The organism is Pseudomonas sp. KSR10, assembly GCF_022355455.1.
Taxonomy (GTDB): domain Bacteria; phylum Pseudomonadota; class Gammaproteobacteria; order Pseudomonadales; family Pseudomonadaceae; genus Stutzerimonas; species Stutzerimonas stutzeri_E.
The window spans coordinates 170,492-285,834 of sequence record NZ_JAKOEN010000004.1 but is presented as its reverse complement, the minus strand read 5'-3'; the positions used below and the strand labels follow the sequence as shown (position 1 = coordinate 285,834).

Annotated in this window: 98 protein-coding genes and 1 pseudogene (1 of these 99 cut by a window edge); 40 read left to right on the top strand and 59 right to left on the bottom strand. The window is 61.7% G+C overall.

Annotated features, from left to right (window positions below):
• The 4 genes from pgsA to arsB all read right to left on the bottom strand — a co-directional run.
• On the bottom strand, nucleotides 1-70 hold the 5' end (the start) of the coding sequence (pgsA, locus tag MCB86_RS02090; RefSeq protein ID WP_045162033.1) for a CDP-diacylglycerol--glycerol-3-phosphate 3-phosphatidyltransferase. The gene continues 488 nt to the left of window position 1, outside the view; 70 of the gene's 558 nt are visible here — the first part of the coding sequence; its start codon is at nucleotides 68-70; its stop codon lies off the left edge, out of view.
• 34 nt (nucleotides 71-104) lie between these two features.
• The gene (gene uvrC, locus MCB86_RS02085) at nucleotides 105-1,928 is read right to left on the bottom strand and encodes an excinuclease ABC subunit UvrC (RefSeq protein ID WP_239609441.1); all 1,824 of its coding nucleotides are present in this window, start codon (nucleotides 1,926-1,928) and stop codon (nucleotides 105-107) included.
• Nucleotides 1,925-2,569, bottom strand: coding sequence for a UvrY/SirA/GacA family response regulator transcription factor (gene uvrY / locus MCB86_RS02080; RefSeq protein WP_045162031.1), 645 nt, complete (start codon nucleotides 2,567-2,569; stop codon nucleotides 1,925-1,927). Before uvrY ends, uvrC begins: the two co-directional genes overlap by 4 nt.
• A 352-nt stretch (nucleotides 2,570-2,921) precedes the next feature.
• The gene (gene arsB, locus MCB86_RS02075) at nucleotides 2,922-3,998 is read right to left on the bottom strand and encodes an ACR3 family arsenite efflux transporter (protein ID WP_045162030.1); all 1,077 of its coding nucleotides are present in this window, start codon (nucleotides 3,996-3,998) and stop codon (nucleotides 2,922-2,924) included.
• A 195-nt stretch (nucleotides 3,999-4,193) separates the two neighbouring features.
• Between arsB and MCB86_RS02070 the strand changes: the two genes are divergently transcribed.
• From MCB86_RS02070 to arsJ, 5 genes are all read left to right on the top strand, one after another.
• Complete coding sequence (locus MCB86_RS02070; RefSeq protein WP_045162028.1) at nucleotides 4,194-4,550, top strand: metalloregulator ArsR/SmtB family transcription factor; 357 nt, start codon at nucleotides 4,194-4,196, stop codon at nucleotides 4,548-4,550.
• 32 nt (nucleotides 4,551-4,582) lie between these two features.
• Nucleotides 4,583-5,296 (top strand): arsenical resistance protein ArsH, encoded by a 714-nt coding sequence (gene arsH, locus MCB86_RS02065; RefSeq protein ID WP_239609485.1) that lies wholly within the window; start codon nucleotides 4,583-4,585, stop codon nucleotides 5,294-5,296.
• 26 nt (nucleotides 5,297-5,322) lie between these two features.
• Nucleotides 5,323-5,649, top strand: coding sequence for a YnfA family protein (locus MCB86_RS02060; RefSeq protein ID WP_239609438.1), 327 nt, complete (start codon nucleotides 5,323-5,325; stop codon nucleotides 5,647-5,649).
• Nucleotides 5,650-5,672: 23 nt separating this feature from the next.
• Nucleotides 5,673-6,680, top strand: a complete 1,008-nt coding sequence (locus MCB86_RS02055; RefSeq protein ID WP_239609436.1) for an ArsJ-associated glyceraldehyde-3-phosphate dehydrogenase — start codon at nucleotides 5,673-5,675, stop codon at nucleotides 6,678-6,680.
• 91 nt (nucleotides 6,681-6,771) lie between these two features.
• The gene (gene arsJ / locus MCB86_RS02050) at nucleotides 6,772-8,004 is read left to right on the top strand and encodes an organoarsenical effux MFS transporter ArsJ (protein WP_239609433.1); all 1,233 of its coding nucleotides are present in this window, start codon (nucleotides 6,772-6,774) and stop codon (nucleotides 8,002-8,004) included.
• Here the strand turns inward: arsJ and MCB86_RS02045 are convergent, their stop codons facing one another.
• The 14 genes from MCB86_RS02045 to MCB86_RS01980 all read right to left on the bottom strand — a co-directional run bounded on the left by MCB86_RS02045 (nucleotide 8,005) and on the right by MCB86_RS01980 (nucleotide 26,958).
• Complete coding sequence (locus MCB86_RS02045) at nucleotides 8,005-11,193, bottom strand: efflux RND transporter permease subunit (protein WP_239609430.1); 3,189 nt, start codon at nucleotides 11,191-11,193, stop codon at nucleotides 8,005-8,007.
• Nucleotides 11,190-12,686 (bottom strand): efflux RND transporter periplasmic adaptor subunit, encoded by a 1,497-nt coding sequence (locus MCB86_RS02040; protein ID WP_239609428.1) that lies wholly within the window; start codon nucleotides 12,684-12,686, stop codon nucleotides 11,190-11,192. The genes MCB86_RS02045 and MCB86_RS02040 overlap by 4 nt, the downstream gene beginning before the upstream one ends.
• Complete coding sequence (locus MCB86_RS02035) at nucleotides 12,683-13,876, bottom strand: TolC family protein (protein ID WP_239609484.1); 1,194 nt, start codon at nucleotides 13,874-13,876, stop codon at nucleotides 12,683-12,685. The genes MCB86_RS02040 and MCB86_RS02035 overlap by 4 nt, the downstream gene beginning before the upstream one ends.
• A gap of 149 nt (nucleotides 13,877-14,025) precedes the next feature.
• Nucleotides 14,026-14,397, bottom strand: coding sequence for a hypothetical protein (locus tag MCB86_RS02030; protein ID WP_239609425.1), 372 nt, complete (start codon nucleotides 14,395-14,397; stop codon nucleotides 14,026-14,028).
• A complete protein-coding gene (locus tag MCB86_RS02025) occupies nucleotides 14,394-16,139 on the bottom strand; it encodes a NahK/ErcS family hybrid sensor histidine kinase/response regulator (RefSeq protein WP_045162021.1) in 1,746 nt (581 codons plus the stop codon). The genes MCB86_RS02030 and MCB86_RS02025 overlap by 4 nt, the downstream gene beginning before the upstream one ends.
• On the bottom strand, nucleotides 16,123-17,286 hold the full coding sequence (gene ercA, locus MCB86_RS02020) for an alcohol dehydrogenase-like regulatory protein ErcA (RefSeq protein ID WP_045162020.1): 1,164 nt from the start codon (nucleotides 17,284-17,286) through the stop codon (nucleotides 16,123-16,125). Before ercA ends, MCB86_RS02025 begins: the two co-directional genes overlap by 17 nt.
• Before the next feature lie 137 nt (nucleotides 17,287-17,423).
• Nucleotides 17,424-19,340 (bottom strand): prolyl oligopeptidase family serine peptidase, encoded by a 1,917-nt coding sequence (locus tag MCB86_RS02015; protein ID WP_239609423.1) that lies wholly within the window; start codon nucleotides 19,338-19,340, stop codon nucleotides 17,424-17,426.
• Nucleotides 19,341-19,380: 40 nt separating this feature from the next.
• Entirely contained in the window at nucleotides 19,381-20,535 is a 1,155-nt protein-coding gene (gene pqqE / locus MCB86_RS02010; RefSeq protein WP_045162018.1) for a pyrroloquinoline quinone biosynthesis protein PqqE, read from the bottom strand.
• Nucleotides 20,507-20,785: a pyrroloquinoline quinone biosynthesis peptide chaperone PqqD gene (gene pqqD, locus MCB86_RS02005; RefSeq protein ID WP_045162017.1), complete on the bottom strand. Its 279-nt coding sequence runs from the start codon at nucleotides 20,783-20,785 to the stop codon at nucleotides 20,507-20,509. Before pqqD ends, pqqE begins: the two co-directional genes overlap by 29 nt.
• A gap of 99 nt (nucleotides 20,786-20,884) precedes the next feature.
• Nucleotides 20,885-21,637 (bottom strand): pyrroloquinoline-quinone synthase PqqC, encoded by a 753-nt coding sequence (gene pqqC / locus MCB86_RS02000; RefSeq protein ID WP_045162016.1) that lies wholly within the window; start codon nucleotides 21,635-21,637, stop codon nucleotides 20,885-20,887.
• A gap of 87 nt (nucleotides 21,638-21,724) precedes the next feature.
• Complete coding sequence (gene pqqB, locus MCB86_RS01995) at nucleotides 21,725-22,636, bottom strand: pyrroloquinoline quinone biosynthesis protein PqqB (protein ID WP_239609421.1); 912 nt, start codon at nucleotides 22,634-22,636, stop codon at nucleotides 21,725-21,727.
• 48 nt (nucleotides 22,637-22,684) lie between these two features.
• The gene (gene pqqA, locus MCB86_RS01990) at nucleotides 22,685-22,756 is read right to left on the bottom strand and encodes a pyrroloquinoline quinone precursor peptide PqqA (RefSeq protein ID WP_003253598.1); all 72 of its coding nucleotides are present in this window, start codon (nucleotides 22,754-22,756) and stop codon (nucleotides 22,685-22,687) included.
• 488 nt (nucleotides 22,757-23,244) lie between these two features.
• Nucleotides 23,245-24,765: an aldehyde dehydrogenase family protein gene (locus MCB86_RS01985; RefSeq protein ID WP_239609419.1), complete on the bottom strand. Its 1,521-nt coding sequence runs from the start codon at nucleotides 24,763-24,765 to the stop codon at nucleotides 23,245-23,247.
• 414 nt (nucleotides 24,766-25,179) lie between these two features.
• On the bottom strand, nucleotides 25,180-26,958 hold the full coding sequence (locus tag MCB86_RS01980; RefSeq protein ID WP_045162010.1) for a PQQ-dependent methanol/ethanol family dehydrogenase: 1,779 nt from the start codon (nucleotides 26,956-26,958) through the stop codon (nucleotides 25,180-25,182).
• A 316-nt stretch (nucleotides 26,959-27,274) separates the two neighbouring features.
• On the opposite strand from MCB86_RS01980, the gene MCB86_RS01975 reads away from it, so the two are divergent.
• Together MCB86_RS01975 and MCB86_RS01970 are read left to right on the top strand one after the other, a co-directional pair.
• Nucleotides 27,275-28,477, top strand: a complete 1,203-nt coding sequence (locus MCB86_RS01975; RefSeq protein WP_239609483.1) for an ABC transporter substrate-binding protein — start codon at nucleotides 27,275-27,277, stop codon at nucleotides 28,475-28,477.
• Nucleotides 28,478-28,699: 222 nt separating this feature from the next.
• On the top strand, nucleotides 28,700-29,896 hold the full coding sequence (locus tag MCB86_RS01970) for an MFS transporter (RefSeq protein WP_239609417.1): 1,197 nt from the start codon (nucleotides 28,700-28,702) through the stop codon (nucleotides 29,894-29,896).
• Between the two features lie 54 nt (nucleotides 29,897-29,950).
• Here MCB86_RS01970 and MCB86_RS01965 read toward each other — a convergent pair whose 3' ends face one another.
• The 8 genes from MCB86_RS01965 to pedF all read right to left on the bottom strand — a co-directional run bounded on the left by MCB86_RS01965 (nucleotide 29,951) and on the right by pedF (nucleotide 39,282).
• On the bottom strand, nucleotides 29,951-30,643 hold the full coding sequence (locus tag MCB86_RS01965; RefSeq protein ID WP_239609415.1) for a response regulator: 693 nt from the start codon (nucleotides 30,641-30,643) through the stop codon (nucleotides 29,951-29,953).
• Nucleotides 30,640-33,291: a sensor histidine kinase KdpD gene (locus MCB86_RS01960; protein ID WP_239609413.1), complete on the bottom strand. Its 2,652-nt coding sequence runs from the start codon at nucleotides 33,289-33,291 to the stop codon at nucleotides 30,640-30,642. Before MCB86_RS01960 ends, MCB86_RS01965 begins: the two co-directional genes overlap by 4 nt.
• A 5-nt stretch (nucleotides 33,292-33,296) precedes the next feature.
• A complete protein-coding gene (kdpC, locus tag MCB86_RS01955) occupies nucleotides 33,297-33,863 on the bottom strand; it encodes a potassium-transporting ATPase subunit KdpC (protein WP_239609411.1) in 567 nt (188 codons plus the stop codon).
• Nucleotides 33,864-33,904: 41 nt separating this feature from the next.
• Nucleotides 33,905-35,956, bottom strand: coding sequence for a potassium-transporting ATPase subunit KdpB (kdpB, locus tag MCB86_RS01950; RefSeq protein WP_239609409.1), 2,052 nt, complete (start codon nucleotides 35,954-35,956; stop codon nucleotides 33,905-33,907).
• A gap of 11 nt (nucleotides 35,957-35,967) precedes the next feature.
• Nucleotides 35,968-37,668, bottom strand: a complete 1,701-nt coding sequence (kdpA, locus tag MCB86_RS01945; RefSeq protein ID WP_239609407.1) for a potassium-transporting ATPase subunit KdpA — start codon at nucleotides 37,666-37,668, stop codon at nucleotides 35,968-35,970.
• 7 nt (nucleotides 37,669-37,675) lie between these two features.
• A complete protein-coding gene (locus tag MCB86_RS01940; protein WP_239609405.1) occupies nucleotides 37,676-37,765 on the bottom strand; it encodes a potassium-transporting ATPase subunit F in 90 nt (29 codons plus the stop codon).
• A gap of 186 nt (nucleotides 37,766-37,951) precedes the next feature.
• The gene (locus tag MCB86_RS01935; RefSeq protein WP_155397620.1) at nucleotides 37,952-38,839 is read right to left on the bottom strand and encodes a transporter substrate-binding domain-containing protein; all 888 of its coding nucleotides are present in this window, start codon (nucleotides 38,837-38,839) and stop codon (nucleotides 37,952-37,954) included.
• 5 nt (nucleotides 38,840-38,844) lie between these two features.
• The gene (gene pedF / locus MCB86_RS01930; RefSeq protein WP_045162000.1) at nucleotides 38,845-39,282 is read right to left on the bottom strand and encodes a cytochrome c-550 PedF; all 438 of its coding nucleotides are present in this window, start codon (nucleotides 39,280-39,282) and stop codon (nucleotides 38,845-38,847) included.
• 340 nt (nucleotides 39,283-39,622) lie between these two features.
• On the opposite strand from pedF, the gene exaA reads away from it, so the two are divergent.
• The 7 genes from exaA (at nucleotide 39,623) to MCB86_RS01895 (ending at nucleotide 46,322) form a co-directional block, all read left to right on the top strand.
• Nucleotides 39,623-41,482, top strand: coding sequence for a quinoprotein ethanol dehydrogenase (gene exaA / locus MCB86_RS01925; RefSeq protein WP_045161999.1), 1,860 nt, complete (start codon nucleotides 39,623-39,625; stop codon nucleotides 41,480-41,482).
• 123 nt (nucleotides 41,483-41,605) lie between these two features.
• A complete protein-coding gene (locus tag MCB86_RS01920; protein WP_045161998.1) occupies nucleotides 41,606-42,256 on the top strand; it encodes a pentapeptide repeat-containing protein in 651 nt (216 codons plus the stop codon).
• A 41-nt stretch (nucleotides 42,257-42,297) separates the two neighbouring features.
• On the top strand, nucleotides 42,298-42,993 hold the full coding sequence (locus MCB86_RS01915) for a 3'-5' exonuclease (RefSeq protein ID WP_239609403.1): 696 nt from the start codon (nucleotides 42,298-42,300) through the stop codon (nucleotides 42,991-42,993).
• Nucleotides 42,994-43,073: 80 nt separating this feature from the next.
• Nucleotides 43,074-43,622 carry a YetF domain-containing protein gene (locus MCB86_RS01910; protein ID WP_045161995.1) on the top strand — a complete coding sequence of 183 codons (549 nt, stop codon included), beginning with the start codon at nucleotides 43,074-43,076 and terminating at the stop codon, nucleotides 43,620-43,622.
• Between the two features lie 27 nt (nucleotides 43,623-43,649).
• A complete protein-coding gene (locus MCB86_RS01905) occupies nucleotides 43,650-44,045 on the top strand; it encodes a VOC family protein (RefSeq protein ID WP_045161994.1) in 396 nt (131 codons plus the stop codon).
• A gap of 68 nt (nucleotides 44,046-44,113) precedes the next feature.
• On the top strand, nucleotides 44,114-44,509 hold the full coding sequence (locus MCB86_RS01900) for a GFA family protein (RefSeq protein WP_045161993.1): 396 nt from the start codon (nucleotides 44,114-44,116) through the stop codon (nucleotides 44,507-44,509).
• Nucleotides 44,510-44,657: 148 nt separating this feature from the next.
• Nucleotides 44,658-46,322: a histidine kinase N-terminal 7TM domain-containing protein gene (locus tag MCB86_RS01895; protein WP_239609401.1), complete on the top strand. Its 1,665-nt coding sequence runs from the start codon at nucleotides 44,658-44,660 to the stop codon at nucleotides 46,320-46,322.
• On the opposite strand, the gene MCB86_RS01890 is transcribed toward MCB86_RS01895, so the two are convergent.
• The 4 genes from MCB86_RS01890 to MCB86_RS01875 all read right to left on the bottom strand — a co-directional run bounded on the left by MCB86_RS01890 (nucleotide 46,316) and on the right by MCB86_RS01875 (nucleotide 49,131).
• Nucleotides 46,316-46,633 carry an EthD family reductase gene (locus MCB86_RS01890; protein ID WP_045161992.1) on the bottom strand — a complete coding sequence of 106 codons (318 nt, stop codon included), beginning with the start codon at nucleotides 46,631-46,633 and terminating at the stop codon, nucleotides 46,316-46,318. The genes MCB86_RS01895 and MCB86_RS01890 overlap by 7 nt on opposite strands.
• 102 nt (nucleotides 46,634-46,735) lie before the next feature.
• The gene (locus MCB86_RS01885) at nucleotides 46,736-47,389 is read right to left on the bottom strand and encodes a response regulator transcription factor (RefSeq protein ID WP_045161991.1); all 654 of its coding nucleotides are present in this window, start codon (nucleotides 47,387-47,389) and stop codon (nucleotides 46,736-46,738) included.
• Nucleotides 47,389-48,654: a histidine kinase gene (locus tag MCB86_RS01880; protein WP_239609398.1), complete on the bottom strand. Its 1,266-nt coding sequence runs from the start codon at nucleotides 48,652-48,654 to the stop codon at nucleotides 47,389-47,391. Before MCB86_RS01880 ends, MCB86_RS01885 begins: the two co-directional genes overlap by 1 nt.
• Before the next feature lie 39 nt (nucleotides 48,655-48,693).
• On the bottom strand, nucleotides 48,694-49,131 hold the full coding sequence (locus MCB86_RS01875; RefSeq protein ID WP_045161988.1) for a copper-binding protein: 438 nt from the start codon (nucleotides 49,129-49,131) through the stop codon (nucleotides 48,694-48,696).
• 154 nt (nucleotides 49,132-49,285) lie between these two features.
• Between MCB86_RS01875 and MCB86_RS01870 the strand changes: the two genes are divergently transcribed.
• From MCB86_RS01870 to MCB86_RS01845, 6 genes are all read left to right on the top strand, one after another.
• Nucleotides 49,286-50,479 (top strand): ABC transporter substrate-binding protein, encoded by a 1,194-nt coding sequence (locus MCB86_RS01870; RefSeq protein WP_239609396.1) that lies wholly within the window; start codon nucleotides 49,286-49,288, stop codon nucleotides 50,477-50,479.
• A gap of 24 nt (nucleotides 50,480-50,503) precedes the next feature.
• Nucleotides 50,504-50,968, top strand: coding sequence for an SEL1-like repeat protein (locus MCB86_RS01865; RefSeq protein ID WP_045162075.1), 465 nt, complete (start codon nucleotides 50,504-50,506; stop codon nucleotides 50,966-50,968).
• Between the two features lie 31 nt (nucleotides 50,969-50,999).
• Nucleotides 51,000-51,971 (top strand): YVTN family beta-propeller repeat protein, encoded by a 972-nt coding sequence (locus tag MCB86_RS01860; RefSeq protein ID WP_045161986.1) that lies wholly within the window; start codon nucleotides 51,000-51,002, stop codon nucleotides 51,969-51,971.
• Nucleotides 51,968-52,696 carry an ABC transporter ATP-binding protein gene (locus tag MCB86_RS01855; protein WP_045161985.1) on the top strand — a complete coding sequence of 243 codons (729 nt, stop codon included), beginning with the start codon at nucleotides 51,968-51,970 and terminating at the stop codon, nucleotides 52,694-52,696. Before MCB86_RS01860 ends, MCB86_RS01855 begins: the two co-directional genes overlap by 4 nt.
• Nucleotides 52,697-52,751: 55 nt before the next feature.
• Nucleotides 52,752-53,543 (top strand): ABC transporter permease, encoded by a 792-nt coding sequence (locus tag MCB86_RS01850; protein ID WP_045161984.1) that lies wholly within the window; start codon nucleotides 52,752-52,754, stop codon nucleotides 53,541-53,543.
• Nucleotides 53,544-53,938: 395 nt separating this feature from the next.
• Nucleotides 53,939-54,604 (top strand): response regulator transcription factor, encoded by a 666-nt coding sequence (locus tag MCB86_RS01845; RefSeq protein ID WP_045161983.1) that lies wholly within the window; start codon nucleotides 53,939-53,941, stop codon nucleotides 54,602-54,604.
• 30 nt (nucleotides 54,605-54,634) lie between these two features.
• Here the strand turns inward: MCB86_RS01845 and nahK are convergent, their stop codons facing one another.
• The 5 genes from nahK to MCB86_RS01820 form a co-directional block, all read right to left on the bottom strand.
• On the bottom strand, nucleotides 54,635-57,295 hold the full coding sequence (gene nahK, locus MCB86_RS01840; protein ID WP_239609393.1) for a hybrid sensor histidine kinase/response regulator NahK/ErcS': 2,661 nt from the start codon (nucleotides 57,293-57,295) through the stop codon (nucleotides 54,635-54,637).
• The gene (gene nosP / locus MCB86_RS01835) at nucleotides 57,213-58,352 is read right to left on the bottom strand and encodes a nitric oxide-sensing protein NosP (RefSeq protein WP_239609481.1); all 1,140 of its coding nucleotides are present in this window, start codon (nucleotides 58,350-58,352) and stop codon (nucleotides 57,213-57,215) included. The genes nahK and nosP overlap by 83 nt, the downstream gene beginning before the upstream one ends.
• A 359-nt stretch (nucleotides 58,353-58,711) precedes the next feature.
• Nucleotides 58,712-59,902, bottom strand: coding sequence for a porin (locus MCB86_RS01830; RefSeq protein WP_239609391.1), 1,191 nt, complete (start codon nucleotides 59,900-59,902; stop codon nucleotides 58,712-58,714).
• Between the two features lie 309 nt (nucleotides 59,903-60,211).
• Nucleotides 60,212-62,746: a pyrroloquinoline quinone biosynthesis protein PqqF gene (pqqF, locus tag MCB86_RS01825; protein WP_239609388.1), complete on the bottom strand. Its 2,535-nt coding sequence runs from the start codon at nucleotides 62,744-62,746 to the stop codon at nucleotides 60,212-60,214.
• Nucleotides 62,747-62,871: 125 nt separating this feature from the next.
• Complete coding sequence (locus tag MCB86_RS01820) at nucleotides 62,872-63,825, bottom strand: MerR family transcriptional regulator (RefSeq protein WP_239609385.1); 954 nt, start codon at nucleotides 63,823-63,825, stop codon at nucleotides 62,872-62,874.
• Between the two features lie 181 nt (nucleotides 63,826-64,006).
• On the opposite strand from MCB86_RS01820, the gene MCB86_RS01815 reads away from it, so the two are divergent.
• Nucleotides 64,007-64,453, top strand: a complete 447-nt coding sequence (locus tag MCB86_RS01815; protein WP_239609383.1) for a PAS domain-containing protein — start codon at nucleotides 64,007-64,009, stop codon at nucleotides 64,451-64,453.
• A 195-nt stretch (nucleotides 64,454-64,648) separates the two neighbouring features.
• Nucleotides 64,649-67,249: an EAL domain-containing protein gene (locus MCB86_RS01810; protein WP_155397623.1), complete on the top strand. Its 2,601-nt coding sequence runs from the start codon at nucleotides 64,649-64,651 to the stop codon at nucleotides 67,247-67,249.
• A 68-nt stretch (nucleotides 67,250-67,317) separates the two neighbouring features.
• On the opposite strand, the gene hemH is transcribed toward MCB86_RS01810, so the two are convergent.
• Both hemH and MCB86_RS01800 read right to left on the bottom strand, forming a co-directional pair.
• Nucleotides 67,318-68,343: a ferrochelatase gene (gene hemH, locus MCB86_RS01805; RefSeq protein WP_045161976.1), complete on the bottom strand. Its 1,026-nt coding sequence runs from the start codon at nucleotides 68,341-68,343 to the stop codon at nucleotides 67,318-67,320.
• A 60-nt stretch (nucleotides 68,344-68,403) separates the two neighbouring features.
• A complete protein-coding gene (locus tag MCB86_RS01800; RefSeq protein WP_045161975.1) occupies nucleotides 68,404-69,315 on the bottom strand; it encodes a TIGR01777 family oxidoreductase in 912 nt (303 codons plus the stop codon).
• Nucleotides 69,316-69,639: 324 nt separating this feature from the next.
• Between MCB86_RS01800 and MCB86_RS01795 the strand changes: the two genes are divergently transcribed.
• The 3 genes from MCB86_RS01795 (at nucleotide 69,640) to MCB86_RS01785 (ending at nucleotide 72,946) form a co-directional block, all read left to right on the top strand.
• Entirely contained in the window at nucleotides 69,640-70,602 is a 963-nt protein-coding gene (locus tag MCB86_RS01795; protein ID WP_045161974.1) for a 2-thiouracil desulfurase family protein, read from the top strand.
• A gap of 23 nt (nucleotides 70,603-70,625) precedes the next feature.
• Complete coding sequence (gene phrB / locus MCB86_RS01790) at nucleotides 70,626-72,053, top strand: deoxyribodipyrimidine photo-lyase (protein ID WP_239609380.1); 1,428 nt, start codon at nucleotides 70,626-70,628, stop codon at nucleotides 72,051-72,053.
• A 131-nt stretch (nucleotides 72,054-72,184) separates the two neighbouring features.
• Entirely contained in the window at nucleotides 72,185-72,946 is a 762-nt protein-coding gene (locus tag MCB86_RS01785) for an NAD-dependent deacylase (protein WP_239609378.1), read from the top strand.
• A gap of 6 nt (nucleotides 72,947-72,952) precedes the next feature.
• On the opposite strand, the pseudogene MCB86_RS01780 reads toward MCB86_RS01785, so the two are convergent.
• From MCB86_RS01780 to MCB86_RS01770, 3 genes and pseudogenes are all read right to left on the bottom strand, one after another.
• Nucleotides 72,953-73,114 (bottom strand): annotated as a pseudogene (locus tag MCB86_RS01780) (amino acid ABC transporter ATP-binding protein); the annotation flags it as partial.
• Nucleotides 73,111-73,422: a multidrug efflux SMR transporter gene (locus tag MCB86_RS01775; protein WP_239609376.1), complete on the bottom strand. Its 312-nt coding sequence runs from the start codon at nucleotides 73,420-73,422 to the stop codon at nucleotides 73,111-73,113. The pseudogene MCB86_RS01780 and the gene MCB86_RS01775, both read right to left, overlap by 4 nt.
• A complete protein-coding gene (locus MCB86_RS01770) occupies nucleotides 73,422-74,057 on the bottom strand; it encodes an NAD(P)H-dependent oxidoreductase (RefSeq protein ID WP_239609373.1) in 636 nt (211 codons plus the stop codon). The genes MCB86_RS01775 and MCB86_RS01770 overlap by 1 nt, the downstream gene beginning before the upstream one ends.
• 117 nt (nucleotides 74,058-74,174) lie before the next feature.
• Here MCB86_RS01770 and MCB86_RS01765 point away from each other — a divergent pair, with 117 nt between their 5' ends.
• Nucleotides 74,175-75,059 (top strand): LysR substrate-binding domain-containing protein, encoded by an 885-nt coding sequence (locus tag MCB86_RS01765; protein WP_045162073.1) that lies wholly within the window; start codon nucleotides 74,175-74,177, stop codon nucleotides 75,057-75,059.
• A gap of 6 nt (nucleotides 75,060-75,065) precedes the next feature.
• On the opposite strand, the gene MCB86_RS01760 is transcribed toward MCB86_RS01765, so the two are convergent.
• Nucleotides 75,066-75,686 carry a glutathione S-transferase gene (locus MCB86_RS01760; RefSeq protein ID WP_239609372.1) on the bottom strand — a complete coding sequence of 207 codons (621 nt, stop codon included), beginning with the start codon at nucleotides 75,684-75,686 and terminating at the stop codon, nucleotides 75,066-75,068.
• 104 nt (nucleotides 75,687-75,790) lie between these two features.
• The gene (locus tag MCB86_RS01755) at nucleotides 75,791-77,767 is read right to left on the bottom strand and encodes an ATP-dependent helicase (protein ID WP_239609371.1); all 1,977 of its coding nucleotides are present in this window, start codon (nucleotides 77,765-77,767) and stop codon (nucleotides 75,791-75,793) included.
• 188 nt (nucleotides 77,768-77,955) lie between these two features.
• On the opposite strand from MCB86_RS01755, the gene MCB86_RS01750 reads away from it, so the two are divergent.
• Nucleotides 77,956-78,993: a UV damage endonuclease UvsE gene (locus tag MCB86_RS01750; RefSeq protein ID WP_239609370.1), complete on the top strand. Its 1,038-nt coding sequence runs from the start codon at nucleotides 77,956-77,958 to the stop codon at nucleotides 78,991-78,993.
• 148 nt (nucleotides 78,994-79,141) lie between these two features.
• On the opposite strand, the gene MCB86_RS01745 is transcribed toward MCB86_RS01750, so the two are convergent.
• Together MCB86_RS01745 and MCB86_RS01740 are read right to left on the bottom strand one after the other, a co-directional pair.
• Complete coding sequence (locus tag MCB86_RS01745) at nucleotides 79,142-79,360, bottom strand: hypothetical protein (protein WP_239609369.1); 219 nt, start codon at nucleotides 79,358-79,360, stop codon at nucleotides 79,142-79,144.
• A 230-nt stretch (nucleotides 79,361-79,590) separates the two neighbouring features.
• The gene (locus MCB86_RS01740; protein ID WP_239609368.1) at nucleotides 79,591-80,724 is read right to left on the bottom strand and encodes an aminotransferase class V-fold PLP-dependent enzyme; all 1,134 of its coding nucleotides are present in this window, start codon (nucleotides 80,722-80,724) and stop codon (nucleotides 79,591-79,593) included.
• Nucleotides 80,725-81,347: 623 nt separating this feature from the next.
• Between MCB86_RS01740 and MCB86_RS01735 the strand changes: the two genes are divergently transcribed.
• Nucleotides 81,348-83,051 (top strand): glycoside hydrolase family 5 protein, encoded by a 1,704-nt coding sequence (locus MCB86_RS01735; protein WP_239609367.1) that lies wholly within the window; start codon nucleotides 81,348-81,350, stop codon nucleotides 83,049-83,051.
• Between the two features lie 212 nt (nucleotides 83,052-83,263).
• The gene (locus MCB86_RS01730) at nucleotides 83,264-84,352 is read left to right on the top strand and encodes an endonuclease/exonuclease/phosphatase family protein (protein ID WP_239609361.1); all 1,089 of its coding nucleotides are present in this window, start codon (nucleotides 83,264-83,266) and stop codon (nucleotides 84,350-84,352) included.
• Nucleotides 84,353-84,389: 37 nt separating this feature from the next.
• Here MCB86_RS01730 and MCB86_RS01725 read toward each other — a convergent pair whose 3' ends face one another.
• A complete protein-coding gene (locus MCB86_RS01725; RefSeq protein ID WP_045161961.1) occupies nucleotides 84,390-84,848 on the bottom strand; it encodes a hypothetical protein in 459 nt (152 codons plus the stop codon).
• A gap of 301 nt (nucleotides 84,849-85,149) precedes the next feature.
• Here MCB86_RS01725 and putA point away from each other — a divergent pair, with 301 nt between their 5' ends.
• The gene (gene putA / locus MCB86_RS01720) at nucleotides 85,150-89,097 is read left to right on the top strand and encodes a trifunctional transcriptional regulator/proline dehydrogenase/L-glutamate gamma-semialdehyde dehydrogenase (protein WP_239609358.1); all 3,948 of its coding nucleotides are present in this window, start codon (nucleotides 85,150-85,152) and stop codon (nucleotides 89,095-89,097) included.
• Nucleotides 89,098-89,325: 228 nt separating this feature from the next.
• On the opposite strand, the gene MCB86_RS01715 is transcribed toward putA, so the two are convergent.
• Nucleotides 89,326-89,802, bottom strand: a complete 477-nt coding sequence (locus tag MCB86_RS01715; protein ID WP_045161960.1) for a GreA/GreB family elongation factor — start codon at nucleotides 89,800-89,802, stop codon at nucleotides 89,326-89,328.
• Nucleotides 89,803-90,002: 200 nt separating this feature from the next.
• On the opposite strand from MCB86_RS01715, the gene MCB86_RS01710 reads away from it, so the two are divergent.
• Both MCB86_RS01710 and MCB86_RS01705 read left to right on the top strand, forming a co-directional pair.
• Nucleotides 90,003-90,431 carry a DUF2141 domain-containing protein gene (locus MCB86_RS01710; RefSeq protein ID WP_045161959.1) on the top strand — a complete coding sequence of 143 codons (429 nt, stop codon included), beginning with the start codon at nucleotides 90,003-90,005 and terminating at the stop codon, nucleotides 90,429-90,431.
• Nucleotides 90,432-90,608: 177 nt separating this feature from the next.
• Entirely contained in the window at nucleotides 90,609-91,052 is a 444-nt protein-coding gene (locus MCB86_RS01705; RefSeq protein WP_239609356.1) for an HU family DNA-binding protein, read from the top strand.
• A 278-nt stretch (nucleotides 91,053-91,330) separates the two neighbouring features.
• Here MCB86_RS01705 and MCB86_RS01700 read toward each other — a convergent pair whose 3' ends face one another.
• A complete protein-coding gene (locus MCB86_RS01700; RefSeq protein ID WP_045161958.1) occupies nucleotides 91,331-92,095 on the bottom strand; it encodes an SDR family NAD(P)-dependent oxidoreductase in 765 nt (254 codons plus the stop codon).
• Nucleotides 92,096-92,628: 533 nt separating this feature from the next.
• Here MCB86_RS01700 and MCB86_RS01695 point away from each other — a divergent pair.
• Nucleotides 92,629-93,726 (top strand): hypothetical protein, encoded by a 1,098-nt coding sequence (locus MCB86_RS01695; RefSeq protein ID WP_239609354.1) that lies wholly within the window; start codon nucleotides 92,629-92,631, stop codon nucleotides 93,724-93,726.
• Nucleotides 93,727-93,812: 86 nt separating this feature from the next.
• Here the strand turns inward: MCB86_RS01695 and MCB86_RS01690 are convergent, their stop codons facing one another.
• Together MCB86_RS01690 and MCB86_RS01685 are read right to left on the bottom strand one after the other, a co-directional pair.
• Entirely contained in the window at nucleotides 93,813-94,208 is a 396-nt protein-coding gene (locus tag MCB86_RS01690) for a response regulator (RefSeq protein ID WP_239609350.1), read from the bottom strand.
• Nucleotides 94,205-95,977, bottom strand: coding sequence for a PAS domain-containing protein (locus tag MCB86_RS01685; RefSeq protein ID WP_239609348.1), 1,773 nt, complete (start codon nucleotides 95,975-95,977; stop codon nucleotides 94,205-94,207). The genes MCB86_RS01690 and MCB86_RS01685 overlap by 4 nt, the downstream gene beginning before the upstream one ends.
• A 226-nt stretch (nucleotides 95,978-96,203) precedes the next feature.
• Between MCB86_RS01685 and MCB86_RS01680 the strand changes: the two genes are divergently transcribed.
• The 6 genes from MCB86_RS01680 to MCB86_RS01655 all read left to right on the top strand — a co-directional run bounded on the left by MCB86_RS01680 (nucleotide 96,204) and on the right by MCB86_RS01655 (nucleotide 103,923).
• Entirely contained in the window at nucleotides 96,204-97,715 is a 1,512-nt protein-coding gene (locus MCB86_RS01680; RefSeq protein ID WP_239609345.1) for a CoA-acylating methylmalonate-semialdehyde dehydrogenase, read from the top strand.
• A 68-nt stretch (nucleotides 97,716-97,783) separates the two neighbouring features.
• Nucleotides 97,784-98,674: a 3-hydroxyisobutyrate dehydrogenase gene (gene mmsB, locus MCB86_RS01675; protein WP_239609343.1), complete on the top strand. Its 891-nt coding sequence runs from the start codon at nucleotides 97,784-97,786 to the stop codon at nucleotides 98,672-98,674.
• A gap of 2 nt (nucleotides 98,675-98,676) precedes the next feature.
• Entirely contained in the window at nucleotides 98,677-99,732 is a 1,056-nt protein-coding gene (locus tag MCB86_RS01670; RefSeq protein ID WP_239609341.1) for an enoyl-CoA hydratase/isomerase family protein, read from the top strand.
• Nucleotides 99,733-99,745: 13 nt separating this feature from the next.
• Entirely contained in the window at nucleotides 99,746-100,897 is a 1,152-nt protein-coding gene (locus tag MCB86_RS01665; RefSeq protein WP_045161951.1) for an acyl-CoA dehydrogenase family protein, read from the top strand.
• A 227-nt stretch (nucleotides 100,898-101,124) separates the two neighbouring features.
• On the top strand, nucleotides 101,125-102,747 hold the full coding sequence (locus MCB86_RS01660; RefSeq protein WP_239609478.1) for a long-chain fatty acid--CoA ligase: 1,623 nt from the start codon (nucleotides 101,125-101,127) through the stop codon (nucleotides 102,745-102,747).
• 96 nt (nucleotides 102,748-102,843) lie between these two features.
• Complete coding sequence (locus MCB86_RS01655) at nucleotides 102,844-103,923, top strand: CaiB/BaiF CoA-transferase family protein (protein WP_239609339.1); 1,080 nt, start codon at nucleotides 102,844-102,846, stop codon at nucleotides 103,921-103,923.
• 181 nt (nucleotides 103,924-104,104) lie between these two features.
• On the opposite strand, the gene MCB86_RS01650 is transcribed toward MCB86_RS01655, so the two are convergent.
• The 5 genes from MCB86_RS01650 to MCB86_RS01630 all read right to left on the bottom strand — a co-directional run bounded on the left by MCB86_RS01650 (nucleotide 104,105) and on the right by MCB86_RS01630 (nucleotide 109,289).
• A complete protein-coding gene (locus tag MCB86_RS01650; RefSeq protein WP_045161949.1) occupies nucleotides 104,105-105,238 on the bottom strand; it encodes an acyl-CoA dehydrogenase in 1,134 nt (377 codons plus the stop codon).
• Between the two features lie 9 nt (nucleotides 105,239-105,247).
• Nucleotides 105,248-106,435 (bottom strand): acetyl-CoA C-acyltransferase, encoded by a 1,188-nt coding sequence (locus MCB86_RS01645; protein ID WP_239609337.1) that lies wholly within the window; start codon nucleotides 106,433-106,435, stop codon nucleotides 105,248-105,250.
• 12 nt (nucleotides 106,436-106,447) lie between these two features.
• Nucleotides 106,448-107,215: an SDR family NAD(P)-dependent oxidoreductase gene (locus MCB86_RS01640; protein ID WP_239609335.1), complete on the bottom strand. Its 768-nt coding sequence runs from the start codon at nucleotides 107,213-107,215 to the stop codon at nucleotides 106,448-106,450.
• Nucleotides 107,216-107,382: 167 nt separating this feature from the next.
• The gene (locus MCB86_RS01635; protein WP_239609333.1) at nucleotides 107,383-108,402 is read right to left on the bottom strand and encodes an AraC family transcriptional regulator; all 1,020 of its coding nucleotides are present in this window, start codon (nucleotides 108,400-108,402) and stop codon (nucleotides 107,383-107,385) included.
• Nucleotides 108,399-109,289: a LysR family transcriptional regulator gene (locus MCB86_RS01630; protein ID WP_239609331.1), complete on the bottom strand. Its 891-nt coding sequence runs from the start codon at nucleotides 109,287-109,289 to the stop codon at nucleotides 108,399-108,401. The genes MCB86_RS01635 and MCB86_RS01630 overlap by 4 nt, the downstream gene beginning before the upstream one ends.
• A 174-nt stretch (nucleotides 109,290-109,463) precedes the next feature.
• Between MCB86_RS01630 and MCB86_RS01625 the strand changes: the two genes are divergently transcribed.
• Entirely contained in the window at nucleotides 109,464-110,240 is a 777-nt protein-coding gene (locus MCB86_RS01625) for an enoyl-CoA hydratase (protein WP_239609329.1), read from the top strand.
• A 314-nt stretch (nucleotides 110,241-110,554) separates the two neighbouring features.
• Here the strand turns inward: MCB86_RS01625 and MCB86_RS01620 are convergent, their stop codons facing one another.
• The 5 genes from MCB86_RS01620 to MCB86_RS01600 form a co-directional block, all read right to left on the bottom strand.
• Nucleotides 110,555-111,565 (bottom strand): branched-chain amino acid ABC transporter permease, encoded by a 1,011-nt coding sequence (locus MCB86_RS01620; RefSeq protein ID WP_045161940.1) that lies wholly within the window; start codon nucleotides 111,563-111,565, stop codon nucleotides 110,555-110,557.
• Nucleotides 111,566-111,567: 2 nt separating this feature from the next.
• Nucleotides 111,568-112,455 (bottom strand): branched-chain amino acid ABC transporter permease, encoded by an 888-nt coding sequence (locus MCB86_RS01615; RefSeq protein WP_239609327.1) that lies wholly within the window; start codon nucleotides 112,453-112,455, stop codon nucleotides 111,568-111,570.
• Between the two features lie 80 nt (nucleotides 112,456-112,535).
• The gene (locus MCB86_RS01610) at nucleotides 112,536-113,753 is read right to left on the bottom strand and encodes an ABC transporter substrate-binding protein (RefSeq protein ID WP_239609325.1); all 1,218 of its coding nucleotides are present in this window, start codon (nucleotides 113,751-113,753) and stop codon (nucleotides 112,536-112,538) included.
• Nucleotides 113,754-113,847: 94 nt separating this feature from the next.
• Nucleotides 113,848-114,564 carry an ABC transporter ATP-binding protein gene (locus MCB86_RS01605; RefSeq protein ID WP_239609323.1) on the bottom strand — a complete coding sequence of 239 codons (717 nt, stop codon included), beginning with the start codon at nucleotides 114,562-114,564 and terminating at the stop codon, nucleotides 113,848-113,850.
• The gene (locus MCB86_RS01600; protein WP_239609321.1) at nucleotides 114,561-115,334 is read right to left on the bottom strand and encodes an ABC transporter ATP-binding protein; all 774 of its coding nucleotides are present in this window, start codon (nucleotides 115,332-115,334) and stop codon (nucleotides 114,561-114,563) included. The genes MCB86_RS01605 and MCB86_RS01600 overlap by 4 nt, the downstream gene beginning before the upstream one ends.
• Nucleotides 115,335-115,343 lie beyond the last annotated feature (9 nt).

The following is a 115,343-nucleotide window of genomic DNA, read 5'->3' as shown; positions in this document are numbered from 1 at the left end:
GATAGAACAACAGGACGATAATCGGTATCAGCAGTACACGTAGCACGGTGAGAATATTTGGAATGTTCATCGATACCACTGATCCGCAGATTTAGGGGGCGATTCTACTCACTGTGCAGAGCGGCATAAATCGATTCGGCGAGCTTTTTGCTGATCCCGGGCGCCTTGGCGATTTCATCGAGACTGGCGCGGCAGAGTTCTTGAAGACCACCAAAGTGCTTGAGCAGTTCGCGACGACGTTTCGGTCCGATGCCCGGCACACCCTCCAACGTAGAGGTCGTTCGCGTCTTTGCGCGGCGTGCGCGATGGCCAGTGATGGCGAAACGGTGAGCCTCGTCGCGTACTTGCTGGATCAGATGCAACGCCGGGGAATCGCCAGGCAGCGTGAATTCATGCGCGGCGTCATTGAGATAGAGCGTCTCCAGACCGGGTTTACGCGTCACGCCCTTGGCCACGCCCAGCAGGATCAGCTCCGGCACGGCAAGCTCCTGCAGGACCTCACGGGCCATGTTCAACTGTCCCTTGCCGCCATCCACCAGCAATATATCGGGGAGCTTGCCCTCCCCCTCGGCGGCTTTCTTGAATCGCCGTGAGAGCGCCTGATGCATCGCTGCATAGTCATCGCCGGCAGTGACACCTTCGATGTTGTAGCGACGGTAATCAGATTTCAGCGGCCCTTCCGGACCGAATACCACACAGGACGCGACCGTAGCCTCACCGCTGGAATGGCTGATATCGAAACATTCCAGGCGGGTGGGCAGTTCGTCCAGCTCCAACGCCTCGGCCAGGGCCTGGAAACGGGCGGCCAAATGTTGACGGTTCGCCAACCGCGCCCCGAGCGCCTGCTCGGCGTTGGTCAGGGCCAACTGCTGCCAGCGTGCTCGGGTTCCACGAACGCGGTGGGTGATCGTCAACTCGACGTCACGCAGCTCTGCAACCGCGCTGATCAAGGTATCGAAGTCTTCGTGAACCGTATTGACGATCAGCTCCGCGGGGAGATCGCGCTCCATGGAGCTGAGGTAGTACTGCTCCAGGAATGCCTGGAGCACGTCGCTGACGCTCTCTTCGATGGCGACCTGCGGGAAGAAATTCTTACTGCCGAGAACCCGCCCGCCACGCACGCTAATCAAATGCACACAGGCACCGCCAGGGCTCACCACGGCGGCGACTATATCGACGTTACCGCTGCCGCCTTCCATGCTCTGTTGATCTTGCACGCGACGCAGAATGCCGATCTGGTCGCGAATCTGCGCGGCGCGCTCGAAATCGAGCGCCGCCGCTGCCTTCTCCATGTTCTTCGACAGCTCCTCGGCCAGGGCATTGCTGCGCCCTTCCAGGAACATCACCGAATGTCGGACATCTTCTGCATATTCCTCGGCGTCGACCAGCTTCACGCAAGGTGCCTTGCAACGCTTGATCTGATACTGCAGACAAGGTCGGGTGCGGTTGCGGTAGTAGCTGTCTTCGCATTGGCGCACGAAGAAGGCCTTTTGCAGCAGACCCAGGCTTTCGCGAATTGCGCCGGCGCTGGGGTACGGGCCGAAATAACGTCCCGCCTCCTTCTTTGCACCGCGATGAATACTGAGCCGAGGAAATTCGCCGCTCGAAAGAAACACGTAGGGATACGACTTATCGTCGCGCAGCAGGATGTTGTAAGGCGGGCGCCACTGTTTGATCAACGTCTGTTCGAGCAGCAGCGCTTCGGTTTCATTCGCCGTGATAGTGGTTTCGACCTGCGCGATGCGGGCCACCAGCGCGGCGGTTTTAGGCGCCTGCCCGGTCTTGCGGAAATAACTTGCCAGACGCTTTTTGAGATTTTTCGCCTTGCCCACGTAGAGCAGCTTGGCATCGGCATCGAACATCCGGTAGACGCCGGGACGTCCGCTGCAGGAAGCCAGAAAAGCGGAGGAATCGAAGCCGCTCATCAATTGATGGTGTCGACCATGCCGTGACGGACGGCGAGCAGCGCCAACTCGACGTCGCTGGTCACCGAAAGCTTTTCATAGATGCGGTAACGGTAAGTGTTGACCGTTTTCGGCGACAGGCAAAGCTTGTCTGAAATGGTCTGGACCTTCTGGCAGTTAGCGATCATCAGGGCAATCTGGATCTCCCGCTCGGAGAGAAGATCGAAGGGTGAGCCGTTGACCTTCGGCTGAAACGATTTAAGTGCCAGTTGCTGGGCGATCTGTGGACTGATGTAGCGCTGCCCGGCAAAGACCATGCGAATCGCCTGGATCATCTCGTCGAGCGCCGCGCCTTTCGTCAGGTAACCGGCGGCGCCCGCCTGTAACAGTCGCGTAGGGAAGGGATCTTCTTCGCAGATAGTGACAGCGATGACTTTGATGTCCGGGTGGCTGCGCAGGAGCTTACGGGTGGCCTCGAGGCCGCCAATGCCCGGCATTTTGACATCCATCAGCACGACGTCCGGCTTGAGCTCCCGCGACTTCTTGAGCGCAATCTCGCCGGATTCCGCCTGTCCGACCACCTGTAGGCCATCGATATCGGCAAGCATCCGGGAAATGCCTGTGCGCACTAGATCGTGGTCATCGACCACAAGCACCCTAATCAAGCAGACACCTCTTTCTGTGCAAATTCAAAGCTGGCTGACTGCTCGCTTCGCAAGCGGCGGACTTTAACAAAAAACACATCGGCTTACCCAGACCATACATCGCGTTATGGCCATATGGCATCACCTCTCCGCCCACAGCCTGCTCCTTTATGGGAGCATCAGAGGCCAGATGCAAGCCTGACTCATTGATCAACATAGCCTGAAACCGGCGGTGCCGCTTTTTGTCTGCCCGCCTCGTCAGCCCTGGGGTTACTGCCCGAGCTGAATCGCTCGTGGGTCGTCTGACTGACAATCGGCTGCTCAGGAATTTAGGCCAGCGTATGGGTTGATCGCACCTGCGATCGAACAGGAGTCATGGCTGGCGCAGAGCTCGGCTGTACCACGCGCGACTTTGATTGACCGTACGGACCAGCCAGAGCATGACCGGCACTTCGATCAGTACGCCTACCACCGTGGCGAGCGCCGCCCCTGAGTCGAATCCGTACAGCACAATGGCGACCGCTACCGCCAGCTCGAAGAAATTAGACGCGCCAATCATCGCAGAGGGGCCGGCGACGTCATGGCGGACCTGCCATTTACGATTCAGCCAATAGCCGAGGCCCGCGATGAATAACGTCTGCAAAAAGATTGGCACCGCCAGCATGGCGATGATCAATGGTTGTTCGACGATCGCCTCGCCCTGGAACGAAAACAACAGAACCAGTGTGACCAACAGTGCCGCGATCGAAAACGGCGCGCTGCCAGTCAGCGCTGCCTGGAATGCCGCTGCCCCTCGCCGGATCAGCCGGGCGCGAATGAACTGGGCGATGGCCAGTGGGATCACGATATACAACAACACAGAGAACAACAGCGTATCCCAGGGCACCGGAATGGATGACACACCCAATAGCAAGGCCACGATCGGAGCAAAGGCGAACACCATCACCAGATCATTGAGTGCCACTTGGGTGAGGGTGAAATTCGCGTTGCCGTTGCAGAGGTTGCTCCAGACAAAGACCATCGCCGTGCAGGGCGCAGCGCCCAGAAGGATCAGCCCGGCCATGTAGCTGTCCAGCTCGGCTGCAGGTAGCCAGGGAGCGAACACATGTTTGATGAATAGCCAGCCGAGCAACGCCATAGTGAAGGGCTTAACGGCCCAGTTGACAAACAGCGTGACGCCCATGCTCACGCGCTGGGCATACACCTCGCGCAGCGAAGAGAAATCGATCTTCATCAGCATCGGAACGATCATCACCCAAATCAGCAGGCCGACCGGAATGTTTACATGGGCGATTTCCAACCCGCCCACAGCACGCGCAGCGGTCGGCGCATAGAGCCCGAGCAGCGTTCCGGCGACGATGCAACAAAACACCCAGACCGTCAGAAAACGCTCGAAGAAACCGAGCGACGGCGCCCCAGATCTTTTGTCGACTTCACATTGACTGGACATTCGGAATCCTGGTTTCGGGGTAACAACTGACATACGCTGTTTGATATGTTTATAGTCGCAAAGCGTAGCGCTTTCGGCCCCTTAAGCATAGCCGTCTTAGGTCCTATGCTGATTTGAAGACAACGAAACCTTTACCTAATATGCCGAAACAAATATATTCGCCAGACCATATCTTCTCGATGGCACCGACTCTCGATGATCGAGCACTTGACCCCTACCACCGTTTTCAAATGTCTGGCCGACGAAACCCGTGCGCGGATGACGTTGCTCATCGCCCGCGAAGGTGAACTGTGCGTCTGCGAACTGACCTGTGCCCTGGATGAGATCCAGCCCAAAGTCTCCCGCCACCTGGCGCAGCTCCGCAATTGCGGATTGCTGGCCGACCGGCGCCAGGGCCAGTGGGTGTACTACCGCCTCCATCCGCACCTGCCTGACTGGGTTCATCAAATGCTTCAGACCATCCTCAACGCCAACAAGCACTGGCTGGCGTCCAGCAGCCAGCGTCTGGATGCCATGCGCAACCGACCTGAACGCACCTCCGTATGTGGCTGAGCGAACAAGGAGCCCACATGAACGATACCGATCTGCAGCCGCATTTACCCAACATCGAAGACGAGTCGTTCGCCCTTCCCGACCTGGAAAGGCTCGGTTATTCAGGTGACCTGCCCCATCCGCCGCGGATTCTTCTGCTGTACGGTTCGAACCGCGAGCGCTCGTTCAGCCGTCTGATGGTCGACGAAGCCTCGCGTTTGCTGCGGCGGCTTGGCGCCGAGACCCGTATTTTCGATCCGTCAGGGTTGCCATTGCCCGACGACGCGCCAGACACGCATCCGAAGGTCAAGGAGCTGCGCGATCTAATGACTTGGTCGGAAGGTCAGGTCTGGTGCTCTCCGGAGCGGCACGGTTCGATGAGCGCTGTATTCAAGGCGCAGATCGACTGGGTTCCTCTCGCCCTTGGCGCTGTTCGGCCCACGCAAGGCAAAACCCTCGCGGTGATGCAGGTCTGCGGCGGCTCACAGTCGTTCAACGTGGTCAATCAGCTGCGCGTGTTGGGCCGCTGGATGCGTATGTTCACCATCCCCAATCAGTCGTCGGTGCCCAAGGCATTTCTCGAGTTCGACGACGCTGGCCGCATGAAGCCGTCCGCCTTCTATGACCGACTGGTTGACGTCATGGAGGAGCTGATGAAATTCACCCTTCTATTACGCGGCCGTCAGGACTATCTGGTCGATCGCTATTCCGAACGCAAGGAGTCGGCTGAAGCTTTATCCCGACGCGTCAACCAGCGTTCCATCTGAACCACGCGCCACTTAGCGAGACCTGAATGCTCAATACCGTTGCGCTGTTCGCCGTCACCGCCGTTGCGGAAATCATCGGCTGCTACCTGCCCTATCTCTGGCTCAAGCAAGGCAAGAGCATCTGGCTGCTGGTACCCGCCGCCCTGTCGCTGGCCCTGTTTGCCTGGTTGTTGTCGCTGCATCCGACCGCCGCGGGGCGGGTGTATGCCGCCTACGGTGGCGTCTACGTTGGCGTGGCGATGCTCTGGCTGTGGCTGGTGGACGGCGTGCGACCGACCTACTGGGACCTGCTCGGCTGCGCCGTGGCCTTGCTCGGCATGGCAATCATCATGTTTGCCCCACGAACGACCTGAATCATATTGCTGGAGTGGCTTTCATGACGATCAAAGTAGGCATCAACGGCTTCGGCCGTATCGGACGTCTGGCCCTGTGCGCCGCCTGGGCCTGGCCAGAGCTGGAATTCATCCGCATCAACGACCCGGCCGGCGATGCCGCCACTCATGCCCATCTGCTGAACTTCGATTCGGTGCATGGCCGCTGGCAGCACGAGGCGCGCAGCGCTGACGACTGCCTGGTGATCGAGCGCAAGCGGATCCGAGTGACCGCGAACAAGGCGATCGCAGACAGCGACTGGTCCGATTGCGATCTGGTGATCGAAGCCAGCGGCAAGATGAAGACCGTCGAAATTCTGCAAGACTATTTACGGCAGGGCGTGAAACGCGTCGTGGTCAGCGCGCCGGTCAAAGAAGCCGGTGCTCTCAATATCGTCATGGGCGTCAACGACGAGTTGTTCGATCCTGCGCAACACCGTATCGTCACCGCCGCGTCTTGCACCACCAATTGTCTGGCACCGGTAGTCAAGGTGATCCACGAGCATCTGGGCATCCGTCACGGTTCGATCACTACCATTCACGACCTGACCAATACCCAGAGCATCCTAGATCAACCACACAAGGATCTGCGACGGGCGCGCGCGTCGGGCATGAGCCTGATCCCCACTACCACCGGTTCGGCGACAGCCATCGCAGAGATCTTTCCCGAACTACGCGGCAAGCTCAACGGCCACGCAGTGCGTGTTCCGCTGGCGAACGCCTCGCTAACCGATTGTGTATTCGAGGTGGAACGCCCGACTAGCATCGATGAGGTCAACCAGTTGCTGCAGGCGGCCGCGAGCGAAGGCCCCCTCCGGGGCATCCTGGGTTACGAAGAGCGCCCACTGGTTTCCATCGACTACCGTACCGATCCGCGATCCTCGATCATCGACGCGCTGTCGACCATGGTCGTCAATGGAACTCAGGTGAAGCTCTACGCCTGGTACGACAATGAGTGGGGCTACGCCAACCGTACCGTTGAACTAGCGCGCAAAGTCGGCCTGACCGGCTAACGAACCGACAACGATCGGGCTCGGCCTGATCGCGGCATTCGCTCAGCTCCGCCACGAATCGCACCGCTAGTGCAACGCATCAGGACTTCTTATGCACGCCCTCACCCGCCTTGCACCGGATGTTCGCCAGTACTTGCTGGTCACCGGCAACTATTGGGCCTTCACCCTGACCGACGGTGCGCTGCGCATGCTGGTCGTGCTGCATTTCCATACGCTCGGCTATACGCCGCTGCAGATTGCCGCGCTGTTCCTGTTCTACGAGATATTCGGGGTCGTCACCAATCTGATCGGCGGATACCTGGGCGCGCGACTCGGACTCAACCGCACCATGAACGTTGGCTTGGCGCTGCAGGTAGTGGCACTGCTGATGCTCACCGTACCCGCAGCGTCGCTGACGATTGCCTGGGTGATGGGTGCGCAGGCGCTCTCCGGCATCGCCAAGGATCTGAACAAGATGAGTGCCAAAAGCTCGATCAAGCTGTTGGTACCTGAGGATCGACAAGGCACGCTGTATAGGTGGGTGGCGGTGCTCACCGGCTCGAAGAACGCGCTCAAGGGCGTGGGCTTTTTCCTCGGAGGAGCCTTGCTCGCAGGCATCGGCTTTCGGGGATCACTGCTGGGCATGGCCATCGCATTGGCGGTGATCTGGAGCGCCAGCCTGTTCCTGCTGAAAAAAGACCTGGGCAAGGCCAAGGCAAAGCCGAAGTTTCGCGAGCTGCTGTCCAAGAGTCGCGCCATCAACGTTCTGTCAGCCGCACGGCTGTTTCTGTTCGGTGCGCGTGACGTCTGGTTCGTGGTTGCACTGCCGGTCTATCTATCGTCTGTGTTTGGCTGGGACTTCTGGCAGGTTGGCGGCTTTCTCGCGCTCTGGGTGATTGGCTACGGCATCATTCAGAGCTTCGCCCCCGCCATCACGGACAAGCAGCGCGACCAGGTTCCGGACGGCCGCGCGGCGTTCATCTGGGCGTTGCTGCTGGCCGGTCTACCGGCGGCCATTGCTCTGGGAATGGGCAGCGGCATGTCGACCGAGACGGTGCTGCTCGGCGGCCTCCTGCTATTTGGTGCGCTGTTCGCCGTGAACTCGTCGCTGCACAGCTACCTCATCGTTTCCTATGCCAAGGCCGACGGCGTGTCGCTGGATGTTGGTTTCTACTACATGTCCAACGCCCTCGGCCGGTTGCTGGGGACGCTGCTGTCCGGCTGGATCTACCAGCGCTACGGCCTGGAGGCTTGCCTGTGGGTCTCGAGCAGCTTCGTGCTGCTGGCAGCCCTGATTTCGACGGGCCTGCCTCGGCATGGTCAGGCAGGCCCATCGGCCGGCTGATCAGCGCTCGGCTGGACTCACAAAATCCGGCTCGTGTCGTTCAGGTCGACCCGCGCACCGCTGTCGGACCTCGTCCGGGCGGCGCATCAGCCGGAACGCTGCCGGTATCACGAACAACGACAGCAGCGGCGCGCTGAGCATGCCACCCACCATTGGCGCGGCGATGCGGCTCATCACCTCGCTGCCGGTCCCCGCGCCCCAGAAGATCGGCAGCAGGCCGGCAACGATCACCGCCACCGTCATTGCCTTGGGCCGTACCCGTTGCACGGCACCTTCACGAATAGCCGCATATAAGCCGGCGGCGTCGTCCTTTCCGACACGCTGCTGCTCGATCCAGGCGTTCTTCAAATAAAGCAGCATGATCACGCCGAACTCCGCAGCCACTCCCGCCAATGCGATGAAACCGACGCCGGTGGCCACCGACAGGTTGAAGCCCATCAGATAGAGGAACCACACCCCGCCGGTGAGGGCGAACGGTAGCGTCAGCATGATCAACAGCGCTTCGTCGAAGCGACCGAAGGTCAGATAAAGCAGCACGAAGATGATCAACAGGGTCGCCGGAACCACCAGCTTGAGGCGTGCGTTGGCGCGTTCGAGAAACTCGAACTGGCCCGAGTAGCTGAGGCTCATGCCCGGCTGCAACTTCACCGTGGCATCGACCGCTTCGCGCAAGTCGGCCACCACCGAGGCGATGTCACGACCTCGCACATCGATGTACACCCAGCCGGTGAGCCGCGCATTCTCACTGCGCAGCATCGGTGGTCCGTCGCTGACCTGGACCCGCGCCACACTGCCCAGCGTGATCTGACTGCCTTGCGGCGTAAGAATGGGCAGCTGCTCCAGGGCGTCCGGCGAGTCGCGCCATTCCCGCGCATAGCGCACGCTGATCGGATAACGCGCCAACCCCTCCACTGTCTCGCCGATGACGGCGCCGCCGATGGCGCTGGAAACGATCGACTGCACGTCGGCGATATTCAGGCCGTAGCGCGCGGCATCCTGACGATCGATGTCGATGTCGATATAGCGCCCACCGACCAGCCGTTCGGCCAACGCCGAGCTGACGCCTGGCACAGCCTTGGCGACCGCTTCGACCTGCTGACTGATGCGGTCGATTTCCTCCAGATTGGCACCGGCGATCTTGACCCCGATGGGGCTCTTGATTCCCGTGGCGAGCATGTCGATGCGGTTACGGATCGGCGGAATCCAGATATTCGTCAGGCCGGGCACCTGGACCGCGCGGTCCAGCTCATCCACCAGCTTTTGTGGCGTCATCCCGTCACGCCATTGGTCTCGAGGCTTGAACTGAATAGTCGTCTCGAACATCTCCAGCGGCGCCGGATCGGTAGCGGACTCGGCGCGTCCGGCCTTGCCGAACACTCGGGAGACTTCCGGCACGGTACGGATCATCCGGTCGGTCTGCTGCAGCAGCTGAGCGGCCTTTTGTGCCGACAGGCCGGGCAGTGCCGATGGCATGTACAGCAAATCGCCCTCATCCATCGGCGGCAAAAACTCCCCGCCCAGGCGCGTCATCGGCCACAGCGTGGTGGCGAGCACCAGCAGCGCGACGGCAATGGTTGTCTTCGGACGCTCCAGTACCGCCTCCAGCGCCGGGCGGTAGATGCGAATCAGGCCCCGGTTGAGCGGATTACGCGACTCGTCAGGCAGGCGCCCGCGAATCCAATAGCCCATCAGCACGGGCACCAGAGTCACCGAAAGCCCGGCCGCCGCCGCCATCGCATAGGTCTTGGTGAACGCCAGAGGCCCGAACAGCCGACCTTCCTGGGCCTCGAGCGTGAACACCGGGATGAATGACAGGGTGATGATGAGCAGGCAGAAGAACAGTGCCGGGCCCACTTCCTGCGCTGCGGCGATCATCACGCGCCAGTGCTCCTCGCCTTCCAGGGTTCGGCCCGGATTGGCGTGGCGCCAGGCTTCAACCCTCTTGTGCGCGTTCTCGATCATCACTACGGCGGCATCGACCATGGCACCGACGGCAATGGCGATGCCGCCGAGCGACATGATGTTGGCGTTGATGCCCTGATAGCGCATCACCGCGAAGGCGATTAGCACGCCGATCGGCAACGAGACGATGGCCACCAGTGATGAGCGCAGATGCCAGAGGAACATCCCGCACACCAGCGCGACGACCACGAATTCCTCCAGCAATTTGAACCCGAGGTTCTCCACCGCGCGGTCGATCAGCTGGCTGCGGTCGTAACTGGTGACGATCTCCACGCCCGCCGGCAGACTCTTCTTCAATGTATCGAGCTTGGCGTGCACCGCGGCCAGGGTTTCCCGCGCGTTCTTGCCGCTGCGCAGGATGACCACACCGCCGACGGTTTCGCCCTCGCCGTCGAGCTCGGCGATACCACGGCGCATCTCTGGGCCGAGCTGGATGTGCGCAACGTCACCGAGCATCACCGGCACACCGGCCTCGCTGAGCCGCAGCGGGATGTTGCGAAAATCATCGAGCGTCTTCAGGTAGCCCGAGGCACGCACCATGTATTCGGTTTCAGCCAGTTCCAGCACGGCACCGCCGGCTTCCTGATTGGCGTTGCCGATGGCTTCGATCACCTGCGCCTGGGTCACCGCAACGCTGGCCATCTTCAGCGGATCGAGCACCACCTGATACTGCTTGACCATGCCGCCGATAGTGGCGACTTCAGCGACGTTGGGCAGCGTGATCAGCTCATACTTGAGAAACCAGTCCTGCAGGCTGCGCAGTTGCGCCAGGTCATGCGTACCGCTGCGATCGACCAGTGCGTACTGGTAGATCCAGCCGACGCCGGTGGCATCCGGGCCGAGCGAAGGCTTGGCGTTGGCCGGCAACCGGCTCTGGACCTGACTGAGGTACTCCAGCACCCGTGAGCGCGCCCAGTACAGATCGGTGTCGTCCTCGAACAGTACGTAGACGTAGCTATCGCCAAAGAACGAATACCCGCGCACCGTCTTCGCCCCCGGTACCGAGAGCATGGTGGTGGTCAGCGGATAGGTCACCTGATTCTCGACGATCTGCGGCGCCTGGCCCGGATACGGCGTGCGGATGATCACCTGCACATCGGACAAATCCGGTAGCGCATCGATGGGCGTGGTGCGAAGCGCCCAGATGCCCACAGCTGTCATTAGCAGCGTTGCCAGCAGAACGAGGAAACGATTGACTACCGACCAGCGAATCAGCGCGGCGATCATTGCTGTTGCTCCTGCTTCTGCAGACGCTCGATCACCAGACCGCTGGAGGTTTCGCGCACGGCGAAGTCCACCCGATCCTCTACTGCCACGTCGTGCAATAGATGAGGGTTGGCCACCGCGAAACGCATGGTCATACCCGGCATGCCGAGGGTATGGAATGGACCATGCGAGATCTTCGCCGACTGTTCGTCGAGCTCGACGATGCGCCCTTCCGAGGCGTGCAACGCGGGGGCCGCGCTGGAAGCGTCGAGAGCGGGCTTAGGCACTTCGAGTGTCGCGGCGGTGAGCCCTCGCAGACTGGCCTCGGAGTCGATCAGAAATTGCCCGGACGCCACGACCTGTTGACCTTCCTCGAGCCCCTGGAGAATCGCCGTCCGGCTGCCACTGTCCGCCCCCAAACGAACCTCGACGGGCCGGTAGCGGCCGCCCGGCTCGGCCACCATAACCAGGGCCCGCTTGCCGGTACGGATCACCGCCTCGCTGGGAATCAGCAGCACCGGTTCGGTGCCGGCATCGGCCAGGGTCACGCTTGCCGTCAGGCCGGGGCGAAGAATCCCGTCAGGGTTGGGCAGTTCGATGCGGACACGTAACGTGCGGCTGGCGGCGGTGGCTTCAGGTAACACAGCGGTCACGCTGCCCTCGATCGCTTCGCCGTCCAACGCCGACAGCCGGGCGCTGGCGTTCTGGCCGACACGTATCGCCCGGCCCTGTGCTTCTGGGACGGCGACTTCGAGCCAGACGCTCTGCAATCCGTTGATCGACGCCAGCGTAGCACCGGCCGATATACTCATCCCTTCACGTACGGCTAGGTCCTGCAACACGCCACCGATGGGCGTGTGAATAGTCAGTTGGGTACGGACCTTGCTGCTGCGCTCCAGCTGGCGGATGACATCTTCGGGCATACCCGCCAGACGCAAGCGTTGACGAGCACCTTCGAGCAGGGCCGGCTCGCCGACACGCCGCAGGGCAAGAAACTCCTCCTGCGCGGCCGCCCACTCGGGAATCAGCAGATCGACCAGCGGCGCACCTTTTTCCAGAACGTCACCCGGCGCGAGGCGATATACCCGCTCGACGAATCCCGCCGCACGCGCTTGCACGAGTGCCACGTCGCGCGCGTTATAGCCCAGTACACCAACCGCCTCGACCCGGCTGGCGAGTTCGCCCCAGGTGACTGTCGCCAGCCGCACGCCGAGGTTCTGCGTCACGCTCGGATCGATGCTGATGCTAGCTGCATCGCCGCTCTCATCGGCGTAGCGAGGCACCAGTTGCATGTCCATGAATGGCGATTTACCCGGCTTGTCGAATTTATGCTGCGGCACCATCGGGTCGTACCAATAGAGGACTTTTCGAGTGGACGGAGCCGCCCCGGTTTGCGCCGACGCATGCGGCATGACCGAGTGGGATTGTTCCTGTGCCAACCAGTAACCGCCGGCAGAGCCGACCAGTGCAGCCAAGCCGATCGCTATGATGGTTTTCGCTGACATCCGGCTCATTGGGCGTCTCCATAGGCGAAATTCAGGCGGGCGGCCGCAACGGCTTGCAGGCCCTGCAGATCGATCTGTTTCAGGCGGGTTTCGATCAGTTCGCGACGGGCGGCGAGCACGGCATCCAGCTCGCCAGTCCCGGCGCGATATCCGGCCAGGGTCAACTCCGCCCGCTCGCGGGCCAGTGGCAGAAACACCTCGCTGGTGCGCACCAGGGCGCGTCGAACTCGTTCGAGTTCGGCCAGATCACCGGCCAACTGCTCGGCGAAGGCTCTCCGACTGGCCTCGCGCTCGGCTTCGAGCTGGTTGAGTTGCGCGTGTGTTGCCGCTATGCGCGGGCTTTGCCGTGAGCGCTGGAAAATCGGCAGGTCGAAACTGAACACCAGATTGACCATGTCGCCATATTCCCGGCCACGCTTGAGGTAGTCGACTTCCCAGCTCCAGTCCGGCTTCCTGTCGGCCGTGGCTTCGCCGATGCGCGCTTGTGCCTCGCGCAACATCGGCTCATACGCAGCAAGTTGCGGATGGCGGTACAACCGCTCCATGAGCGCTTGCTCGTTCACGGCCAAGCTGGGCAGGTCGCCGCTCAGCGGATTCTGGCCCGCATCGCCGATCCAACGTGCCAGCGCCGCGCGCGACTGGCTGCGCAAGCGCACCAGTTCGTCCTCACGCTCGGCCAGCAAAGCCGCCTCCTGGCGGGGTATCACGCTGTCGGCGATCTGCCCGCGGCGTCCGGCAATCCTTGCCTGCACGGTTTCGGCCAGCAGGCGGTTCTCATCGAACAGCGCCTTGAACAGTTCGAGCTTGAGCTCGATCGTATGAGTGGCGATCCAGGCCTGTGCAGTGGCCTGGCGCACTTTGAGCTTCTCGACCTGACGCTCCGCTTCGGCACGGCCAACACTGGCTTGCGCGAGTTCGACACGGGCATTGCGCTTGTCGCGGTTGGGGACGTCCTGCATCAAGCCGACCATCCGCATGGTCATGCCCTCCTCGCCGAGACGCCAGGCCGCGCCCCCTTCGATAGGCAGGTTCTGCACGCCAAGCAGCAACTTCGGATCGGGCAGCTCACCCGCCGGCGTAGCATTCTGCCTGGCTGCGATCAGTTTCGAGGCTTCAGCCTCGAGCGAGGGTGACTGCTGCTCGGCGAGCTGCAGCGCCTGTTCCAATGTCAGTGCGCCAGCCAGCGTTGGCAACAGCATCGCGCCGCAGCACACCACCACGCCAAGCAGACGGGGGTGCAAGTATCGGGATTTCATCTTGAAGATTCCTATGAAGCTGGTGTGCCGCAAGGCACACGTACTGAGCCCATCACCTCGACAGTGAAGGGCTGCTCAGGTCAGCGGAGGAATCAGACGCGGGGTGGACGCCAGTGGTTGTCGTCGAAAGGGGTGGGAATGGCGTCCGGGAAATAGACGGCCATTTTCAGTGGTGCGCTCGCGGGCATTGGACGGGCCATATCCAGCAACAGCATGCTGCCGGACTTGCACTGCTGGCCGCTCGGACACGGCGCTCCGTCATCGTCGTGCGTATGCCCGGAGTCGTCGGCGGCGTTCATGGCCGGGCTGTCCGCATGCGCCAGATGGTCTGCGGGCGCTGCCATGGCGCTCATCGAGCCGCCCATCTGGCAGGGTTCGGAACCCAGCTCGAAAGCGGCCATCCCGTTGACGGGAAGCACCAGACTGATCAAGAGAACGAACCACAACCGTAGATGGCGTTTCATGGCGCGAGTGTATCGGTTCCGCTTGGGCTGGGAAACTGATCCAGATTAGTTTTGGCCGTTTCCTCTCGCACAGGCTTATCGTTGAGCAGGTGACTCAACACCGAGCGCATTTTCCCGGCCTTGACCGGTTTGTTAAGCACGGGCACGCCCAACCCCTGGAGCTGGCGGCGGCATTCATCGCTGCGATCGGCGGTGACCATGACCACGGGTATCGCGTGACCGTAATGCGCACGTAGCGCCGTCACCACGTCCCACCCCGTCACACCATGATCGAGATGGTAATCGGCAAGTATCACCTCCGGAGGCGAGCCGCTCAGCACGGTCAGCGCCGCCGCTTCGTCAGTGGCGGTCAGGACTTCGCAGCCCCACTGCCCCAGCAATGCCGCCATGCTGTGCAGAATGCTCAGCTCGTTATCCAGGACTAACAGGCGCCGACCCGGCAATGGGTCGCCGAGCACTGGCCCCATCATCGGCGCTTCAGCAGGTGGCGCCGTGGGATTGTCGGCCAAGGGTACATCGATGCTGAAGACCGAACCCCGTCTCGGTCGCGAGCGCACCTGCACCCGGTAATCGAGCATCGTCGCGATGCGATCGACAATGGCCAGGCCGAGCCCGACCCCGGCGCGCTCGGCAGCACGCTGCACGCCAAGTTGGTTGAATTCAAGGAAGATCGCCTGCAACTGATCCGCTTCGATACCCCGGCCCGTATCCCAAACCTCGATGCGCAGAAACTCGCCACGTTTGCGCGCGCCCAGCAACACCCGCCCGGCGTCCGTATAGCGGCAGGCGTTGCTGAGAAAATTGCGCAGAATTCGCGTCAGCAACCTGAAATCGCTGCGCAGCGCGTAGGCCGGGACGAAGTGCTCGAAGCCGAGCCCTTTCGCTTCGGCTACGGACTGGAATTCGGAGACCAGCGGCAACAGCACTTCGTCTAGGCGGTAGATATCGATGTCTGGCTTGATGGCCTGTTGGTCCAGCTTGGAGATGTCCAACAAGTCGGCCAACAGGTCCTCGGCGCCTTCCAGCGCCTGATGCGCGCGCTCGACGAGGTTCTGCTCGGCATCCGGCAAGCCGCGCTCGCGCAGGGTCGAAATCAGCAAGCGTGCGGCGTTCAACGGCTGCAGCAGGTCATGGCTGGCGGCAGCCAGGTACTTGTCCTTGCTGTGGTTGGCCGCCTCTGCCGCATCGCGTGCCTTGCGCAGCTCCAGGGTACGTTCTGCAACACGCTGCTCGAGCTGCTCATTGAGTTGCAGCAGACGCAGCTGAGCCAGTTTGCGCTCGGTGATATCGGCGACGAAGCCCTCGACCAGCCCTTCCTCATCGGGTTTGAGCAGCAAGTTCATCATGACGTCGATGGTGCTGCCGTCCTTGCGCCGCAACCGAGTCTCATAGCCGAAGAGACCACGCTGGGTACTCAAAACCTGACGGATCTGCTTCAGCTCCTCTTCACCGCCCATGAACAGGTGGTGGGATAGATCGGTCAGCGCCCAGAGCGTCTCGGCGGGGCTGGCATAACCGAGCATTCGAGCCAGCGCCGGATTGGCGGCTCGGATACCTTCCTGCAGACTCGCCTGGAAAATGCCGTGCACGGCATGCTCGAACAGCCATTTGTAGCGATTTCTCTCGGCTTCCAGTTCCTCCAGGCGTGCCACCAGCTCTGGGTAATGACTCTTGCGCGCCGAGTGCGTACCAAGGCCGAGCAGTCCGGCCAGCGCGTCGGACCGGTCAGAGTGCTTCGGCATACACCACTTCGACGTCGCGCTGGGTCGAGGAGCGCGGGTTGGTGAGGATGCAGGGGTCCTGCATGGCGTGCTGGGACAGGAAAGGAATATCCGAGAGACTCACGCCGTGAAGCCCCAGGGTTTCATTGAATCCGATGGCCTGCTTGAGCTGAATGACATGGTTGACCAGACGGTCGCGAATTTCGCGATGCTGCAGGCCACGGGTATCGATACCGAAGGTCTCGGCAACCACTTTGAACCGATCAGGCGCGGCGCTGTAATTGAACGCCACCACATGCTCGACCAATACCGCGTTGCACAACCCGTGGGGCAGATCGAGGAAGCCGCCGAGGCTGTGTGACATGGCGTGCACCGCGCCCAGAATGGCATTGGAGAATGCCAGCCCCGCCTGCATGCTGCCGAGCATGATTTTCTCGCGCAGCTGGATGTCCGCTGGATTGGCGATCATCTGCACCAGATGGCCGTTGATCAGTCGCATGGCTTCGAGTGCATGCGGATCGGTCAGCGGACCATGGCCGGTGGAGACGAAGGCTTCGATGGCATGGACCAGCGCGTCGATGCCGGTACAGGCGGAGAGAAACGGGTCCATGCTCAGAGTGGTTTCCGGATCAATCAGCGATACATCGGGTACGGCGCCCTTGCTGACGATGGAAAACTTCATCCGCTCTTCTTGGTTGGAGATGATCACGAACTGCGAAACGTCCGCCGACGTGCCCGCGGTGGTCGGGATCAGGATCAGCGGCGGGCTCGGCACCCGCAGCGTATCGACGCCTTCGAACTCGAGGATGCTGCGTCCATGAGCGACAGCAATGCCGATACCCTTGGCACAGTCCATCGGGCTACCGCCGCCCACCGCGACGATGACGTTGCAACCCTCGTCGCGATAGACCTCGGCACCGATCATCACCTCCTCGGAGCGAGGATTGGCGGACACCTGGGTAAACAGGCAGTACTCGATGTCCTGATTCGTCAGGCTGGCCTGAATATCTGCTACCCAGCCCGCAGCCACGACGCCAGGGTCCGACACGAGCAACACCTTGCGGGCACCGAAGTTCTTTGCGTAATTGCCCACGCTGTGGCGACACCCGGCACCAAAGACGATTTCGGGTGAAACGAATTTGCGTTGCAGGCTGATATTGGGGCTCATACTACGGCCTCGGTTATTGTTATACGTCCGGCAAGCGTACTGCTTTCTGCCATCAAAGCAATCCGCAAAAAGTCGCTAGGCTGGGAAGCGAACCGTTCTCACAACTGCATCCCGATGCGCTGTACAGCGTCGTACGCTCAGCCAAGCACACCCTGATAGAAGCGACATTCGCGCGCCAACGCATCCGCCAGGCTATCCGCCTGTCGGAAACCGTGACGTTCTTGCGGGTAGAAGCAGTACTCGACCCGAATGTTGCGCTGGCGAAGCGCTGACACCATCAATTCGGTCTGTGCCGGAAGCACCACGGCGTCCAGCCCACCCTGAAAGAAGATCACCGGAACCCTGATCCGCCCCGCGTGGTGCAACGGGGTGCGCTGACGGTAACGCTCGGCATGGCCCTGGGGATCACCGATCAGCCAGTCCAGATAATCCGCCTCGAACTTGTGGGTGGCCCGCCGCAGCGCAAGTGGATCGCTGACGCCATAAAGGCTGGCGCCGCCGCTGAAGCCAGCGTCGGAGGTGAGCGCACAAAGCGCGGTATAGCCGCCGGCGCTCGAACCGCGGACGAAGGTGCGGGCCGGGTCGACCTGCCCGCTCACCGCCAGTGCGGTGACGACCGCGCTGGCATCTTCCACGTCGACCACGCCCCATTGCTCGTGCAGGCGTTGCCGGTAGGCTCGACCGAAACCGCTGCTGCCTCGGTAGTTGACATCGGCCACGGCAAAGCCGCGCTGGGTCCAGTACTGGATCCGCGGATCGAATACCGGGTAGCAGGCCGAAGTCGGCCCGCCGTGCAGGAAGACCACTAGCGGTGGTTTCTCCCCCTCCAAACTCCGACAGTCGGCATTGCAGGGGGGATAGAAAAAGGCATGCGCGGTTTCGTCGGTTCCAGTGGCGAAACTGAACGGCTGGGGCCGCGACAGCTGCTCGGCCGGTAGCGGCTGCTCGCCACCTGCGATGATCTCGGGCCGGCCGGTCCGGCGTTCTATCGCCAGCACCGTTGGCACTCGATCGACGGCAGCGGCGATGCAGTAATAGTGCTGTTCATCGGCAGCCAGTTGCCGACAGCGGGTGAAGGCCGTCGCAAGCTGGCGTTCGCGGCCCTCGTCGTTGCGTTCCAGCAGCAGGCCGTAACCATCGACCATGCGAGTCAACAGCAGACCACCCTCGCTCAGCGGCAGGTAGCTGGTCGTGCCCAGTTGCCAGGGCGCCGGCGCATGATCAAAGGGCGCCTGCGTCTCTCCAGCTTCGGGCGCGGCCCCATCGTTCGCAACAGCGAACTCCGGCACCAATCGGCCACCCTCCTCTCTCCAGGGCTGCCACCAGCCGGCCCTGTCGCTCAGGCAGTAGAGCGTCCCGTCCGCGGCGAAGCGTGGCTGTTGCAGCGACTCGCCGCCTTCAGCCCCGGCCAGGCGAATCGGCGTTTGCCAGGTACCGTCCGCATCGCGCTCGGCCATCCACAGACTGGTAGCGGTCCAGGGTTGTTCGGGGCGCTGCCATTGGATCCAGGCCATACGCCGGGCTTCGGCATCGAGCGCTGGCGACGAGTAGAAATCCGCCCCCTCGGCGAGGACACTGCGCCCACCGGATTGCACCGAGAAGCTGACCAGCCGGTGCTCCACCCGCTCACCGATATGCGCTTCTTCAACCGCCACGATGGCTGTCTGGCGGGAATCGAACTGAAGGTCGCCGTAGCGGCAATCGGCCTGCTGAGTCAGCACACTGGGTTCGGCAGCCTGGCCGGCAATGGACTGAAGATGGATCTGCTGATCGCCCTCATTCACGAAAGCCACCCCCCGATCCGTCAGACAGAAGGCCCCACCGCCGTATTCGTAGACCCGACTGCGCAGCGATAGGCCAGCCGGCGTGATACAGACGGCCCGGCCCGCGCGCCAGTGCCATAGGGTGCAGCGAGCATCCGCCGGCTGGTATTCGATCCAGAACACGCCACCATGGCCGGCGCGAATCTCGGCAAAATCACGGCTCGCCGATGCGGCTTTCTCGGCGCTCCAGTCGCTGGGCCAGAAGCCGTAGGGGATTGCGGTCTTGGTCATCTCGATTTCGCTCAACAGGCATCGTTCGGATCGAACGACCTTACACCTTGAGGATCAACTTCGATGCCTTCTCGTTGCGGAACGTCAGTTCATCCAGACCGAGAGGTGCCTGCTCGGCTTCGGTCCGCGCGGCGAGGATAGTGCTGTGGTGTGGCGACTTGCTGCAGACCGGGTCGGCATTGACGGCATCGCCGGTGAGCATGAACGCCTGACAGCGGCAGCCGCCGAAGTCCTTTTCCTTTTCGTCGCAGGACTGGCACGGCTCGGGCATCCAGTCGAAGCCGCGGAACTTGTTGAAGCCGAACGAGTGCTTCCAGATCTGCTCGATGCTTTGCTCGCGCACGTTGGGAAAGCTGATCGGCAATTGCCGAGCGCTGTGACAGGGCAGCGCCGTACCGTCGGGGGTGATGTCGAGGAACAGGTTGCCCCAGCCGTTCATGCAGCCCTTGGGGCGCTCTTCGTAATAGTCAGGCGTGACGAAGATCAGCTTGCAAGGGTGGTTCTCGGCAGCGAGTTTGTCGCGCCACTCATTGGTGATGCGCTCGGCACGCACCAACTGCTCCTTGCTCGGCAGCAGCCCGGCACGGTTGAGTTCGGCCCAGCCGTAGAACTGGCAAGTGGCCAATTCAACAAAGTCGGCTTCCAGTTCCAGACACAGCTGGATGATGCGCTCGATATTGTCGATGTTGTGCCGATGGGTGACGAAGTTCAGCACCATCGGATAGCCATGGGCTTTCACCGCACGCGCCATGGCGAGCTTCTGCGCGAAGGCCTTTTTCGAGCCGGCGAGCAGGTTATTAACCTCCTCATCGGCGGCTTGGAAACTGATCTGGATATGGTCGAGCCCGGCGGCGGCGAATGAAGCGATCTTCTCTTCGGTCAAGCCGATGCCCGAGGTAATCAGGTTGGTGTAATAGCCGAGGTCACGCGCCGCTTTGATCAGATCGGCCAGGTCCTGACGGACCAGTGGCTCACCGCCGGAAAAACCCAGCTGCGCCGCGCCCATCTCGCGCGCCTGGCGGAACACTTCGATCCACTCGGCGGTGCTCAGCTCATCCTGGTTGCGGGCGAAATCCAGCGGGTTCGAGCAGTACGGGCATTGCAGCGGGCACCGGTAAGTGAGCTCGGCGAGCAACCACAACGGTGGGCCTGGCTCGAAGCCGGGTTTAGCGAAGCTCGATCCAGAACCGTTCAACGGCCACCTCCAGAAACGCGACGATATCTTCCTCAATCCCCTCTGCGTCTGGGTAGCGAGCCTGCAGATCGGCCACGATGGTGCCCAGGTTACGGGCGCCGTCCACTTCGGCCAGGACAGCAGAAGCGCTCTCGTTGAGTTTGATCATGCCTTCCGGGTAGAGCAGCACGTGGCAGTTCTGCGCAGGTTCCCATTGGAAGCGAAAGCCGCGGCGAAAGGCTGGGATCTGGGTCAGTTGGATATCGCTCATGGTCCTCTCTCTCGCCAATGTTGCATCATCGATGGCCGGTGAGTTGGTAGGCTGAAGCCCATCCCACGCCGGACCTCACTCCTACCCTGCGCATGGCCGTTACAAGGTGATCCCGCGATGCCACACACGCTCGCTGGTCACCGTGTGGTACGGCGGGCGGTCCAGTTCATAGGCCATGCTCATGGCATCCAGCATGCTCCAGAGTACGTCGAGTTTGAACTGAAGAATGTTCAGCATGCGTTCCTGGCTTTCTCGAGTCTTGTAGTGATCAAGAGTAATGCGCAAGCCGTGCTCGACGTCGCGGCGCGCCTCCTTCAGACGCTTGCGGAAGTAGTCGTAGCCGGACGCATCAATCCAGCTGTAGTGCTGAGGCCAGGCATCCAGACGTGACTGATGGATCGTCGGCGCGAACAGCTCGGTGAGGGAGCTGCTGGCCGCCTCCTGCCAGACGGCGCGCCGGGCGAAATTGACATAGGCATCGACGGCAAAACGTACACCGGGCAGCACCAGTTCCTGGGACAGCACCTGCTCACGATCCAACCCCACCGCTTCGGCCAGTCGCAGCCACGCCTCGATACCGCCCTCTTCGCCCGGCGTACCATCGTGATCGATGATGCGTTGGATCCACTCGCGGCGAGTCTCGCGATCCGGGCAGTTGGCCATGATCGCGGCGTCCTTCACCGGTATACACACCTGATAGTAGAAGCGGTTCGCAACCCAGCCCTGGACTTGCTCGCGGGTCGACCGGCCTTCGTACATGGCGCGGTGGAACGGGTGATGGATATGGTAGTAGTCGCCCTTGGCGCGCAGCGCCTGCTCGAACTCGGAACGGGTCATGGCTGGCAGGGTCATGGAGCTTCCTTACGCATGTTGTACGGGTTGTTCGCCCCGGGCAGAGCCCGGCGTGCATCAGCGACGGGGTGCCGAGCGCCGCTCGTGTTACAGCTCGATGCTCATCCCATCGAACGAGACTTCGATTCCATGCGCGTCCAACTCCGCTCGCTCGGGGGAGTTTTCATCGAGGATCGGATTGGTGTTGTTGATGTGGATGAGGATCTTGCGCGCAGCAGGCATGCCATCGAGCACCTCGATCATGCCGCCGGGGCCGCTCTGCTGAAGATGACCCATTTCGGTGCCGAGCTTGGTGCCGACTTCACGCATGAGCATTTCGTCATCGCGCCAAAGGGTGCCGTCGACCAGCAGGCAATCGGCGCCACGCATGATCTCCAGCAACTCGGCGCTGACCTTGCCCAGACCCGGGGCGTAGAACAGCGTACCGCCGGTTTTTTCATCGTCGATCAGCAGGCCGATGTTGTCGCCCGGATGTGGATCGTTGCGGTGCGGCGAGTAGGGAGGCGCCGAGCTGCGTAGCGGGATCGGCGTGATTCGAAGATTCGGGCAGGCCGGTATACGGAAGCTGCGTTCCAGCGCAATGGGGTTCCAGCGCAGGCCACCGTTCCAGTGTTCGAGCATCTTGAACAGGGGAAAACCGGTGCTGAGGTCCTGATGGACCATCTCGGTACACCAGACTTCGTGCGGACAGCCTTCGCGCAGTGTCAGCAGTCCGGTGGTGTGATCGATCTGGCTGTCCAGCAGGACGATGGCGCCAATTGCGGTGTCGCGCGGTGCACGGGCTGGCTGCAGTTTCGGAAAGGATTCCAGCTGGACACGGATATCCGGTGATGCGTTGCAAAGTATCCAGTGTTCGCCGTCGTCGCTGATGGCGATGGACGATTGGGTACGGGCCTGCGCGCGTCTGGTACCGGCGCGCAATCCTGCGCAATTGGCACAGTTGCAGTTCCATTGAGGAAAGCCGCCGCCAGCAGCCGAACCGAGAATCTGGATGAACATGGGCAGCTCCCTGAAAACGAAACCCCGACCTGAGCCGGGGCGGATAACTCAGCGATTAGCGAAGTACATGGTGACTTCGAAACCGATACGTAGGTCAGTGAAAGCGGGTTTGGTCCACATGGCTCGATCCTCTTCTTATTGGCTGACGGATTATCCCGACGGCCCCATTAAGCACCCATGTCAGCAGAAAGCAGAATGGTACTTTGGAAGGAGACAACACGCTGCCTTGGTAGTGCCTGGCACTTGGACCTAACACCTTCTTTAATTCGTCGGAAAGGCTATCGTAGAGCCCTTGGCGACCGCTCGCGCCGCTCAGGGCAGCGTCGAGGTCAGCGCACCACTGACGAGGCAGGTCCCAGACGGATCTGCCGCAGGCATCGACACAACAGCTCCGGTACGCGCCCCATGCACCGCCACGAGCGGTCGCGAAACGCCGGATTGCGGCTTATCGCGGAGCCAAAAAAAAACGCGGCCAGAAGGCCGCGCTGCGTTGACGAACCACTGAGGCCGCACCCAGTCAGCCTGTGATCCCCGCACTCAGGTGCGAGCAAATGATGCCGGCGCGCTGGAGCGAACGCGCCGGGTCCTCCGAGGTCGATCCCCGCGGCTTAGAAGAAGCCCAGCGGGTTGATGTCGTAGCTGATGAGCAGGTTCTTGGTCTGCTGATAGTGATCGAGCATCATTTTGTGGGTTTCGCGGCCGACACCCGACTTCTTGTAGCCGCCGAACGCAGCATGCGCAGGATACAGGTGGTAGCAGTTGGTCCAGACGCGGCCAGCCTTGATGCCACGGCCCATGCGGTAGGCACGGTTGATGTCGCGAGTCCAGACGCCGGCGCCCAGGCCGAACTCGGTATCGTTGGCGATCGCCAGTGCTTCGGCCTCGTCTTTGAAGGTCGCCACGCCGACCACGGGCCCGAAGATCTCCTCCTGGAATACGCGCATCTTGTTGTTGCCCTTGATCAGGGTCGGCTGCACGTAGTACCCGGAAGCCAGACCACCTTCGAGCTTCTCGGCGGCACCGCCGGTGAGGATCTGCGCGCCTTCCTGCTGTGCGATCTCCATGTATGAAAGAATCTTGTCGAACTGCTGCTCGGACGCCTGGGCGCCGACCATGGTGTCGGTGTCCAGCGGATTGCCACGCTTGATCGCCTTGATCTTCTTCATCACCACTTCCATGAAGGGCTCGAAGATCGACTCCTGAATCAGGGCACGCGACGGGCAGGTGCAAACTTCGCCCTGGTTGAAGAAGGCCAGTACCAGACCCTCAGCGGCTTTCTCGATGAACGCGGGTTCAGCATTCATGATGTCTTCGAAAAAGATGTTCGGGCTCTTGCCGCCCAGCTCCACGGTGCTCGGAATGATGTTCTCAGCGGCGCAGCGCATGATGTGCGAGCCCACCGGGGTAGAACCGGTGAAAGCGATCTTGGCAATGCGGGTGCTGGTCGCCAGCGCCTGCCCTGCTTCCCGGCCAAAGCCCTGGACGATGTTCAACACACCCGGCGGCAACAGGTCACCAATCAGCTCGGCGAAGACCATGATTGACAGCGGCGTCTGCTCGGCAGGCTTGAGCACGATGCAGTTACCAGCGGCCAAGGCCGGCGCCAGCTTCCAGGCGGCCATCAGCAGCGGGAAGTTCCAAGGAATGATCTGACCGACCACACCCAGCGGCTCATGGAAGTGATAGGCCGCGGTGTGCTCGTTGATCTCGGCGGCGCTGCCTTCCTGGGCGCGGATGCAGCCAGCGAAGTAACGGAAGTGATCGGCAGCCAGCGGCACGTCGGCATTCAGGGTTTCACGCACGGCCTTGCCATTGTCCCAGGTCTCGGCGATGGCCAGCTGTTCCAGGTTGGCTTCGATGCGATCGGCGATCTTCAGCAGAATCAGCGCGCGGTCCTGTACCGATGTCTTGCCCCAGGCATCGGCAGCGGCATGTGCGGCATCCAGGGCCTTCTCCACATCCTCCGCGCCGGAGCGCGGGAACTCGGCGATCACTTCACCGTTGACTGGCGAGGTGTTGACGAAATACTCACCCTTGACCGGCGGCACGAATTCGCCGCCGATGAAGTTGCCGTAACGCGGTTTGAAGGAAATGACGGCGCCTGCGGTACCGGGTTGGGCGTAGATCATGATGGGCCTCTCTTTCTCTGCTTGTCAGAGCCTGCGCCGGAAGGTGCACAGGGCATGGACCGATCTTAGGCAGCGCGCTCAGGCCTACGGTATGCACCCATGGCAGCGGAGAACTCCTCATTTGGTAGTAGATGCCAACGGCGCTGGCCAGCGCCCTGAGGGTGATTCAGGCGTCGTCCAGAGCCATTTTTCACTCATGAAACAGTGGAGTGTGGCTCCCCGCGGGCAGTCGGGATTGAGCCTAAGCAAGGGCGGACAGGCCGTATGTCTCTCGTGTTCGGCTAACCTCTTCGCCTGAGGCAATCGAAGCCGTATGGAACGTCAGGCCACTGGATTGCGCGGCGCTGTAGTTAACCGATCCGTAAAAACAAAAGGCCGGCTGTTAGCAGCCGGCCTTTCGTTTGGAGCCGAAGATCAACGCTTGGCTACGACCTGGTCCTTCGGCAATTTGAACGTCCAGACCATGCCGCCCTGGTTGAAGTCCTTGATGCGCTTGGCGACTTCACCGCCCCACAGCGGGACAGCACCACCCCAACCGGAAAGCACGGAGACGTACTGCTCGCCATCCATTTCCCAGGTGATCGGCGAACCGATCACGCCAGAGCCGGTGTTGAACTCGTAGAGTTTCTTGCCGGTCTTGGCATCGAATGCCATCAGGTAGCCTTCCGGATTGCCGGTGAACACCAGGTTACCCTTGGTTGCCAGCACCCCCCCCCAGAGCGGCGCGTAGTTCTTGTAGCGCCAGACTTCCTTGCCGGTCTTCGGGTCGATGGCGCGCAGCACACCGATGTATTCCTCGTTCAGCGGATGGATGGTGAACCCAGCGCCCAGATAGGCTGCGCCCTTCTTGTAGGCGACGCCTTCGTTCCAGATGTCCATGCCCCACTCGTTGGATGGTACGTAGAACAGCCCGGTGTCCTGGCTGTAAGCCATCGGCATCCAGTTCTTGCCGCCAAGGAATGACGGCGCGACGAACACCGACTTGCCCTTGTCCGCATCGCCTGGCGCGCCCGGACGGTTGGCATCGTCGTAAACCGGGCGACCGTCCTTATCCAGGCCCTTGGCCCAGGTGATCTTGTCGACGAACGGGAAACCACGGATGAACTTGCCGTTGGTGCGGTCGAGCACGTAGAAGAAGCCGTTACGGTCGGCGGTGCCGGCAGCCTTGATGGTCTTGCCGCCGTCCTGATAGTCGAACGAAACCAGCTCGTTCACGCCGTCGAAGTCCCAGCCGTCATGCGGCGTGGACTGAAAGTGCCACTTGATCGAGCCGTCGTTCGGGTCGAGCGCCAGACGCGAAGACGAGAAGAGATTGTCGCCCGGGCGCAGGTGCGAGTTCCACGGTGACGGGTTGCCGGTGCCGAACAGCAGCGAATCGGTATCCGGATCGTAGTAGCCGCCCAGCCAGGGCGCGGCGCCGCCGGTTTTCCACAGGTCGCCCGGCCAGGTCTTGCCGGCTTCACCGCCGGAGATGCCATTCTCGACCTTCTTGCCGTCCTTCATCACGTAGCCCATGTGCCCTTCCACGGTCGGACGGGTCCACACCAGCTCACCATTCTTGGCGTCGAACGCCTGGATCATGCCGACAACACCGAATTCGCCGCCCGCCAGGCCGGTGATGACCTTGCCCTTGACGATCATGGGCGCGGCGGAAATCGAGTAGCCCGCCTTGTAATCAGCGACGGTTTTTTTCCAGACGACCTTGCCAGTGTCCTTGTTCAACGCCACCAACTTGGCATCCAGAGTGCCGAAGATCACCAGGTCGCCATACAGCGCGACACCGCGGTTGATCACGTCACAGCAAGGCATGATGCCGTCGGGCAGGCGCGCATCGTATTGCCAGAGTTCCTTGCCGGTACGGGCATCCACGGCAAAAACACGTGAATAGGAGCCGGTCAGATACATCACACCGTCTTTGACCAGCGGCTGCGCTTCCTGCCCACGCTGCTTCTCACCGCCGAGGGAAAAGCCCCAGACCGGGCGAAGTTGGCTGACGTTTTCGGTGTTCAGTTTGTCCAGTTGACTGTAGCGCTGCCCCTGCGGGCCCAGGCCGTTGGTTACGATCTGATCGGTGGACTTGGCGTCATTGAGAATATCCTGATCAGTGACTGCCCAAGCCGACACGCTGGACATCGCCATGGCGGCGCATAGCGCGGTCAGGGCGAAGGGCTTGCGAAGACCGGTGTGCTTCATTGCGGCTACCTCTACGGGTTCATTGTTATCGTCGCCGGGAAGTTTTCCCGGTCTGCTGCCGATTCTTCGTTGCAGGCCCTTTGCCAACAATTGCACGCAGTACCCATTTTCCTCCTCCCTTGGTAGCAATACCGCCACGTAGGCCGCGCCAACTCGGCGTTGGAAGGCCCTGGCCGGGCGGGACCCGACACCGAAGTCGCAACCCAGGGGCCCGAAAAGACAATTCCTCGCGACGATCACAGTCCGTAAAAAAGTGGTTCCTCAGCTCACAAGGACATGAGCCATGTGTCGTTCCCTGTTCCTTATCTTTGTCCTGATGCTGGCCGCTGAAAGCCAGGCGGCGCCAGCGATTCGTATCGGCTTGAACTACCCGAGTACCGGCAACTACAAAAGCGAAGGTCTCGAGTTGCGTCGCGGCGCCCTGCTCGCTGTCGACGACATCAATCGCGAGGGTGGCGTGCTCGGCAGGCCGCTGGAGCTGCTCAGCCACAATTCGGCGGCACGCGATGAAAAGGCCAGTGCCAACATCGATCGCTTCGCCGCTCAGGGTGTTTCCATGGCCTTCGGAGGTGCCACCAGCGAGGAAGCCATCGCCGCAGGGCAACGGGCGCGCGAGCTGGGCCTGTTGTTCTTTCCGACGCTGGCCTACGCCAACGCCATCACCGGCCGCGATGGGCAACGCTACCTGTTCCGCGAAACCAACAGCGCCTGGATGAGCGCGCGCGTGCTAGGCGAGTACCTCAGCTGGCACCTGCCCAACCGCCGTTATCACTACATCTGCCTCGATGACAGCTGGGGCCACAGCATGGAGCAGGCGCTACGCGAAGCCACCCGCAGCCGCGATCGTGCGCGCCACGGCTTCAGCCGCATCAGCGTCAGGGGCGCGCGGCATGACGAATATCTCGCGGCCTTGAACAAGGCGGCCGCCAGCAACGCCGACGTGCTGGTCGTCGTGCTGCTCGGGCAGGACCTGGTGCAGATGATGCGTCTCGCGCACGACATGCGCCTCGATCGGCGAATGCAGATCATCGTGCCCAACCTGACTAGCAGCATCGTCGAGCAAGCCGGCCCGCAGGTCATGGAGCATGTCATCGGTACCACCGCCTGGACCTGGCAGGTGCCTGCGTTGGTCAAGAGCGCTGATGGCCAGGCCTTCGTTGACGCCTACATTGCCCAGCATCAACGCTACCCGGACAGCACCACCGCCTCGGCCTACAGCGTCGTTCGAGAGTGGGCCGCGGCCGTTCAGCGAGCCGGGAGCCTGGACAGCGAAAAGATCATCTCCGCGCTGGAGGAACACCATTACAGCCTGCTCAAGGATGACCAGTACTGGCGCGGCTTCGACCATCAGAACGTCCAGAGCATCTATGCCGTGCGGGTTCGCTCGCGCAGCGACATCATGCAGGACTGGTTCAAGCAGGACTATTTCAGCATCATCCACCGCATGGGCGGCGAGGAAGCGGCGCCCAGCCGTGACGATTGGCTGGAGGAGCGCGGCGACGACCCAATCCTGCGATAATCGTCGGCCTGTCGTGCCGGATACCCCTCAGGCTCCGCCTCTTTTCAACGTCAGCAGGCCCAGCGGGCGCTGACGCTTTTCGTTTTCGCCAGGTGATCGCTGCCGCCCCGAACCGCGGTCGGGGCGGTGCCTGAGCGCAGCACCGCGCAGCGCTGTGGGTGCCATGACGAGGCGCGGGGGAGCGGTATCGGCAGGTCCCGATCATTTGCCGCAGGATGAGCAATGAAGCAACGATGGCCAGCGTTTCCCTGGGTCTGTTTCGCCATGTGTGTCGGCGTCATGGGCACCGCGCTCATTTCACCGCTGTACCCGCTCTATCAGCAGGCCTGGCAGCTGCGCACCAGCGACGTCTCGCTGATTTACGTGATCTACATGCTCGGTGCACTCGCCGGGCTGCTGTTCATGGGGCGGCTGTCCGACACGCTGGGGTTTCGCCGCGTGATGCTGGCGGGCCTGCTGCTCGGCTGGGGTGGCACCTTGCTGACGATGCTGGCGTGGAATCTGCCGAGTCTGAATATCGGTCGCTTCGCGGTAGGCCTGTCCTCGAGTTTGATCGTCACCAGCGCCTCGGTGGGCCTGGTGCAGATCTCCCGTGACGGCGCCTCGCAGCGTATTTCCACCCTCACCAGCTTCCTGCTCGCCTTCGGTTTCGGGCTCGGGCCCTTGACCGGCGGCGTTATCGGCCAGTGGATGCCGCACCCGCTGACGGTCACATACCTGCCTTCGCTAGCGCTCGGGGTGCTGGCCGTCTATGCCTTGATGCGCGTGCAGTTGAAGCACCACGAGGCTAACGCGGACGCAGTGCTCGATTGGCGAGCCTTCATCCCGCGCTTGGCCTGGGCGAAGCGCTGCGATTCGCTGGCCTTCCTGCTGACCTGTGCCTGCCCGTTCTTCGCGTTCGGCGTGTTCGGGCTTTATGCATCCATGGCCCCATTGTTTCTGGAAAAGATGATTCCCTGGCACGGTCCGGTGGTGAGCGGGACGTCCATCGGGGTCATTCTGCTGGCTTCGGCCATTACGCAGCTGGCATGCGCACGGATTAGCCTGCGTTGGTGCGGCCTGCTCGGTCTGCTAGCAGTGGCACTCAGCAACGCCATGCTCGTACTCAACTTCAAGCTCGGCTCGCCAACCGTATTCATCATCGGTGTCTGCGCAACGGCAACCGGGCATGGCCTGTGCCTGCTAGCGGGCATTAGCATGGTCAACCGCATCGCCAGCTCGGCCGAGCGCTCCGGACTGATCTCGACCTATTTGGTGTGCGGCTACGTCGGCAGCATTGTGCCCCTGCTCGGCGCGGGCTGGATTGCTGATCATTACGGCCTGCCGGTGGCGGTGACAGCGCTGGGATTGGGTGTGATGGTGATCGCCACGCCGCTGGCGGTGTGGTTTTTCGTCCATCCACGAGTGCGCGATGCCTGACGGTGCAGACCGCTGAATTCCCCGGCGCATCGGCCAACGCCGCCGAGGCGGCGGTCAGACCTCGGCCGTCAGCCGATAACCGACACCGGCCTCCGTGACGATGAATCGCGGCGCCGCGGGATCATCCCCAAGCTTGCGCCGCAGGTGCCCAACCACCACGCGCAAATAATGGGTATCGCCGCTGTGACTCGGCCCCCAGATATCCTTCAACAGCTGCTGTTGCGTGACCACACGGCCGAGATATCGGCCCAGCTCCGCCAGCACGGCGTACTCCTTGCGGGTCAGGCTGACCTCCTGGCCGTCGAGGCTCACCCGCCTGAAGGCAAAGTCGATGCACAAGGGGCCGGACACCACCTGGCTCAGCACCGATTCCTGGCCCGACGCCTGGCGCAACAGTGCGCGGACGCGGGCGAGAAATTCCTGAATGCCGAAGGGTTTGGTGACGTAATCGTTGGCGCCACCATCGAGCGCGGTGACCTTTTCCGCTTCGCTGGCACGTACCGACAACACCAGCACCGGCACTTGGCTCCATTCACGCAGCTCGCGCAATACCTTCTGGCCATCCATGTCTGGCAGGCCCAGATCGAGCACCACCAGGTCGGGCTTCTGAAGCGCCGCACACGCTAGGCCTTCGGCACCGGTCGCGCTTTCCAGCACGCGATAGCCCTGAGAACCGAGGCTGATGCGCAGGAATTTTCTGATCTGCGGCTCGTCGTCAATGACCAACAGACTGGCTTGCTGGCTCAAGAGCGGTCCTTTTCGAATTCCGGTTGAGGTTGCAACGGCAGCTCCAGAACGACACTGGCGCCGTGACCGTCGAGGCCATCGCCGACCGAGACGCGGCCTCCATGGGCGCCGATCATGCCCTGGCAGATAGCCAGGCCAAGGCCGGTTCCCGGACCGCCCCGGTCGCCGCGCGCGGCGGTGTAGAACATGTCGAAGATTCGCACGCGCTCGGCCTCGGGCACGCCCGGCCCTTCGTCGCTGACGATGAAACGCAGGTGATCGGCATCCACCTCAACCTCCACCCGCAAGCGTCCCTGTGGCGGCGAAAAGCGCGCGGCGTTCTCCAGCACGTTGACCAGCGCCTGCTCGATCAGCGCTGGATGGACATAGAGCAACGGCAGCGAATCGGGGATCGACACCTCCAGCTTCAGCTCAGCGAGCACACGCTGAAGACGCTTCAGTGCGCTGGCGACGATATCACCCGGTGTGGTCCAGTCGCGGATCAGTTTCAGGCCGCCGTGCCCCAGGCGGGTCATATCGAGCAGATTCTGGATATAGCGATCCAGCCGCTCGGCCTCGTCCCGGGTCGCGTCCAGCAGTTCCTGCCGATCGGCTTCGCTCATGCTTCCACCCAGCGTCGCCAGACTGTCGATGGAGCCGCGCATGGCGGTCAGCGGCGTGCGCAGATCGTGGGAGACGGAGGCCAGCAAGGCGCTGCGCAACTCCTCGGTTTGTCCATGCAAACGAGCGGCTTCCAGCTCTTCGGCCAGCATCGCGCGTTGCAATGCCTGCGCCAGCGGATGGGCGAGCGCGGCGATCAGCCGACGCGTTTGCGGTCGCCCCGCATGGGTCTGCCGGATGCCAAGCAGGCCGAGGGTGCGCGTCTCGCCATTCAGCGGCAGCCACCACCAGTGGCCGCTCGGCAACGTATCGGTGCCCTGCCCGGCGGGCTGGCCACGCCGCCAGGCCCAGTCGGCCGCCGCCTGCTCCTGCTCGGCGAGCACCTGCATGTCGCCGTTGAACAACCATTGCGCATCCTTGCCGCGCGTGACGACCACCGCCTGCACCCCGCGCAGCTGCTGCAACTGACGCACCGCAGCGACACCGACCGCCTGCACATCGGTGGCGGCACTGAGCTGGCGCGAGAGATTGAGCAAGGCTGCGGTTTCCGTCTGGGTCTGGCGCAACGCCTGATACTGCCGGCGCTGACGGCTGGCTAGGTTACCGGTCAGCACCGCCATCAGCAGGAAGAATAGCAGCGTGAGCACGTCTTCCTGCCGCGCCACGATAAAGGTGAAGGTGGGCGGGATGAACAGAAAGTCGTACAGCAGAAAGGAGGCGCCAGCACAGGCCAACGCCGGGCCAAGGCTGCTGCGCACGGCGACCACCAGTACGGCGGAGAGAAACACCAGGGACACATTCGGCAACTCGAGGTAGCGCGACAGCAGCAATGCCACAGCGGTGGCGACGCCCGTCGCCATGGCAGCGAGCAGGTAGTTGCGCCAGTCGAAGGGTACCTTGGTCGCTGCGGTGCTCATCGCATGGACCGGTTGCTGGGAAAGGACGCTGACTTCCAGCCCTTGTCCTGCCCTGATGAGCTGTTCGGCAAGGGTGCGCCTAGACCACAGGCTCCATGCCTTGCGCATACCCTGGCTGCTGCCGACCAGCATCACCGTGGCCAGCCGCTCGGTCGCATGCTCGAGCAGTGTTCGCGCGATGTGCTCGCCCCGCAACTCGACTACCTCGCCACCGAGACGTTCGGCAAGTTGCTGGGCGGACTGAAGAAAGCCCAACTGCATCTCGCCGCGACTGGTGCCATTGCTGACGTGGACTACCGACCAGGGCAGATGCCGCCGCTCCGCCACGCGGGCGGCGTGGCGCACCAGGCCTTCGGCGGATGCGTCGCCGTCGATCCCCACCAGCAAGCGGCCGCGCACGACCGGCGCCGTTTCGCCCAGGCTTCGCGAGCGCCGCAGCAGATCTGCATCCACGCGTGCCGCCGCGGTCTGCATGGCCAGCTCGCGCAGCGCGGTCAGGTTGGTCTGGGTGAAAAAGGCATCGATTGCCGCCCGCGCCTGCTCCGGCACGTAGACCTTGCCTTCGCGTAAGCGCTCAAGCAATTCACGCGGAGGCAAGTCGATCAGCAGGATTTCGTCGGCGTTGTGCAGGACCCAGTCCGGAACCGTTTCACGCACCTGCACGCCGGTGATCGTACGGACTTGATCGTTGAGGCTTTCCAGATGCTGCACGTTGACCGTGGTGTAAACGTCGATGCCCGCCTCGAGCAACTCCAGCACGTCCTGCCAGCGCTTGCTGTGACGGCTGCCAGGGACGTTGCTGTGGGCGAGCTCATCGACCAGAACCAGACCCGGACGTATCTGTAACAACCCTTCCAGGTCCATCTCTTCCAGCGTCACGCCGCGATAGTCGCTGCGGGTCAGCGGTTGTTCCGGCACCCCCACCCGCAGCGCTTCGGTGTCAGCTCGGCCGTGCGACTCGACCACGCCGGCCAGCACCTGTCTGCCGAGGCGCAATTGTCTCTGCGCCGCCTGCAGCATGGCGTAGGTCTTGCCCACGCCGGGCGCCGCGCCGAGAAACACCTTGAGTCGGCCTTGCCCCTGGTGGGGCTGGTCATCCAGCAAGGCATCGGCGTGCGGGGCATCGCTCATTCGGCTCACTCGTCTCGTTCGGGCCAGCGATTTTCCGCCATCGCGAGGTTCAGAGCCAGCACGTTGACCACTGCCGGCCCTACCAACGGCGCTTCGAGGTTGGCCTGGATCAGCTGCTCCAGCTGTGCTGATGCCAGTCTACGGGCCGCAGCGACACGTGGCAGCTGGTAACGCGCCGCGGCCAAGGTCAAGTTCGGATCCAGACCGCTACCGGAGGTGGTGACCAGCTCCATTGGCACCGGCTGGTCGGGGGTGGCGTTCCAGCGGCTGGCGTTTGCGCGCACTTGTTCGAGCAGTTGCGGGTTACTCGGGGCCAGGTTGCTTGCGCCGCTGGCTACCGTCGCGTAGTCGGCGGCCGATGGCCGTGGCTGGAACCATTGCGGCCCATCGAATGGCTGCGCCAGTAGCGTGCTGCCTCGAACCTGGCCGGATGCGTCACGCACCAGGCTGCCGTTAGCCTGGTCGGCAAAGACCAGCTGCGCTACTGCAGTAACCGTCAAGGGATACAGGATCCCGGTAATCAGACTCATCAGTAGCAGCGCGGCGATCGCCGGACGAATGTGCTTGAGCATGTGTTATCTCCTGAGGTCGCGCCGATCCCGACGCAGCAAAGTCAGACCAGGCCGACCGAGGTGAGAAAAAGATCGATCAGCTTGATGCCCAGGAACGGGGCCACGAGGCCTCCGACGCCGTAGACCAGCAGGTTGCGGCGCAGCAGGCTGGCCGAATCCGCAGCCTTGACGTTCACCCCACGCAGGGCGAGCGGAATCAGCCCGACGATGATCAGCCCGTTAAAGACGATGGCCGACAGGATCGCGCTGGCCGAGCTGTGGAGGTGCATCACGTTCAGCGCCGAAAGCTGCGGATAAACGCCGATAAACAGCGCCGGAAGGATCGCAAAGTACTTCGCCACGTCGTTGGCGATGGAAAAGGTGGTCAGCGCGCCGCGGGTCACCAGCAACTGTTTACCAACCTGTACCACATCCAGCAGCTTGGTCGGGTCAGAATCCAGGTCCACCAGGTTCGCGGCCTCGCGTGCTGCCTGGGTACCATCGTTCATCGCCATGCCGACATCGGCCTGGGCCAGTGCCGGTGCGTCATTGGCGCCATCGCCGCACATGGCGACCATCTTACCTTCGGCCTGTTCCTGACGAATCCGCTGCAGCTTCTTTTCCGGCGTCGCTTCGGCGATCACGTCGTCGACCCCCGCCTCGGCCGCAATGGCGGCGGCTGTCAGCGGATTGTCGCCGGTGACCATCACGGTGCGTATGCCCAACTGGCGGAGCTCTGCGAACCGCTCGCGGATACCCGGCTTGACCACATCCTTGAGATGAATCGCGCCGAGTAAACGATCATCGGCACACACCAGCAACGGCGTGCCGCCGCTCTGGGCAATGGATTGGATTTCCCTCACCAACACCGGCGGCACCTGCTCGCGGTCGATGCCCAGATGGGCCAGCACCGCATCCACCGCGCCCTTGCGGTAGCGTCGTCCTTCGTGATCGGCGCCGGAGAGCCGGGTTTCAGCAGTGAACGGGATCGGGCTGATCTCCTCGCCTTTGGGTTCTTCCGCCGGCGACAGGGTCCGCAAGTACTCGACGATGGATTTGCCTTCGGCCGTGTCGTCAGCCAGGGATGACAATAGCGCCGCCCAGGACAGTTCGGTGGCGGTAACCCCCGGCGCCTTGACCATGGCGGTACAACGGCGGTTGCCAAAGGTGATAGTCCCGGTCTTGTCCAACAGCAGGACCTGCACGTCGCCGGCAGCCTCGACGGCACGCCCCGACTTGGCAATGACGTTGAGCCGCACCAGGCGATCCATGCCGGCGATACCGATGGCCGAGAGCAAGCCGCCGATGGTGGTCGGAATCAGCGTGACCAGCAGCGCCACCAGATAGACCAGTGGCAGGTCGCCACCGGCAAACCGGGCGAACGGCTGCAGCGTGGCAACCACCAGCAGGAAGATCAGCGTCAACCCGATCAGCAGCACGTCCAGGGCCACCTCGTTGGGCGTCTTCTGGCGCTTTGCCCCTTCGACCAGAGCAATCATCCGATCCAGCGTGGACTCACCCGGATTGTTGGTTATCCTCACCAGTAACCAGTCCGAAACCACCCGCGTATTGCCGGTCACGGCCGAGCGATCACCGCCGGATTCGCGGATCACCGGCGCCGACTCGCCGGTGATAGCCGCTTCGTTCACCGCGGCGATGCCCTCGATGACTTCACCGTCGCCCGGGATCAGCTCACCGGCCTCGACACGTACCACGTCACCGCGGCGCAAGTGGCTGGCCGGCACGCTCTGGTAGTCTCCCGACTCGGTCCGCAACCGGGCGGCGAGACCATCGGAACCGGCCTTGAGGCTGTCGGCACGGGCCTTGCCCCGGCCTTCGGCCAGTGCTTCGGCAAAATTGGCGAACAGCACGGTGAACCACAGCCAGAGCGCGTTCTGTACCGCGACACTGGTGCTCACCGCGCTGTCCGGCACCAGACACAGCGCCGTGGTCAGGATAGCGGTGAGCTCGACCACCAGCATCACCGGCGAACGTGCCAGACTGCGCGGGTTGAGCTTGACGAATGCCTGGCGCAACGCCGGTGTGCACAGCGCGGCGAACGACGTGGAGGTTGGCTGCTGGGCACTGTCGAGTGCCGTTTGATGGGTAGTCATCGTGACGATCCTCAGAGGCCTTGCAGAAGGGAGAAGTGTTCGGCGATCGGTCCCAGCGCCAGCGCGGGCAGGAAGGTCAACCCGCCGACCACCAGGATCACCAAAGTCAGCAGCACCACGAACAGCGGCCCGTGGGTGGGAAAGCTGTTGGCATCCACCGGCGCGCGGTTCTTCGCCGCTAGGCTGCCGGCAATTGCCAGCACCGGCAGGATGTAGCCGAAGCGGCCAAGCAGCATGGCGAACGCGATCATCAGGTCGTGATAGGTCGTGTCGGCGCCGAACCCGGCGAAGGCCGAGCCGTTGTTGCCGGTGCCGGAGGTGTAGGCATAGAGGATCTGACTGAGGCCATGTGGCCCCGGGTTGCCGATCGACGCTGCCGGGCCGGACAGGCTGACCCCCAGGGCGACCAGGACCAGCACGCCGACCGGCATCACCAGCAGTGTCGCCACCAGCAGCCGGACTTCCCGCACTTCGAGCTTCTTGCCCAGATATTCAGGCGTGCGGCCGATCATCAGGCCCGCCAGGAAAACTGTGATCAGGACGAACAGCAGCATGCCGTAGAGTCCCGCGCCGACGCCGCCAAAGATGATCTCGCCGAGCATCATGTTGACCAGCGGCACCATGCCGCCCAGCGGGCTGAAGCTGTCGTGCATGGCATTGACCGAGCCGTTCGAGGCCGCACTGGTGGCGGTAGCCCAGAGCGCGGACGCGGCGATACCCAGGCGGCTCTCCTTGCCCTCCAGCGAGCCACCCTGCTCGATTGCCAGGCCTGCCAGCGCCGGGTTGGGCTGATGCTCGGCCACCAGCGTGATGCCGAGCCCGAGGACGAACACCAGCAGCATGCAGCCGAGGATCGCACGGCTCTGGCGCAGATCACGCACGTAATGCCCGAACATGAACACCAGGGCCGCGGGAATCAGGATGATCGAAACCACCTCGAACAGGTTGCTCCAGGCCGTCGGGTTCTCGAAGGGATGCGCCGAGTTCACGCCGAAGAAGCCGCCGCCATTGGTGCCCATCTGCTTGATCGCGATCTGGCTCGCGGCCGGCCCCAGGGGTATGGTCTGGTCGGCGCCCTGCAGGGTCGTCACGTGGACGTAGCTAGCAAAGCTCTGTGGAACGCCCTGCCAGACCAACAACAGCGCCAGCATTAGGCTCAGCGGAAGCAAGCCGTACAGCACGGCGCGGGTCAGGTCGACCCAGAAATTGCCAACTTCCTTCGAGGAACGGCGCGTGAGCGACCGGCAGAACACCACCAGCACCGCCAGGCCGACCGCCGGGCTGATGAAATTCTGCGCGCCGAGGCCGAGCATCTGGCTGAAGTAGCTCAGCTGAGCCTCGCCGCTATAGGCCTGCCAGTTGGTGTTGGTGACGAAGCTGACCGCCGTGTTCAAGGCCAGCGGCCAGTCCATGCCGGCCACACCTTGCGGATTGAGCGGCAGGTTGCCCTGCCCCATCAGGATCGCGAACAGCGCCATCAGGCTCGCGGCGGTCAACGCCAGCAAGGCCAGGCTGTAGTGTTTCCAGTCCTGTTCTCGCTCGGGATCGATGCCGGCGGCGCGATAGCAGAGCCGCTCGACCGGCTCGAGCACCGGCGTCAGCCAGGTGCGCTCACCCTCCATGGCTCGGAACAGATAGCTCCCCAGCCAGGGCGCAGGTACCAACACAAGAGTAAAAAAGGCCGCGATCAGCCAGTAGTCGTTGGCGTGCATGAGCCCCCTAGCTGCGGTCGGCGCGAAGCAGCGCCGACGACAGGTAGAGGAACAGCACGATGGCCAAGCTCAGCGAGAGGCCGTCAAGGAAGGACATGGGAAAACTCCGTTTTACGCGTCTATGCGGTACGGAGATTGTCTGAGCGGGGGATGTAAAGATTCGATTGCAGAGGCACGCAAGTGGCGTAAAGAAATTGTATTTTTCGCCGGCTTGGCGGAGGTGGTTCGGTTGAACGAATCAGCATTCGACGCGGCCCTCAACACCGCGTCGAGCCCAGTTCGGTTACTCGGCCTTATATAGCTCGGGCAGCTCGTAACGCAGACCGTAGCGGTTGAACACTTGTTCGACGCTGCCATCCTCGATCAGCCCTTCCAGTTCACCTTCCAGCGCATAGGCCAGCTGACGGTTGGACTCGTGCACCGCCATGCCGAGATCCCAGGCCTGACGGCCCATGTTCGGGTAGGCGTTGTCGGCCGCTTTCAGATGTTGGTCGCCAGCCTGCTTGAGCATCCAGTCGATTTCGCCGCGCATGGCCATGGTCGCGTCCACCTCACCGGCCTGCATCGCCGAGAATGCGGCTTGCGCCGTCGGGTAATGATGGAGCATCTTGGCGATGCTGCCGTTGAAAACCGAGGATAGGTAGAACGAGGGCACGCTCTCGATTTCGACGCCAACCGGGTGGAAACGCAGCACACCGACGCTCGACAGTTCGTCCAGCCGTCGATCGTCGTACGCTGACTGCCAACGCTCGCGCTGATAGGGACCGAACATCACCACCTGTTCGTTGACCAGCTCGCCCACGTCATTGCGCTTGACGGCGTATTCACGGTCATAGGGCACACGAATCATCACGTCGGCCAGAATGTCCGGCCGCAGGTAGTGGCCTTTCCAGATGAAGTTGCGCAGGTCGTCATCCAAGGTTTCGCCGGGTGTGACCCAGAGCACCTCGACCTTCAGCCCGAGTGCCTTGGCCAGGGTATTAGCGAGATCCACATCGACCCCGCTCGGCTTGCCATTGTCCATGAAGCTGTAGGGCGGGAAGTTCTCGTACATCGCCACCTTGAGCACGCCCGAGGCGATGATGTCGTCGTAGGCGCGCACCTTCGTCACCCCGGCCTGCGCCAGCGCGCACCACAGCGACAGGCACAGGACAGCTAGCAACTGGCGCATGGCGATCACCGCTTGGCAGCTTCGCTTTCAATGTAGGTCCGGATCGCCCAGAGCGCTTCCTGGCTGAGGTAGTCGGCCATGCGCGGCATATAGACGGCGCCGTCACGAACCGCACCGTTGATCACGCGCTCCTTGAACCATTCATCTCCGTCGTAGCTGGCCTCCAGATCACGCAAGTCGGGTGCGATACCCCCTGAAATCGCCTCGAGACCATGACACCGAGCGCAGTTCTGGTTGTAGGCGGATGCACCGATCTCGACGGCCTTGTCGTGATCTTCGCTGGGCGCGCGGTAAGGATTCTCGTCGACCCACTCTTCGCCCAGGGTGGTCAATCCCTTGGTTTCGACTTTCTGTGGTGTTACGTCGCCGTGGGCCAGAGCCATGCCTGTAAAGCCCAGCAGACCAGCAGCGAAGAGAGCGCGCAGTGCGATTTTATTGTTCATGACTACCACCGTTAATTTCGAATACCTGAGCAAGGCAACCCCAGTCGGAGCGCATGGTGGTCATCTTGGAGTTTGAGCCTCAACGGCAGAATGGTGCTTTGGTTGCCTGCGCCTACTCCCTTGGTAGTAGGGCCTCTTGACGCCTTCGCGCAACACCGATGTAGCGGCTCGAAAACACAGGCTGATTGGGAAATTTTCCCTGAATCAGCGGGAGCTTTTCCGTATCAGCCGCCGAGGCCGCCTTCCAATAATCGATTCGCCTGGCCGGTCGCTCACCGCACACAACCGCATCGTGAGCGCAGCGCCCGGCCTCGTTCGAATCGACCAAGGGAAACCAACCATGACAACAAGAGCAACCCTGGGCAGCAGACGCCCTCTCGCCATTGCCGTGCTGGCTGCCAGCCTCACATCCACGGGTATGTCATATGCCAAGAACGTGACGTGGGAAGACATCGCCAACGACCACCTTTCGACCGGCAACGTACTGCAGTACGGCATGGGCACCAATGCCCAGCGCTGGAGCCCGCTGGCCCAGGTGAACGACGAAAACGTCTTCAAGCTGACACCCGCTTGGTCGTTTTCCTTCGGTGACGAGAAGCAGCGGGGCCAAGAATCCCAGGCCATCGTGCATGACGGTGTCATCTACGTGACCGGCTCCTACTCGCGGGTCTTTGCGCTCGACGCACGCACCGGCAAGCGCCTCTGGAGCTACGCGCATCGGCTGCCGGCCGATATCCGCCCGTGCTGCGACGTGGTCAATCGCGGAGCGGCCATCTTCGGCGACAAGATCTACTTCGGCACACTCGATGCGCAGGTGGTCGCGTTGAACAAGGACACCGGCAAGGTCGTCTGGAAGAAGAAGTTCGGCGATCACGGGGCGGGCTACACCATGACCGGCGCGCCGACGCTGATCAAGGACCAGAAAAGCGGCAAGGTCCTGCTGATTCATGGCAGCTCCGGTGATGAGTTCGGCGTCGTCGGCAAACTGTTCGCGCGCGACCCGGACACCGGCGAGGAAGTCTGGATGCGCCCCTTCGTCGAAGGCCACGTGGGCCGTCTCAACGGCAAAGACAGCACCCCGACCGGGGACATCAAGGCACCCTCCTGGCCCGATGACCCCAACTCGCCCACCGGCAAGAAAGAAGCCTGGAGCCAGGGTGGCGGCGCGCCTTGGCAGAGCGCGAGCTTCGATGCCGAAACCAACACCATCATCGTCGGTGCGGGCAACCCGGCACCCTGGAACGGATGGGCGCGCACTGCCGATGGCGGCGAACCGAAGGACTATGACAGCCTTTATACCTCCGGGCAGGTCGGTGTCGATGCCAGCACCGGTGAAGTGAAGTGGTTCTACCAGCACACGCCGAACGATGCCTGGGACTTCTCCGGCAACAATGAACTCGTCTTGTTCGACTACAAGAACAAGGAGGGAAAAACCATCAAGGCGACCGCTCACGCCGACCGCAATGGCTTTTTCTACGTAGTCAATCGCCAGGACGGTAAGCTGCAGAATGCCTTCCCCTTCGTGGACAACATCACCTGGGCCAGCCACATCGACCTCAAGACCGGCCGGCCGGTGGAGAACGAAGGTCAGCGCCCACCAAAGCCGGAACCCGGCGAGGCGCACGGCAAATCGGTAGAGGTTTCACCGCCCTTCCTTGGTGGCAAGAACTGGAATCCCATGGCCTACAGCCAGGACACCGGCCTGTTCTACGTTCCCGCCAATCACTGGAAAGAGGACTACTGGACCGAGGAAGTCAGCTACAAGAAGGGCAACGCCTATCTCGGCCAGGGTTTCCGGATCAAGCGCATGTACGACGATCACGTCGGCATTCTGCGGGCCATGGACCCCGCCACCGGCAAGGTCGCCTGGGAGCACAAAGAACCACTGCCGCTCTGGGCCGGCGTCCTCGCCACCAAGGGCAACCTGGTGTTCACCGGCACGGGTGACGGCTACCTGAAGGCCTTCAACGCGAAGACCGGGGAGGAGCTCTGGAAATTCCAGACCGGCAGCGGAATCATCGCGCCGCCGATCACTTGGGAGCAGGACGGCGAGCAGTTCATCGGCGTGACAGTCGGCTACGGCGGTGCGGTGCCGTTATGGGGCGGTGACATGGCTGTGCTGACCAAGCCGGTCGCCCAGGGTGGCTCGTTCTGGGTCTTCCGTATGCCTAAGTGGGAAAACCAGACCGCTCGGCGCTGACCCAGCCATCCGCTATAGCGATGACGGTGCGTCAGCAGGGTTGGCGCTCTCACGGCGCCCCGCCATCGCCCTGGCCATCGCGATAGATGGCTGCGCGTTTCCCTCGATGATTTCGGAGCCACCATGGACCTGTCCCGCTTTTTACTACTCACCGCGCTGCTCGCCAGCGCACCGCTGCAGGCTGACGACGAGCAGCCGCCGCTCATCAACGGTTGTGTCATCCAGCCAGAGAGCAAATGTCCCCGTGTCGATCTGCGCGGTGCCGATCTGAGCAATCAGGACATGCGCAAGATGGATCTGGCGGGGGCCGATCTCACCGGTGCCAACTTGCGCCATGCCAACCTCGATCTGGCCAACCTGGAAAAAGCCAACCTGACCGGTGCCACCCTCACCCGCGCCAGCCTGCAACAAGCCAACCTGCGCCTGTCGATCCTGACCGATGCCCAGTTGGTCGCCGTTCAGGGCTGGGGGCTGTTCGCCCAGGCCGCGCGCTTCGACGGCGCTAACCTGACCGCGGCGAACCTGGAATTTGCGCGCTTGAGCGGAGCGAAAATGCATGGCGCGAACCTTACCGCAGCCAACCTGGAGATGGCCTGGCTGAGCAAAGCCGATCTCGATCACGCTGATCTGACCGATGCCAACCTGCAGGAGGGCAAGCTTAACGACGCCAATCTCGCGAATGCGACCCTGACCGGAGCACGTCGCCACTACGCCACTTTCCAAGGCACCCATATGGCGGGCTGTCTCGATTGTCCGACCAACTGGGAGAAGTGATTGGATCGCGGTAATGATGACCGCTGCTTGAGCTTTAATGAATGCAACGCACGCCGCTTTCGCTGTGCGGATTAGCAGCTTTTTTAAGTGGAGTTCCCGTCATCATCCGCATCCCCCAAATCACCCAGTTCGACAGCCTGCCCCGCTTCGAGGGCCTTGCCTTGGATCGTATCGTCACCCCGGCAACACCCGAGGCGTTTCGCCAGGCAGTCGAGGAGATCCTCTGCCATTCGAAAATCGGTTTCGATACGGAGTCAAAGCCCACGTTCAAGGTAGGTGAGATTTCCAGCGGGCCGCACCTCATTCAGTTCGCTACACCGCAAAAAGCTTATCTGTTCCAAGTGGGCACGCCAGGTGCGGTCGAAGCCGCCAGGCAGGTCTTGGAAGCGGAGCAGGTGTTGAAGATCGGCTTCGGCCTCGCGTCCGACCGCAGTCGTTTGCGCACCCGGCTTGGGATCGAACTGCGGCACAGCCTGGATCTCGGCTCGACATTGCGCTATCAGGGCAAGAAAGGCCAGGTCGGGCTTCGCGGCGCCGTAGCGGCAGTGCTGGGCGTCGGCATCAGCAAGTCACGAAGCGTATCTACCTCCAACTGGGCGAACAACAATTTGTCCTGCGCGCAGCAGCGCTACGCCGCCAACGATGCTTATGCGGCGCTGATGGTGTTTCTCGCGCTGGAGATGCAATCGAACACATCGTGCTTGGTTCCCGTGACTCGGCCGCTGGAGACCAGTTGAGCAAGCACTCTGCCTGAAGTGGGCGTGCAACCCGCTGCTGCTCCTGACGTCTACTTGTGACAGTCCTAACGGAGGTAGATGTGGAAGGTATGTTTTTCAGCGGTTGGTCGACCCTGTTTCGAACCCTGGTAATCGGGGTATTGGCCTATATCAACCTGATCGTCCTGCTACGTATTTCCGGCAGGCGCACGCTATCGAAGATGAACGCCTTCGACCTGGTGGTCACGGTGGCGCTGGGCTCCACCTTCGCCACCATTCTGCTGAACCGCAACGTATCTCTGGCGCAAGGCACGTTGGCTCTGGCCTTGCTGATCGGTCTCCAGTACCTGGTGACCTGGTCGAGCGTCCGTGCCGGCTGGGTCCGCAAACTGGTGACCGGCGAGCCGGCGTTGCTGTTTTACCAGGGGCAGATGCTGAGTGGTGCGATGCGCGCCGCACGCGTGACGGAGGATGAGATCCGCTCGGCCATCCGTTCCAGCGGTTTCGCCGCAATAGGTGAGGTTGAAGCTGTGGTGTTGGAAACCGACGGCAGCTTCAGCGTGATGATGGCTGGCTCCGGCGACAATCGTTCCAGCCTGTCCGACGTCATGGCGCCCGGCCCGCGCGAGGTCGAGATCGGACCGGCCTAGATCCAAGTGCAAGCACGAGGAGGAAATATGCAGGTTCTGGTAAACATCGACGTCGCCGACCTGGATCGCGCCGTCAGTTTCTATCATGACGCGCTCGGCCTACAGCACGCGCGCACGCTGTTCGAGGGAACGGTGGCCGAGATGCTCGGTACCTGCTGCCGGCTTTACCTGATCGAACATGCCGAAGGCGAGGCCGCTACCGCCAGCCAGCAGGCCATACGCGACTATGGACGGCACTGGACGCCAGTCCATCTGGATTTTGTCGTGGACGGCATCGCCACGGCATGTGAGCAAGCGGTCGCCGCGGGAGCGCACCAGGAAACGCCCATCCGTGACTTCCCTTGGGGCAAGCTGGTGACGCTGAGCGACCCCTTCGGCAATGGTTTGTGCCTGATCCAGTTTCCCGGCGAGCCGTATGAATGACAGCGTGGCTCACCGACCATATCCCCAGCTACACTCGCCCGCTCCATCATCGTTCAAGGACAACGACCATGACCCAGCGGGGCAGCTGTTTGTGCAAGCGCGTGACATACGAAATCAACGGACCGCTGACCGACGTCCTTAACTGCCATTGCAGCATGTGCCGCAAGTTGCATGCCGCGGCGTTCCGCACCCGCGCGCGCGTGGCCAGCCGTGACTGGAAGACGCTGAGTGGCGCCGAGTCGATCAAGTTCTACGAGTCGTCGCCGGGTGAGCACAAGGCCTTCTGTTCGGAGTGCGGCTCGAGCCTGTTCACTCGTTTCGATGAGTATCCCGAAGTGCTTGGCTTTCCACTGGGAACGCTGGATACCGACCCGGGTGTGAAACCCACCCGGAACGTATACGTCGCGAACAAGGCACCCTGGTTCGATATCACCGACGACCTGCCCTGCCACGACCAGATGTAGCCACTGCGGCGCCTGCACCCATGGCGGCGAACGACAAGAAAGCGAAACGCCACCATTTCGCTACTACTCGCTGCAGCGCATCAGGTATCGTCCTCGCTTGAATTTCGCGAACCCTATGCCGGGTATCGATTTGCCAGAGGACGGCCCGATGTTCGCCTGCTTGAATTCAGGTTGGAGTGTTTCAGCCCCCGTACTGATGACCGTGCTGGTAGGCTTGGGCGTCACGCTGTTGGCGCGCTGGGTCGTGCATCAGCGTAGATTCGCCGGTAGCGCAGCCTTTGCCTGGCTGCACATGGCGATCCTCTGGTGGCTAGGCGCTGCAGCGCTCGAGATGAGCGCCCAGCAGCCGGACTGCAAAATGTTCTGGGCGAGCATGGCCTGGCCCGCGATTCTCGGTGTGCCCACCTTCTGGGCATTGTTTCTCTGGCAGTACGCCAACAACATCCATACCCGCCTCCGACCCATGTCGATTGTCGCCTGGTCGGTGATGCCGGTGGTGTTCTGGTTGATGTCGCTGAGCAACCCCTGGCACGGGCAGTTCTATGGCGTCGACAGTGCACCTATCTCTTCCGACCCCGGTGCGCCGATCGTCTACCGGCACGGCCCGCTGTTCTATCTGGCCGCCGCCTATGGTTATCCGTTCATGCTCTTCTGCATCGCTATCACGCTGCGCGCGGCCGCGCAGAGCAAGGGCTTGCACCGATGGCACTATGTGGTTTTCCTGGTTCTGACGACTACGCCCTGGTTAGCCAATATCGGCTACGTCGCCTTCGGCTGGGCGCTGTTCGGCTTCGACCCGACGCCGTTCAGCTTTGCGATCGCCCTCATCGGCTTCGGCTGGCTGATCAGCGGCTTGCGGCTGTTCGATCTGCTGCCGGTGGCACGCCACCTGCTGCTCGACGCCTTGATCGACCCGGTATTGGTGATCGATCCGCAGCGCCGGGTGATCGAGGTGAATCCTGCCGGACTCAGGCTGGTTAACCTGGAGCGCGATTGGCAAGGTAGCGCGCTGGTCGATTGGCCGCTGATCGGCGCAGAGCTGGACGGCATGCTACACCAGGCAGAGGCTGGCCACGCGCCGCAGCTGCTGAGCATCGCTGCTCGCCAGTACTTCGAGGTACGTGTGCGTGAGATTTCCCGGGTTTCGAGTGAAGGAACAGTCGTGCTCGGGCAGATGCTCTACCTGCGCGATGTCACCGAATTCCAACGCAGCCAGTCGCAACTGGCCGAGGCCCTGGCGCTTAGCGAACAGCAGCTGGAAACCATCTCCGGCCTGCACGAGACGCTACGCAACCAGGCGCTGCGCGACCCGCTAACCGGATTGTTCAACAGGCGCCATCTGCAGGATTTCTTCGCCCAGGAGCTTGCGCGTGCTCAGCGTGACGCTACCCCGATCGCCTTGGCGATGGTCGACCTCGATCACTTCAAGCGTTTGAACGACACCCACGGTCATGCCGCCGGTGACGATACGCTCAAGGGCGTTGCTAGCTTTCTGCTTGGTGCTTTGCGCGCGACCGACGCGGTCTTTCGCGTCGGTGGGGAGGAGTTTCTTCTGGTGCTGCCCCGCAGCCAGCCTGAAGAAGCACTGGAGAAGCTGACCCTGCTCTGCCAGCAATTCGCCGCGCTGTCATTGCAGACACGCGCAGGCACTCTGCAACTGACTATGTCGGTCGGCCTGGCGCATTATCCGTCACAGGCCAGCGACCTGGACAGCCTGATGCAGCTCGCTGACATCCAGCTTTATCGTGCCAAGGAGCGCGGGCGCAATCGCGTTGCGACCGCTTGCCTGGAGGCCCGGCACGGGGCTCAGTGACCGACCACCACTTCACTGATCTGCCTGACCGGTGTCAGATCGGTGTAGTTGGCGATATCGGCGACGATCTCCTCGGCATGCGGGCCGATTCCAGCCTGAAAGGCTTCCAATGATTCGCAGAATATGTGGCACATTGCGATATAGGGCGCCGGTATGGCGGACGCACCTGCAGATAGCGCCTTGTCGATCGTGTAGTACAGGCACGCATCGCCCATGCGGGCCTTGAGCAACGGTAGATGGGTGTCGCGGTAGTAGTCGTGATCGAATCGCGCACCGGGGGTGTTGGGGTACATCACGCTGACTTTAATCATTGCAACAACTCCTCGATTGCGGGCCTTCCCGCGATGACTGAGATCGCGACTATGGCACGAGCGCCCTTCTGACAACCATGCCGGTGTTCTGCGGGTTGTCGCCTAGCCGGCGGCTCGGTCGCCAACCCGCAGAACACCGGTATCGATAGCCAGGTGAACCAGCTCGGCGTGGGAGCTAACCTGCAGCTTGCTTTTGAGCAAGGTCAAGTAGTTGGAAACAGTCTTACCGCTGATGCACAGTCGCTCGGCGATCAACCGGGACGGAGTGCCCTTGGCAAGCATCACGAAGATTTCGAACTCTCGCTGAGTCATCGCTTGCAGGCGTGGGTCCTGAGCGTTTGCGGCGGCTGGATTGCGCGCCAACTGGGTTGCCAGGGGTTGCTCGATATAGGCATAGCCGGCCAAGGTACGCCGTACCGCGTCCACCAGCACCTCAGGCGACGAGTTTTTAGTGATGTAGCCAACAGCACCTGCGTCCAGCGCTTGGCGCACCAATGGCAGCTCATCGTGCATGCTGAAAAACAGCACCCGCAGTTGCGGCAAGCGCTGCAGCAATCGTCGGGTGGTCTCTACGCCACTGATGCCCGGCAACCCGACATCCATAATCACCAGGCTGGGTGGGGAGTCATATGCCTTGAGCAGCGCTTGCTCACCGTCGCAGGCTTCGATCACCTGCGCCTCGGGCAACAGCACACGCAGCAGTGCGGCGTAACCTTGTCGCACCACTGCGTGATCATCGACGAGCAGTATCTTCATCAGACCGAGGGCTCCTTGTATGGAACGTCGAGATAGACGATCCAGCCGTTACCTCTGCAATGGGCGGCAATCAGGAATCCACCCAGTGCGCGAGCCCGCTCTTGCATCGAGCGCAGGCCTATGCCCGGCTGCCGCCCTTCGTGGTTGCCGACGCCGTTGTCACGGACCAGCAGCCTTAACCTCTGTCCGCTCAGGCGCAGCCGCACACACACAAAGCTGGCGCTGGCATGCTTGGCTACGTTGGTCAGTGACTCCTGAAGCAGGCGATACAGATGTTCCTTGACCGTCAGCGGCAGGCTAGGAAGGCGCCTGTCCACTCGCAGATGCAGCTCGACACCTTGCGCGCTCTGCCACTGTTCGGTCAGTAGGCATATGGCCTCGGGCAACTCCAGATGATCGAGCATCACTGGGTAGAGTTCACGGGTCAGCCGCCGGAATCCGTTCTGCAGTTGCTCGCAATGTTCATCGAGGCAGCGTGCGGTGCTGCTGACCAGCTGTGGTTGGTCATTGATCGCTTGCAGCAGGCACGCCTGGGCACGGATGCCGGCCAGGTACTGGCCCAGATCATCATGCAGTGCCTGAGCGAGCTGGGTCCGTTCATGTTCCTGCAGTGCCAGCAATGAGCGGGTCAGCTCGTCGTTGTCCCGCCGGGCGTGTTCCAGCGAGCTGACCATATGGTTGAAATGCCCGGCCAATTGCCGGGCTTCGAGCATCGAGTGAAGCTGCAGACGCGTATCCAGCTGACCGTGCGAGACACGACCGAAGGCGGCCAACAACTGGCGCAACACCTCCGAAGCCGGTTGAACGGCCCAGCGGATCGCCAGAAGGCTCAACCCAAGCGCGATGCCGAACAGCACCAGCAGCTGGCGCAAGGAATCGCGTACTTCCTCGATTTCATCCCGCGGGTCGACACTCAGTCGCAGTGCCCGGCCATCGGGCAAACGCACGATCAGCGGCTCCGGCAGCGCGTTCGGATACAGCGCCGCTTCGAGCCAGCTACGCCGCTCTGCCAGCCGCGGCGCATGGATAACATCACTGTCCAGCCAGTGCACCTGTACGTGGCGCAAGTGACGGGTCAGATCGGGTTGCAGGTCGGACGGGTCGCGCTCCGCAACCTCCTTGAGATAACGAAGAATCGCGGCCGCAGCATTCAACTCTCGTTCGACATCATGACTGGCCTGACGCAACAGAACGGCCATGCAGACAGCCGCCACAAGGCCGAAAAATAGCGAGACCAAGAGGCTGATTCGCCAAAGCGCCGACATCTGCATCGTCTCGGGCCGGAGGCTCAGAAGGCCTACGCCTTACTTGACCACGAACGCACCTTCCATGCCTTTGTTCTGCAACCCCTCGCAATAGAACGGAAAGCTACCGGGCTTGACTGGCACGAAGAAAAGCTCGGCTTCTCCGGCTTCTTCAAACTCCAGTTCAACCAGGGTGATTGCCTTGATCTCGACGCCGCCGGCCTCGACCTTGCGTAGGAAAATCGAACGAGCGAATTCCGGTGCCTGGAACGCACAGGCCTTCTGGCCATCGGCGATTACCTTGAGCTGGTAGGCGACTCCGGTTTCCAGCTGATACGTCTTTTGCGAGACGGCGTAATCGCTTTCGTCGGAACCGAAACTCAGATCAGGCAACGCCTGTGGGCGCAGGGTCAGGTCGCCGGCGGCATGAACCTGATCGAAACCGATAAGGCTGCCGATTAACAACATATTGAGGATCAGTGCTCTGCAAGGCGTCATGGAAGGCTTCTCTTTTTATTGTCGACGAGCGTCATGCTAGAACGCATCGCCAGCGGCCAGGCTACTACCTTGGTACACAACGACTGGTACTTTCTGCATATTCCCCCGCCTGTCCCAGGTTCCTATGCTGGTCGCAACGCCATAGGAGTCGCCCATGCCCCATCCTTTGCTACGCGCCGGTTGCCTGTTGGCAGTGAGTTGCTGCGCCGCGCTGGCGAGTTCCGCTGCGATCGCTGCCGACGCGCTCGATGTGCGGATCGCCTATCTGGGTTACCGCCCGGACCCGGGTCCGCTGCTTTCGAATGTCATTCCTGAACCGGCGGATGCCGGGCAGCGCGGCGCGGAACTGGCGATCATCGACAGCAACACCACCGGGCGCTTTCTCGGCCATCGCTATCAACTGACCGCGCGCAACAGTGATTCGCCTGAGCACTTGCTCGACGAGGCGCGCAAGTTGCGTGATGACGGGCTAAGGCTGTTCGTCGTCAACGCACCGGATGCAAGCCTGCAGCAGCTCGCCGAAGCCTTGCCGGACAGTCTGCTGATCAACGCCGGCAGCGCCAGTGACGATCTGCGCACAACGATCTGTCTGGCCAACGTGCTACACACCCTGCCTAGCCGTAGCATGCTCGCCGACGCGCTCGGTCAGTTTCTTGCCGTACGCCGCTGGAACCGCTGGCTGCTGATCGTCGGCCCGACCGCCGAGGACCAGGCGTTTGCCACCGCCATGCGCCGCGCGGCCAAGCGTTTCGGCCACAAGATCATTCTCGAGAAGCCCTGGACCTTCGACAACGACCAGCGCCGCAGCGCCCAGGCTGAAATGCCGCTATTCACGCAGGCCGACGACTACGACGTGGTGGTGATGGCCGACGAGCGAGGCGACTTTGGAGAATACGTACCCTACCAGACCTGGTTGCCGCGGCCGGTGGTCGGCACGCAGGGGCTGATTGCAACCGGCTGGCACAAGACGGTGGAGACGTACGGCGCCGCTCAGTTGCAGAAGCGCTTCGAGGCACTCGCCAGCCGCTGGATGAACGACCGCGACTTTGCTGCCTGGATCGGTGTGCGCAGCCTCGCCACCGCGATCACCCGGCTGGGTAACACTGACCCAGCCGCCATTCATCAACTCTCCCTTGGCGAAACGGTGCCGGTGGATGGGTTCAAAGGTCGCAAGCTGACCTTCCGGCCCTGGAGCGGTCAACTGCGCCAGCCAATTGCGCTTATCCATCCGCGCGGTTTGGTCTCCAACTCACCTCAGGAAGGCTTCCTGCACCCCACCAGCGAGCTCGACACGCTGGGCTTCGATCGGCCCGAAAGCCAGTGCCGATTGAGCGACAAGGAGCGGTGATCAGTGCTAGCCAACCTAACCCGCGTGGCGCTGGCCCTGATAGCCCCTGCCGCCTTTGGCCAGACCAGCGACCTGAGCTACGAGTCTTACGTCGATAGCGACAAGCGAATCAAGTGCCTCTACGGCTACGCGGCGCAGAAAACCGGCGATCACGCCTCGGCGCTGAAGATCTTCGAGGACTGCATACATCGCTGGAACGACGTCTACTCATTGATCTGGTTGGCGCAGATGTACGAGTCCGGCGTCGGTGTGCCATTGAACCTGGAAAAAGCCGCCGCCCTCATCAAACGCGGCGCAGAGCAACCGGACTCCGCGGCCTACGTCAGTTTGGCGCGCTACCACTGGGGCGTTGCGCTCGCTGAAGGCCGCGGCGTCGCAATTGACAAGGCGGCCGCACGGCGCTGGCTACTGCGCGCCTCGAACGACGGACAGACCGAAGCCGACGAATACCTGTTGCGACTGGATAACCCCGCTGCCCCTAGACGCTAACGCGCCCTACAACAAGAACGAGATCCTACAAATGAATCGAACGCTCCTAGCCACCGCCATTGCCTGCGGGCTCGCCTGGACCAACGCTTCCGCACTGGCGGCCACCGCCTATGTTTCCAACGAGAAGGACGACACCATCAGCGTGATCGACCTGGACACGCTCGAAACAGTGGAGACGCTGGAGGTGGGCCAGCGCCCACGAGGCCTCACGCTGTCGCACGACAACAAGCTGCTCTACATCTGCGCCAGCGACTCGGACACGGTCCAGGTCATGGATCTGGCGACGCGCGGGATCATCAAACAGCTGCCCTCCGGCGCGGACCCGGAACAGTTCGCGCTGCACCCCAACAACAAATGGTTGTACATCTCCAATGAGGACGATGCGCTGGTGACCGTGGTGGACGTGGACAACGAACAGGTGCTGGCCCAGATCGACGTGGGGGTGGAGCCCGAAGGCATGGCGGTGTCGCCCGATGGCAAGTGGGCGATCAACACCAGCGAAACCACCAACATGCTGCATTGGATCGACACCACCAACAACACATTGATAGACAACACTCTGGTCGACCAGCGCCCGCGCCATGTTGAGTTCAGCCGTGACAGCAAGACGCTCTGGGCATCGTCGGAGATAGGCGGAACGGTCTCCATCGTGGACGTCGATCAGCGAAAGATCATCAAGACGATCGACTTCAAGATCAAGGGCGTGCATCGCGACAAGGTCCAGCCCGTCGGCATCCGACTCACCGCCGACGGCAAGTACGCCTTCGTCGCCCTCGGTCCGGCCAATCACATCGCGGTGGTTGACGCGAAAACATTCGAAGTACTCGACTACCTGCTGGTAGGTCGGCGTGTCTGGCACATGGCGTTCACTCCCGACGAGAGTCGGCTGCTGGCCACCAATGGTGTCAGCGGCGACGTTTCGGTCATCGATGTGAACGCGCTCAAGGTGGTCAAGTCGATCAAGGTTGGCCGTTACCCCTGGGGCGTGGTGGTCGCGCCATGACCGCGCTACAGGTGGAGAATGTCGGCTTCGCCTACGGTGCTCGGGAAGCCTTGAAGCATATCGACTTCAGTGCTGCAGCGGGCCGCTTCACCGCACTGCTCGGCCCCAATGGCGCCGGCAAGTCCACGCTTATCGCATTGCTCACACGACTTTACGACCTGCAGCAGGGCGAAATCCGCGTGGCCGGCTACAGTCTGCGTAACCAGCCCCGCGAAGCCTTGCGACGCCTGGGCGTGGTGTTTCAGCAGACCACTCTGGACCTTGATCTCAGCGTCGAACAGAACCTGCGTTATCACGCCGCGTTGCACGGCCTGCCGCGCAGTTTGGCGAACGACCGCATCGAGTTGGAGCTGAACCGTCAGCAGCTCGGCGAACGGCGCAAGAGCAAGGTACGCGAGCTCAATGGCGGTCACCGCCGGCGCGTCGAAATCGCCCGGGCGCTGCTGCACAAACCCAGTCTGCTGCTACTCGACGAAGCCAGCGCCGGGCTCGATCCCATCAGCCGCAGGGCTCTCAACGACCACGTACGCACCCTTTGCCACGAGGATGGCATGAGCGTGCTCTGGACGACCCATCTGCTCGACGAGGTACAGGCCGACGATGCGCTGATCGTCCTCAACCGCGGCCAGCTCGTGGCGCAAGGCCCCGCCGATTCGCTGTCTGCCATGGATGGCAGCCTGGAGCAGGCCTTCGACCGCCTCACTCGTAGCCCGGAGGTGGTCTGATGCGTGTAATAAAAACCCTACGTCCTGCCACGCACGGCAAGCTGGAGGCAGGATCGTGATCGCCTATTGGGAATGCCTGCGTGCCATCGTATGGCGCGAGTGGCTGCGCTTCGTACAGCAGCGCTCGCGATTCTTCAGTGCCCTGGTGCGCCCCCTGCTGTGGCTGGTGGTGTTCGCAGCCGGATTCCGTGCGGCGCTGGGCATCGCCATCATCGAGCCGTACGAAACGTACATCACCTACGAGACCTACATCGTGCCTGGCCTGGCCTGCATGATCCTGCTGTTCAATGGCATGCAGGGCTCGCTGTCGATGGTCTACGACCGCGAGATGGGCAGCATGCGAGTGCTGCTCACCAGCCCTCTGCCACGCGGTTTCCTGCTGGCGAGCAAGCTGGTGGCGACGGCATTGATATCGCTGCTGCAGGTGTACGCCTTTCTCGGCATTGCCTGGCTCTACGGGGTGCAGCCGCCGGCTGTCGGGCTGCTGACGGCGCTGCCGGCGCTGCTGCTAGTGGCGCTGTTGCTCAGTGCGCTGGGGCTGTTGCTATCCAATGGCATTCGCCAACTGGAAAACTTCGCCGGCGTGATGAATTTCGTCATCTTCCCGATGTTTTTCCTATCCTCGGCGCTTTATCCGTTGTGGAAAATGCGTGAGGCCAATGAATGGCTGTACTGGATCTGTTCGTCCAACCCGTTCACCTATGCCGTGGAACTGGTGCGCTATGCGCTGTACGAGCGACTCAACGCGGTGGCGCTGGCGGTCTGCCTGGGCCTGACGCTGCTGTTCAGCCTGCTCGCCGTGCTCAGCTTCAATCCCCAACACGCGGCGTTACGCCGCGCGGCCTGAGGAAGCTCTACTACTTTGGTACCGATTTGCCTGTCGATTGTAGGATTTCAAAACAACGCTTATTGCTCTGTAATGTGGTCGACAGACGGACTGGGAAATAGAAGAAAATGCCGAGCCTGCCGGGTTTGAGGCTGATCGCCGTTCACAGGGGGCGGCCGAGGATGTCTTCCGTTGTACAAGCGTCGTCATTCGTCGATGCAGCTTCCGCCACGGTCCCGACACCTACCCCAGCTCGCGCGCTTTGTTGGCGTCCTTCCGCCGGTCTGGGAATATGCGCAACCCAATCGCCCCTCCCTGATCGAAACCGCCTCGGTGCGCCGCCTGGCGCTGAGCGAGCTAGGCTGCAAAGAACGAAAATCCACCCCAGCATAATCACAACAATAAGGTGACCGGCCATGTACAAGATACTGATAGCTGATGACCACCCGCTGTTTCGCGAGGCCATTCAGAACGTCATCCGGGACGGTTTTCCAGGCAGCGAGATTCTGGAAACCGCCGATCTCGATAGCGCGCTGGCGCTGACCTTGGAGAACGACGATCTGGATCTGGTCCTGCTGGACCTCAACATGCCCGGCATGCATGGCCTCAACGGCTTGATCAACTTGCGCAACGAAGCGCCGACCATTCCGGTGGTCATCGTTTCCGCCGAGCAGGACAAACAGGTCGTGCTGCAGGCCATCACCTATGGCGCCTGCGGCTTCATCACCAAATCCTCCCCGCGCGCACAGATGACCGAAGCCATCGAGCAGATCCTCAACGGTAACGTCTATCTGCCGTCGGACATCATCCGTAGTCAGAAGGCCACCACCCGTCGCGCGCAACACAATGAACAGAGCATCCCACCCGAGCTTCTGCAGGCGCTGACACGCAAGCAACTGCTGGTGCTGGAGCGCATGACCAAGGGCGAGTCGAACAAACAGATCGCCTACAACCTCGACATCGCCGAAACGACCGTCAAGGCCCACGTTTCGGCGATTCTGCGCAAGCTAAACGTGCACAACCGCGTACAGGCCATTCTGTCGGCGGGTGATATCGATTTCACCGCCTATCTGCGTCGCTGACCGGCAACAGCACGTCAGTATTCCTTCCGGTCAGCGGAGCCATTGCGAATGGCCGTGTTCCAGCATGTGGCACATGGCGGTCTTGAGCTTCATCGGCCGCACCGGCTTATGCATCAGCATGTGGCCCAGCTCACGCACTTGCTGCTTGAGTTCATTGCTGTAATTGGCGGTGATCATCAGCACCGGTAGCGGGCTGGCGCGGCGCGCGTTGACCGTGGCGACCACCTCGGCGCCGTTGCAGCCGTTATCGAGATGATAATCGGCGATGATCAGATCGGCGTCGGCATGGAAGTTATCGACCTGCCCGGCCAGATCTTCTTCCGAAAGCGCGGTGATCACCATACAGCCCCAGCCTTCGAGCAAAGTACGCATGCCCGCACAGATCGCGGTGTCATTGTCGACTACCCAAACCCTGGCCCCTTTGAGGCGTTCCAGCAGCAGGTCCGAGGAGCTCGGCTCCTGCCTGGCCTTGGGCGCACGCTTCGACAGCGGTACTTCGATGGCGAATACCGAACCGCGCCCCGGCTGCGAGCGAACCAGGATCCGGTGACCGAGCATGCGCGCGATCTTGTCGACGATTGCCAGCCCCAGGCCAAGCCCGCGGTCCTGGTTGGGACGCACCCCCTCGCCTCGTTTGAATTCGTGGAAGACTTCTTCCAGGCGATCCTCGGCGATACCAACCCCAGTATCCCAAACCTCGATGGACAGGCTTTGCCGCCGACGCCGGCAACCGAGCAGCACGCGACCTTGAGGGGTATAGCGAATCGCATTGGTCAGCAGGTTGCGCAGAATCCGTGCCAGTAGCTGGATATCGCTGCGTACCAGCGCCGAGCATGGGATGAAATCCAGCTGCAGGTGCTCGGCGCCAGCGATCTGGCGGAACTCCACAGCCAGGTTTTCCAACAGCTCGCTGACGGCGAAGGGGGCGATATCCGGCTTGATCACACCCGCGTCGAGCTTGGATATATCCACCAAAGTACCGAGCAGGTTCTCCACATCCTCCAGGGAATTACTGATGTTGCGAATCAGGCCGCCGTTCGGCGCAACGGGTTGCTCGAGCAAAGCGCTGGTGAATAGCCGTGCGGCATTGAGTGGTTGCAACAGGTCGTGGCTGACCGCGGCGAGGAACTTGGTCTTGGATAGATTCGCCAGCTCGGCTTCACGCTTGGCTTCGCGCAGGCGGGCTTCGGCATGGGCGCGCTCATCGATTTCACACAGCAACTGCTCATTCAGGCTGGTCAGCTCCGCGGTACGCTCGCGCACGCGTTGCTCAAGGTTCTGATAGGCCTGATGCAAGGCTTCAGCGGTGCGGCGGCGGTCGGTGATGTCCTGGATCAGCACGAAGATGCCCGCCACCTCGCCATTGGCCTGCCGATTCGGCACATAGGAGCGCAGCATGTACCGCTGCTGGCCCGAATGGTTGGGCTCGGCCATTTCGAAACTGACGTTCTCACCGGACATGGCGCGTTCGATATAAGGTTCGAGCTGCTGCCAATGTTCCCCGCTGTGGATCTCACGCAGGGACTGACCGAGCATGCCGTCGCTTGGCCAGCGATACCACTCTTCGTAGACCTTGTTGGTGAACTCGTAGGTCAGATCCGCCGAGACGTAGGCGATCAGCGCGGGAACATGATCGGTGATCAGGCGGATCCAGCGTTCGCTCTCGCGCAGCGCCTCGGCATGCCGGTAGCGCTCGGTAATGTCGGTGAACGTATTGACGAAGCCGCCAGTGGGTAACGGATGGGTGCGGACTTCCAGGGTACGGCCATCGAACAGGTGTTGCTCTAGCTCGCTCAGAGGATTGCCCCGGGCATCGCGGCTGTTGGGTGTCAGCAGTTTCAGTTCACTGTCGGCCATGACCTCTTCGAACGGCCGGTGCGCCTCGATCGGTGCCAGGCCGCAAAGCTCCAGAAAACGACCGTTCCACAGCTCCAGGCTGCCATCTGCGCTGACCATGGCGACGCCTTGGGACAGGTTGTCCACGGCGCGCTGGAGCAACCGCGACTTTTGCGCCAGGGCCTGCTCGCGGCGCATGGTTTCGCTGACCTTGACCTCGGTAATGTCGGTGTAGAGCATTACCAGGCCGCCCTCACGGGTCGGCCGTTCGCTGAGTTGCACCCAGCGCCCGCTCTGCAGACGGTAGACGGTTGGCTCGTTGGCCTTGCCGCGATGCTCTTCGGCGATCATCCCGCTGCTTTCAGCCAGTCGTTTGAGTTCCGAAAGCCGCGTGCCGCTGTTGATGCGCGCCCGAGTACGGCTCCACAACGACTTGAAGCGCTTGTTGAACAGGACGATGCGCTGATCCTTGTCGAACAGCACGAAGGCATCGGAAATGCTCTCGATGGCGTCCACCAGATGCTGATGTGCGGTTTCGGCGCGCATTCTTGCGTCGCTGAGCAGGCGGTTGCTGGCTTTGAGCTCCGCCATCGCCTGGTTGAGCGCATCGGTTCGCTCGCGCACCTGTTCGGCCAGTTCGACCGAGTGCTGGAAGGCCGCGTAGGATGCATCGCGCCCGGAGCCGCTGGACTCGACGCGTTCGATCAGCGCGGCGTTGATGCGCCGCAGCTTGTGGTTCTCGCGTTCGAGTTCGGCCTGTCTGAGGCGTAGCTCAGCGAGCGCTCCTTTCTCCAGCCCGTCCTCCAGGCCGACCGATGGCGACGCCGGTGAAGGTCTGGTTGATGTGCATGCCATTGAACTGCTCTCCGTAGGTGTTGAAGCCGATCACCTGTTGGCGTCGGAGAAACGCGGACATCTGCTGCGTCGAACCGTCGCCTTCGATTTCCAACCGCCGCAAAAAGCAATCGCAGCCGATGGTCAGCAGTGGCGAGCCGAGGCGCTGTTCGAGCCGTTCGAACAACGCCTCGAGATTCGGCATCATCGGCCCGGGTTGCATGGCGGTCAGGACGATGCCGTTCTCCACCGCGCAGTAGAACGTCAGGCTGAGGTCTGCGTTGACCTTCTGTATCGAGCGCACGTAGTAATGCTCGTTGATGCGCACCGCCAGCGGGTGGGCGGCGAACAGCCGGTGGTCGAGGTCATTGACGTTCACGCCGATAAGCCGGGCGTATTCCTCGGCGGCGGGCTCGGCGTTCAATTCGTAGACGCGCCGGGCATGACTGTCGGCGTGCGTCACCACGAGCTTCTCGCTGCGCGCCAGCATGTGATGAGTGGTGAAGACCTCAAAGTCCAACCAGGTATTGACCAACACGACGATGGCTGCACCGCTGTGGAACTTGCCGTCGTAGTAGACATGGGTGTCAGCTAGATGATTATCGTCGCCCGCCGAACCGCCGAAGTGAGGAATGCTGCCGAAGGCGGCACTCAGGGCCGATAGCACGATTTCCTCGCGGCTGGACAAACCATCGAGCAGCGTCAGGGCGAAGCTGTGGTCCTTGATCGGCGCCAGCGAGTTGCTCCGACAGTCGCTGCCGAGTCGCTCGACCAACTGCTGAGCGTCGATCAGCCCGAAGCGATCCATTTCGACGATCAGCTCGCTGGCAATGGAAAAACTGCGGTGATCGAAACCAATCGCCGTGACGCAACTGCGCCCGTAACCCTGCGAGGTGATCTCACCGGCCGAGGTGCATCCCACCACCCTTACGCCGCCGAAGTACTGCTTCAATGCATCACCCAGCGCCGGCAGGTCATATTCGGCCGAGCAGAAGAACAGGACAAAACCCAGGTGCGGATGAATCAGCTGACGCGCCAGATCCTGCGCCACCGTCTCGGCGTCATGGGCTTCGGACATCGCTGTGCGTATCGCCTCGCCGTCTTGTTCGATCACGCACCGCACCCCATACACCGATATTGGATGACCTCATTCTTGGTCAGGGCATTCGGCACGAAAATGCTACTTCAGTACCGGTGGTGCCCTGCCAAGGTCGCGATGCGACAAACGCACTCGGTAGTCATCGGCGTCGGAACCCCCTGCCGTCCCGGGACGCTTGAACGCTTCGCCCCGAAGATATGCCTGCGTCAGCCTGGGCCGCTCGCAGCGAGTGCTGTTTCGGGGCCAACGATTCGTGCAGAAAAAAGAAACCCCGCCGTTTCGGCGGGGTTCGTCACCGGCAGGTCGCGCAGGACCTCCGGTGCGTGCAGCAGTGGGATTTACCAGTTCAGCACGGCGCCCACCGCGAAGGTATTGGTATCTTCATTGAGACTGCTTCCAGCAGCCGCGTCGACTTCATACTGGTTGTACTCGGCCACCAGTTTGAGGTTGTCGTTTATGGTCCGGAAGTAGGCGATCCCACGGGTTTCATAATCGGCCTCGCTACCCAGCGCCACCACGTTGTTGCCGTCGTCCTGGGTCTTGCCGTACGACAGCGCGAGGCGGTTCTTGCCAAAGGTATAAGAACCCTGCAGCAGATAGCCGTCACTGTCGGTTTCGCGTAATACCGGCTCGAGGAAGTTGTTGGTGAAGAACGGGCTCATGCCCTTGGCCTGGAACCCGGAGGCGGTCAGCGAGACCCCACCCATCTTGGCTTGCACGCCGTAACCGAGGCCTTTGGAGGTTACTTCATCCACGGTGGAGTCGGTATTGTCAGAGGTCTGATAGGCGCCGTTCAGCCAGGAGTATATCTGCGCGCCACCGACATCGAACTGGTAGGTGATTTCCGACTCGAAGCGCGGATTGTCCTGGTACGACTGGCCGCCGTTGGTGGTGTCGTTGTTGGTGTCGACCGGGTCCATGATGCCGGCGGCCACGCGCAGCCCTTCCATGACCGGCGAGCGGTAGGTGATCTGCGAGGTCGGGAATGGATAGGGGTACCCGGTGCCGATGTTGCCAAACGAAACGCCGGCACCATCCACCAGACCGAGAGCGTCGGCCGAGTTGCCAAAGCTGGCCAGCATCTCGTCCATGAAAATGTTGGAGCGAGCAAACAGACCGAAATCCTTACCGATCAGGACCTCGCCCCACTCGCTACCAACGGTACCGTAGAACTGGCGTACGTCGATGGCGGTGGCCGTGCCGTTGGTATCGCTGTCGTTGATGGTGACCCAGAAGGATGAACGCGCACCAAGCTTCAGGTCACCGACCTGCTTGCCGAAGTTGAAGCCGATCCAGTTGGGCAGGAATCCCATCTTCACCCGCGACTGGCGGCGGTCGTTCAGCTCGCCTTCGCGGTCGACGTCGCTGTTGACGAAGAAGGCGTTCACATAGCCGTCGGTGGAAAAGGTAGTGTCGTCCTGGTCATACAGGACAATTTCAGCCATGGCCGACTGGCTCAGGCTCATGGCAATCGCGCTGGCCAGAGCCAGGGGCAAAAAGGTGGTAACCGCTTTCTTCTTGTTGTGCATGGCGCTCTCCGCTGATGTGACGACAGGCAGTCGTGTCGAGGCGGATTATCGAAAGCGCAACCGCGAGGCCATACGCTGCTATGGCGGCAATTGGCTACTTCTTTGGCCGCTAGCGTTGTCTTGCGCTTTAAGCACATGCCCGTCATGCCGGAGGAACTAGCGCCTAGGTAGTACGCCGTCACGCTTAGGTATGCCCAGGCAACACCATACGGGCCTGTCCGTACGGCCAAATCATGGCGTTTGGATCGATTAAAGATGGCGAGGATCCGCGCGGCAATGGCGCGAGAACGGCGCAGCAGCGGAGCGGAATCAGGACCAGTCAGGGGCCGGCGCGGGTGCGTTGGCAACCACGACCCAGCCCCCGGTCGCAGCACGCAGGGCATCCAGGGCTGCGGTTAGATCGTCGCGTCGCAGGCTGCACATGGCGGCGGCAACCTGCGCGGGATGCGCAACGTCATGCCCTGCCAGGACGCTCTGCCAGGCCGCCTCTGCCCGGGCGTGCAGCTCTGTCGGACTGACAACATGCCTGTCGCTCGCTTCGCGGGCGGCACGCTCGACGATCTCGGTGGACTGCTCCGCCAGCGTCGTGGCGAAGTCCAATAGGAAGGTCTGAATATGGTCAAGAATCGCTTCGGCGGACGCCACTGGCGACTGCACCGCGAAGAGCATGCCGGCGTGGCCACCCAACTGACAGAAGCGACTGAAAACCGCATACCCCAGCTGCAGCTCGCTGCGCAGGCGGCGGAAGAAGGCCCCTTCAAGCAGACGCGCTAAGACACGCCAGGCCGCTTCGCATGCGACCGTGCGGTCCGGCAGCGGACAAAACAGCAGAAAGGCCGTTTCGGACATGGGCACCCCGCCGCCGATATCGTGCCAACGCCGGCCTGCGCAATGGCCGGCCATTGCGACGGGTGCGCTCGAGGGCGTTCCCGGCAGCCTGCTGATCGCATCCGCGAGCGAGTCACTGAAGGCCGGTGCAAAGCCTATCGCCAGACCGTGCCATTGCGCCGATTGCCAGTACCGAGACAAGGCTAACGGCTCCGTCAATACGGCATCCCGACCGGCGTTCCGGGACACGCTCGCGAGCAGCCGAGGCAAGCGTTTGAGGAGTTGACGGATCAGCATCTCACCGTCACCGAGCGCCACCTCACGCTCGGCAAGCCGATCGCCCAGAGGGAACGACTCCGCGGGCGGCTCGAGCAGCAGCCGCGATATGTCGCCGAGAATCATCGGTATGGCCTCGGCGAAGCCTTCGAGTGATAGACACCAGCCCTCTCCCAGATCCTCTAAACGCAGCGTTACGCCGGCCTGCTGCGCGGCCCAGATTCCCGAGCGCAAGGCATGCGACAGTGCGTGCCATAACCCCGACGGTGGCTGCCCGGCAGCGAATCGCCAATGCACGAACAGCGCCCCACGATCGCTGGCATCACCCGGCCCAAGCCGCCGTAGCGCCGGCGTGACCGAACGGGCCCCGTGCGTCGCGGCACAGGGCTGCAGCCACGGATTGGGTGCCGGCTGTTGCCAGCCCCAGGAGTGCGGTTCTGTTGGCGACGGCGTTTCCAGTCCCAGGCGCAGCGGAAAACCGTCGGTTTCGATGGCTTCGCAGGCGGCGGTGTCAGCGGTCAACACCAGCGGGCCGGCCCCGATCATCTGCCTCAAGAGCGTACCCAGCGCCTCGCGGATCGCCACTTCGTCGCTGTCGTTGGCCCAGGCCAGCGGGTCCGCCCAATGGCGTAGCTTGGCCAGCGGCTCGGCACCCTGCAGGCTTCGCTGACGGATGCTTCGATACTCTTCGCGACAGGGTTGCCAGCGTGCCTCGTCCGAGAAGAAGCGCAGCCAGTCGAGCACCGCGTCGACAATCCTCGCTCGCTCGGCTAAGCCTCGCGCGGTCAGCATCAGCTCGATGACCACCACGCCCTGCCCCGCATGCCAATAAGGCACGCGCAACTTCAACGATTGGCACAGGTCTGCCGCGCGTAGCCGCTGGACAACACTTTCAGGCGCCTCGGACGCTATCCAACTGGCAAAGTGATCCAGTGCTGGCACGCCGTGCTCAGGCATCGCGTCAAGGGCGAACAGGAGATTCAGCCGCGGCTGAGCGCTTGCGATCTGTAACCGAAGCCAGCTATCACGATTGCAACGCAAAGGCTGCACGGCGCGGGTGACGGCGCCGCCCGCTGTGAGCGTGTCGTCCGCCAGGGCCGCGAGCCGCTGCAGTTCGGCAACGCTCTGCGGTCCGGCCAACAACAGCTCCATCTGTCCACACTGGTAGAAGCGCTGATGAAAATCGAGCAGCGTCTGCTGAAACTGCGGATCCTCCACCGGTAGCGTGTCCCGGTTGCCGGCATGAAAACCGCTGAGCGGGTGAGCAGGATCGAAGGCTGTGCTCAATGCGGCATCGCAGAGCGTTTCGATGTCCTGGGCGCGGGCGCGGTATTCGGCATGCAGCACCTCGCGTTCGCGCAGCTGTGCAGAGGGATCGAGCAGCGGATGCGCCAGCATATCCAACAGACGCCGCAAAGCTGCTTCGAGCTTGCTGGCCGGGAGCTGGAAGAAGAAGTCGGTATGACGTTCGCGCGTCGAGGCATTCAACTGCCCGCCGCACCCCTGAACGAAAGGCATCAGGCTTTGTGCCGCGCCATAGTCACGACTGCCGAGAAACAGCAGGTGCTCGAGGAAATGGGCCAGCCCTGGGTAACTCTCGGGAGCGTCATGGGAACCGGCATGAACCCGCACCAGGGCGGCGGCCTGCGCGCCGTGCGATAACGGTAGCAGGCGCACCCGCAATCCTTTGGTCAGAGCCACTTGTGGAGGACGCTGCGTCGGATCGGAAGTCTGGAGCATGGCGTCATCGTGTTCCGGCTGAGGTCGCTAAGCATCGCGCCGAGTCGCGGCCGACACAATGATGCTTAAGCATCGGACCCTGCGCGCCGTTCAGCAAGGCCGGCTGACGGCCGTGTCGGTGGTCGTTAGGTATCCAAATGCCCTTCGAGAAGCTGCAGCAGGCGGCGCTGCATCAGCTTGCCCGAAGTGCCGAGGCAGGCAATCGAGGCCCCTCTAAAAACTTCTTCCGAAAATTCTGCCCCCTCGCCTACCAACGCCAGCGGGCAGTCGATGCCCAGCGAGAGCTTGGTCATTTGGCGCATTAGTGCCGCGCTCGGCGGGGCGTTGGCATAAAGCACCAGCGCGCGCGGACGAGCCTTTTCGCAAACCAGCGGAAGCTCATCGAGAGGCTGTCCGAGCCCCAGCACATTGACGGCTACGGTGTCGCTGGACAGCAGCAGACCGGTGATCAACAGCTCGAGCTCTCGACACGGTCCCGGCAAGGCCGCTAGCAAGACGCGCCTTTCTGCCTGGCTGCTGGCAATCTGCAACCGCTGCAGCACGCGGGCGCGGAGGAACGCATCGAGAAATAGCCATTCGCTGGTCTGGCCATATTCGCCCTGACGCAGCAGCAGCTGTTGCCACACTGGAAGCAACACATCCTGAAAGACCGCCGCCTGCGGATAGAGGGAGAAAATCTGCCCGTAAAGCTGATCCAGCCGGGCCCCATCGAAACTGCTCACGGCGTGCTGCACCTGCACCATCCATTCGCTCCATTCACCTATCGCTTCCTGCTGCTCCACCGGTAAGGCGGCTCTGGTTGCAGCATGGCGGGAAAGAATGCTGCCCACCTTGCTGACGGCGACGCCACGGTCGGTCCAGGACCGGATGCTGCGAATGGATTCAATATCGGTCAGGGAATAAAGGCGATGGCCACTTTCGGTGCGGGTGGGCTGGATCAGACCATAGCGCCGCTCCCAAGCGCGCAGCGTGACCGGGTTGACGCCCGTCAGACGCGAGACTTCCCGAATCGGGAACAGCTCTTCCTGCCGGAGCGTGTCGGAAGAAAGCCGTGTGGATACCTGGGCAGGTTCGGTCATGACGCGGGCAGCTCATGCAGATGATCGCCGCATTGTAGCCCAGGCCCGAGCCGTTCAGACCGTGCTGAAATACGCAGTTCGGCTCGCTCCAGTATCGACCGGCCGCTCTGCGCCACGCCAGACCGTGCCGTCCCGTCCGAAGTTGATCTAGAATGCCGCGAGCACGAATGAGGGGCCTCAGATGATCAATGCCAAGCTGCTGCAAAGGATAATCGACGCCTCGAACGATGGGATCGTGATTGCCGAGCAAGAGGGTGAGGACACCATCTTGATCTATGCAAACCCAGCCTTCGAACGCCTGACCGGTTACGCCGTGGAGGATATCCTCTATCAGGATTGCCGCTTCCTGCAGGCAGACGACCGCGCCCAGCCCGGTGTCGCGGCGATTCGCGAGGCGATAAGGAGCAGCCAGCCCTGCCGCCAGATCATCCGCAATTACCGAAAGGATGGCAGCGCGTTCTGGAACGAGCTTTCGATCACACCGGTATTCAACGAAGCTGACCAACTCACCTATTTCATCGGTATTCAAAAGGACGTCAGCCTCGAGGTCGAGGCTGGACAGCGGGTCGTCGAACTGGAAGCCGAAGTGCAGCAACTCAAAAGTCAGCTCGCCGCACTTAAACGCTAACCGCCTCTGGTCGTCCTTTATCCATTTGCCCTTCAGCCGGTCAAACTGTCGCCGATACGCTTGAAGCATGGCCGATGTGTCAGATCGCCCTGCTGCGAACAGATAGTCAACCATTAACCACCGCCTAGCTGAACGGCGGATGCATTCGGACCCGTATCCTTGACCGCCTACGCTTTCGCCGAAAACGCAACGGTAATGCTCGCTCTCTGCTGGCTGCTGTCCTATACCGCGCGCCAGTGGGGACAGCGCCATCACCGCCGGGCAAAGTGCATGGCGGGCCTGTGGTTCGGCGGCGCCTGCATCGTCGGCATGCTGATGCCGCTCTCCATGCAGTCGGGAATCATATTCGACGCGCGCACCGTGGTGCTGAGCATGGGGGCGCTGTTCGGCGGCCCGATCGTCGCCGGTATCGCCGGCGTGTTGGCAGGCAGCTACCGGTTGTGGCTCGGCGGCTCGGGCGTCTGGGTCGGGTTGCTCAACGTAATGCTGCCAATCGGTCTGGGGCTCGGCTATCGATATTTTCATCAGCGCGGACAACTGGCGATCGGCTTCCGGCCGCTGCTGCTGTTTGGCCTGCTGCTGCATGCTTGCGTTGTCGCCACCCTGCTGCTTTTGCCAGCGCCCTTCGTGGCACCCACCATCGATCAGGTCGCGGTTCCGATGTTGCTGGTCATGCCGACCGCGGTGGTGTTACTCGGCCTGATGCTGGCCGACATGCTCAATCGCGCGCAGATCGAACGCGCGATGCACCTCAGCGAAGCTCGCTTGAGGGCTATTACCCAAGCGATTCCCGACGTGCTGATGGTGCTCGATGAGGATGGTCGCTACCTTGAAGTGATCGCCAACGATGCCGCCGTTTCCCATGGCACTGACCCAACGTTGGTGGGCAAAACCCTGGATGACGTGCTTCCAGCATCGCAGGCATCGCGTTTTCGTGAATTCATCCGCAGTACTCTCGCCAGCGATTCGCCCGGCCTTTTCGAATATTCCATCCAAAGCGCTGGCGGGCTGAAGGTCTTCGAAGTACGGGCACAATGCCTGACATTGGCGCAACCGTATAAGCCGGCAGTGGTCTGTCTGAGCCGCGATATCAGCGAGCGCGCCAATGCCGAGCAGGAGCGGCGCATCGCCTCGATCGCATTCGAAAGCCAGCAAGGCATGATCATCGCCGACGCGGAGAATCGTATTCTGCGGGTGAACCAGGCATTCAGCGATATCAGCGGCTACAGCGCAGCGGAAGCCATTGGTCAGGACACTCGTCTGCTCGCCTCCGGACGGCACACTCCCGACTTCTACCAGGCCATGTGGCGCAGTATCGAGCAGACCGGCGCCTGGCAGGGGGAAATCTGGAACCGGCGCAAAAGCGGTGAGATATACCCCGAGTGGCTGTCGATCACTACGGTTCTTGACGCGCACGGCAAGGTGTCGCATTACGTAGCGGCTTTCACCGACATCACCGAGCGCAAGGAAGCGGAAGAGCGCATTCATCACCTCGCCTTCTACGATCCACTGAGCGGCCTGCCTAACCGCCGTTTGCTGCTTGATCGTCTCAAACAGGCGTTAGCAGCATCCAATCGCAGCCAGCGTTACGGTGCATTGATGTTCATCGACCTGGACAATTTCAAGAACATCAACGATTTGCATGGCCATCAGGCGGGCGACCAGCTGCTTTGCCAGGTCGCCGAACGACTAAGCAACGAGGTCCGCACGATCGACACTATCGCCCGGCTCGGCGGCGACGAGTTCGTGGTCATGCTCGAAGACCTGGACTTACGGGCGGAATATGCGGCAGCCCGGGCCGAGCAGATCGGAGAAAAACTGCTCGCGGCGCTCAGCGCGCCTTACCGGCTGGAGTCGCTACTGTTACACAGCAGCGCCAGTATCGGCGTAGTACTCCTTAATGCCTGCGACGGCGACGCCGAGGAGCTGATGAAGCGCGCCGACATGTCCCTGTACGAAGCCAAGCAAGCTGGTAGGAACGCGCTGCGCTTCTTCGACCCGCGCATGCAGCAAGCGGTGCAGGAACGTTTGCGTCTGGAAGAGGAGATTCGCCGCGGGCTCGACGCCGGCGAGTTCGTGATTCAGTTCCAGGCACAGATCGAACGACATCGGGGGCTCGTCGGGGCGGAAGTGCTGGCGCGATGGCAGCATCCGCAACGCGGCCTGCTGTTCCCTATCCACTTCATCGGACCGGCCGAGCGCGCTGGACTGATCGAAGCGCTGGATTTCGTCGTACTGACCCAGGCCTGCGAGCAGCTTGCCGCTTGGGCCCACCAGCCGGGCCGAGACGAACTGACGCTGGCGGTCAACCTCAGCGCGAGCCTGCTGTATCAGTCCGACTTCGCCCACCGCCTGCTCGAGCTGCTGGAGCGCACTGGCGCCGACCCACGACTACTCAAGCTCGAGATCACCGAATCATTGCTGCTGGATGACATGGAAGAAGCTGTCGTGCGGATGAACATCCTGAAACAGCACGGCATCCGCTTTGCGATCGACGATTTCGGCACCGGTTATTCGTCCATGGCCTACCTGCAGCGGTTACCGCTCGATCAGTTGAAGATCGATCAGTCGTTTGTCCGCCAGTTGGCCGAGGACCCCAGTAGCCAGATGATCGTCCGGGCCACCTGCGCGCTCGCCGCGGGGCTCAATCTGGAAGTCATCGCTGAAGGGGTCGAAACAGAAGCGCAACGCTCGTTGCTGATTGCCAACGGCTGCGAGATGTTCCAGGGCTACTTGTTCAGTCGCCCCGTCCCACTGAACGAGTTCGAAGCGCTGCAGCTTGTAGTCGTGGCGTGATCGCAGGCTTCCGTAGCGGGAGCCGCGCTCGCACCTGACCCACTGAGCTGCAAGCTGTGGCTGGCCTCCTACAAGGCCTGCGGCGCCCTCCGGCAGAGCGCGACCAGCGCCTGCACCCAGCTTTCGTGCGTATTCAGGCAGGGAACCAGCTGCAGGTTTTCACCTCCCGCGCCAATGAATTGCTCACGGCCGCGATCACCGATTTCCTCCAGGGTTTCGATGCAGTCCGCAACGAATGCCGGGCACATCACCAAGAGCTTTTTCACGCCCATAGCCGCGAGCTCTTCCAGGTGCGCTTCGGTATAGGGCTCGATCCACTTGGCGCGGCCTAACCGTGACTGGAACGAAACCGACCACTGTTCGGGGCGAAGCCCGGCGCGCGTGGCGAATGCCGCGCCACTCTGCATGCATTGGGCGCGGTAGCAATTGGCGAGCACCTCGCCTTCGGCTCGCTGGCAGCAGTCCGCGCTTTTCAGGCAATGCGAGCCCGTCGGGTCGGTCTTGTGCAGGTGGCGTTCGGGCAAACCGTGGAAGCTCAACAGTAGATGATCGAAATCCTGCGCCAGGTACGGCCGAGCACTATCGACCAGCGCGTCGAGGTATTCCGGCTGGTCATAGAACGGCTGCAGGATCGAAAGCTTGATCTCGAGGCGCTTCTCTCGGATCACACGCTGCGCCTCGTCAATGGCGGTAGTCGTGGTGCTGTCGGCGAACTGCGGATACAGCGGCGCAAAGGTCACCTGCTTGATGCCCTGCTTCGCGAGCTTGACCAGCTTACTCTCGATCGATGGCTCGCCGTAGCGCATTGCCAGTTCAACGGGACCTTCAGTCCAGTAAGGACGCACTGCATCGGTCAGGCGCTGGCTGAGCACGACCAGTGGCGACCCCTCCGGCCACCAGATCGATGCGTAGGCATGAGCGGATTGCGCCGGGCGTTTGACCAGAATCAGCGATACCAGCAAGCGGCGGATGGGCCATGGCAGATCGACGACATAGGGATCCATCAGAAATTGATTGAGATAGCGGCGCACATCCGCGACCTCGGTAGAAGCCGGTGAACCCAGGTTGACCAATAACAACGCCTGCTCAGTCATGCATATTCCTGACTACTGATTAAAGAATTACGCCGCCAACCCGCCGCGGGCGGCGCATTTTCACACAGCTGACTGCGGCTTGCGCAGGTCCGCCAATGCCGCATCCAGCTCGACGAAGCGAAAGTGAAACCCTGCTGCCCTCAACCGCGCCGGGATTGCCTTCTGACCACCGAGAATCAGCCCGGACAACTCACCCAGCGTGCCTCTCAAGGCGAGCGCCGGAACCGGTAATATCGCCGGACGCCCCAGACTGCGCCCCAGGGCCTTGGCGAATTCGGCGTTGCGCACCGGTTGCGGCGAGCAGGCATTGTAGGGGCCGTGCGCAGCCGGCTGCCGCAACAGAAAATCTATCAAGGCGATTTCGTCGTCTATGTGAATCCATGGCATCCATTGCCGGCCGCTACCCTGACGACCGCCCAGCCCCAGCCGGAACAGTGGCATCAGACGCTGCAAGAATCCTCCGTCTCGGGCCAACACCAAACCGGTGCGCACCAGGACAACGCGGATTCCGAGGCGCTTCGCGCGCATGGCGCTTTCTTCCCAGGCTCCGCAGAGCTGGCTGGCGAAATCGTTGCCGGCAGGGCCATCGTCTTCGCTCAGCTCGCGCTCGCCCCCATCGCCGTACCAACCCACTGCCGAGCCGGATATCAGCACCTGCGGTTGCTTCAATTGCCCGGACAGCCATTCGATCAGCTGCTCGGTAAGATTGATCCGGCTGTTCCAGAGCAGCAGGCGGCGCGAGCGGGTCCAGGGGCGATCTGCGATCGGTGCACCCGCCAGGTTGATAACCGCATCCAGCGGAACTTGATCCATCTCCTGCAGCTGACCGACGCCCGTCACCCCCTCGCCACAGCGCTCGGCCACTCGCTCCGGCGTACGGCTCCAAACCCAGAGCTTATGCCCCTCTGCCAGCCAGTACTGGCAGAGCTTTCGCCCGATCAGGCCAGTCCCACCGGTCAGCAATATGTTCATGATGGCGACCTCCTTGGTTCAGCGAAGGACCGCTCCTGCCCCGGAGGCTGGACGGCCATGTACTTGATAATAGCCTTGTACAGGCAGGGTTAATATGCACAGCTTTTAGCCGCACTGTGGGGCGCGCCGTCCCACTCCGCCGCGCAAAATCGTCGCCTCGGCGTTGCCGCCGGCTTCTTTGCGGCAAATCCAAAAACCTGTGATACCACGCATGATCATTCGGGCGAGGTCATTGAGACGATTGACTTGTACAAAGGCGAACCTAGAATGGACAAAATTGTACATATAAGTATGTCTGTACAATAAATAGTTGAGGCCAGCCCAATGCTTACTCCGTCACGTCCTGTCATCAAGATTGGTATCAGCGCCTGTTTGCTGGGCAGTCCTGTACGTTTCAATGGTGGTCACAAGGAATCACGGTTATGCAGCGAAACGCTGGCTCGTCATTTCGAATTCGTGCCGATCTGTCCGGAAGTGGCCATCGGCCTGGGTACACCACGCGAGCCGATTCGGCTGGTCGGCGAGCCCACCAATCCTCGTGCCGTCGGTACCGTGCATCCGGAGCTGGACGTCAGCGACGCGCTAACCGCCTACGGCGAGCGGATCGCCGCTGAACTGGATGACCTCAGCGGCTACATCCTGATGCAGAAGTCCCCCTCCTGCGGTATGGAGCGGGTGAAGGTTTATCAGGCCAATGGTCATCCGGTTGATGGCGGCGGATCCGGTCTGTTCGCGCGCGCCCTCATGCAGGCACGGCCGGATTTGCCGGTGGAAGAAGACGGCAGGCTCAACGATCCGGTGCTGCGAGAAAACTTCCTGACGCGGGTCTTCGCCCACGCCGAATGGCAGCGCCTGCGGGATACTGGACTGACGCGCAAGGCACTGGTGGATTTCCACTCACGTTACAAGTATCAGCTGATGGCGACCGATCCATTGCAGTACAAGGCACTCGGTCGGATGGTCGCGACGATCGGCAAGATGCCGTTGGACGAATTCGCTCCCACCTACTTCCGCCAATTGATGCAAGCCTTGAAGAAGACCGCGTCGCGCGGCAACCACAGCAACGTGTTGCAGCACCTGAGCGGCTACTTGAAACGTGACATCGGCAGCGAAGATAAGCAGGAGCTGCAGCACCTGATCACTCAATACCGCGAAGGCGTCGTGCCGCTGGTGGTGCCGCTGACGCTGCTCAAGCATCACTTTCGCCGGCATCCGGATCGCTATGTTGCCAATCAGGCCTATCTGCAGCCGCACCCCGAGAATCTCAGCCTGCGCAACGCAATCTGACGCGACTGGAAACCAAATCTGAAATGACTCAACTGCTCTGGCTACGCAGCGACCTGCGCGTTGCCGACAATACCGCCCTGGCCGCGGCTATGAACGCCGGTCCCACCGTCGCCCTGTATCTGATTACCCCCGCGCAATGGCTCGCCCATAACGACGCCGCGTGCAAGATCGACTTCCAGCTGCGCAACCTGGGCGTGCTCTCCACGCGTCTCGCCGAGCTGAACGTGCCGTTACTGATTCGCCGTGTGGAACACTGGCAGGCGGTACCGACGCAGATCGTCGATCTGTGCCGTCAGTATCAGATCGACACCCTGCATATCAACGATGAGTACGGAGTGAACGAGCAACGCCGCGACGAGGCGACCGCCGAAGCACTTCGCAATACCCCTACGAGACTTCAGCGGCACCTGGATCAGTTGCTCTTTGCGCCGGGCAGTGTGAAAACCCTCGCGGGCGATTGCTTCAAGGTCTTCAGTCAGTTCCGCAAGGTTTGCTATTTGCGCCTGAGCCATTCGCTGCCGCGCTGCCTGCCAGTGCCCGCCCCGCAAGCCTGGATGCCCGTTCCTAGCGATCCGGTACCAACGGCCGTTGCAGATTTCGCCTCGCCCAGCGACGTATTACGTGGGCGCTGGCCCGCAGGTGAAGAGGCGGCACACAAGCGCTTGGCATCGTTTGCCGAGCATGGCCTGGCCGAGTACCAACAGCGTCGCGATTTTCCCGCTCAATCCGGTACCAGTCAGCTGTCGCCATACCTGGTTGCGGGCGTCATTTCGCCGCGACAATGCCTACACGCCGCGTTGGCAATGAACCAGGGCGAGTTAGACAGCGGTAATCCGGGCGTTGTCACCTGGATCAACGAATTGCTCTGGCGGGAGTTCTACAAACACATCCTCCATGGCTATCCGAGGGTTTCGATGGGTCGGGCCTTCCGTAGCCAAACCGAGGCCCTGCCCTGGCGCCACGCACCCGACGAGTTGGCGGCCTGGCAACAGGGTCGCACCGGCTTTCCGATCATCGATGCCGCCATGCGTCAGCTGTTGGCGACCGGCTGGATGCACAATCGACTGCGCATGATCGTCGCCATGTTTCTGAGCAAGAACCTGCTGATCGACTGGCGCGAAGGTGAGCGCTGGTTCATGCGACACCTGATCGATGGCGACCTCGCCGCGAACAATGGCGGCTGGCAATGGAGCGCCTCGACCGGCACCGACTCGGTGCCCTACTTCCGCCTGTTCAATCCACTCAGCCAATCGGCCAAATTCGATCCGCACGGTGACTTTCTGCGGCAATGGTTGCCGGAGCTGGCTCACTTGAGCAACCGAGACATCCACGACCCGCGCGCTTCCAGCGGGCTCTTCGGCACCCCCGGATATCCGCTGCCGATCGTGGATCTGACGACGAGCCGCGAGCGCGCCCTGTCCGCCTTCAGGAATCTGGGCGAGCGACTGTGATTCATCCGTTCTCGCCGCGCTGAAGCCAATGCCGGTTTGTAGCACCGATTGGAATCGACATGACGCGGTGTTTTGATTGCGCCTTGAGAAGCGAAGAGCTTCACCATGAACAATCGACAGGAGCCGAGCCCATGATCCCTGCCCCGCTGATCGAGGCATTGCGCCAAGCCCGCCATGTGGTGGTATTTACCGGTGCTGGCGTCTCGGCAGAGAGTGGCATTCCGACATTTCGCGACTCGCTGACCGGTCTTTGGGCGCGTTTCGATGCCACCTCGCTGGCTACACCCGAAGCTTTCCAAGCGGACCCCGCGCTGGTCTGGGGCTGGTACGAATGGCGCCGCATGAAGGTCCTGCAGGCTCAGCCAAATGCGGCCCACCTGGCCATCACCGAATTGGCCCGACAGGTGCCCCGTCTCACGCTCGTTTCACAGAACGTCGACGATCTGCATGAGCGCGCCGGTAGCACCGAGGTCGTTCATCTTCACGGCAGTTTGCATCAGCCGCGCTGTTGCAAATGTGGCGAATCCCCAAAGCAGCCGCTGGACATGCCCAACGAGCCGGAAGGCGGCGGTCGGCTGCAACCGCCAAGCTGCACCATTTGCAGCGGCCTGTTGCGTCCCGGTGTCGTCTGGTTTGGCGAAAACCTTCCTGCCGCTGCCTTGAGCGCCGCCTTCCAAGCCGCTGAAACGTGCGACCTGCTGATTTCGGTCGGCACCTCCGGCATGGTTTATCCCGCCGCAGAAATTCCTGGGCTTGCCTGGCGTGCCGGGGCGGTCATCGTCCACGTCAATTCCCTGCCCCATACGCAGCACCGCGAACGGGAATACACCTTGGCTGGCCCAGCGGGCGAACAGCTGCCGGCACTGGTCGCGCAGGCGTTCGGGGATCGCTGAGCGCCGTTAAAGGCTGACCGAGCCGATAGATTGTTGCAGCTCGATGGTCTGCGGATTGGCGAACAGCTCGCGGGAATCGCCAACCTCATACACCTTACGGTGGTGCATGAACACCAGCTTGCTGCCCACTTCACGGGCGAAGCGCATCTCATGGGTGATGACCATCACTTGAGACCGGCAATGCCCGCCACGATCAGTGCGACCGACAGGAGCTTGAGCGGCGTCAGCGCCTCGCCCAGCAGCAAGGCACCCAGCAACACCGTGCCCAGCGTGCCGATACCGGTCCATATGGGATAAGCGATGCTCACCGGCAGATCGCGCAGCGCCAACGTCAGGAAATAAATCCCCGCGCTCGCGCCGACGACCACCAAGCCACTGGGAAGCAACCGAGTGAAACCCTCGGCATACTTCATCGACATCGCGAACAGCACTTCGAAGCCAGCTGCCAGCAGAAGGAATGCCCAGCCGCTGGCCATCAGAAGTCCATCGCCAATTGCGCCAGACGTCGCTGCGCAGCCTGGTAGGAATCTTCGAATGCCATTCCACCGAACTCGTCGTTTTCCACTGCGACCACCTCGACGTCGGTAATGCCGATCAGTCCCAGTACATCGCGCAAATGGGTATCGGCATGATTGAGGTGCGCGTTCACACCGTCCGGACCGTAGCCGCGATCACCTCGGGTGGTAATGATCAACCCGCGCTTACCCAGGACCCGTGGTTTGTACTGGCTCGTCGGGTCCTCGGGGGTGAAGTCGAAGGTCCGGCCGATGCGCACGATCTGGTCGATCCAGGCCTTCACCCCACTGGGAACACCGAAGTTGTACATGGGCGCGGCGATGACGAGACGATCCGTGGCGAGCAACTCATCAACCAGCTCATCGCTGAGAGCAAGGTCCGCCTGCATCGTCGAGGAACGGGTAAGGGGGTCGTGAAAGGCGGCTGCAACCCAACCTTCGGTTACTGCGGGTAATGAAACGCGCCCTACCTCCCGATGCGTGATCTCAGCGCCATGCTGCTCGGCTGTCAGCGCCTCGAGGAAGTGATCGAGCAAACGCCGAGAGTGTGAACGCTCGCCTCGTGGGCTACCTTGCACAGCTAGAATTTTTTTCATCAGTGACCTCCGTAAGCCGCGCCAGTGCGGCTGTAGGAGCCAAGTTATTTGCTGCCAGCCCGGACGACAAATGAGCAATACTCGTCCGGAATGAATTCAATTCACCTGAGCATCGATATGTTCGCGAATCTGCCTCTCACTGCATTACGCACCTTTGAATCGGCGGCGCGGCTGAAAAGTTTCAAGTCAGCAGCCGAGGAGCTCGCGGTAACGCCCACTGCCGTTTCCCATCAAATCAAGCTGCTCGAAGGCTGGTTGGGGGTACCGTTGTTTCAGCGGATGGCCCGCGGCGTACGGTTGACTGACTGCGGCGAGCGGCTGTTTCGCAGTCTGCATGGGGCGCTGCTGGACGTCGTGCAAACGGTCGACCATTTGCGCCCCCAACCCAGTACCGGCAGCCTGACGTTGTCCACGACGCCGGCCTTCGCCGCACTCTGGTTGATCCCGCGGCTCGGGTACTTCTATCAGGCTCACCCAGGCATAAAGGTGCGTGTCGAGACCAGCACCGAACTGCTCGATCTGCATCAGGATGCCAGCATCGATCTGGTGATCCGCTATGGCTATAACGATCACCCCAGCTTGCACAGTCAATGCCTGCTCGACGAGTGTTTCGGCGTTTATGGCGCACCGGGCCTGCTGGCGTCGCTCGACCCAACGCGCCTGACCCTGATTACCGTGCGCTGGCGCAATTCGCAGCTCTATGATCGCAGCTGGAAAGCCTGGTGCGAGGCTGCGGGCGAGACATGGATGGACACCGCCGAGCTGCGTGAATATGACGAGGAGCATTACGCCTTGCAGGCCGCCATTGCAGGACAGGGTCTGGTGCTGGCGAGCAATGTGCTGGTGTCGCAGAGCCTGGCAATGGGGCTGTTACAGCCCTACCGCAGCGAAATTACCGTGTCCGGCGCCTCCTATACGGCGCTCTGCGTCCCCGGCCGCGAGCGCCACCCACCCGTGAAGGCCTTCCTCGACTGGCTGACCAACGAATCCTGCAGCCGCTGAGCCCGATCAGGTTAGCGGCGTAACCACCGCGGTCTGATACGCCGTACGCTGCTGCAATCGCTCATACCAGTCGCGCAGGTGCGGCTGATCCGGCCGCTCGATCGGCATCTCGAACCAGGCATAGGCGAAACATCCCAGAGGAATGTCGCCCATGCCGAATGAGGTGCCGGACAGATAGGGCTGCTCTGAGAGCGTCCGATCGGCGATCGCCAGCAACTTGCCGCATTCCGCCAGCGCCGCCTGCACCACCGCCATGTCGCGTTGTTCCGGTGCGGTACGCACGATGTTCCAGAACAGCGGTCGGAAGGGTGCGGCCAAGGATGACGTTACCCAGTCCATCCATTTGTCCGCCTCGGCACGCCGGCGCGGATCGGCATTCCATAGCGGTTCTGCGCCATATTGCGCGGCGAGGTAGCGGACGATGGCGTTGGACTCCCAGAGCACCAGCTCGCCGTCTTGCAGGCAGGGCACCAGGCGATTCGGATTCATCGCAGCATATTCGGCCTCACCGACTACGCCGAAGGTGCCACCGGCGTCGATGCGTGTGTAGGGCACACCGAGTTCTTCCAGACACCACAGCGCCTTTTTCACGTTCGTTGAATTGATCCGACCCCAGAGCTTCACCATGCATCTACCCTCTCATCCGCCAGCGCTGCGCGCCAAAACCTGCACCCTAGCGGTAAACCGGTGACATCAGCTAGCACTGCGATGCGCCATCGGACGGTATATCGCTACCGACTCCTCCCCCGGCCAGCCAGCAGCCGAGTTGCACCCTGGGGCTTGTGCGTGTACCAGAACACCCGACTGACGCCACGGGTGATCGCCACATAGGCCAGGCGCAAAGCCTCGTCGGCCATGGCCTGATCGTAGCTGTTGCGAAAGAACCCACAGTAGGCATACAGCGCGTTGCGCAGAGGGTGACGCTCAGCTGGCAGGCAGTCATCGACGATAATCGCAACCTCCGCCTGCAGGCCCTTGGCGCGGTGAATGGTGTAGGTCTTGACCGGCAACTTGCGGTCCAGCTGCGCCTCGATGGCCCGCAAGGGTTCGTTACGCCGGCTGAGTACCAATACCGCATTGCGGTCCGCGTTCGGTCGCTTGCCGACATGTTCGCACTGGGCCTGGATCTCGCGGACCAGATCAGGCAGTTGCGTCTTCACGTCGAAACGGGTGATCAGCTTCACCCCATGGTCTCCCGGCTGCGTCGCTTTGGCCGCCTGGCTGGTCTTTGCCTGCTTGAACGCCACGTCGCCCAGCACTGCCTCGCCATCGCGGATGATGGGTTCGATCGAGCGGTAGTTGGTTTCCAGCATCAGCACCCTGCTCTTCTTCGACGCGCCGCGCCCGGGGAAGTACTTATCGAAATCCATGAACAGTTCCGGCGAGCTGCCACGCCAACCATAGATCGACTGCCAGTCATCGCCAATGGCCATCAGACTCACCGTTTCGCCCTGGCGGGCCAGCGCACGATGCAGCGCCTGCAGCCACTGCACGATCTGCGGCGAGATGTCCTGGAATTCATCGATCAGTAGATGGCTGAACGGTGCCAGGGCGGCGGGCGGCAGGCCGCGATCGGCCAAGCGTTTAGTCAACCCCTGGAAGGCACCGTTGAAAGTGGTCAGCCCTTCACGCTCAAGAAGAGCCTGGAAATGCTGCCAGAACAGGCCTAGCGCTTCGATGAACGCACGTTCAGCTGCGGAGCAGTCCATCCGGTCCGGTTGCATCTGTTCGATCCGGATGCCGATGCTCTCGATAAAACCGGCTTGCACGTAGAAGGCCTCGAACAACGGTACCGCGCTGAACTCGCCGACCAGTTTGAACTTGTCGAGCGGCGCTTTGGGTACGCGCTTGCGCTTCGACTCGTCCGGCAACGGCAGCTGCAGCAGCTCGTGCACCCGCGAACGGAAATCTTGATCTTCGGCGTAGCAGTTCTGGTAGGCCTGTTTCAGCAGACGCTGCTGTGCCGGCCGCAGACGCGCGGTGGTCAGTGGATTGTCCAGGTCGGTGGGTGATGCGCCCTTCTCGTCCAATTGCTCGAACCAGACCGGCTTGCCCAGCACGTCCTTGGCCAACACCGCCATCGCCGAGTGGAAGGTTCGCACGCATTGGCGCGCACTGGCCGGGTCGAAATCGAAGTTCCAGAAACCCAGCACCCGAATCAATTGCTCGCGCAGTTGCGCGCAGGAAGCATTGGTAAAGGAAATCACCGTCAGCCGCTCTGGCGCGATGCCCATGTGACAGAGCATGAAGACCACCCGCAACACGAGCGTGGTGGATTTGCCCGAGCCGGCCCCAGCAAAGATCCGCGTCACCGGGCTATCGCTGAGGATCATTGCCCATTGTTCGTCCGAAGGCGCACAGATCACGCCCGCTTCGACTGCACGACCGACTCGCAAGCGCATTGCCTGGACCTGCGGGTCGTCGACTACGAGCTTTGCCGGCCCGTAAATGCCTTCGCTAGCAGCCTTGCGCGATGCAACCCGAGGCTTGACGGTCTTCTCCCCGGCCGATTGCTTGGGCGCGCGACCGACCTTGGCCGGCGGGGTGCCGGGCTTCTTGGTGGCGCGCTTGGCTGTACTGGTGGTGGCACTGGGCCAGCGCCGCAGCACCAACTCTTCCTCCGACTGCAAATAAGCCGATGTACGAGGGAAACAACGTGTCAGGGCCCCTGACAGCAGAAGCTTGTAGCGCTTGACGGCAGACAACATGAAAAACCAACCGGTGCATCAACAGGTGATTGTTATGGTAAGGGTTTTTCGCCGCCGGCTGGCGTCCACGCAAGGGATCTATCAACTAACGTTCGTCAGATTAACGGCACGCCATGCGGGGTCTGGGCACTAATGAGGACAGCCATCTGTAGCACCCGGCTCAGGAGTGCTGCTCACCACAGGTCGTTATGTTCAGAATCGGTTTCGCCTGCATGTACCGCCATCCCGGCCACAGCGAGTCGCTGAAGGAGCTGGAAACCATCGAACGCGCCTTCAATCCGCGTTCGACCACGCTGCGCTGGCTCAACAGCGTGTCGCAAGACGTGGCACGGGAAAAGCTCAGCGACATCATCGAGCACAACCTGACGGCACAATCGCGGCTGCTCGACTACGTCGGCACGCTGCCAAAACAGTTGCGCATGCTGCGCCTGAGCAGCGATCTACTGCCCTTCTACAGCCACCCCGAAGCCGCAGACTTCTACCGCCAGCCCGACGTGCGCAAAATGATCGAGAATGGTTTTTCCAGAATCGGCGCCGCTGCCAGGTCACTGGGCATCCGCCTTTCGCTGCACCCCGGCCAATACTGCGTACTCGGCTCGGACAAACCGCAGGTGGTGGAAAACAGCCTGGCGGAGTTCGAGTACCACGCCGACATGATCCGCATGATGGGCTTCGGCCGGCAGTTCCAGGACTTCAAATGCAACGTTCACATCGCCGGTCGCCTGGGTGTAGAAGGCATACGGGCGGTATGGTCGCGCCTGTCCCAGGAGGCCCGCTACAGCATCACCTTCGAAAACGAGGAGAAAACCTACGGTGTCGATGACTGTCTGGCGCTGGCCGATCTGGCGCCAGTTGTGCTGGACATCCACCACTGCTGGATCAACGAGGATGACTACATCGACCCGCACGACCCACGGGTGGAGCGGATCATCGACAGCTGGCATGGCGTGCGGCCGACCATGCATTACTCGCAGCCGCCGGAAAGCCTGATGGAACTGGGCTTCGACGCAGAGCAAAAACTTGAGATGCCGGCTCTGCTGGCAAAGGTCAGCAAGCGCGACTTGTACAGCCATAGCAAGCGCATGTGGAACGACTGGACCAATCAGTATGCTCGGGAATTTCTCGACCGGTTCGACATGATGTTCGAGGCCAAGGACAAGAATCTTGCGACCTTGAGCTACTACGCCGATTACCTAGCGGACGAGGGCAACGGCAAAAACCAGTAAAGCCGTCGCAACACAAGGACCTGCGGGAATCGTTGCGGGAGGTGGGAAGATGGTCGGCAGTCACTGCGCCCCGGCCTGCCTGGACGCCGCTTCCCGCTCGGTGTAAGCCCTGCGCAACCCACGTGACGGTTTGCGCAGGGTATGGAAGTCAGGAGTTTCTGACTTGAATGTGCTGCTCCCTGCGCTTGGCCAACAGGTCAGCCGCCACCAAAGCCAGTAACGGCAACACACCGACCTTCAGCGCGAGCTCCCATGATCCAAGGAAACCGATAAGTACCGCTCCTACAACCACGATTATGGCTATGCAATGTGCACAGAAGCGCCACAATTCGAGTGCAACGACCTGAGCATTCTGGTTGTTGATCATACTGAGCCCCTCTTTGTTGTTGTAGTAAGCCTTGTATAAGGTTCAGCGTAGCTACCCTGAGCACATGCGCAAACACAATTTTGTTTCAAAAATGTGTCTAGGACGCAGGTTCCAGCGATTTTTCCCAACAGCTCGAACGAAGCCAAACGGCTCGAGGAGGGTTGCCAACTCCATCGTCGCCCAGCTTCGGTGGCATACGGCGACGTATCGATGATCGAACGAGCCGCCTGTTACTCGCCGAGAATCTTCCCCAACGCGCGCTGCAGAATCTCGACGGTACGGTCCAGGTTTCTTAGCTTTTCCAGTCCGAACAGGCCGATGCGGAAGGTCTGGAAGTCAGCCGGTTCGTCGCACTGTAGCGGTACGCCCGCGGCGATCTGCAGCCCTTGCTCCGCGAACTTGCTGCCATTCTTGATTCCGCTGTCGGTGGTGTAACACACCACCACACCAGGCGCCTCGAAGCCAGTCGCCGCAACGCTGTTGAAACCTTTCTCGGCAAGAAGCGCCCGCACCCTGCGACCCAACTCCTGCTGCTGCGAACGAAGCTGCTCGAAACCATAGCCTCTGGTTTCGAGCATGACGTCACGAAACCGCGCCAAGGCGTCGCTCGGCATAGTCGCGTGGTAGGCATGCCCGCCCTGCTCATAGGCCTGCATGATCTGCAGCCACTTCTTCAGATCGCATGCGAAGCTGCTGCTCTGGGTTGCCTCGACACGCAACCGGGCCGCCTCGCTGAGCATCACCAATGCGCAGCAAGGTGATGCGCTCCAGCCCTTCTGCGGCGCGCTGATCAGCACATCGACACCGCTGGCCTGCATGTCCACCCAGAGCGCGCCGGAGGCGATGCAATCCAGCACGAACAAACCGCCAACCGCATGCACGGCCTCGCCCACAGCCCGCAGATAGTCGTCCGGGAGGACTATTCCAGACGAGGTTTCCACGTGCGGCGCAAACACTAGATCCGGTTTCTGTGCAGCAATGGTGGCAACCACCTCGTCAATAGGCGGGGGCGTGAATCCAGCCTGGGGGCTCTGGCTTTGCGGTCGCGCCTTGAGCACGGTGGCGTGCGAGGGAATACCTCCCATCTCGAAGATTTGGGTCCAGCGATAACTGAACCAGCCATTGCGAATCACCAGACAGCTGCGCTCATGTGCCAGTTGGCGTGCCACCGCTTCCATGCCGAACGTGCCGCTGCCGGGCACCACCGCCACCGCCTGGGCGTTGTAAACGGATTTGAGGGTGGCGGAAATATCGGTCATCACGGTCTGGAACGACCGGGACATGTGATTCAGCGAGCGGTCCGTGAAGACGACCGAATATTCGATCAGCCCATCAGGGTCGACGAGCGGGTAAAGGTCCGACATGGAGATGACTCCGCAACAAGAGAGCTGACTTCGACCCTGCCCGAAGCCCGACCGCTTTACAAGCACTACCAATCCTTGGTTCTTCGCTCACCGCCGCAACGAAAAGACAAAGTCGTTATGAAGCCATCTCGCCGATCATGCGAACGAGGCGAGCACGGAATCAATCGAGCCGATTCGGATAAGTTCAAACATCAACTTACCGTTTGTCGGATTTGCATCAATTAACGGTTGATCAACACGTTATCAATGTTCAAAAAAATGGCGCCATTAATTAACCAGGCGCCAGATTTAGCTGGCTCAGACCGCACCTAATAGTAGCCTTTCAATATCAAAGCGATCACACCCAGACAACCGGACGTATTATTGACGTCGGTATCCGGTCGAACGTAGTTCCATCTATTTATAAAACAAATTATAAAGCTACCCAACGAAGCGGGACTGCACCCATCCGCTCTTCTGTTTCGCCAAAGGGTTCGTTCTGCCTGTGGGATTTCACCTGCTTTCACAGCGCTGTTCTCGATATCCCGTCTTCATTTAAACGCCGCGCTTTTTGCGTTTGAAAGTTCATTGTCATGGTGAGTCAAATGCCCATCACAGCTTTTCCGAGCGTCCGCAAAGGCCTCATGTCCGCCATCGCCCTAGCCGCACTGTTGGGCTTCTGCCCTGGCGCCAACGATGTTCAAGCAGCCACGGTCAACGGCACCAGCACATCGGCAATTTCCTACTCGGCGCTGATCAACAAGTTCACCAATACCTACTGGCTGAATGGCTCCTGGCGTGCCTCGGCGGGTGTTTCGGTCGCCGCTACCGCGCAGAACATTGCGGCATTTCGTGTCGGCACCGCCGTACGGACAGCCGACGGCCAGATACGTACCGTCACGTCGGTGAAGCCCGCCAGCGGTGCGCTGACGATATTCATGAACGGCCCAGCACTGAATGGGGCGGTGGTCGGCTATCCCAACCGACTCAGTGTTAGCAACGTACCCGCCCCAACGCCGGTTACAACCGCGCCGAGCAACACCGCAGTCGCTGCGCCAAGCTACGCCGCGCTGATCAACAAATTCACCAACACGTATTGGCTGAACGGTTCCTGGCGCGCCTCTGCTGGCGTATCGGTCGCGGCCACCGCGCAAAACAGGGCCGCTTTCGTAGCGGGCGCGTCGGTGCGCACGGCGGACGGCCGGGTCCGCACGATTACCTCGGTCAAGCCCGCCAGCGGCGCTCTGAGCGTGTTCATGAGCGGTCCTGCGCTCGACGGCAACGTGGTGGGCTATCCGAACAAGCTCAGCCTGGTGGCTGCGCCAACGATTCAGCCCGCCGCGCCTTCCGCTCCGGTCGCAGAAGCAGTGCTGCCTGCGTCCGGTCCGGTGCAGCTGGTAGGCGTTGCGCTGTCCGGGGCCGCTTTCGGGCCTTCTGTGCTGCCCGGCAAGCACGGCACCAATTACATCTATCCGGCCGAGTCGTATTACAAGAAGTACGCCGAGCAAGGCCTGAAGCTGGTTCGCCTGCCGTTTCTCTGGGAACGCATACAACCGCGGCTGAATACGGAGCTCGACGCCGCGCAAGTGGCACTGTTGACCCAGTCGCTCGATTTCGCGCAGAAGTACGGGGTCAAGGTCGTGCTCGACATGCATAACTACTACCGCTACTACAAGCAGCCGATTGGCTCCGAGACGGTGCCCATCCCGTCGTTCGCCAACACCTGGAAACGCATCGCGCAGAAGGTCGGTAGCCACCCAGCGCTCAGCGGTTACGGTCTGATGAACGAGCCGAACACCAAGGGGCTTTGGCCTGAAGCGGCACTGGCCGCGGCCAAGGAAATTCGCAAGGTCGACAAGACCCACTGGATCTACGTTGCCGGCGACCGTTTCTCCAGCGCATGGCATTGGCCTCAGTCCAATACTCAACTGATTGCCGATCCCTGGATGCGCGACCCTGCGAACAAGCTGATCTTCGAAGCCCATATGTATCTGGACCGCGACACCTCGGGCCTGTACATCGACAAGACCGAAACCTTCGCGCCGGACCTGGGAATCAACCGCGCCAAACCCTTCGTGGACTGGCTGCGAACCAACAATCTGCGCGGTTTCATCGGCGAGATGGGCGTACCGAACTATGCGCCCGACGCGATCGTCGCCATGGACAATCTCCTCGGTTATTTGCGCGAGAATTGCGTGCCGCTCACGTACTGGGCCGGCGGCCCATGGTGGGGCAAATACATCCTCGCGCTCGACGTATCGGGGGGCGCTGAACAGCCCCAACTGCCGGTTCTGCGCAAGCACGCCAATACACCGAATAGTTGCGCTGCGATTGGCGAACCGATGTAACCTTCTGCAAATACGTCATTGAGGGCCTGCCACGTATTGCGTGCCAGGCCTTTTTTGCGCCCGGTCTCGCGCTCGCTGCAAACCACCCTTGTTCACCACAACCTCAGGCAAACGGAACCATTCAATGGTCAATGGGACGAATTCCTTGTGCCTGGTTTCAGGTACCGGAAAGGTTGGCATGACGTCGACCTGAAAAACGCCGAGGATCGGGTATGACGGAAGGCATCTTGTTGGGAGCGACGGGCCTGCTCGTCGTACTGACCCTTTTGCCACTCTGGAAGCATCCCGCCTGGTGGGTGCGAGGGCTGGATTTCCCTCGCTTGCAGCTGTGCGCACTGGCCCTGGTACTGCTGTTGGCCCAGGCATTGCTGTTGTCTTACTCCGAGCCGCTGCAGATCCTGATCTCGCTGGCAGCTGCCGGCTGTCTCGGCTACCAGGCCTGGTGGATCATTCCGTACACCCGGTTATGGCGGCCCGAAGTAAAGTCCGCCGACACCAGTCGCAACAGACCTCGTATCCGTGTCATGGCGGCCAATGTACTGATGCCGAACCGTCAGGCCGACATGCTCAAAAGTCTGGTCCGCGAACATCGACCCGACGTACTGGTGACGCTCGAAACCGATGACTGGTGGGAGACGCAGCTCGAAGAGCTGACCGAGGAATATCCCCACTGCATCCGATGTCCGCTCGACAACCTCTATGGCATGCATGTGTGGTCGCGACTGCCGCTGGAAAATGCCGAAACCTGCTTTCTGGTCGAGGAGGATGTCCCATCGATGCATGCGCAGGTCCGGCTGAACGACCGGCTGGCGATCCGCATGCATTTCCTGCATCCGGCGCCACCCAGCCCCACGGAGAACGACGAATCCACCGAACGCGATATCGAGCTGCTGCTGGTGGCCAAAAGCGTTCAGGACGACGAGCCCGACACACCGATCATCGTGACAGGTGACCTCAACGATGTCGCCTGGTCGGCCAACACACGCCTGTTCCGCAAAATCAGCGGATTGCTCGACCCGCGAGTCGGCCGTTGCATGATTAACAGCTTTCATGCCCAGCACTGGTACCTGCGCTGGCCGCTGGACCACTTGTTTCATAGCCACCATTTCCAGCTGGTGCGTATCCAGCGATTGCCATCATTCGGCTCGGATCATTTCCCCGTATTGGTCGAACTGCAGTACGACCCCGCCTCCGAGCAACAGAGCCTGCAAGGCGACGCAGCGGACGAGCAGGAGGCCGCGCAAAAGATGGGTGAGAAAGACCTCAGCGAATCCGATGTGCCTGAGCCGGAAAAGCGCTGAAACCGGTTTCGCCTGCCCTATTACTTGGGACCAACGTTCAAACCTCGTCGACCCGGTTGAACTGCACCGCCAGACGCATCGTTTCGTGAGACTCGAGCGCCAGCAAATCATTGGCGAGGTCCCGCGCACCGTCAATTTCGGCTCGGCGTGCCAGTGAGCGATACAGATCCATCACCTGATTGTGAATGGTGAAAACTTCATAGGAAATTTCTTCAACGCTCATCGCCGCGTACGGCATGGCTTGGGGCTGGCTGCGAATCACCGGATTGCGCGCCACGTAGTCATAAATCCAGGTACGCAGAGCTTTCGGATCGGCGTGGCGCTCCACACGTTCAATGGTATTGGCCAGGATCTTTTCGTGATCAGCGAGATAGGCCAGCAACCATCGTGCTCGCTGTTCTTCGTGACGCAAAGCGCTGCGTCCCAGGCATCTGGAAAGCTCTCGGTGGGTATCGCGGGTCCAGTCGATGAGGTCTTCGAATCGTTCAATTTTCATATTCCTCTCCACGCCTTTCGATGGTACGCAGCCACTCGCTGACGAGTAGATGCCGCGTCCGCAGGCGGCTCACCCGAATCCTCGAACAATGGCCTTACGGCCCATGGCTGAAGATTAGTCATGACTGGCTGAATAGGCTGCCAACAAGAGCGTGTCGAGCTGTATCAGGGTTTTACCGCTCGCCGCCACCTTCCGACTGCGGTGCCGTGAGAGTCTACGCTGCTAGAAGGCAGTGCAACGCTCCGACTAACAGGATGGGGCTGGCGAACCCAACCACATCGCATGACAGAGGGACAGCGACATGGCGACCACTACGCTCGGCATCAAGCTAGACGAGGCTGCCCGTGATCGACTCGAGGCAGCCGCCCGGCAGGTCGACCGCACGCCACAGTGGTTGGTAAAACAGGCGCTGCTGAATTACCTCGAACAGCTGGAAAGCGGCACAGCCCCTCTCGGCGCCGCCCCGGTGGAACACGTCGCCGATCATATGGACGTAGAGATCACATCCGATAGCCAGCCGTTTCTCGAATTTGCCGAGAGCGTGCTACCGCAGTCGGTGTTGCGCGCGGCTATTACCGCAGCCTACCGCCGTCCGGAGCCGGAAGCGGTGCCGGTCCTGCTGGAGCAGGCGCGCCTGTCGCCGGAAAGGGCCGAAGCCACGCACCGGCTGGCCTTGCGTATCGCCGAGAAGCTGCGCAATCAGAAAAGCGCTGGCGGACGCCAAGGCCTGGTGCAGGGGCTGCTGCAGGAGTTCTCGCTGTCGTCCCAGGAAGGCGTGGCACTGATGTGTCTGGCTGAGGCCCTGTTGCGCGTGCCAGACAAAGGCACGCGCGATGCGCTGATCCGCGACAAGATCAGCACCGGCAACTGGCAACCTCACCTGGGCAACAGCCAGTCGGTGTTCGTCAACGCCGCGACCTGGGGCCTGATGCTCACCGGCCGGCTGGTCGCCACGCATAACGAATCCAACCTCTCCTCCTCGCTCAACCGCCTGATCGGCAAGGGGGGCGAGCCGCTGATCCGCAAAGGCGTGGACATGGCAATGCGGCTGATGGGCGAGCAGTTCGTCACCGGCGAAACCATCAACGAAGCCCTGAGCAATGCGCAGACCATGGAAGCCAAAGGCTTCCGCTATTCCTACGACATGCTCGGCGAGGCGGCCCTGACCAGCGCAGATGCGCGGCGCTATCTGGCCTCGTACGAGCAGGCGATCCATTCCATTGGCATGGCCTCGCGCGGGCGCGGCATCTATGAAGGCCCGGGAATCTCGATCAAGTTGTCGGCGCTGCATCCGCGCTACAGCCGTGCGCAATACGACCGCGTGATGGACGAGCTGTACCCGACCTTGCTGTCCTTGACCGAACTGGCGCGGCGCTACGACATCGGCATCAACATCGATGCCGAAGAAGCGGATCGCCTGGAGCTGTCGCTGGATCTGCTGGAGCGGCTTTGCTTCGAACCCTCGCTGAGCGATTGGAACGGCATCGGCTTCGTCATCCAGGCCTATCAGAAACGCTGCCCCTATGTAGTGGATTACCTGATCGATCTGGCCAAGCGTAGCCGCCATCGGCTGATGATTCGCTTGGTCAAGGGCGCTTACTGGGACAGCGAAATCAAGCTGGCACAGGTCAACGGCCTCGAGGGGTACCCGGTTTACACCCGCAAGGCCTACACCGATGTGTCCTTCATTGCCTGCGCACGCAAGCTGCTCGCCGCGCCCGAGGCAATCTACCCTCAGTTCGCAACCCACAACGCCCACACCCTGGCCGCGGTGTACCACCTCGCCGGCCAGAACTATTACCCCGGTCAGTATGAGTTCCAGTGCCTGCACGGCATGGGCGAGCCGCTCTACGAACAGGTGGTCGGCAGGGGCGAAGGCAGACTCAACCGGCCTTGCCGTATCTACGCCCCGGTCGGTAGCCACGAAACGCTGCTGGCTTATCTGGTGCGGCGTCTGCTGGAAAATGGCGCCAATACCTCCTTCGTCAACCGCATTGCCGACAAGAGCATTTCGCTGGAAGAGCTGGTGGCCGATCCGGTGGTAACCGTCGAACAGATGCTCGCGGCGGAAGGCACGCTTGGCTTGCCTCACCCGCGAATCCCGCTACCGCGCAACCTATACGGTGAAGGTCGCATCAATTCGTGCGGCATCGACCTTGCCAATGAACAGCGCCTGGCCTCGCTCTCCTCCGCCCTGCTCGCCAGCGCCCATCAGCGCCATACGGCGGCGCCTCAGCTAGGCTGCGAGACGGTTTCGACGATGCCGGTCGAGCCGCTGCTCAATCCTGCGGATCAGCAAGACGTGGTCGGTCAGGTGCAGGAAGCCAGCGAGGAGGATGTCGACAATGCCCTGCGTTGCGCAGTGGAGCATGCTGCTGCCTGGCAATCCACTGCGCCGAAAGAACGTGCGGCGGCGCTGTTAAGCGCTGCCGATCTGATGGAACAGCGCATGCAGATGCTGATGGGCGTGCTCATTCGTGAAGCGGGCAAGTCCTACGTCAACGCCATCGCAGAGGTTCGCGAAGCAGTGGACTTCCTGCGCTTCTATGGCGCCGAAGTGAACTGCAATTTCGATAACGACACCCACCGCCCAATCGGCCCGGTAGTTTGTATCAGCCCCTGGAACTTCCCGTTGGCGATCTTCACCGGCCAGGTCTGTGCCGCACTGGGCGCCGGCAATACGGTGTTGGCCAAGCCGGCCGAGCAAACCCCGCTGATCGCCGCGCTTGGGGTGCAGATACTCCACGATGCAGGCATTCCCAGAAGTGTCTTGCAGCTGCTGCCCGGGCGCGGCGAAACCGTTGGTGCGCGCCTGGTGAGTGACGAGCGCGTTCGTGGTGTGATGTTCACCGGTTCTACGGCGGTCGCCTCGATCCTCCAGCGCAGCATCGCCGGACGGCTGGATGAGCGCGGGCGGAGCATTCCACTGATCGCCGAAACCGGCGGCCAGAACGCGATGATCGTCGACTCCTCGGCACTCGCCGAGCAGGTGGTGATGGACGTGATGAACTCAGCCTTCGACAGCGCCGGTCAGCGCTGCTCGGCATTGCGTGTGCTCTGCGTGCAGGAAGACGTTGCCGAACGGGTCATCGGCATGCTCAAGGGGGCGATGGCCGAAGCACGCATGGGCAACCCGCAGCGACTGGCGGTGGACATCGGTCCGGTTATCGATGCCGAAGCGCGGGACAATATCGAACGGCACCTACAGGCCATGCGGGACAAGGGCCGCCGGGTGCATCAGATGGCTCGCGTCGACGAACAGGAATGTGCCCATGGCACCTTCGTGACGCCCACACTGATCGAGCTGGAACGCCTGGACGAGTTGCAGCAGGAGATCTTCGGCCCGGTGTTGCATGTGCTGCGCTATCGCCGTGCCGATCTGGACAAGTTGCTGGACCAGATCAACGCCGCCGGATACGGATTGACCCTGGGCGTGCATACCCGCATCGACGAAACCATCGCCAAAGTCATCGACCGCGCCAAGGTTGGCAATCTATACGTCAACCGCAACATTGTCGGCGCAGTGGTGGGTGTGCAGCCATTCGGCGGCGAGGGGCTCTCGGGCACCGGACCCAAGGCCGGCGGTCCACTGTATCTGTATCGCCTGCTGTCGGAGCGGCCCTACGATGCATTGCTGCGCGCGCTGAACTTCGGTGGTGCTCAGACATTGCCCGAGGTGCAGCAGTCTCCGGCGCAAACCGCTGCCGCCAAGCAGTTCAGGCAATGGGCGCACGACAATGGCCGAGGCGAACTGGCCGCATTGTGCGATCGCTACGCCGAGCAATCCCAGAGCGGCACCACGCGGCTGCTCAACGGGCCCACAGGGGAACGCAACAGCTACAGCCTGCTGCCACGCGAATATGTGCTGTGCCTTTCCGAGGATGAACGCGATCTACTGACCCAGCTAGCGGCAGTGCTGACCGTCGGCAGCGAAGCTGTACTGGCGGATAACCCATCCAGCAGCAACCTGATCGGCCAGCTGCCCCAAGCCGTGCAAGCCCGAATCATCCGCGTCGCGGATTGGACCAGTGACGCCGTACGCTTCGATGCGGTGCTGCACCATGGCGAGCCCGACCAACTGCGTGACGTCAACCAGCGACTGTCCCAGCGCAGCGGCCCTATCGTCGGCGTGCAAGGGCTGGCGCCGGGCGAAACCAATATCCCGCTGGAGCGGCTGTTGATCGAGCGCGCCCTGAGCATCAACACCGCGGCGGCCGGCGGCAACGCCAGCCTGATGACCATCGGCTGAGCCCCGAACGCACCGCAGCCCTGATGAAGGACGCGCAACCAGCGTCGAAAGCGGGCTTTGTGTCTCCCGCAGAGCCAAAGTTTCGCTCCGACGCAAGCCTCTCATGCCAAGCCATAAACATGACAAACCAGATGCAAATATGATGTAACCAACTGAATATGAAGCGTATCTTCACTGTATCAAGACATAGTAAAGCCTGAGACACCACCTCTGGCTGGCGCTCCCCCATCAACAGATCGTCAGTACGCCGTACTGCTGGGGTCGGCCATCTACTAGCAGCTTGCCCTCGTCACCCTCGTGGCAACCGAGCAAGGCCCGTCCCAGCGGTGAATGCGGAGAAATGACCAGCACTTCGGTTTCGCCCACTTTTACCTTCAGCCCTGCGGCGTCCGGACCTAGGAAAACCCACCGGCAACCACTCGCCAGTTCAAGCGAAACCAGAGCACCCAGCCGAATCGGCTCGCCCGTCAGATCGCGCATAGGCAGGTTGCGATAGCTCGCCAGCGCCGCTTCGATTTCTGCGACCCGGCGGCGCTGGCCGTCGGCCAGGTACGCCGCTTCCAGCCCGCGGGTGTCGTATTTGTTTTCCGCCTTGCTTTCGGCATGAGTGGCCGCCTCGTGAGACGCCCTCAGTGCGTCCTCGGCGATCCTCAGATCGGCGAGCAGCTTGTCGATGATCAGCGTCTGCAGATGAATCTTATCCATGCGGGCTCGGGTGAGAGGAGTGGCCGGCTAGCATGGCATCGCAGGCGGCGGAGAGCCATGACCCAGTGCTGTTGTGACGCGTCGCGCTGGCCGTCCGAGCGCAACGACGCCACTATGGCACGCCCGATCCGCAACGTGCCGGAGTCGCCGCGCGGACCGCTGCAGCCAGATGATGCTAGACGAACCACCGGAGCTTATCGATGACACTACGCGCAGTATTTCTGCTGCTTGCCGTTTCGGCGAGCGGTGCGGCATTTGCCGACGGCCAGGCACTGACCGTAAGGCTGAACGGCATCCAGCATGACCAAGGGGCTGTCCGGGTCGCGCTGTTTTCCGACCCGAAGAGCTTTCGCAAGGTCGACAAGGCTTTCGCCACACAGGAGGCCCCGGCGGCGAGAGGTACGGTCACGCTGCTGTTCGAGGACGTGCCCGCCGGCCAGTACGCCATCATGGTCTACCACGATGAGAACGCTAACGGCGAGTTGGACCGCCGCTTCGGCATGTTTCCCACGGAGGGCTACGGGCTGTCCAACAACCCCAAGGTGATGGGCCCGCCGACGTTCGAAGAAAGCGAGTTCGCGGTCAGCGGCACAGCGCCGACCGAACTGGATATCGATATTCGCTACTAGCCGCTGTCGGTCCCGGCGGGCAGATCGGCGTGTCGGTTCGGTGCCTGAGCGAGTCCCGCCGGATCGCCAGCCACGCGCATGCCTGGCCCGGCCAAACCAGGGCCACACCGTCACCAAACGCCTGCAACGAGGCGTCGCGGGGAGCGATTGCAGCAATAGCCGGTGGTCGGGCTGGCAATGAACCGAAGCTGCCAGGACGCTGTCCAGACAGAAGCGTCCGGATCAGCTGCAACATGCGATTTTGTCAGCCGGCCAACATATTTTTTTTACAAAAGAGGAAATTTGCCGCAGGCGACAGGGCGAGACGCTGCTTATACTGACCACCCAACCAAATCTGGAGCCACACCCGTGAATAAAGCCGAGTTGATTGAAGCTATCGCAGCCTCCGCCGATGTTCCGAAGAGCACTGCCACCCGTGTACTGGATGCCTTCACCGAAAGCGTGACCAATACCCTGCAGAACGGCGACAGCGTGACGCTGGTCGGCTTCGGCACCTTTGCCGTCAAAGAGCGTGCTGCGCGTGACGGTCGCAATCCGCAGACCGGCGCGACAATCAAGATTTCCGCAGCCAAGCTGCCTGGCTTCAAGCCGGGCAAGTCGCTGAAAGATGCGGTGAACTAAGCACCTCATTCGAAAACCGGGCCGCTGACGTCCCTTGTGGACGCAGCGCCTGATCAAAACGCTCCGCTGCTCCCCTCTTCGTCCACTCTCGCAAAACCGCTCTCCAGAGCGCCTGCTGCATTTCGATCTGAACAACCATCTCCCTGTGAATCCCAGAACCTTGCGTGCTCATGGGACGCTGCCGCTGTGCCTGTGGCGTTGCAGACCGGCTGCAGCCCTCCGAACCGTACAGTGTTGCTCGGTGGGCTGCAGCGGCACGCCTCCAGCCCACCCTAGGTCTATTTGTCGCGATCGACCGCGAAGCCCGCCCACGCTTGGCGCGACGGCATGATCTCCAACCGATTGATGTTGATATGCGCAGGCAATGTGGCGACGTAAAAGATCTGCTCGGCGATATCTTCTGCCGTCAACGGTGTGGTGGTGCTGTAAAGGGCATCGGACGCCGCCTGATTGCCCTTGGTACGGACCAGGGTGAATTCGGTTTCGGCCATGCCCGGCGCAATATCGGTGACGCGCACGCCGGTGGCGATCAGGTCGCAGCGCAGGTTGTAGCTGAATTGCTGAACGAAGGCCTTGCTGGCCCCATATACGTGGCTGCCGGGATACGGCCACTGCCCTGCCACCGAACCGATATTGACGATACTGGCGCCCTTGCCCGTATCGATCAGCGTCGGCAGCAGTGCATGGGTGACATTGACCAAGCCGGTGATATTGGTATCGATCATGGTGTGCCAGTCGTTCAGATCGGTCTTCTGCGCAGGCTCCGGGGCCAGCGCCAAGCCCGCGTTATTGACCAGGCAGGTCACGGCCCGAAAGGCTTCGGGCAACGCGGCGATCACTTCCTTGACCGCCTCGTTCTTGCGCACATCGAGCGTCGCGACATGAACAGGTACTTTACCGTCCAGTTCGGCTTTTAACGTTTCCAGGCGCTCCGAGCGGCGACCGGTCAGGACCAACGACCAACCGGCTTCGGCAAATCGGCGAGCCGTAGCGCGCCCGAACCCGGATGTGGCGCCAGTGATGAAGACGACCTTGCTATTCATGCTGTTCCTCTTTCGATTGACGGTACTCGTAGAAGCGCCGTGGTGGTAATCGGTGAGCTATGGTCTGTCGACCGGCAAAAAAATTCGAGTGCTTTCCACGCTGTACGGCAACTCCGATACGCCACTGTTCAGCCGGGATTCGCTACGGCGGCACCCTTGCCGTGCAAAACAACCCGTTGAGAGAGAAGTGAGTAAAAGCGGAACTGCTGCAGCGCCGGCGCGTTTATCCACTTGACCCCGATGAGCTACACGTACAGCTGGTCGTTCTGCCCCGCCCGTCGATCCATGCCTTCAGCGCTGGATGAACAGACCTGGCGTCTCACCGTTTCGTATGGGTTCGTCTGCCGCTTATCTCCAATTGATACAAAGCAAAACGCTGGCACTTTCGCCCCAGAGCCCAGCGTTTTCGTGTGGCATCGATTGACGGCCGTAAGAATTAATCCCCCGTAGAATACAGTTCAGCTTTTCGGCGGATACACAGTCACAAGCGCGCCGGCTAGAACTCAGGCCTCCTTCACTCAAGGAACTCTGAAATGCAGACAAGAAAAACAATCCTGGCAGCGGCCATTTCAGTATTACTGGCGAATCACGCCTACGCCGTCAGTGAATCGACGCAGGATCAGACGGGCAGCGACAACTATGCCGATGTGATGCAGCAAGGCGACGAGGGCAGCATTACGCAAGTGCAGAACGGCACAGGCAATGTTGCCTACACCGACCAGAGCGGGGTCGGTCTTACGGCCAACAGCAACCAGACTGGCAACGGCAACATCTCCACCATCGAGCAAACAGGCTTGAACGGCGAAATCACTGTCAACCAGGACGGTGCTTACAACCTCGCTACCGTACTTCAGTCTTCAGCAGAAGTTGGCCATTCGGCATCCATCTCGCAAGTGGGTACGAGCAATCTGGCCTATATCGAGCAGCTGGACTTCAACGCAAACAGCGCAGCTATCAGCCAGAACGGAGAGAACAACTCAATCGAGGTGTTTCAGGAAGGCTTCCTCGTCAAGAATTACAGTGGGATGCAGAACGGCTCTGGGAACACCGCCTATATCGAACAAATAGGCGATACTCATGCGCAGACCGAGCAGACCGGTACGGATAACGCCATCAACCTCACTCAGGATGGCTTCCCCTTCGGCGCCACCGCAACGATCAGTCAGAACGGTACGGCTAACCAGGCGACGCTCGACCAACGCTCACCCGGTCGCTACTCCTCGGGTACCGTTGAGCTGATTCAGATCGGCACGGACAACGTCGCGGATGTCGTGGAGTCTGCCGGCTTCGGCTCGTTCTCCTTCACGCAGAATGGCACCGGCAACGAGCTGACCGCACAGCAAAGCGGGCGTTCGACTAGCGTAGAGGGGAGCTCCACTGGCGATTACAACCGGGTGGATATCCGGCAGGACTTCGACGGCAGCAGCCTGATCATCGACCAGAACGGAACCGCCAACGAAATCGATGTGGATCAGACCGGCTACTACAGCTCTGCCAACGTCGGTCAGATCGGCACCGAGAACTACGCGTCTGTCGTGCAGACCGGCACGCTGGATAGCCCGCAGAGTTATAACGCTGCGATCATGCAGAACGGAACGGGCAACTCGGCGTTCGTGACTCAAGGCCCGTAAAGGGCTACCGCGCAGCCACCTCGACAAGCCCGCTGAACGCGGGCTTTTTGCTGTCAGTGGCTACCTCGACGTATGCCTGATGCAGTTCAAGCCCCTTCCAACGCCTGAGATACGACTCGCTCCAGATCGCTGAAGAAGAACGGCTTTTGCAAGGTGGGGATGTCGGAGAATCGCGGGTCCATGCCATCGACCCCATAGCCGGTGGCAAACAGCAGCGGGATGTTGCGGGCGATGAGCTGTTCGGCGATCGGAAAACTGGCGACGCCATCAAGGTTGACATCCAGCACGGCCAGATCGAAAGACCCGGTCTCGGCCGCTTGCAGCCCATCGGCGAAGCGCGACAGAACTTCCACGTGTGCGCAGCCGATGTCGCTCAACATATCCTCTAGCAACATGCCGACCAGCGCCTCGTCTTCCACGACCAGAACCCGGAGATGTTCAAAACTTCTCTCGCTTTTAGTATTCGCGCTGTGATCGATCATGGCAGCGGAACCTCGATGTCACAGGTCACACCGTCGACCGGATAAGCCAGTCGTACCTCGGCATCGAGTTCACCCGCCAGACCGTACTCGAGCAGGCGCGATCCGAACCCCTTGCGCGCCGATGGCGAAACCGGGGGGCCGCCAACCTCCTTCCAAAACAGATGCATGGACTTAGAGGGTGTGACCGTCCAATGAATGCGAACGAAGCCCCTCTCACTGCTCAGCGCACCGAACTTCGCAGCGTTGGTACACAGCTCGTGAAAAGCCATCGCCAATGCCAACGCAGCTTTAGGTTTCAGGCGCTGGGGCGGCCCCTCGATAACGAAGCGCTGGTGACCTGGGGCCTGAAACGGCGCCACCGCCTGATCGATGATGTCGTTCAGACTGGCAGCCTGCCAGTTCTCCTTCGACAGCACGTCATGAGCCTTGGACAGTGCGATCAGGCGTCCTTCGAACCAGCGATAGCCTTCGCTGATCTCGTTCCTCCGGAAACTTTGCGCGGCGATCGACTGTACGGTCGCCAGGGTGTTCTTGACCCGGTGATTCAATTCGTTGAGCAGCAATTGCCGATGATCCTCGGCCACCTTGCGCTCAGTGATATCCACCAACATGTTCACCGCGCCGATCAGCTCGCCAGCCTCGTTGTGTAACGGTGCGGGGTACGCCAGGAATGGTACCCGTGTACCATCCGGTCGCTCGGCCAGCGCCTCCGCGCCATGAATCGCGCGGTTTTCGGCGAGCGCAATGGCCATTGGACAGGTTGCGTGAGGCATCGGCGTACCATCTGGCCAGTACAGTCGCCAGGTGACGCACCACTCGTCGGTGCCGATGGCCGGTACGCGGCCCGCCAATTTTACGCAGGCCTGGTTGAAGTAGGTGACCTTACCGTTCGCGTCGGTGGTATAGACAGCGCTGGGCAGCGCATCGAGGAGGTCGGCCAGCCGGCGCTCCGCCTCGCGTGTCGCTGCCTCTAGGCGTTTACGATCGGTGATGTCGCGCGTCACCGCCAGCTGCACGAATCCGCCTGGAAGCCCGCCGGGCGTGGTCATGGGAACCGCATGGGTCTCCATATGCCGACGGGTACCGCCGAGGCTGATGATGTCGAATTCCCAGTTGAGCTTTTCGCCTTCACAAACACGCCGGTGCTGTTCTCGCCAGTATTGGCGGTGCTCGGGCACGATCAGATCGAAGACGCTCAGCCCCTCCACATCGGATGGTTTTTTCGCATCCAGCATGCGCAACCCCGCCGGGTTCATCTGCACCAGAGTGCCGTCCTGATCGACGACTTTCACGCATTCAGGGGTGTTTTCGACGATGGCGCTCAGCCATTCGACGCTGCGTCGGCGGTCGGCACTGCACTGTCGGGACGGCGTGTTGCCTTGGAAGCAGATGATTGCCCCGGTGATCTGCCCGGTATCACTGCGCATTGCCTGAATATTGGCAAGCACTGGCATTGGTTGTTCATCGGGCCGTTCGATGAGCAGCGCAACGTCCTGGCTGGTACGCCCCGTACGGATCGTCTCCGCCAGCGGTGTATCGGCGAATGGCTGCGCCTCGCCGTCCGCGGACAGGATACGAAGCCGACCGTAAGCTTCCAGCCCGCGACCACACAGTTGGCCAGCGATTCGGTTGTAACGCAGCACCGCGCCGTCGGCATCAAGCGTGCAGACGCCGATCGGCAGCATGTCCAGTAGCGCTTCATCGAAGGGCAACGGGCAATCGGGTCGGTTGCCGACCTGATTCACGCCGGGACTATCAGTACTCAACATCTATAGTTGTTCCAAGGTCACAGTTAGGTCTCGCTCTGTCAGTGAATCCAGGCACCGCGGTGTGCGGACTCACCATCGCCGTAAGGATGCAAGCCAGCCAACACTGTGCATTTATGCAGACCCACTATGCGGCAACCCGCATTGATGTGGATAAATTTGCACTCTAGGATCAGGAAAGCTCAACCGACCAGCCTTTATTCAATAACGACAATCGCTAGGACCCACCATGACCCAGTCAAGTGCCATCCCCACAGTCAAACTCCTGATCGGCGGTGAGCTGGTCGAGTCCTCCACCCGCGAGTGGCGCGACATCATCAACCCGGCGACGCAGGAAGTCCTGGCCCGCGTGCCCTTCGCCACCGAAGCGGAAATGAATGCTGCAGTCGCCAGCGCCAAAGAAGCCTTCAAGACCTGGCGCAAGACGCCAATCGGTGCACGCTCGCGGATATTCCTCAAATACCAGCAGTTGATTCGCGAAAACATGAAGGAGCTGGCCGCGATCCTCACCGCCGAACAGGGCAAGACCCTGCCGGACGCCGAGGGCGACGTGTTCCGCGGCCTGGAAGTGGTCGAACACGCTGCCGGTATTGGCAATCTGCAACTCGGTGAGCTGGCCAATAACGTCGCCACGGGAGTCGACACCTATACCCTGCTGCAGCCGTTGGGCGTTTGTGCCGGTATCACACCCTTCAACTTCCCGGCGATGATCCCGCTGTGGATGTTTCCGATGGCCATCGCCACCGGTAATACCTTCGTGCTCAAGCCGTCCGAGCAGGATCCGATGGTCACCATGCGCCTCGCTGAGCTGGCCATGGAAGCGGGCGTACCGCCGGGCGTGCTGAACGTCATCCACGGCGGCGCCGATGCGGTGAACCTGATCTGCGACCATCCGGATATCAAGGCCGTGTCTTTCGTTGGATCGACCAAGGTCGGCACTCACGTCTACAACCGCGCCAGTCTCGCCGGCAAGCGCGTGCAGTGCATGATGGGCGCGAAGAACCACGGCATCATCCTGCCCGACGCGCACAAGGAGCAGACGCTCAACAACCTGGTCGGTGCGGCGTTTGGTGCGGCGGGTCAGCGCTGCATGGCTCTATCAGTGCTGATTCTGGTCGGTGAAGCGCAAAGCTGGCTGCCGGATCTGGTCGCCAAGGCCAAGACATTGAAAGTCAATGCGGGCGCCGAAAGCGGCACCGATGTCGGTCCGGTCGTCTCCTGTGCCGCACTCGATCGCATCAGCTCGCTGATTGAACGCGGCGTCGCCGAAGGTGCCGACCTGGTCCTGGACGGCCGCAACCCGCAGGTCGCAGGTTTCGAGAAGGGCAACTTCGTCGCGCCGACGATCTTCTCGGGCGTCACGCCTGAAATGAGCATCTATCGCGAGGAGATCTTCGGCCCGGTGCTCTGCGTGATGCAGGTCGACACCCTCGACCAAGCCATCGAATTGATCAACGCCAATCCCAACGGTAACGGCACCGCCCTGTTCACCCGTTCCGGCGCCGCGGCGAGGCATTTCCAGGAAGAAATCGACGTGGGCCAGGTAGGCATCAACGTACCGATCCCGGTGCCGGTGCCAATGTTCTCCTTCACCGGTTCGCGTGCCTCCAAGCTCGGCGATCTCGGCCCGTACGGCAAACAGGTCGTGCAGTTCTATACCCAGACCAAGACCGTTACACAGCGCTGGTTCGACGAGAGCGAAGTTGGCGGATCGGTCAACACCACCATCAACCTGAAATAACCGCGGCCGGCGCCGTGGTCGTCGATCGCGGCGCCGCCAATCGCCCCTATAACAAGAAGGAAACGGCCATGCATATCGGTTTTCTCGGACTCGGCAACATGGGCGGGCCCATGGCCCACAACCTGCTCAAGGCCGGTCATCAGGTCTGTGTATTCGACCTCTCCGCTGCGGCAGTCTCCAACCTGGTCGACGCTGGCGCGAAGGAAGCCACCTCTCCCGCCGCCGTCGCCCAAGCGGGTGTCGAGGTGATCATCACCATGCTCCCGGCGGCCGCCCACGTGAAGCAGGTATACCTGGGCGAGGACGGCTTGCTCGCCCACGTCCCGGCCGACGTGCTGCTCATCGACTCGTCCACCATCGACCCGATGAGTGCCCGCGAAGTCGCCGCCGCTGCGGCAAAAAACGGCAACCCGATGCTCGACGCCCCGGTCTCCGGCGGCACCGTCGGTGCGGCAGCCGGCACCCTGACCTTCATGGTCGGCGGCAACGAGGCGGACTTTCAGAAGGCCCAGCCAATTCTCGCAACAATGGGCAAGAACATCGTCCACTGCGGCGGCAGCGGTAACGGCCAGGTTGCCAAGGTCGCCAACAATCTATTGCTTGGCATCTCCATGATCGGCGCCGCCGAGGCCATGTCCCTGGGCGTCTCGCTGGGAATGGACCCCAAAGTTCTGGCCAGTGTGATCAACTCGTCCAGCGGGCGCTGCTGGAGTTCCGAGATCTACAACCCGTTCCCCGGCGTGGCGGAGAACAGTCCGGCCTCGCGCGGCTACAGCGGCGGCTTCGGCACCGATCTGATGCTCAAGGATCTGGGACTTGCCAGTGAAGCGGCCAAACAGGTGCGCCAGCCGGTTATCCTCGGTGCTCTCGCGCAGCAGCTGTACCAGGCCTTCAGCACGCAGGGCAACGGTACCCTGGACTTCTCCGCGATCATCAAACTCTACCGTCAGGAGGATTGAGCATGACCCAGGCAGAAGCGCCGGTATTGATCGAGGTTCGTAATCGCGTCGGCTACCTCACCCTGAACCGTCCGGCTGGGCTGAACGCCATCACCCTGCCGATGGTCCGCAACCTCCATCGTCAACTGCAGGACTGGGCTGACGATCAGGACGTGGTCGCCGTGGTATTGCGTGCCATTGGCGAAAAGGCCTTCTGTGCCGGCGGAGACATCCGCTCGTTGTATGACAGCTACCAGAACGGCGAGGATCTTCATCGCGTCTTCTTCGAAGAGGAATATGCTCTCGATCAATACATCCACGCCTATAGCAAGCCGCTGCTGGCTTTGATGAACGGCTTCGTTCTCGGCGGCGGCATGGGACTCGTCCAGGGCGCGTCGTTGCGGGTGATCTCAGAACGCACGCGCATGGGCATGCCGGAAGTAGGCATCGGTTATTTCCCTGACGTCGGTGGCAGCTATTTCCTGCCGCGCCTGCCGGGCAACCTCGGCATCTACATGGGTCTGACCGGCAACCATATCGATTCGGCCGACGCGCTCTATGCCGGGCTGGCCGATTACTGCGTGCGCCATGAGCGTTTCGCTGAGCTCGAACAAGCGTTAGACCGTCAGGACTGGAGCACCCCGCCGGTGCAGACGCTGACCAATCTGCTGGTATCGATGGGGTGCACCGAACTGCCGGATGCCTCGTTCAAAGCGCTTTTCCCGGCCATAGAAAAACACTTCGGTCATGACAACGTCGCGGCGATCCGCGAATCGCTGGCAGGTGAAAACCGTCCGGAATACCGCGACTGGGCGGCCGAGACGCTCAAGATCATCGACAGCCGCTCGCCTCTTTCGCTCGGCATCACGCTGGAAATGCTTCGTCGCGGACGCGCACTCTCACTGGCCGATTGCTTCCGTATGGAGCTGCACCTGGACCGCCAGTGGTTCGATCAGGGCGACATCATCGAGGGCGTTCGTGCACTGATCGTCGACAAGGACAAGAACCCACGCTGGAACCCGCCTACGCTGAGTGAGGTGACGCCTCAGCGGGTTGCCGATTTCTTCGCGGGCGTCTGAGAGGGAACAATCCATGCAAGACATCGAACTGAGCGAAGAACAACGGATGATCCGCGACATGGCGCGCGACTTCGCCCGCGCCGAAATCGCACCCAAAGCCCAGGCCTGGGAGCAGGCCGGCTGGATCGGTGACGAGACCGTGACCCAGCTGGGCGAGCTCGGTCTGCTGGGCATGATCGTTCCCGAGCAATGGGGCGGCACCTACATCGATTACGTCGCCTACGCGTTGGCGGTCGAGGAAATCTCGGCCGGCGACGGTGCCATCGGCGCGTTGATGAGCATTCACAGCTCGGTCGGCTGTGGTCCAATCCTCAAATACGGCACGCCGGAACAGCAGGACGAATGGCTGCCGGATCTGGCCGCCGGGCGCGCCATCGGCTGCTTCGCCCTTACCGAACCCCAGGCCGGCTCCGAAGCGCACAACCTGCGCACCCGCGCCGTGCTGGAGAACGGCGAATGGGTGATCAACGGCGCCAAACAATTCGTCAGCAACGGCAAGCGCGCGAAGATCGCCATCGTCTTCGCAGTCACCGATCCGGAGCTGGGAAAGAAGGGTCTTTCGGCTTTTCTGGTGCCTACCGACAACCCCGGTTTCGTCGTAGATCGGATGGAAAGCAAGATGGGGATCCGTGCTTCGGATACCTGCGGCGTCACCCTGCGCGACTGCCGCATCCCCGAAGCCAATCTGCTCGGCCCACGCGGCAAGGGACTGGCCATTGCCCTGTCGAATCTCGAAGGTGGGCGCATCGGCATTGGCGCCCAAGCGCTGGGCATCGCCCGCGCGGCGTTCGAGGCGGCGCTGGGATATGCCCGCGAGCGCATCCAGTTCGACAAGCCGATCATCGAGCACCAGAGTGTGGCAAACATGCTGGCGGACATGCACACCCGCCTCAACGCCGCGCGACTGCTGATCCTGCATGCGGCGCGTCTGCGCAGCGCCAACCTGCCATGCCTATCCGAAGCCTCCCAGGCCAAGCTATTCGCCTCGGAAGTCGCCGAATACGTCTGCTCCAAGGCCATGCAGATCCACGGTGGCTACGGCTATCTCGAGGATTATCCGGTCGAGCGTTACTACCGCGACGCACGCATTACGCAGATCTATGAAGGCTCCAGCGAGATTCAGCGGCTACTGATCGCTCGGGAGCTCAACAACTATGGGCTGTGAAAGATCGCGCATGGAAAAGCGGCGCGCGGACTCATCTGTTCGTGGCCAGGCTCGCGAATGCAACCTGGAGGGCCAAGGGAGCGCTAGTTCAGCGCGAAATCATTAAAGCTGGCGGGTAAGACCCGTTAAAGACGACAAGCAGTCAGTAATCCGAGTTATGGATGTCGAGCCATATCAGCCGCCATCCACACAACAATAAAAAGGATACGAAGATGCTCAAAGGTACGATGCAGCAGACCCCGCTGATGATCAGCGGCATCCTGACCCACGCCGCCCTCGCCCATGGCGATCGGGAAATCGTCTCGCGGCTGGTAGACGAACCTCTCTGGCGTTATGACTATGCCGGGCTGGCGAAACGCGCAGGCCAGGCGGCCTCGATGCTGCGCAGTCTGGGCGTCAAAGCCGGCGACCTGGTCTCGTCCATGGCCTGGAATACGCATCGTCACTTCGAGCTGTTCTTTGCCGTACCGGGCATCGGCGCCGTGCTCCACACCGCGAATCCGCGGCTGTCGGATGACCAGATCATCTACACGTTGAATCACGCCGGCAGTGGCGTGTTGCTGTTCGATCGCAGCTTTCTCTCCGTGGTCGAACGCGTTCGGCCACGGCTGGAGCACATCCATACCTTCATCATGCTGTCGGATGCCCAACGCACCGAACCCGGCGAAGTAGGTGCGCAGAGCTACGAGACCCTGATTGCCCAAGAAGAACCGATCACCGATTGGCCGCAGTTCGACGAGAATGCCGGCGCCATGCTTTGCTACACCTCTGGCACCACCGGTCATCCGAAGGGTGTGGTGTATAGCCACCGCTCCGTCGTCCTGCATGCCATGGCCGCGGGACTCACCGGCGCCTTCGGCTTCTCGGCGTTCGACTGCATCATGCCCTGCTCCTCGCTCTATCACGCGACCGCGTGGGGCGTGCCCTTCACCGCGGCGATAAACGGCTGCAAGTTCGTCCTGCCGTGCGACAAGATGGATGGAGCCAGCCTGCAGGAGCTGATCCAGAACGAAGGCGTGACCTTTTCCGGCGGTGTGCCGACCATCTGGACCATGTACCTCAATTATCTGGAACGCACCGGCGAGGGCACCGGCCAGCTCAAGTGCCTGGTCATTGCCGGCTCGGCGGTACCCAGGGTGCTGGCCGAGAAGTTCGAGACCCGCTATGGCGTCAGTGTCCGCCAGCTCTGGGGCATGACCGAAACCAGCCCGCTCGGCGTGGTCGCCACCCCGACGCCCAAGTTGGCCGCCCAGGGCGAAGCGGCCACCAACGAGGCCATCTGGACCCGCCAGGGCAGGCTGCAATTTGGCATCGAGCTCAAGATCGTTGACGAAAGAGGCAATGAGCTGCCCCGCGATGGCACCAGCTCCGGCGCGCTGCTGGTGCGCGGCCCCTGGACGGTCGAGCGCTACTTCCGCAGCGACTCCAGCGCACTGGACCAGGATGGCTGGTTCGACACCGGTGACATCGCCACCATCGACCCCAACGGCTACATGCGCATCACCGATCGCAGTAAGGACGTGATCAAGTCCGGCGGCGAATGGATCAGCTCCATCGATATCGAAAACATCGCCGTGGCCTGCCCCGGCGTGCGAATCGCGGCGGTGGTTGGTGTGACCCACGAAAAATGGGAGGAGCGCCCGATTCTCATCATCGAAGCCCACGATGACGCTGAAGTGTGCGCTGAAGCCATTCTCGCCTATCTGGAACCGCAGATCGTCAAATGGTGGATGCCCGACGCGGTGATTTTCGACAGCGTTCCGCTAACCGCCACTGGCAAGATCGACAAGAAGACCCTGCGCGACCGCTACCGCAACCACCTGCTTGAGATGAGCGCGGTGGGCAGCTAAACCGCCAGGGTTGCGCCCATCCTACGACCACCACAGTTGGATCTCGCTTCGCCGAGCCATCTGCCCGTTCGATGCGCTAAGCCTCGGGAGCTACCGATGTCGATAGACCAATCACAACCCCGCCAAGGTCCCCTGCTCGGCCTTCGGGTGCTCGAATTCGCCAGCATCGGCCCCGGCCCGCACTGCGCAATGCTACTGGCCGATCTCGGTGCCGAGGTTATCCGCATTGAGCGTGAAGGCGGCAACGGCTGGCCCAATCCGGTGGCGGATCGCGGCCGCAAGCGAATCACACTCGACGTCCGTACGGACACAGGGCGCGAACGATGCCTGACCTTGGCCGAAAACGCGGACGTGTTGATCGAAGGTTTTCGCCCCGGGGTGATGGAGCGACTGGGCCTTGGGCCGGAGCAGATGCACGAGCGCAACCCGCGCTTGGTCTATGGCCGAATGACCGGTTGGGGCCAGACCGGACCACTGGCCAAGAGCGCCGGCCATGATATCAATTACTTGGCGATCACTGGCGCGCTGGCTGCCATCGGCGGCCGCGAAGGTCCGGCGATCCCACCGGTGAATCTCGTTGGCGATTTCGGCGGAGGCTCGCTGTATCTCGCATTCGGCATCATGGCTGCCCTCTGGGAGCGGGATCGTTCGGGAAAGGGGCAAGTGGTCGACGCCGCCATCGTCGATGGTGTGTCGTCCATGATGACCTTTTTCGCCGGGCTCCTGCCCAGCGGCGCCATCTCCCTGGAGCGAGACCGCAACCTGCTCTCCGGTGCCGCCCCGCACTACCGCTGCTACACCTGTGCTGATGGTCGCGACATTGCCGTTGGGCCATTGGAGCCGCAGTTTTTCTCCGAGCTGATGCAGCGCATCGAAGCGCCGGAGAGCCTGCGCCAAGGCTGTACCGACCCGGACCGCTGGCAGGAACAGAGCGAGCAACTCGCCACACTGTTTGCCAGCCGGAACCAAGCCGACTGGTGCGCGCTGCTCGAAGGCACCGATGCCTGCTTCGCGCCGGTACTCACGTTGGAAGAAGCCGCGCAGCACCCGCACATGCGAGAACGCGGCGTGTACCGCGACATCGACGGCGACCTCCACGCCGCACCCGCCCCGCGCTTTTCGCGAACGCCGGGGGCAATCAGGGACTCGGCAGAGGACACGAAAGGCTGGGATTGAACGAGAGGTCAGGTCATCACCCTTCCGCTTCGCAAGCCAGTGTCATCTGGAATATCGACGCAGCCTGGGATTTAGCCCCGTAGGTGAGCGTCAGCCCACCAGGGCCATGGTTGCGCCCCATTGTGGTGGGTTTCAGCCTACCCGGAGCCAAACGCTTGCGCATCAATATCGAACAGAGGATTCACTCCCCCAAGTTGCGCGCAATTACCAATCGCTGAATATCGCTGGTGCCTTCGTAAATCTGGCAGACACGTACGTCGCGGTAGATGCGTTCCACCGGGAAGTCCTGCAGATACCCATAACCACCTAGCGTCTGGATCGCTGCCGAGCAAACCTTCTCCGCCATTTCCGAGGCAAACAGCTTGGCCATGGAGGCTTCGACCAGTGCAGGCTGGCCGGCCTCGCGCAGTGCGGCAGCGTGCAGCACCATCTGCCGAGCGACGGTGATTTGGGTGGCCATGTCGGCCAGGCGAAAGGCGACGGCCTGGTGTTCGGTAAGGGCTTTTCCGAACGCCTCACGCTCGCGCGCGTAATCGCGCGCGGCTTCGAAGGCCGCTCGGGCCATTCCCACGGCCTGGGCGGCAATGCCGATGCGGCCACCTTCCAGATTCGCCAGTGCGATGCGGTAGCCCTCGCCCTCCTCGCCCAAGCGCTGCGACTCATGCACGCGCATCTCTTCGAACGCCAGTTGGCAAGTGTCGGAGGCGTGCTGGCCGAGCTTGTCCTCGATCCGTACCACGTGATAACCCGGTGTGTCGGTCGGCACGATGAAGGCGCTGATGCCACGCTTGCCGGCGTCCGGGTCGGTCACGGCGAAGACAATTACCGTGCCGGCGTGTTGGCCCGAAGTGATGAACTGCTTGGCGCCGTTGATAACGTAACCATCGCCGTCACGTCGGGCGCGGGTGCGCAAGCTGCTCGCATCGGAGCCGGCATGGGGCTCGGTGAGGGCGAAGGCACCGATCTGCGAACCGCTGGCCAACGGCGTGAGGTAGCGCTGTTTCTGTTCATCATTTCCAAAGCGCAGGATCGGCACGCATCCGACCGAGTTGTGCACGCTCATGATGGTCGAGCAGGCGCCGTCTCCAGCCGCGATCTCTTCGAGTGCCAGCGCATAGGCGATATACCCGGTGTCGCTGCCGCCCCACTGTTCCGGGCAGAGCATGCCGAAGAAGCCGAGCTCAGCCATCTCGGCAATCGCCTCGGCCGGGTAACGATGCTCGCGGTCCCAGTCGGCGGCGAAGGGTTTCAGCCGTTCCTGGGCGAATTGTCGAGCCATGTCGCGAATACTGGTCTGGTCATCATTGAGCAGCATGGCAATTCCTCAGTCGAGTAGTTCGACGGCCATGGCGGTCGCTTCGCCACCGCCGATGCAGATGGCCGCAATGCCCTTGCGCAGCCCACGGTCGCGCAGCGCGGCGAGCAGCGTGACGAGAATGCGCGCACCGGATGCACCGATCGGGTGGCCAAGCGCGCAGGCGCCGCCGTTGACGTTGACCTTGGCGTGATCCAGACCGAGCTCGCGCATGGTGACCATGCTGACTACGGCGAAGGCCTCATTGATCTCGAACAGATCCACCTCGTCGAGACGCCAGCCGGTGCGCTCCAGCAGCTTGTGGATGGCACCGATGGGCGCGGTCGGGAACAGGTTGGGCGCATCGGCGAATACCGCGTGGCCATGGATCACCGCTTGCGGCTTCAGGCCGAGCTTTTCGGCCCGGGAGCGTCGCGTCAGCACCAGCGCGGCGGCGCCATCGGAAATCGAGGAGGAGTTGGCTGCGGTAACAGTGCCGCCCTCGCGAAACGCCGGCTTGAGAGACGGAATCTTCTCCGGCATTGCCTTGGGCGGCTGTTCGTCATCGCGCACGGTGCGCTGCTCACGACCCTGCGTGACCTCCAGCGGGACGATTTCACTGGCGAAACGGCCAGCGGTAATGGCATCGCGCGCCCGCTGCAGTGAGGTCACCGCGTAGGCATCCTGCTCCTCACGGCTGAAACCATGATTCTGCGCGCAGTCCTCGGCAAAGGTACCCATCAAGCGGCCCTTGTCGTAGGCGTCCTCGAGGCCGTCGAGGAACATGTGGTCAAGCACCTTGCCGTGGCCCATGCGGTAGCCGCCGCGGGCCTTTTCCAGCAGGTACGGCGCGTTGGACATGCTTTCCATGCCACCGGCAACGATCAGGTCGACGCTGCCAGCGCGCAGCGCGTCATGGGCGAGGATCGCCGCCTGCATGCCCGAGCCGCACATTTTGTTCAGCGTGGTGGAAGCGGTTGCCTTGCCTAACCCGGCGCCAAGCGCGGCTTGACGTGCCGGTGCCTGGCCGAGGCCGGCTGGTAGCACGCAGCCCATCAGCACCTCCTGCACCTGTTCGGCTAAAACACCGCTGCGCTCCACTGCAGCGCGAATCGCCGCCGCGCCCAGCTCCGGCGCGCTGAGGCTTTTCAGATCGCCCTGGAAACCGCCCATGGGCGTGCGGGCCGAGCCCAGAATCACGATTGGATCGTTGTTCATTGCTGTCTCCGATTATTTCGCGGCCATGCGCAGCGCACCGTCGAGGCGGATCACTTCACCGTTGAGCATGTCGTTTTCGATGATATGGCGTACCAACGCTGCGTATTCCGGCGCGCGACCCAGCCGCGGAGGGAACGGCACGCCTGCGGCCAGTGAGTCGCGCACTTCCTGAGTCATGCCGGCCATCATCGGCGTCTCGAACACGCCGGGAGCGATGGTCATGACCCGAATGCCGTGGCGTGCCAATTCACGTGCGGCCGGTAGCGTCATCGCGACCACACCACCCTTGGAGGCCGCATAGGCAGCCTGGCCGATCTGGCCGTCGTAGGCCGCGACGGAGGCCGTATTGATGATCACGCCGCGATTGCCCTCGGCGTCCGGTTCATTCCTGGCAATGGCCTCGGCAGCCAGGCGCAGCATGTTGAAAGTACCGATCAGGTTGAGGCCGATGACCTTGCCGAAACTGTCCAGACCATGCGGCCCCTGACGACCGAGTATTCTTTCGCCGCTGGCAACGCCGGCGCAGTTGACCAGCCCGTGCAGCGCGCCGAACCGCTCCACCGCCTCATTCACAGCCCCCTGCGCCGCAGCTTCGTCACATACGTTGGTGATCACACCCAGGACATTGGCGCCCAACGTCTCGCAGCGCTCGTTCAGCAGCTTGGTATTGATGTCCGCCAGCACGACTTTCGCACCGGCCAGCAGCAGTATTTCGGCAGCCGCCGCGCCCAGCCCGGAGGCGCCTCCGGTGATCAGGAAAACCTTGTCTTGAATGTCCACAGCACAACCTCTCGAAAGCGTCCGAGATCGCCGCCGCAGGCACCTATGGTCAAGGCCGGCGCCCAAGCGATCCCCTTGGCGGCATCTTCATCAGCCCGATCGGTGCGGACAATGGTCGTTCTTCTCAATCTGGCTGACCGTTTTGGCCAATCTGACCTGACTGAAGTCTAGACCGTACCCAGAATCAGTCGGCGGTACTGGCCGGGGTTGGTCCCGGTCCATTTGCGGAACGCCTTGTAGAAGGAGCTGACATCGGCAAAGCCGAGGCGATCGGCGATTTCGCCATAGGTGATGGCGGCATCGGCTAGCCACAAGGTCGCTATTTCCTGCCGCACCAAGTCCTTGATGGTCTGGTACGGCAGCCCGGCTTCGGCCAGCCGACGGCGCAGGGTCGACGGCGAAACGCACAGTTCTTGAGCCAGCAGGTGGCTGGTCGGCCATTGCTCGGCCGGCAGCCCGCGCAATTTCGCCTTGATGCGGCTGGCCAGACTGGTGTCATCACGATACCGGACCAGAATGTTCGCTGGCGCCTGGGCCAGGAAGCCATGCAGTTCGGACTCACTACGGCGAACGGGCAGGCCCAGCACCTCGGCGGCGAATATAAGGCGCGTGGTGGAACGCGAAAACCGCAGGTTGTCCGAAAACATCACACGATAGTCATCGCTGTAGTCAGGCTCGTCGCAGCGCAGCTCCACCGCCAGCAACGGAATGCGCCGCCCGACCAGCCAGCACGCCAGCCCATGCAGCAACATCCAGAAGGTGAAGTAGGTAAATGCCCGTCGTGGCGACGTATCGCGCTCCAGCAGCACGATCTCGGCCAGACTTTCGCTACGGTTCAGTTCGCCGCGGAAGGCTTCGAAGGTTAACCCGAAGAAGTCCAGCGCCACTTGCATCGCACTGTCCAAGGTCGGCTGCGCCATCGCTGCGCGGCAGACGAAGGCGAAGCTGCCGACTCGCATTCGCCGCGCATCCATGCCGAAAAATTCATCGTCGAAATGCCGTGCCAGTCGCCGCCAGAGCTTGCTGTACTCAGTCACATCGACCCGCGCCTCCGAGTCGTCGAGCGCGATTGGCGAAAGTCCGAGGTTATCCAGCAGGGCCTGAGCAGGCAGCACCGGCGTGGTAAAGGCCAGCAGTGCCTCGTGCACCAACCGGACCGAAATGGTGCCCTTGTCCTCGCGGATCATGCGCGCCCCATCATCTGGTCCTGGCTGCTGGCGGCGACGGCGCGGAGAAAATCCCAGCACACGCGCATCCTCGCCAGGTCCTTGTTTTCCACGGGCATCAGCATCCAGAACGTACGGGTGAACTCGATTTCGTCGACCAGCACCTCCTTGAGCAACGGCTCCTTGCGTGCGGAGAATGCGGGCAGTATCGCAAGCCCGGCCCCGGCGGCGACGGCTTCCTGCTGCGCAAGAATGCTGGTACTGCGCAGCGAATGCTGACGGGGGCGAACGATCTCGTCGAGGAAGAACAGCTCCTTGCTGTAAAGCAGGTCCTCGATATAGCTGACGAACACGTGGTGGCTCAGATCTTCACGGCTGCGGATGGGCGGATGTTGAGCGAGATAGGCCTCCGACGCGTAGAGCCGCAACACGTAGTCGGTCAGCTTGGTGATCACGTAGGGGCCACGTTCCGGCCGTTCCAGCGTGATGACGATGTCCGCTTCATGGCGCGCCAGACGCACCGAGCGCGGAACGGCCAGCAGATCCACGCCGAGGTGCGGGTAGTCGCGGGTGAGCGTGGCCAGTTGTCCGGCCAGCATCAGCGTGCCATAGCCCTCGGTCGCGCCGATGCGGACCTGACCGGAGAGTTTGTCAGCCGTCAGGCTCGGCTGTTCGATGGAGGTAATGGCGCTCTCCATCGCCTCGGCTTGGGTGAGTAATTCACGACCGGCTTCGGACAACCGATAGCCCGCCTTGGCGCGGATGAACAGCTGCCTGTCCAGCGCCTTTTCCAGTGCCTGCACCCGGCGCGCGACCGTGGTGTGATCGACCGCCAGGCGCCGCGCCGCCACCGTCAACTTGCCCGCGCGCGACAGTTCGAGAAAGAAACGCAGGTTGTCCCAATCCACCGTAGGCTCCAGATCCGTGAGGTCATCGCGCACGCCAACAGGGCCGGCTGTGCAAAAAAACAGAATACATCTGCATTTAGTCGCATGTGTTTACTATTTTTACACTGCTAGGCTCGTTCATCGAACCCTGCTCGCCTTACGACGTGCACATCATTCCAACGAGAAGGAACCGACATGAGCCAGAAGATCCAGCTCGAGATACGCGACCACACCGCCCTGCTGACCATCGCCAACCCGCCGGCCAATACTTGGGACCGCGAGTCGCTGGCCTTGCTGGAACAACTGATCGGTCAGCTCAACGACGATCCGAACGTGTATGCGCTGGTCATCACTGGCCAGGGTGAAAAGTTCTTCTCGGCCGGTGCCGACCTCAAGCAATTCGCCGACGGCGACAAGGCCAGCGCCCGCGAAGTAGCCGAGCGCTTCGGCCATGCCTTCAATGCGCTGACGCGTTTTCGCGGCGTTTCCATCGCGGCGATCAACGGGTACGCCATGGGTGGCGGCCTGGAATGCGCGCTGGCCTGCGACATCCGCATCGCAGAGGAACAGGCGCAAATGGCGCTTCCCGAAGCGAGCGTCGGCCTGCTGCCCTGCGCTGGTGGCACCCAGAACCTGCCCTGGCTGGTGGGCGAAGGCTGGGCCAAGCGCATGATTCTCTGTGGCGAGCGCATCGATGCACAGCGGGCCGAGAAGATTGGCCTGGTCGAGGAAGTCGTCCCACGCGGACAATCGCTCGAGGCTGCGCTCAAGCTCGCAGCAGGCGTCAGCGCACAGAGCCCGTCCTCCATCAGCCGCTGCAAGCGCCTGGTGATGAATGCACGCAACGAGACCCACGCCGATGGCTGGGCCTCCGAGCGTGAACTGTTCGCGGAACTGTTCGATACCAAGGATCAGAAGGAAGGCGTCAATGCCTTCCTGGAAAAACGCCGCCCGAGCTGGAAAAACGCCTGAGCAACAAGGCCTGCGCGACTGCAGGGCTATCTCACCGCTAGACAGCTTCGCCCCGGGGGCGGGGCTCCCCACAGACCGTATCTACCGAACGTCGCATGCGGGACCTGCCCGATTGGCGTGCGCTTGCTCACCGCGGCTTTGGCACCCACACCGGCCCGCTTTCGTGAGAGGCGCGCCCCGCAGCGAATGCCCACCGGACCGCCCAACCCTGGCCGCTTCACCCGGGTAACTCTCCTACCATTGGCGAGCTACTGCTGTGCGATCGGTCCTGCCTGGGGACCCGGACGCCTCCTGTCTCCGCTTCCGGTCGCCTTTTACTTGAAATTGCGTTTGATCAGCCGCTCCAGCCAACCCACGATGCCGGAGCGGAACAGCAGCACGCAGAGCACGAAAATCACGCCCAGAATCACATGCACCCACTCGCCCAGCGGCCCGTTGGATAGCGAGCTCTGCAAAGTCACCACCACCGTCGCACCCACGATCGGACCGAGAATAGTGCCGACGCCGCCCAGCAAGGTCATCAGGATCACTTCGCCGGACATGTGCCAGTGCGCATCGGTCAACGAGGCGAGCTGGAACACCACAGTCTTGGTCGAGCCGGCCAGGCCGGTCAACGCCGCAGAGATGACGAATGCCAGCAACTTGTGCGCATCGACGTTGTAGCCGAGCGATATCGCCCGGGGTTCGTTTTCGCGAATAGCCTTGAGCACCTGGCCGTATGGTGAGTGAATGGTGCGCTGAATGATGGCGAAACCGAACACGAACACCGTTAGCACGAAGTAGTACAGCGCCATGTTGTTCTGCATGTCGAACAGGCCCAGCAAGAACCCGCGCGGCACGCCCTGCATACCGTTTTCGCCGCCTGTGAACGGTGCCTGCACGAAGACGAAGAAGGCCATCTGCGCCAACGCCAGGGTGATCATCGCGAAATAGATGCCCTGCCTACGGATAGCCAGCAGTCCGAAGATCAGCCCCAATATTGTCGATGCCAGCGTGCCGGCGAGAATACCCAGCTCGGTGCTCAGGCCGCTGTAGCTGCTGAGCATGTAGCCGGTGATATACCCGCCACAGGCGAAGAACGCCGCATGCCCGAAGGACAGCAAGCCCGCATAGCCCAAAAGCAGATTGAAGGCGCAGGCGAACAACGCGAAGCACAGCAGCTTCATCAGAAACACGGGGTAAACCATCATCGGCGCCACCAGCGCCAGCCCCAACAGCACCACGTAGAACAGGTATTTGCGGCGCATCGCAGCACGGCGGCGCTCGCGTTCGGCGTTGGCTCGCGTGGCCACCGGAGACGCTTGAACGCTTTCTTGAGTCGACATGTTCACGTCTCCTTACCAAACAGGCCGGCGGGGCGAACCAGCAGGACCAGAACCATGATCACGAAAATCACCGTGTTTGCCGCCTCGGGATAGAACACCTTGGTCAGTCCCTCGATCAGCCCCATGGCGAGCCCCGTAATGATCGCGCCCATGATCGAACCCATACCACCGATCACTACTACGGCGAACACCACAATCAACAGATTCGAGCCCATGCCCGGCGTCACCGCGTAGATCGGCGCAGCCAGCACGCCGGCAAAGGCAGCAAGCGCCACACCGTACCCATAGGTCAGGGTGATCAACAGCGGTACGTTGATGCCGAAGGCCTGCATCAGCTTGGGGTTTTCCGTACCAGCGCGCAGATAGGAGCCCAACCGGGTTCGCTCGATCATGTACCAAGTGGCGAAGCACACCGTCAGCGCTGCAACAATGACCCAGCCACGGTAGGTCGGCAGGAACATGAAGCCCAGGTTATGCCCGCCCTTGAGCATGTCCGGCATTGGATAGGATGAACCCGAGACGCCGAACAGTTTGACGAAGCTGCCTTCGACGATCAGCGCCAGGCCGAAGGTCAGCAGCAGGCCGTACAGATGATCTTCCCCTGCGATGCGGCGCAGCAGGCCGCGCTCGATTCCGATGCCAAGCAGCCCGACCAGCAAGGGCGATAGCAACAGTGCCGCCCAGTAATTGATGCCCAGGTAGTTCAGCCCGAGAAACGCCGCAAAGGCGCCGAGCATGTACTGCGCGCCGTGGGCAAAGTTGATGATGCGCAGCAGGCCGAAGATGATCGCCAGACCAAGGCTCAGCAGCGCATAGAACGACCCGTTGATCAGGCCGAGCAGTAGCTGCCCGAACAGAACGCTCAGGGGGACGCCGAAAACGAGAGTCATGATTCACTACCCAAGGAATTTTCCGGGGTACCCAGCCGCTCTGGCGAGAGCCGGCCAGGTAAAGGCACGGATCGGGCGAGTCAGTTCTTCGCCGCCATCTTCTGGCACTGGCTTTCGCCTATAGGCCGGAACGCTTCATCGCCAGGGATGGTGCTGACCATTTTGTAAAGGTCCCACTCGCCCTTGGATTCGGCTGGGGTTTTCACCTTGACCAGATACATGTCGTGCACCATGCGTCCGTCCTCGCGGATGCTGCCGTTTTTGGCGAACATGTCATTGATCGGCGTCTTGGCCATCTGCGCACGAACCACTTGAGCATCATCACTGCCGGTTTCTTTCACGGCGTTGAGATAGTGCATGGTCGCCGAGTAGATGCCGGCCGGCACCATGCCCGGCATGCGCCCGACGCGATCGTAATAACGCTTGGCCCAGGCGCGGGATTCCTCGTTCATGTCCCAGTACCAACCGGTGGTCAGCATCAGGCCCTGGGTTACGTCCAACCCCATCGCGTGGATGTCGTTAAGGAACACCACCATCCCGGCAAGTTTCTGACCGGACTGGGTCACACCGAACTCGCTGGCGGTCTTGAGCGAGTTCACCGTGTCGGCGCCGGCGTTTGCCAGGGCGACCACGTCAGCGCCGGACCCTTGTGCCTGCAGGATGTAGGACGAGAAGTCACTGCTCGGGAACGGATGGCGAACGGTGCCGACCACGCTCCCGCCCTCAGCCTCAACGACTTTGGTGATATCGGCCTCCATGGCGTGACCGAAGGCATAGTCGGCGGTGAGGATGAACCAGCTCTTGCCGCCATCCTTGAGCACTGCATTAGCGGTGCCGTTGGCCAACGCGAAGGTATCGTAGGTCCAGTGAATATGGCTGGGCGAGCAGTACTCGTTGGTAATGCTCGATGCGGCCGCGCCGGAAATCAGCGCCAGCTTGCCGCCCTGCTCCACGACCTTGGCCGCCGCCAGCACTACGGAGCTGGCCACCATGCCGGTCACCATGTCCACATTGCGCTCGTCGATCCACTGCCGCACGGTGTTGGCGCCCACGTCGGGCTTGTTCAGGTCATCAGCGTTAAAGGTCACGATCTTCTTGCCATTGACCGTGCCGCCGAAGTCTTCGATCGCCATTTGCAGTGCTTCGAGGCCGCCCGGGCCGGACAGATCACGGTAGGTTCCGGACATATCGGCGAGATAGCCGATGCGAACTTCGTCGTTGCTGATTTCGGCCTGCGCGGCACCGGCGATCATGCTGGAAACCAGAACGGCAGCTGCGGTCTTCTTGATGGTTTTCATATTCACCCACTGTGTTTGTTTTTGTTGTTGTGGCTCTTGGTGTATGGGCCGGCGTGCACTTCGAACCGGCGGGACTTCCTGACGAAAAGGGCCGTCAGACCCCCAGACAGCTATTCAAAAACTCCTTTTTCGAATCCAGTTCTGCAGCATTGATCTCTTCGATGATCCGGCCGTGCTCCATCACGTAATGACGATCGGCCAGAGGGGCGGCAAAGCGGAAGTTCTGCTCCACCAGCACGATGGTCAGCCCGCGTTTCTTCAGTTTGATCAGCACTTCGCCGAGCTTCTGCACGATCACCGGGGCCAGGCCTTCGGTAATCTCATCGAGCAGCAGCAGGTTGGCGCCGGTACGTAGAATGCGCGCCATGGCGAGCATCTGCTGCTCGCCGCCGGACAATCGCGTGCCCTGGCTGAAACGGCGCTCATACAGGTTGGGGAACATCTCGTAGAGTTCGTCCAGCCCCATGCCACCGCTGCGGACAGTGGGCGGCAGCAGCAGGTTTTCCTCGACACTGAGGCTGGAGAAGATGCCTCGTTCTTCGGGACAGTAGCCAACGCCGAGCCTTGGAACCTGGTGGGCCGGCATGCCGATGGTTTCGTTGCCGTTGATCACGATGGAGCCGGTGCGTCGCCCGACCATGTTCATGATTGCGCGCAACGTCGTGCTGCGACCGGAACCGTTGCGGCCGAGCAGCGTGACGAGCTCGCCCCGCCCGACGACCAGATCGACACCGTGAAGAATATGGGACTCGCCATAGAAAGCATGCAGATCATCCAGTCGCAGCTGGTCGCGGTCGGCCATGGGCGTCATGGGTGCACCTCTTCTGCGGCGGCTTCGCTGCCCATGTAGGCCTCGCGCACCTGGGGATTGGCCGAGACGGTGTCATAGTCACCCTCGGCCAGCACCGCGCCGCGCGCCAGCACCGTGATGCGGTCGCAAAGCCGACTCACCACGCTGAGGTTGTGCTCGACCATCAGCACCGTGCGATTCACTGCGGCTCGCCGTACCAGCGCCACGACCATGTCGACGTCTTCGCCCCCCATACCCTGGGTGGGTTCGTCGAGTAGCAGCACAACCGGATCCAGCGCCAGCGTGGTTGCAAGTTCGAGCGCCCGCTTGCGGCCGTAAGGCAGTTCGATGGCGAGCGTCTGGGCAAAGGTTTCCAGATCCACGTCCGCCAACAGCTGCATAGCACGGTCGTCCAGTTCACGCAGAATCCGTTCGGATTTCCAGAAATGATAGGAATTGCCCAGCTTTTGCTGCAGCGCGACACGGACGTTCTCCAGCACGGTCATGTGACCGAACACCGCCGATATCTGAAATGAGCGCACGAGGCCCAGCCGGGCAATCTCGTTGGCTTTCATCGAGGTGATCGGTTTGCCGCGGTAGAGAATGTCGCCGCGAGTGGGCGTGAGAAATTTGGTGAGGAGGTTGAATACCGTGGTCTTACCGGCGCCGTTGGGGCCGATCAGTGCATGGATGTGTCCCTTCTGTACGCGCAGATCAACGGAATCCACTGCGGTGAAGCCGCGAAATTCCTTGGTCAGGCCGCGCGTTTCCAGCACGAACTCTGGTTCCATTGGATGCCC

Coding starts and splice junctions, on each gene's coding strand:
- MCB86_RS01970 (WP_239609417.1), top strand. CDS start 28,700: ATGAAGCAACGATGGCCAGCGTTTCCCTGGGTCTGTTTCGCCATGTGT.
- MCB86_RS01830 (WP_239609391.1), bottom strand. CDS start 59,902: ATGCACAACAAGAAGAAAGCGGTTACCACCTTTTTGCCCCTGGCTCTG.
- MCB86_RS01655 (WP_239609339.1), top strand. CDS start 102,844: ATGTCGATAGACCAATCACAACCCCGCCAAGGTCCCCTGCTCGGCCTT.
- MCB86_RS01665 (WP_045161951.1), top strand. CDS start 99,746: ATGCAAGACATCGAACTGAGCGAAGAACAACGGATGATCCGCGACATG.
- MCB86_RS01845 (WP_045161983.1), top strand. CDS start 53,939: ATGTACAAGATACTGATAGCTGATGACCACCCGCTGTTTCGCGAGGCC.
- MCB86_RS01710 (WP_045161959.1), top strand. CDS start 90,003: ATGACACTACGCGCAGTATTTCTGCTGCTTGCCGTTTCGGCGAGCGGT.
- MCB86_RS01960 (WP_239609413.1), bottom strand. CDS start 33,291: ATGAGCGATGCCCCGCACGCCGATGCCTTGCTGGATGACCAGCCCCAC.
- pqqD (WP_045162017.1), bottom strand. CDS start 20,785: ATGAGCGATATCCAACTGACCCAGATCCCAGCCTTTCGCCGCGGCTTT.
- pedF (WP_045162000.1), bottom strand. CDS start 39,282: ATGAACAATAAAATCGCACTGCGCGCTCTCTTCGCTGCTGGTCTGCTG.
- phrB (WP_239609380.1), top strand. CDS start 70,626: ATGACTCAACTGCTCTGGCTACGCAGCGACCTGCGCGTTGCCGACAAT.
- MCB86_RS01815 (WP_239609383.1), top strand. CDS start 64,007: ATGATCAATGCCAAGCTGCTGCAAAGGATAATCGACGCCTCGAACGAT.
- MCB86_RS02025 (WP_045162021.1), bottom strand. CDS start 16,139: ATGCCGAAGCACTCTGACCGGTCCGACGCGCTGGCCGGACTGCTCGGC.
- MCB86_RS02070 (WP_045162028.1), top strand. CDS start 4,194: ATGATCGAGCACTTGACCCCTACCACCGTTTTCAAATGTCTGGCCGAC.
- MCB86_RS01715 (WP_045161960.1), bottom strand. CDS start 89,802: ATGGATAAGATTCATCTGCAGACGCTGATCATCGACAAGCTGCTCGCC.
- MCB86_RS01980 (WP_045162010.1), bottom strand. CDS start 26,958: ATGAAGCACACCGGTCTTCGCAAGCCCTTCGCCCTGACCGCGCTATGC.
- MCB86_RS01800 (WP_045161975.1), bottom strand. CDS start 69,315: ATGAACATATTGCTGACCGGTGGGACTGGCCTGATCGGGCGAAAGCTC.
- MCB86_RS01855 (WP_045161985.1), top strand. CDS start 51,968: ATGACCGCGCTACAGGTGGAGAATGTCGGCTTCGCCTACGGTGCTCGG.
- pqqC (WP_045162016.1), bottom strand. CDS start 21,637: ATGACCCTGCCAGCCATGACCCGTTCCGAGTTCGAGCAGGCGCTGCGC.
- MCB86_RS01680 (WP_239609345.1), top strand. CDS start 96,204: ATGACCCAGTCAAGTGCCATCCCCACAGTCAAACTCCTGATCGGCGGT.
- MCB86_RS01650 (WP_045161949.1), bottom strand. CDS start 105,238: ATGCTGCTCAATGATGACCAGACCAGTATTCGCGACATGGCTCGACAA.
- MCB86_RS01775 (WP_239609376.1), bottom strand. CDS start 73,422: ATGGCCAGCGGCTGGGCATTCCTTCTGCTGGCAGCTGGCTTCGAAGTG.
- MCB86_RS01935 (WP_155397620.1), bottom strand. CDS start 38,839: ATGCGCCAGTTGCTAGCTGTCCTGTGCCTGTCGCTGTGGTGCGCGCTG.
- pqqF (WP_239609388.1), bottom strand. CDS start 62,746: ATGCTCCAGACTTCCGATCCGACGCAGCGTCCTCCACAAGTGGCTCTG.
- MCB86_RS01615 (WP_239609327.1), bottom strand. CDS start 112,455: ATGACTCTCGTTTTCGGCGTCCCCCTGAGCGTTCTGTTCGGGCAGCTA.
- MCB86_RS01750 (WP_239609370.1), top strand. CDS start 77,956: ATGTTCAGAATCGGTTTCGCCTGCATGTACCGCCATCCCGGCCACAGC.
- MCB86_RS01785 (WP_239609378.1), top strand. CDS start 72,185: ATGATCCCTGCCCCGCTGATCGAGGCATTGCGCCAAGCCCGCCATGTG.
- nosP (WP_239609481.1), bottom strand. CDS start 58,352: ATGTCCGAAGCCCATGACGCCGAGACGGTGGCGCAGGATCTGGCGCGT.
- MCB86_RS02040 (WP_239609428.1), bottom strand. CDS start 12,686: ATGAGCCGGATGTCAGCGAAAACCATCATAGCGATCGGCTTGGCTGCA.
- MCB86_RS02030 (WP_239609425.1), bottom strand. CDS start 14,397: ATGAAACGCCATCTACGGTTGTGGTTCGTTCTCTTGATCAGTCTGGTG.
- putA (WP_239609358.1), top strand. CDS start 85,150: ATGGCGACCACTACGCTCGGCATCAAGCTAGACGAGGCTGCCCGTGAT.
- MCB86_RS01635 (WP_239609333.1), bottom strand. CDS start 108,402: ATGATCCGCGAGGACAAGGGCACCATTTCGGTCCGGTTGGTGCACGAG.
- MCB86_RS01885 (WP_045161991.1), bottom strand. CDS start 47,389: ATGAAGATACTGCTCGTCGATGATCACGCAGTGGTGCGACAAGGTTAC.
- MCB86_RS01870 (WP_239609396.1), top strand. CDS start 49,286: ATGCCCCATCCTTTGCTACGCGCCGGTTGCCTGTTGGCAGTGAGTTGC.
- MCB86_RS01730 (WP_239609361.1), top strand. CDS start 83,264: ATGACGGAAGGCATCTTGTTGGGAGCGACGGGCCTGCTCGTCGTACTG.
- MCB86_RS01610 (WP_239609325.1), bottom strand. CDS start 113,753: ATGAAAACCATCAAGAAGACCGCAGCTGCCGTTCTGGTTTCCAGCATG.
- MCB86_RS01725 (WP_045161961.1), bottom strand. CDS start 84,848: ATGAAAATTGAACGATTCGAAGACCTCATCGACTGGACCCGCGATACC.
- MCB86_RS01760 (WP_239609372.1), bottom strand. CDS start 75,686: ATGGTGAAGCTCTGGGGTCGGATCAATTCAACGAACGTGAAAAAGGCG.
- MCB86_RS02060 (WP_239609438.1), top strand. CDS start 5,323: ATGCTCAATACCGTTGCGCTGTTCGCCGTCACCGCCGTTGCGGAAATC.
- MCB86_RS01625 (WP_239609329.1), top strand. CDS start 109,464: ATGAGCCAGAAGATCCAGCTCGAGATACGCGACCACACCGCCCTGCTG.
- MCB86_RS01795 (WP_045161974.1), top strand. CDS start 69,640: ATGCTTACTCCGTCACGTCCTGTCATCAAGATTGGTATCAGCGCCTGT.
- ercA (WP_045162020.1), bottom strand. CDS start 17,286: ATGAGCCCCAATATCAGCCTGCAACGCAAATTCGTTTCACCCGAAATC.
- kdpC (WP_239609411.1), bottom strand. CDS start 33,863: ATGCTCAAGCACATTCGTCCGGCGATCGCCGCGCTGCTACTGATGAGT.
- arsB (WP_045162030.1), bottom strand. CDS start 3,998: ATGTCCAGTCAATGTGAAGTCGACAAAAGATCTGGGGCGCCGTCGCTC.
- MCB86_RS01660 (WP_239609478.1), top strand. CDS start 101,125: ATGCAGCAGACCCCGCTGATGATCAGCGGCATCCTGACCCACGCCGCC.
- MCB86_RS01705 (WP_239609356.1), top strand. CDS start 90,609: ATGAACCGAAGCTGCCAGGACGCTGTCCAGACAGAAGCGTCCGGATCA.
- MCB86_RS01755 (WP_239609371.1), bottom strand. CDS start 77,767: ATGTTGTCTGCCGTCAAGCGCTACAAGCTTCTGCTGTCAGGGGCCCTG.
- MCB86_RS01740 (WP_239609368.1), bottom strand. CDS start 80,724: ATGTCGGACCTTTACCCGCTCGTCGACCCTGATGGGCTGATCGAATAT.
- MCB86_RS02035 (WP_239609484.1), bottom strand. CDS start 13,876: ATGCTGTTGCCAACGCTGGCTGGCGCACTGACATTGGAACAGGCGCTG.
- MCB86_RS01600 (WP_239609321.1), bottom strand. CDS start 115,334: ATGGAACCAGAGTTCGTGCTGGAAACGCGCGGCCTGACCAAGGAATTT.
- MCB86_RS01670 (WP_239609341.1), top strand. CDS start 98,677: ATGACCCAGGCAGAAGCGCCGGTATTGATCGAGGTTCGTAATCGCGTC.
- MCB86_RS01645 (WP_239609337.1), bottom strand. CDS start 106,435: ATGAACAACGATCCAATCGTGATTCTGGGCTCGGCCCGCACGCCCATG.
- MCB86_RS01915 (WP_239609403.1), top strand. CDS start 42,298: ATGCAACGCACGCCGCTTTCGCTGTGCGGATTAGCAGCTTTTTTAAGT.
- MCB86_RS01820 (WP_239609385.1), bottom strand. CDS start 63,825: ATGACCGAACCTGCCCAGGTATCCACACGGCTTTCTTCCGACACGCTC.
- MCB86_RS01895 (WP_239609401.1), top strand. CDS start 44,658: ATGTTCGCCTGCTTGAATTCAGGTTGGAGTGTTTCAGCCCCCGTACTG.
- pqqB (WP_239609421.1), bottom strand. CDS start 22,636: ATGTTCATCCAGATTCTCGGTTCGGCTGCTGGCGGCGGCTTTCCTCAA.
- MCB86_RS01735 (WP_239609367.1), top strand. CDS start 81,348: ATGTCCGCCATCGCCCTAGCCGCACTGTTGGGCTTCTGCCCTGGCGCC.
- MCB86_RS02015 (WP_239609423.1), bottom strand. CDS start 19,340: ATGACCAAGACCGCAATCCCCTACGGCTTCTGGCCCAGCGACTGGAGC.
- MCB86_RS01690 (WP_239609350.1), bottom strand. CDS start 94,208: ATGATCGATCACAGCGCGAATACTAAAAGCGAGAGAAGTTTTGAACAT.
- MCB86_RS01860 (WP_045161986.1), top strand. CDS start 51,000: ATGAATCGAACGCTCCTAGCCACCGCCATTGCCTGCGGGCTCGCCTGG.
- MCB86_RS01685 (WP_239609348.1), bottom strand. CDS start 95,977: ATGTTGAGTACTGATAGTCCCGGCGTGAATCAGGTCGGCAACCGACCC.
- MCB86_RS01765 (WP_045162073.1), top strand. CDS start 74,175: ATGTTCGCGAATCTGCCTCTCACTGCATTACGCACCTTTGAATCGGCG.
- MCB86_RS01900 (WP_045161993.1), top strand. CDS start 44,114: ATGACCCAGCGGGGCAGCTGTTTGTGCAAGCGCGTGACATACGAAATC.
- kdpB (WP_239609409.1), bottom strand. CDS start 35,956: ATGACTACCCATCAAACGGCACTCGACAGTGCCCAGCAGCCAACCTCC.
- MCB86_RS01620 (WP_045161940.1), bottom strand. CDS start 111,565: ATGTCGACTCAAGAAAGCGTTCAAGCGTCTCCGGTGGCCACGCGAGCC.
- MCB86_RS01920 (WP_045161998.1), top strand. CDS start 41,606: ATGGACCTGTCCCGCTTTTTACTACTCACCGCGCTGCTCGCCAGCGCA.
- MCB86_RS01745 (WP_239609369.1), bottom strand. CDS start 79,360: ATGATCAACAACCAGAATGCTCAGGTCGTTGCACTCGAATTGTGGCGC.
- MCB86_RS01905 (WP_045161994.1), top strand. CDS start 43,650: ATGCAGGTTCTGGTAAACATCGACGTCGCCGACCTGGATCGCGCCGTC.
- exaA (WP_045161999.1), top strand. CDS start 39,623: ATGACAACAAGAGCAACCCTGGGCAGCAGACGCCCTCTCGCCATTGCC.
- nahK (WP_239609393.1), bottom strand. CDS start 57,295: ATGGCATGCACATCAACCAGACCTTCACCGGCGTCGCCATCGGTCGGC.
- mmsB (WP_239609343.1), top strand. CDS start 97,784: ATGCATATCGGTTTTCTCGGACTCGGCAACATGGGCGGGCCCATGGCC.
- arsJ (WP_239609433.1), top strand. CDS start 6,772: ATGCACGCCCTCACCCGCCTTGCACCGGATGTTCGCCAGTACTTGCTG.
- kdpA (WP_239609407.1), bottom strand. CDS start 37,668: ATGCACGCCAACGACTACTGGCTGATCGCGGCCTTTTTTACTCTTGTG.
- MCB86_RS02045 (WP_239609430.1), bottom strand. CDS start 11,193: ATGATCGCCGCGCTGATTCGCTGGTCGGTAGTCAATCGTTTCCTCGTT.
- MCB86_RS01810 (WP_155397623.1), top strand. CDS start 64,649: ATGCTCGCTCTCTGCTGGCTGCTGTCCTATACCGCGCGCCAGTGGGGA.
- MCB86_RS01605 (WP_239609323.1), bottom strand. CDS start 114,564: ATGACGCCCATGGCCGACCGCGACCAGCTGCGACTGGATGATCTGCAT.
- MCB86_RS01875 (WP_045161988.1), bottom strand. CDS start 49,131: ATGACGCCTTGCAGAGCACTGATCCTCAATATGTTGTTAATCGGCAGC.
- MCB86_RS01700 (WP_045161958.1), bottom strand. CDS start 92,095: ATGAATAGCAAGGTCGTCTTCATCACTGGCGCCACATCCGGGTTCGGG.
- MCB86_RS01940 (WP_239609405.1), bottom strand. CDS start 37,765: ATGTCCTTCCTTGACGGCCTCTCGCTGAGCTTGGCCATCGTGCTGTTC.
- MCB86_RS01880 (WP_239609398.1), bottom strand. CDS start 48,654: ATGTCGGCGCTTTGGCGAATCAGCCTCTTGGTCTCGCTATTTTTCGGC.
- MCB86_RS01975 (WP_239609483.1), top strand. CDS start 27,275: ATGCTGGCCGCTGAAAGCCAGGCGGCGCCAGCGATTCGTATCGGCTTG.
- MCB86_RS01985 (WP_239609419.1), bottom strand. CDS start 24,765: ATGATCTACGCCCAACCCGGTACCGCAGGCGCCGTCATTTCCTTCAAA.
- MCB86_RS01890 (WP_045161992.1), bottom strand. CDS start 46,633: ATGATTAAAGTCAGCGTGATGTACCCCAACACCCCCGGTGCGCGATTC.
- MCB86_RS01770 (WP_239609373.1), bottom strand. CDS start 74,057: ATGAAAAAAATTCTAGCTGTGCAAGGTAGCCCACGAGGCGAGCGTTCA.
- MCB86_RS02055 (WP_239609436.1), top strand. CDS start 5,673: ATGACGATCAAAGTAGGCATCAACGGCTTCGGCCGTATCGGACGTCTG.
- hemH (WP_045161976.1), bottom strand. CDS start 68,343: ATGACTGAGCAGGCGTTGTTATTGGTCAACCTGGGTTCACCGGCTTCT.
- MCB86_RS01695 (WP_239609354.1), top strand. CDS start 92,629: ATGCAGACAAGAAAAACAATCCTGGCAGCGGCCATTTCAGTATTACTG.